Origin of the sequence: Pseudomonas sp. NBRC 111131, from assembly GCF_001320525.1 — a bacterium.
Lineage (GTDB): Bacteria > Pseudomonadota > Gammaproteobacteria > Pseudomonadales > Pseudomonadaceae > Aquipseudomonas > Aquipseudomonas ceruminis.
Map to the genome: position 1 here is coordinate 225,776 of NZ_BCBH01000001.1, position 113,095 is coordinate 338,870.

Annotated in this window: 106 protein-coding genes, 1 tRNA gene and 1 pseudogene (2 of these 108 cut by a window edge); 61 read left to right on the top strand and 47 right to left on the bottom strand. The window is 62.2% G+C overall.

The genetic code is table 11. The features are described 5' to 3' along the window. The 5 genes from APH34_RS01040 to APH34_RS01060 form a co-directional block, all read left to right on the top strand. A protein-coding gene (locus APH34_RS01040) for a serine hydrolase (protein ID WP_054899311.1) crosses the window boundary here: on the top strand, positions 1-721 show its 3' portion. 359 nt of this gene lie to the left of the window's left edge; only the last 721 of its 1,080 coding nucleotides appear in the window; its start codon lies beyond the left edge, outside the window; it ends in the stop codon at positions 719-721. Continuing rightward, the gene (locus tag APH34_RS01045; RefSeq protein WP_054899312.1) at positions 718-1,014 is read left to right on the top strand and encodes a hypothetical protein; all 297 of its coding nucleotides are present in this window, start codon (positions 718-720) and stop codon (positions 1,012-1,014) included. Before APH34_RS01040 ends, APH34_RS01045 begins: the two co-directional genes overlap by 4 nt. 44 nt (positions 1,015-1,058) lie before the next feature. Continuing rightward, on the top strand, positions 1,059-1,640 hold the full coding sequence (locus tag APH34_RS01050) for a YceI family protein (RefSeq protein ID WP_054899313.1): 582 nt from the start codon (positions 1,059-1,061) through the stop codon (positions 1,638-1,640). 1 nt (position 1,641) lies between these two features. Next, the gene (locus APH34_RS01055; protein ID WP_054899314.1) at positions 1,642-2,799 is read left to right on the top strand and encodes a phosphatidylserine/phosphatidylglycerophosphate/cardiolipin synthase family protein; all 1,158 of its coding nucleotides are present in this window, start codon (positions 1,642-1,644) and stop codon (positions 2,797-2,799) included. A 79-nt stretch (positions 2,800-2,878) separates the two neighbouring features. Then, positions 2,879-3,457, top strand: coding sequence for a DJ-1/PfpI family protein (locus APH34_RS01060; RefSeq protein ID WP_054899315.1), 579 nt, complete (start codon positions 2,879-2,881; stop codon positions 3,455-3,457). A gap of 42 nt (positions 3,458-3,499) precedes the next feature. Here the strand turns inward: APH34_RS01060 and APH34_RS01065 are convergent, their stop codons facing one another. Continuing rightward, complete coding sequence (locus APH34_RS01065; protein ID WP_054899316.1) at positions 3,500-3,898, bottom strand: nuclear transport factor 2 family protein; 399 nt, start codon at positions 3,896-3,898, stop codon at positions 3,500-3,502. 115 nt (positions 3,899-4,013) lie between these two features. Here APH34_RS01065 and APH34_RS01070 point away from each other — a divergent pair, with 115 nt between their 5' ends. Further along, positions 4,014-4,604 (top strand): GNAT family N-acetyltransferase, encoded by a 591-nt coding sequence (locus APH34_RS01070; protein ID WP_054899317.1) that lies wholly within the window; start codon positions 4,014-4,016, stop codon positions 4,602-4,604. Further along, positions 4,601-5,473 carry a carbon-nitrogen hydrolase family protein gene (locus tag APH34_RS01075; protein WP_054899318.1) on the top strand — a complete coding sequence of 291 codons (873 nt, stop codon included), beginning with the start codon at positions 4,601-4,603 and terminating at the stop codon, positions 5,471-5,473. The genes APH34_RS01070 and APH34_RS01075 overlap by 4 nt, the downstream gene beginning before the upstream one ends. Before the next feature lie 41 nt (positions 5,474-5,514). On the opposite strand, the gene APH34_RS01080 is transcribed toward APH34_RS01075, so the two are convergent. Continuing rightward, positions 5,515-7,038: a fumarate hydratase gene (locus APH34_RS01080; RefSeq protein WP_054899319.1), complete on the bottom strand. Its 1,524-nt coding sequence runs from the start codon at positions 7,036-7,038 to the stop codon at positions 5,515-5,517. 250 nt (positions 7,039-7,288) lie between these two features. Here APH34_RS01080 and APH34_RS01085 point away from each other — a divergent pair, with 250 nt between their 5' ends. Beyond that, complete coding sequence (locus tag APH34_RS01085) at positions 7,289-8,209, top strand: iron-sulfur-binding ferredoxin reductase (RefSeq protein WP_054899513.1); 921 nt, start codon at positions 7,289-7,291, stop codon at positions 8,207-8,209. A 77-nt stretch (positions 8,210-8,286) separates the two neighbouring features. On the opposite strand, the gene pyk is transcribed toward APH34_RS01085, so the two are convergent. Further along, positions 8,287-9,741 carry a pyruvate kinase gene (pyk, locus tag APH34_RS01090; RefSeq protein ID WP_054899320.1) on the bottom strand — a complete coding sequence of 485 codons (1,455 nt, stop codon included), beginning with the start codon at positions 9,739-9,741 and terminating at the stop codon, positions 8,287-8,289. Positions 9,742-9,955: 214 nt separating this feature from the next. Between pyk and APH34_RS01095 the strand changes: the two genes are divergently transcribed. The 3 genes from APH34_RS01095 to sbcB all read left to right on the top strand — a co-directional run bounded on the left by APH34_RS01095 (position 9,956) and on the right by sbcB (position 12,308). Then, positions 9,956-10,342: a hypothetical protein gene (locus APH34_RS01095; RefSeq protein WP_054899321.1), complete on the top strand. Its 387-nt coding sequence runs from the start codon at positions 9,956-9,958 to the stop codon at positions 10,340-10,342. A 117-nt stretch (positions 10,343-10,459) separates the two neighbouring features. Continuing rightward, entirely contained in the window at positions 10,460-10,825 is a 366-nt protein-coding gene (locus APH34_RS01100; RefSeq protein WP_054899322.1) for a PilZ domain-containing protein, read from the top strand. 46 nt (positions 10,826-10,871) lie between these two features. Further along, positions 10,872-12,308 carry an exodeoxyribonuclease I gene (gene sbcB / locus APH34_RS01105; protein WP_054899323.1) on the top strand — a complete coding sequence of 479 codons (1,437 nt, stop codon included), beginning with the start codon at positions 10,872-10,874 and terminating at the stop codon, positions 12,306-12,308. An 82-nt stretch (positions 12,309-12,390) separates the two neighbouring features. Here sbcB and mvaT read toward each other — a convergent pair whose 3' ends face one another. Then, positions 12,391-12,768 carry a histone-like nucleoid-structuring protein MvaT gene (gene mvaT / locus APH34_RS01110; RefSeq protein ID WP_054899324.1) on the bottom strand — a complete coding sequence of 126 codons (378 nt, stop codon included), beginning with the start codon at positions 12,766-12,768 and terminating at the stop codon, positions 12,391-12,393. A 297-nt stretch (positions 12,769-13,065) separates the two neighbouring features. Between mvaT and purU the strand changes: the two genes are divergently transcribed. Further along, complete coding sequence (purU, locus tag APH34_RS01115; protein ID WP_051098430.1) at positions 13,066-13,917, top strand: formyltetrahydrofolate deformylase; 852 nt, start codon at positions 13,066-13,068, stop codon at positions 13,915-13,917. 184 nt (positions 13,918-14,101) lie between these two features. Here purU and APH34_RS01120 read toward each other — a convergent pair whose 3' ends face one another. The 5 genes and pseudogenes from APH34_RS01120 to APH34_RS30235 form a co-directional block, all read right to left on the bottom strand. Further along, positions 14,102-15,094: a lysylphosphatidylglycerol synthase transmembrane domain-containing protein gene (locus APH34_RS01120; protein WP_054899325.1), complete on the bottom strand. Its 993-nt coding sequence runs from the start codon at positions 15,092-15,094 to the stop codon at positions 14,102-14,104. Next, entirely contained in the window at positions 15,091-15,855 is a 765-nt protein-coding gene (locus APH34_RS01125) for a DUF2334 domain-containing protein (RefSeq protein ID WP_054899326.1), read from the bottom strand. The genes APH34_RS01120 and APH34_RS01125 overlap by 4 nt, the downstream gene beginning before the upstream one ends. Continuing rightward, positions 15,848-16,969, bottom strand: a complete 1,122-nt coding sequence (locus APH34_RS01130) for a glycosyltransferase family 1 protein (RefSeq protein ID WP_054899327.1) — start codon at positions 16,967-16,969, stop codon at positions 15,848-15,850. The genes APH34_RS01125 and APH34_RS01130 overlap by 8 nt, the downstream gene beginning before the upstream one ends. 192 nt (positions 16,970-17,161) lie before the next feature. Continuing rightward, a complete protein-coding gene (locus APH34_RS30230; protein WP_371263284.1) occupies positions 17,162-17,926 on the bottom strand; it encodes a methyl-accepting chemotaxis protein in 765 nt (254 codons plus the stop codon). 93 nt (positions 17,927-18,019) lie between these two features. Beyond that, positions 18,020-19,267: pseudogene (locus APH34_RS30235) on the bottom strand (cache domain-containing protein); the annotation flags it as partial. On the opposite strand from APH34_RS30235, the gene APH34_RS01140 reads away from it, so the two are divergent. After that, on the top strand, positions 19,203-20,675 hold the full coding sequence (locus APH34_RS01140) for a helicase HerA-like domain-containing protein (RefSeq protein WP_054899329.1): 1,473 nt from the start codon (positions 19,203-19,205) through the stop codon (positions 20,673-20,675). The pseudogene APH34_RS30235 and the gene APH34_RS01140 sit on opposite strands and share 65 nt — an antisense overlap. A gap of 62 nt (positions 20,676-20,737) precedes the next feature. Here the strand turns inward: APH34_RS01140 and APH34_RS01145 are convergent, their stop codons facing one another. Next, positions 20,738-22,210, bottom strand: a complete 1,473-nt coding sequence (locus APH34_RS01145; protein ID WP_054899330.1) for an inorganic phosphate transporter — start codon at positions 22,208-22,210, stop codon at positions 20,738-20,740. Positions 22,211-22,522: 312 nt separating this feature from the next. Next, positions 22,523-22,723, bottom strand: coding sequence for a hypothetical protein (locus APH34_RS01150; RefSeq protein ID WP_054899331.1), 201 nt, complete (start codon positions 22,721-22,723; stop codon positions 22,523-22,525). Positions 22,724-23,192: 469 nt separating this feature from the next. Here APH34_RS01150 and pcaR point away from each other — a divergent pair, with 469 nt between their 5' ends. From pcaR to pcaC, 9 genes are all read left to right on the top strand, one after another. Then, positions 23,193-24,068, top strand: a complete 876-nt coding sequence (pcaR, locus tag APH34_RS01155) for a pca regulon transcriptional regulator PcaR (RefSeq protein WP_054899332.1) — start codon at positions 23,193-23,195, stop codon at positions 24,066-24,068. A 323-nt stretch (positions 24,069-24,391) separates the two neighbouring features. After that, positions 24,392-25,735, top strand: coding sequence for an MFS transporter (locus tag APH34_RS01160; RefSeq protein WP_054899333.1), 1,344 nt, complete (start codon positions 24,392-24,394; stop codon positions 25,733-25,735). A gap of 133 nt (positions 25,736-25,868) precedes the next feature. Continuing rightward, on the top strand, positions 25,869-26,729 hold the full coding sequence (locus APH34_RS01165) for a CoA transferase subunit A (protein WP_054899334.1): 861 nt from the start codon (positions 25,869-25,871) through the stop codon (positions 26,727-26,729). Further along, entirely contained in the window at positions 26,726-27,505 is a 780-nt protein-coding gene (locus tag APH34_RS01170) for a CoA-transferase subunit beta (RefSeq protein ID WP_054899335.1), read from the top strand. The genes APH34_RS01165 and APH34_RS01170 overlap by 4 nt, the downstream gene beginning before the upstream one ends. Beyond that, a complete protein-coding gene (pcaF, locus tag APH34_RS01175) occupies positions 27,502-28,707 on the top strand; it encodes a 3-oxoadipyl-CoA thiolase (protein ID WP_177337007.1) in 1,206 nt (401 codons plus the stop codon). Before APH34_RS01170 ends, pcaF begins: the two co-directional genes overlap by 4 nt. Positions 28,708-28,848: 141 nt before the next feature. Continuing rightward, the gene (locus tag APH34_RS01180) at positions 28,849-30,138 is read left to right on the top strand and encodes an MFS family transporter (protein ID WP_054899337.1); all 1,290 of its coding nucleotides are present in this window, start codon (positions 28,849-28,851) and stop codon (positions 30,136-30,138) included. Positions 30,139-30,147: 9 nt separating this feature from the next. Further along, positions 30,148-31,500, top strand: coding sequence for a 3-carboxy-cis,cis-muconate cycloisomerase (locus APH34_RS01185; RefSeq protein WP_054899338.1), 1,353 nt, complete (start codon positions 30,148-30,150; stop codon positions 31,498-31,500). 11 nt (positions 31,501-31,511) lie between these two features. Further along, positions 31,512-32,303 (top strand): 3-oxoadipate enol-lactonase, encoded by a 792-nt coding sequence (gene pcaD / locus APH34_RS01190; RefSeq protein WP_054899339.1) that lies wholly within the window; start codon positions 31,512-31,514, stop codon positions 32,301-32,303. A gap of 10 nt (positions 32,304-32,313) precedes the next feature. Continuing rightward, the gene (pcaC, locus tag APH34_RS01195; protein WP_010952489.1) at positions 32,314-32,706 is read left to right on the top strand and encodes a 4-carboxymuconolactone decarboxylase; all 393 of its coding nucleotides are present in this window, start codon (positions 32,314-32,316) and stop codon (positions 32,704-32,706) included. A gap of 122 nt (positions 32,707-32,828) precedes the next feature. Here pcaC and APH34_RS01200 read toward each other — a convergent pair whose 3' ends face one another. The 6 genes from APH34_RS01200 to ttgA all read right to left on the bottom strand — a co-directional run bounded on the left by APH34_RS01200 (position 32,829) and on the right by ttgA (position 41,785). Beyond that, complete coding sequence (locus APH34_RS01200; RefSeq protein WP_054899340.1) at positions 32,829-33,353, bottom strand: DUF962 domain-containing protein; 525 nt, start codon at positions 33,351-33,353, stop codon at positions 32,829-32,831. A 92-nt stretch (positions 33,354-33,445) separates the two neighbouring features. Beyond that, positions 33,446-34,369 carry a LysR family transcriptional regulator gene (locus APH34_RS01205; RefSeq protein ID WP_054899341.1) on the bottom strand — a complete coding sequence of 308 codons (924 nt, stop codon included), beginning with the start codon at positions 34,367-34,369 and terminating at the stop codon, positions 33,446-33,448. Between the two features lie 148 nt (positions 34,370-34,517). Next, positions 34,518-35,771 carry an OprD family porin gene (locus APH34_RS01210; RefSeq protein ID WP_054899342.1) on the bottom strand — a complete coding sequence of 418 codons (1,254 nt, stop codon included), beginning with the start codon at positions 35,769-35,771 and terminating at the stop codon, positions 34,518-34,520. 252 nt (positions 35,772-36,023) lie between these two features. Further along, entirely contained in the window at positions 36,024-37,478 is a 1,455-nt protein-coding gene (locus APH34_RS01215) for an AdeC/AdeK/OprM family multidrug efflux complex outer membrane factor (RefSeq protein WP_054899343.1), read from the bottom strand. Further along, the gene (gene ttgB, locus APH34_RS01220; RefSeq protein ID WP_054899344.1) at positions 37,475-40,627 is read right to left on the bottom strand and encodes a multidrug efflux RND transporter permease subunit TtgB; all 3,153 of its coding nucleotides are present in this window, start codon (positions 40,625-40,627) and stop codon (positions 37,475-37,477) included. Before ttgB ends, APH34_RS01215 begins: the two co-directional genes overlap by 4 nt. Before the next feature lie 3 nt (positions 40,628-40,630). Continuing rightward, a complete protein-coding gene (gene ttgA / locus APH34_RS01225; protein ID WP_054899345.1) occupies positions 40,631-41,785 on the bottom strand; it encodes a toluene efflux RND transporter periplasmic adaptor subunit TtgA in 1,155 nt (384 codons plus the stop codon). A gap of 257 nt (positions 41,786-42,042) precedes the next feature. Here ttgA and ttgR point away from each other — a divergent pair, with 257 nt between their 5' ends. After that, the gene (ttgR, locus tag APH34_RS01230; RefSeq protein ID WP_054899346.1) at positions 42,043-42,675 is read left to right on the top strand and encodes an efflux transport transcriptional regulator TtgR; all 633 of its coding nucleotides are present in this window, start codon (positions 42,043-42,045) and stop codon (positions 42,673-42,675) included. 86 nt (positions 42,676-42,761) lie between these two features. Here the strand turns inward: ttgR and APH34_RS01235 are convergent, their stop codons facing one another. Further along, positions 42,762-44,213, bottom strand: coding sequence for an MDR family MFS transporter (locus tag APH34_RS01235; RefSeq protein WP_054899347.1), 1,452 nt, complete (start codon positions 44,211-44,213; stop codon positions 42,762-42,764). 384 nt (positions 44,214-44,597) lie between these two features. Between APH34_RS01235 and APH34_RS01240 the strand changes: the two genes are divergently transcribed. Further along, entirely contained in the window at positions 44,598-45,467 is an 870-nt protein-coding gene (locus APH34_RS01240; protein ID WP_054899348.1) for an oxaloacetate decarboxylase, read from the top strand. 20 nt (positions 45,468-45,487) lie between these two features. On the opposite strand, the gene APH34_RS29490 is transcribed toward APH34_RS01240, so the two are convergent. Both APH34_RS29490 and APH34_RS01245 read right to left on the bottom strand, forming a co-directional pair. Continuing rightward, positions 45,488-45,661 carry a hypothetical protein gene (locus tag APH34_RS29490; RefSeq protein WP_176514806.1) on the bottom strand — a complete coding sequence of 58 codons (174 nt, stop codon included), beginning with the start codon at positions 45,659-45,661 and terminating at the stop codon, positions 45,488-45,490. Positions 45,662-45,755: 94 nt separating this feature from the next. Next, entirely contained in the window at positions 45,756-46,664 is a 909-nt protein-coding gene (locus APH34_RS01245; protein WP_054899349.1) for a LysR family transcriptional regulator, read from the bottom strand. A gap of 101 nt (positions 46,665-46,765) precedes the next feature. On the opposite strand from APH34_RS01245, the gene APH34_RS01250 reads away from it, so the two are divergent. Continuing rightward, positions 46,766-47,641: an MBL fold metallo-hydrolase gene (locus APH34_RS01250; protein ID WP_054899350.1), complete on the top strand. Its 876-nt coding sequence runs from the start codon at positions 46,766-46,768 to the stop codon at positions 47,639-47,641. Between the two features lie 27 nt (positions 47,642-47,668). Then, entirely contained in the window at positions 47,669-48,283 is a 615-nt protein-coding gene (locus APH34_RS01255; protein WP_054899351.1) for an NAD(P)-dependent oxidoreductase, read from the top strand. A 64-nt stretch (positions 48,284-48,347) separates the two neighbouring features. On the opposite strand, the gene APH34_RS01260 is transcribed toward APH34_RS01255, so the two are convergent. Further along, positions 48,348-49,223, bottom strand: coding sequence for a LysR substrate-binding domain-containing protein (locus APH34_RS01260; protein ID WP_054899352.1), 876 nt, complete (start codon positions 49,221-49,223; stop codon positions 48,348-48,350). Positions 49,224-49,337: 114 nt separating this feature from the next. On the opposite strand from APH34_RS01260, the gene APH34_RS01265 reads away from it, so the two are divergent. Next, entirely contained in the window at positions 49,338-50,975 is a 1,638-nt protein-coding gene (locus APH34_RS01265) for a 5-guanidino-2-oxopentanoate decarboxylase (protein ID WP_054899353.1), read from the top strand. 35 nt (positions 50,976-51,010) lie between these two features. On the opposite strand, the gene APH34_RS01270 is transcribed toward APH34_RS01265, so the two are convergent. Beyond that, on the bottom strand, positions 51,011-51,931 hold the full coding sequence (locus APH34_RS01270; RefSeq protein WP_054899354.1) for an AraC family transcriptional regulator: 921 nt from the start codon (positions 51,929-51,931) through the stop codon (positions 51,011-51,013). A gap of 202 nt (positions 51,932-52,133) precedes the next feature. Between APH34_RS01270 and APH34_RS01275 the strand changes: the two genes are divergently transcribed. After that, positions 52,134-52,427, top strand: coding sequence for a putative quinol monooxygenase (locus APH34_RS01275; protein WP_054899355.1), 294 nt, complete (start codon positions 52,134-52,136; stop codon positions 52,425-52,427). Positions 52,428-52,483: 56 nt separating this feature from the next. Beyond that, the gene (locus APH34_RS01280; protein ID WP_054899356.1) at positions 52,484-52,717 is read left to right on the top strand and encodes a hypothetical protein; all 234 of its coding nucleotides are present in this window, start codon (positions 52,484-52,486) and stop codon (positions 52,715-52,717) included. On the opposite strand, the gene APH34_RS01285 is transcribed toward APH34_RS01280, so the two are convergent. Beyond that, positions 52,718-53,323: a flavin reductase family protein gene (locus APH34_RS01285; RefSeq protein ID WP_054899357.1), complete on the bottom strand. Its 606-nt coding sequence runs from the start codon at positions 53,321-53,323 to the stop codon at positions 52,718-52,720. Between the two features lie 117 nt (positions 53,324-53,440). Then, on the bottom strand, positions 53,441-53,728 hold the full coding sequence (locus APH34_RS01290) for a hypothetical protein (RefSeq protein WP_054899358.1): 288 nt from the start codon (positions 53,726-53,728) through the stop codon (positions 53,441-53,443). 343 nt (positions 53,729-54,071) lie between these two features. Between APH34_RS01290 and APH34_RS01295 the strand changes: the two genes are divergently transcribed. Further along, positions 54,072-54,824, top strand: coding sequence for a hypothetical protein (locus APH34_RS01295; protein ID WP_054899359.1), 753 nt, complete (start codon positions 54,072-54,074; stop codon positions 54,822-54,824). Between the two features lie 131 nt (positions 54,825-54,955). Here APH34_RS01295 and APH34_RS01300 read toward each other — a convergent pair whose 3' ends face one another. The 4 genes from APH34_RS01300 to bglX all read right to left on the bottom strand — a co-directional run bounded on the left by APH34_RS01300 (position 54,956) and on the right by bglX (position 62,007). Then, positions 54,956-56,275 (bottom strand): MFS transporter, encoded by a 1,320-nt coding sequence (locus APH34_RS01300; protein ID WP_054899514.1) that lies wholly within the window; start codon positions 56,273-56,275, stop codon positions 54,956-54,958. Positions 56,276-56,551: 276 nt separating this feature from the next. After that, a complete protein-coding gene (locus APH34_RS01305; RefSeq protein ID WP_054899360.1) occupies positions 56,552-57,886 on the bottom strand; it encodes a sigma-54 dependent transcriptional regulator in 1,335 nt (444 codons plus the stop codon). Next, positions 57,880-59,637: an ATP-binding protein gene (locus tag APH34_RS01310; RefSeq protein WP_054899361.1), complete on the bottom strand. Its 1,758-nt coding sequence runs from the start codon at positions 59,635-59,637 to the stop codon at positions 57,880-57,882. The genes APH34_RS01305 and APH34_RS01310 overlap by 7 nt, the downstream gene beginning before the upstream one ends. 81 nt (positions 59,638-59,718) lie before the next feature. Further along, a complete protein-coding gene (gene bglX / locus APH34_RS01315) occupies positions 59,719-62,007 on the bottom strand; it encodes a beta-glucosidase BglX (RefSeq protein WP_054899362.1) in 2,289 nt (762 codons plus the stop codon). Positions 62,008-62,197: 190 nt separating this feature from the next. On the opposite strand from bglX, the gene APH34_RS01320 reads away from it, so the two are divergent. Together APH34_RS01320 and APH34_RS01325 are read left to right on the top strand one after the other, a co-directional pair. Beyond that, a complete protein-coding gene (locus tag APH34_RS01320; protein ID WP_054899363.1) occupies positions 62,198-62,815 on the top strand; it encodes a TPM domain-containing protein in 618 nt (205 codons plus the stop codon). 84 nt (positions 62,816-62,899) lie between these two features. Further along, positions 62,900-64,120 (top strand): SAM-dependent methyltransferase, encoded by a 1,221-nt coding sequence (locus tag APH34_RS01325; protein WP_054899364.1) that lies wholly within the window; start codon positions 62,900-62,902, stop codon positions 64,118-64,120. Positions 64,121-64,155: 35 nt separating this feature from the next. On the opposite strand, the gene APH34_RS01330 is transcribed toward APH34_RS01325, so the two are convergent. The 4 genes from APH34_RS01330 to APH34_RS01345 form a co-directional block, all read right to left on the bottom strand. Beyond that, positions 64,156-65,166, bottom strand: a complete 1,011-nt coding sequence (locus tag APH34_RS01330; RefSeq protein ID WP_054899365.1) for a DUF4917 family protein — start codon at positions 65,164-65,166, stop codon at positions 64,156-64,158. Between the two features lie 153 nt (positions 65,167-65,319). Then, positions 65,320-67,035 carry a SulP family inorganic anion transporter gene (locus APH34_RS01335; RefSeq protein ID WP_054899366.1) on the bottom strand — a complete coding sequence of 572 codons (1,716 nt, stop codon included), beginning with the start codon at positions 67,033-67,035 and terminating at the stop codon, positions 65,320-65,322. 181 nt (positions 67,036-67,216) lie between these two features. Then, on the bottom strand, positions 67,217-68,218 hold the full coding sequence (locus APH34_RS01340; RefSeq protein WP_054899367.1) for a 4-hydroxyproline epimerase: 1,002 nt from the start codon (positions 68,216-68,218) through the stop codon (positions 67,217-67,219). 23 nt (positions 68,219-68,241) lie between these two features. Further along, positions 68,242-69,483 carry an FAD-binding oxidoreductase gene (locus APH34_RS01345; RefSeq protein ID WP_054899368.1) on the bottom strand — a complete coding sequence of 414 codons (1,242 nt, stop codon included), beginning with the start codon at positions 69,481-69,483 and terminating at the stop codon, positions 68,242-68,244. Between the two features lie 207 nt (positions 69,484-69,690). Between APH34_RS01345 and APH34_RS01350 the strand changes: the two genes are divergently transcribed. From APH34_RS01350 to APH34_RS01370, 5 genes are all read left to right on the top strand, one after another. After that, entirely contained in the window at positions 69,691-70,518 is an 828-nt protein-coding gene (locus APH34_RS01350; RefSeq protein ID WP_054899369.1) for a transporter substrate-binding domain-containing protein, read from the top strand. A 65-nt stretch (positions 70,519-70,583) separates the two neighbouring features. Continuing rightward, a complete protein-coding gene (locus APH34_RS01355) occupies positions 70,584-71,246 on the top strand; it encodes an amino acid ABC transporter permease (RefSeq protein WP_054899370.1) in 663 nt (220 codons plus the stop codon). Positions 71,247-71,249: 3 nt separating this feature from the next. Then, positions 71,250-71,909 carry an amino acid ABC transporter permease gene (locus APH34_RS01360; RefSeq protein WP_054899371.1) on the top strand — a complete coding sequence of 220 codons (660 nt, stop codon included), beginning with the start codon at positions 71,250-71,252 and terminating at the stop codon, positions 71,907-71,909. Beyond that, entirely contained in the window at positions 71,902-72,627 is a 726-nt protein-coding gene (locus APH34_RS01365) for an amino acid ABC transporter ATP-binding protein (RefSeq protein ID WP_054899372.1), read from the top strand. Before APH34_RS01360 ends, APH34_RS01365 begins: the two co-directional genes overlap by 8 nt. Positions 72,628-72,867: 240 nt before the next feature. After that, positions 72,868-74,349, top strand: coding sequence for a sodium:alanine symporter family protein (locus tag APH34_RS01370; RefSeq protein ID WP_054899373.1), 1,482 nt, complete (start codon positions 72,868-72,870; stop codon positions 74,347-74,349). A gap of 189 nt (positions 74,350-74,538) precedes the next feature. On the opposite strand, the gene APH34_RS01375 is transcribed toward APH34_RS01370, so the two are convergent. Continuing rightward, positions 74,539-75,216: a GntR family transcriptional regulator gene (locus tag APH34_RS01375; RefSeq protein ID WP_198756314.1), complete on the bottom strand. Its 678-nt coding sequence runs from the start codon at positions 75,214-75,216 to the stop codon at positions 74,539-74,541. Between the two features lie 180 nt (positions 75,217-75,396). Between APH34_RS01375 and APH34_RS01380 the strand changes: the two genes are divergently transcribed. The 8 genes from APH34_RS01380 (at position 75,397) to APH34_RS01415 (ending at position 84,753) form a co-directional block, all read left to right on the top strand. Next, positions 75,397-76,293 carry a dihydrodipicolinate synthase family protein gene (locus APH34_RS01380; protein ID WP_054899375.1) on the top strand — a complete coding sequence of 299 codons (897 nt, stop codon included), beginning with the start codon at positions 75,397-75,399 and terminating at the stop codon, positions 76,291-76,293. Between the two features lie 219 nt (positions 76,294-76,512). Beyond that, positions 76,513-77,826 carry an MFS transporter gene (locus tag APH34_RS01385; RefSeq protein ID WP_054899376.1) on the top strand — a complete coding sequence of 438 codons (1,314 nt, stop codon included), beginning with the start codon at positions 76,513-76,515 and terminating at the stop codon, positions 77,824-77,826. 41 nt (positions 77,827-77,867) lie between these two features. Continuing rightward, on the top strand, positions 77,868-79,445 hold the full coding sequence (locus tag APH34_RS01390; protein WP_054899377.1) for an aldehyde dehydrogenase (NADP(+)): 1,578 nt from the start codon (positions 77,868-77,870) through the stop codon (positions 79,443-79,445). A gap of 144 nt (positions 79,446-79,589) precedes the next feature. Continuing rightward, positions 79,590-80,609, top strand: a complete 1,020-nt coding sequence (locus APH34_RS01395; protein WP_054899378.1) for an Ldh family oxidoreductase — start codon at positions 79,590-79,592, stop codon at positions 80,607-80,609. Between the two features lie 47 nt (positions 80,610-80,656). Next, positions 80,657-81,058: a heme-binding protein gene (locus APH34_RS01400; protein WP_054899515.1), complete on the top strand. Its 402-nt coding sequence runs from the start codon at positions 80,657-80,659 to the stop codon at positions 81,056-81,058. Positions 81,059-81,109: 51 nt separating this feature from the next. After that, on the top strand, positions 81,110-82,000 hold the full coding sequence (locus tag APH34_RS01405; protein ID WP_054899379.1) for a LysR substrate-binding domain-containing protein: 891 nt from the start codon (positions 81,110-81,112) through the stop codon (positions 81,998-82,000). A 219-nt stretch (positions 82,001-82,219) separates the two neighbouring features. Beyond that, positions 82,220-83,491 (top strand): MFS transporter, encoded by a 1,272-nt coding sequence (locus APH34_RS01410; protein ID WP_054899380.1) that lies wholly within the window; start codon positions 82,220-82,222, stop codon positions 83,489-83,491. Continuing rightward, positions 83,488-84,753 (top strand): amidohydrolase family protein, encoded by a 1,266-nt coding sequence (locus APH34_RS01415; protein ID WP_054899381.1) that lies wholly within the window; start codon positions 83,488-83,490, stop codon positions 84,751-84,753. Before APH34_RS01410 ends, APH34_RS01415 begins: the two co-directional genes overlap by 4 nt. A 46-nt stretch (positions 84,754-84,799) precedes the next feature. Here APH34_RS01415 and APH34_RS01420 read toward each other — a convergent pair. From APH34_RS01420 to APH34_RS01440, 5 genes are all read right to left on the bottom strand, one after another. After that, positions 84,800-84,873: transfer RNA gene (locus APH34_RS01420), tRNA-Gly, on the bottom strand. Positions 84,874-84,993: 120 nt separating this feature from the next. Continuing rightward, complete coding sequence (locus tag APH34_RS01425; protein ID WP_054899382.1) at positions 84,994-85,881, bottom strand: alpha/beta fold hydrolase; 888 nt, start codon at positions 85,879-85,881, stop codon at positions 84,994-84,996. Between the two features lie 343 nt (positions 85,882-86,224). Next, positions 86,225-86,917, bottom strand: coding sequence for a pseudouridine synthase (locus APH34_RS01430; protein WP_054899383.1), 693 nt, complete (start codon positions 86,915-86,917; stop codon positions 86,225-86,227). A 35-nt stretch (positions 86,918-86,952) separates the two neighbouring features. After that, entirely contained in the window at positions 86,953-87,171 is a 219-nt protein-coding gene (locus tag APH34_RS01435; protein WP_054899384.1) for a cysteine-rich CWC family protein, read from the bottom strand. Further along, the gene (locus tag APH34_RS01440; RefSeq protein ID WP_054899385.1) at positions 87,164-88,654 is read right to left on the bottom strand and encodes a sensor domain-containing diguanylate cyclase; all 1,491 of its coding nucleotides are present in this window, start codon (positions 88,652-88,654) and stop codon (positions 87,164-87,166) included. The genes APH34_RS01435 and APH34_RS01440 overlap by 8 nt, the downstream gene beginning before the upstream one ends. Before the next feature lie 212 nt (positions 88,655-88,866). Here APH34_RS01440 and APH34_RS01445 point away from each other — a divergent pair, with 212 nt between their 5' ends. After that, positions 88,867-89,271 carry a hypothetical protein gene (locus APH34_RS01445; RefSeq protein ID WP_054899386.1) on the top strand — a complete coding sequence of 135 codons (405 nt, stop codon included), beginning with the start codon at positions 88,867-88,869 and terminating at the stop codon, positions 89,269-89,271. A gap of 28 nt (positions 89,272-89,299) precedes the next feature. On the opposite strand, the gene APH34_RS01450 is transcribed toward APH34_RS01445, so the two are convergent. After that, positions 89,300-90,406, bottom strand: coding sequence for an enoyl-CoA hydratase/isomerase family protein (locus APH34_RS01450; protein ID WP_054899387.1), 1,107 nt, complete (start codon positions 90,404-90,406; stop codon positions 89,300-89,302). Between the two features lie 119 nt (positions 90,407-90,525). Between APH34_RS01450 and ung the strand changes: the two genes are divergently transcribed. Further along, the gene (gene ung, locus APH34_RS01455; protein ID WP_054899388.1) at positions 90,526-91,218 is read left to right on the top strand and encodes a uracil-DNA glycosylase; all 693 of its coding nucleotides are present in this window, start codon (positions 90,526-90,528) and stop codon (positions 91,216-91,218) included. A gap of 50 nt (positions 91,219-91,268) precedes the next feature. On the opposite strand, the gene APH34_RS01460 is transcribed toward ung, so the two are convergent. The 5 genes from APH34_RS01460 to APH34_RS01480 form a co-directional block, all read right to left on the bottom strand. Continuing rightward, positions 91,269-92,300: an AbrB family transcriptional regulator gene (locus APH34_RS01460; protein ID WP_054899389.1), complete on the bottom strand. Its 1,032-nt coding sequence runs from the start codon at positions 92,298-92,300 to the stop codon at positions 91,269-91,271. After that, the gene (locus APH34_RS01465; RefSeq protein WP_054899390.1) at positions 92,293-93,807 is read right to left on the bottom strand and encodes a tripartite tricarboxylate transporter permease; all 1,515 of its coding nucleotides are present in this window, start codon (positions 93,805-93,807) and stop codon (positions 92,293-92,295) included. Before APH34_RS01465 ends, APH34_RS01460 begins: the two co-directional genes overlap by 8 nt. Positions 93,808-93,810: 3 nt before the next feature. Further along, positions 93,811-94,269: a tripartite tricarboxylate transporter TctB family protein gene (locus tag APH34_RS01470; RefSeq protein ID WP_054899391.1), complete on the bottom strand. Its 459-nt coding sequence runs from the start codon at positions 94,267-94,269 to the stop codon at positions 93,811-93,813. A gap of 123 nt (positions 94,270-94,392) precedes the next feature. Next, positions 94,393-95,373: a tripartite tricarboxylate transporter substrate binding protein gene (locus APH34_RS01475; protein ID WP_054899392.1), complete on the bottom strand. Its 981-nt coding sequence runs from the start codon at positions 95,371-95,373 to the stop codon at positions 94,393-94,395. Positions 95,374-95,404: 31 nt separating this feature from the next. Beyond that, the gene (locus tag APH34_RS01480; protein WP_054899393.1) at positions 95,405-96,694 is read right to left on the bottom strand and encodes an OprD family porin; all 1,290 of its coding nucleotides are present in this window, start codon (positions 96,692-96,694) and stop codon (positions 95,405-95,407) included. Positions 96,695-96,893: 199 nt separating this feature from the next. Between APH34_RS01480 and APH34_RS01485 the strand changes: the two genes are divergently transcribed. Together APH34_RS01485 and APH34_RS01490 are read left to right on the top strand one after the other, a co-directional pair. After that, complete coding sequence (locus tag APH34_RS01485; RefSeq protein WP_054899394.1) at positions 96,894-97,568, top strand: response regulator; 675 nt, start codon at positions 96,894-96,896, stop codon at positions 97,566-97,568. Further along, positions 97,558-98,937, top strand: coding sequence for a sensor histidine kinase (locus APH34_RS01490; protein ID WP_054899395.1), 1,380 nt, complete (start codon positions 97,558-97,560; stop codon positions 98,935-98,937). The genes APH34_RS01485 and APH34_RS01490 overlap by 11 nt, the downstream gene beginning before the upstream one ends. Before the next feature lie 18 nt (positions 98,938-98,955). Here APH34_RS01490 and APH34_RS01495 read toward each other — a convergent pair whose 3' ends face one another. After that, on the bottom strand, positions 98,956-99,762 hold the full coding sequence (locus tag APH34_RS01495; protein ID WP_054899396.1) for an HDOD domain-containing protein: 807 nt from the start codon (positions 99,760-99,762) through the stop codon (positions 98,956-98,958). A gap of 50 nt (positions 99,763-99,812) precedes the next feature. After that, the gene (locus tag APH34_RS01500) at positions 99,813-100,754 is read right to left on the bottom strand and encodes a folate-binding protein YgfZ (protein ID WP_054899397.1); all 942 of its coding nucleotides are present in this window, start codon (positions 100,752-100,754) and stop codon (positions 99,813-99,815) included. Between the two features lie 133 nt (positions 100,755-100,887). On the opposite strand from APH34_RS01500, the gene APH34_RS01505 reads away from it, so the two are divergent. Together APH34_RS01505 and APH34_RS01510 are read left to right on the top strand one after the other, a co-directional pair. Beyond that, positions 100,888-101,142 carry a succinate dehydrogenase assembly factor 2 gene (locus APH34_RS01505; RefSeq protein ID WP_054899398.1) on the top strand — a complete coding sequence of 85 codons (255 nt, stop codon included), beginning with the start codon at positions 100,888-100,890 and terminating at the stop codon, positions 101,140-101,142. Further along, positions 101,126-101,584 carry a protein YgfX gene (locus APH34_RS01510; protein WP_054899399.1) on the top strand — a complete coding sequence of 153 codons (459 nt, stop codon included), beginning with the start codon at positions 101,126-101,128 and terminating at the stop codon, positions 101,582-101,584. The genes APH34_RS01505 and APH34_RS01510 overlap by 17 nt, the downstream gene beginning before the upstream one ends. A gap of 71 nt (positions 101,585-101,655) precedes the next feature. Here the strand turns inward: APH34_RS01510 and nadB are convergent, their stop codons facing one another. Next, positions 101,656-103,260, bottom strand: coding sequence for an L-aspartate oxidase (gene nadB / locus APH34_RS01515; protein ID WP_054899400.1), 1,605 nt, complete (start codon positions 103,258-103,260; stop codon positions 101,656-101,658). Between the two features lie 435 nt (positions 103,261-103,695). Between nadB and rpoE the strand changes: the two genes are divergently transcribed. The 10 genes from rpoE to pdxJ form a co-directional block, all read left to right on the top strand. Continuing rightward, positions 103,696-104,277 (top strand): RNA polymerase sigma factor RpoE, encoded by a 582-nt coding sequence (gene rpoE / locus APH34_RS01520; RefSeq protein ID WP_003252049.1) that lies wholly within the window; start codon positions 103,696-103,698, stop codon positions 104,275-104,277. A 31-nt stretch (positions 104,278-104,308) separates the two neighbouring features. Then, complete coding sequence (locus tag APH34_RS01525) at positions 104,309-104,899, top strand: sigma-E factor negative regulatory protein (RefSeq protein WP_054899401.1); 591 nt, start codon at positions 104,309-104,311, stop codon at positions 104,897-104,899. A 12-nt stretch (positions 104,900-104,911) separates the two neighbouring features. Next, positions 104,912-105,877 (top strand): MucB/RseB C-terminal domain-containing protein, encoded by a 966-nt coding sequence (locus tag APH34_RS01530; RefSeq protein ID WP_054899402.1) that lies wholly within the window; start codon positions 104,912-104,914, stop codon positions 105,875-105,877. A gap of 208 nt (positions 105,878-106,085) precedes the next feature. Beyond that, positions 106,086-107,492, top strand: a complete 1,407-nt coding sequence (locus APH34_RS01535; protein WP_371263285.1) for a DegQ family serine endoprotease — start codon at positions 106,086-106,088, stop codon at positions 107,490-107,492. Between the two features lie 183 nt (positions 107,493-107,675). Further along, positions 107,676-109,475 (top strand): translation elongation factor 4, encoded by a 1,800-nt coding sequence (gene lepA, locus APH34_RS01540; protein WP_054899404.1) that lies wholly within the window; start codon positions 107,676-107,678, stop codon positions 109,473-109,475. A gap of 5 nt (positions 109,476-109,480) precedes the next feature. Then, positions 109,481-110,335 (top strand): signal peptidase I, encoded by an 855-nt coding sequence (gene lepB / locus APH34_RS01545; RefSeq protein WP_054899405.1) that lies wholly within the window; start codon positions 109,481-109,483, stop codon positions 110,333-110,335. A 161-nt stretch (positions 110,336-110,496) separates the two neighbouring features. Next, the gene (gene rnc, locus APH34_RS01550) at positions 110,497-111,186 is read left to right on the top strand and encodes a ribonuclease III (RefSeq protein ID WP_054899406.1); all 690 of its coding nucleotides are present in this window, start codon (positions 110,497-110,499) and stop codon (positions 111,184-111,186) included. Further along, entirely contained in the window at positions 111,179-112,081 is a 903-nt protein-coding gene (gene era / locus APH34_RS01555; RefSeq protein ID WP_054899407.1) for a GTPase Era, read from the top strand. The genes rnc and era overlap by 8 nt, the downstream gene beginning before the upstream one ends. An 89-nt stretch (positions 112,082-112,170) precedes the next feature. Continuing rightward, entirely contained in the window at positions 112,171-112,854 is a 684-nt protein-coding gene (gene recO / locus APH34_RS01560; RefSeq protein WP_054899408.1) for a DNA repair protein RecO, read from the top strand. A 61-nt stretch (positions 112,855-112,915) separates the two neighbouring features. Continuing rightward, positions 112,916-113,095, top strand: the 5' end (the start) of a protein-coding gene (gene pdxJ / locus APH34_RS01565; RefSeq protein WP_220462597.1) for a pyridoxine 5'-phosphate synthase. Its footprint extends 543 nt past the window's final position; 180 of the gene's 723 nt are visible here — the first part of the coding sequence; its start codon is at positions 112,916-112,918; its stop codon lies off the right edge, out of view.

The following is a 113,095-nucleotide window of genomic DNA, read 5'->3' on the forward strand; positions in this document are numbered from 1 at the left end:
CCCCAATGTGCGCCTTGCCGACCTGCTGCACTGGGCCAGTGGCCTGGCCTGGCAGGAAGACTACGAATACGCGCCGCTGAAGTCTTCAGTGGTGGCCATGCTCTACACCCGCGGGCGCAACGACATGGCTGCCTACACGGCAGCGCGCCCGGCTGCGCAACCGCCTGGCCAGCAGTTTCTCTACTCCAGCGGCGACAGCAACGTACTGGCCGCCGCATTGCGCGGCATGCTCGATGCCAGCGCCTATGCCGGCTACCCCTGGCAGGCGCTGTTCACCCCGCTGGGCATCGACAGCGCCGTGTGGGAGCGTGATGGGACGGGTACCTTTGTCGGTTCCTCCTACCTCTACCTCAGTGCCCGCGACTTGGCGCGGATCGGCCTGCTGATGCAGCGCGAAGGACGCTGGGGTGACCGACAGCTGTTACCGGCAAGTTGGGTGGCCTTCAACCGCACATTGTTCAGCCAGGCCCAGCCCGTGCCCGGCGAAGCCAACCCAGGCGGCCACTGGTGGCTCAACCAGCCATTGGCGGGGGCTGCGCGCCCTTGGCCTGACGCACCGACGGACACGTACGCTGCCCTTGGCCATTGGGGGCAAGCCCTGTACGTGTTGCCCGCCTTAGGGTTGGTGGTGGTCCGCTACGCCGACGACCGGGATGGCAGTTACAGCCATAACGAGCTGCTCAAGCGGATACTGGCTGCATTGGCCAAGGAGGGTGCATGAAGCGCTTGTTGCTGGCCGTGCTCGTCGCCTTGCTGGGCTGGGCCTGGTTGGAACGCCAGGCATTGGCGGACTTTCCGGGCATCCTCTCGGCCTATTCGGCCAAGGAGTACTGTTCATGTCGTTTCGTCATGGGCTTCGACGCGGCCTATTGCCGGGGTTACGTGAAGCAGTGGCTGGCGTTGAGCACGCTGGAGGAAGACAGCCAGCAGCGCCTGGTGAGTGCGACCGGGTTGGGCCGGCGCAATCAGGCGAGCTGGCAAGGCCCGCAGGCGGGCTGCCGCTTGCTGCCATGAAGACGGGCGGGTAAGGTTGGCGGTCTGGTTTCACGAGATCTGTCATGTTCAAGTTGCCCCGTCTGTTGCCCGCACTGCTGCTGGCTTTATGCCTGCCCGCCCACGCCAATTGGCACCTCGATGGCGAGTCTTCACGGCTTTCTTTCGTCACCGGCAAGAACGGCGACACGGCCGAGGTGCATCGTTTTCTGGTCCTGCATGGCAGTGTCGACCGCAAAGGCACAGCCGGGCTGCGGATCGAGATGGACTCGGTGAGCAGCGGCATCCCGCTGCGCGACGAGCGCATGCGTGACGACCTGTTCGAGGTGGGGCGCTTTGCCGAAGCGACGATCAAGGCCCAGCTCGACCTGCGGCCGATCAATGACCTTGCCGACGGCGCGCAGATCGAGTTGCGCCTGCCGCTGACCGTCACCTTGCATGGCCAGTCGCACAGCTATAACGCCTTGTTGCTGGCAACCCGTCTGGACCAGCGGCGCTTTCAAGTGGTCACCCTCGAACCGTTGGTCCTGCGGGCGGAGGATTATGGCCTGCTGCCCGGGCTGGAAAGCCTGCGTAAATTCGCCAGGCTCAAGTCCATCAACCCTTCGGTACCGGTCAATGCGGTGCTGATCTTCAACGCTCGCTGACATGCCGGGGCCGGTCTTCCCCTGGCGGGATGGCAACCAGTTCGAACTGCTGATCGACGGCCCCGAATTCTTTCCTCGCATGCTCCAGGCGATCAGGGGGGCCGAGTCCCAGGTCGATCTGGAACTGTACCTGGTCGAGGCCGGCGCCTGCGCCGAAGCCGTGGTCGAAGCCCTGACGCTCGCGGCCCGGCGCGGGGTGCGGGTACGCTGCCTGTTCGATGACTACGGTTCCCTGGCGTTCACCTGCGCCTTGCGCCAACGCCTGCGGGACGCGGGGGTTTACCTGCGCTGGTACAACCGTCTGCGCTGGCGCCGCGGCCTGCGCAACCTGTATCGCGATCACCGCAAGCTGCTGCTGGTGGACGAACGTTGGGCGGTGGTGGGGGGGACCGGGGTCACCGATGAGTTCTGGACGCCGGGCGAGGCGACCAGCGAGTGGCACGAGGTGATGGTGCAGATGCAAGGCCAGGTGGTCGGCGACTGGCAACTGCTGTTCAATCGCCAGTGGCATGCCAACAACCGGCGCACGGCCTGGCGGCCCCCCGAAGGTTTCGGCCTGTCACGCCTGCCCAAGGTGCCGGCGCAGGGCCAGGGCATGGGCCGGGTGGCCTATGCCGATGCCCGCCAGCATCGGGACATCCTGCATTCGCTGGTACGTGCACTCAACAGCGGCAAGCAACGTGTCTGGCTGGCCACGCCCTATTTCCTGCCGACCTGGAGCGTGCGCCGCTCGTTACGCCGGGCGGCGAGCAAAGGGGTCGATGTGCGCCTGCTGCTCACCGGCCCGCGCACCGATCACCCGTCGGTACGTTACGCCGGCCACCGTTACTACCCCCGCTTGTTGCGCGCGGGGGTGCGAATCTTCGAGTACCAGCCGTGCTTCCTGCATTTGAAGATGGTTCTGGTGGATGATTGGGTCAGCGTCGGCTCGTGCAATTTCGACCACTGGAACTTGCGTTTCAACCTTGAGGCCAACGTCGAGGCACTGGACCCGTCGTTGACGGCGGCGGTCAGGGCCAGCTTCGAGCATGATTTCGCCCTGAGCGAAGAGGTCGACCTTGACCACTGGAATGCAAGGCCGCTTTGGCGTCGGGTGAAACAGCGCGTGTGGGGCTGGCTGGACCGGCTGGTGGTCAACCTGCTCGACCGTCGCGATTAAAGCAGCAGAGCCATATCCACACGCACAGAAGCAGACTATCGTGCAGTGATTGTTCCCCTTAACCGAAGGAGTGGATGCGATGACGGCGAAGAAGATTCTCATGCTGGTGGGCGACTACGTCGAGGATTACGAGGCGATGGTGCCGTTTCAGGCCTTGAGCATGGTCGGCCACACCGTGCATGCAGTGTGCCCGGAGAAGATTGCGGGGCAGACCGTGCGCACCGCGATCCACGATTTCGAGGGCGAGCAGACCTACAGCGAGAAGCCTGGGCACAACTTTGCCTTGAACCATGACTTCGTTCAGGTCCGTGCTGAAAGCTACGATGCCCTGCTGATTCCGGGTGGGCGCGCGCCGGAGTACCTGCGCCTGGACGAGCGCGTGCTGGAACTGGTCAGGGCGTTCGACCAGGCGGGCAAACCGATAGCGGCGGTGTGCCATGGCGCGCAGCTGCTGGCGGCAGCCGGGGTGCTTGAAGGGCGCGAGTGCAGTGCGTACCCGGCCTGTGCACCGGAAGTACGGCTGGCGGGGGGCACGTTCATCGACATTGCCGTGGACCAGGCCCATGTCGACGGTAACCTGGTGACCGCGCCAGCATGGCCTGCGCACCCGGCGTGGTTGGCGGCGTTCCTGAAGGTGCTGGGCACGCGTATTGCCTGAGAAGGCCTCTTCGCGGGTACTCCCGCGAAGAGGCCATTGGCTTTATCCCACTTGCTCGACCCATTCGTTGAGGTTGTAGTAATTGGTCACCCGGGCGATCTTCCCGCAGTGGAGATAGAAAAACGCCCCCGCCGGCAGCACATAGGTCTGCCCGTTGGCTGCCGGTAACCCCTCGTCATCGACGAGATATTCTCCATGCACGGTGAACTCCGCTGCAGCGCGGCTGCCGTCGGCATTCTGCATGACCACGATGTCGGTCAGGCGCTCGCGGTAGCAGCGGTTCATCTTGCCCATGAAGGCGGCGAACCTGGCTTTGCCCATCTGCCGCTCTCCCTGGTTGATGTCGTGGATCACGTCTTCGCTGAGCAGGGCGAGAAAGGCAGGCATGTCACCGGCATTGAAAGCTGCGTAGTAGGCATTTACCAGTTCGGTAGCGGTCATGGAACATTTCCTGTCGTGTAGGGGAAAGGCGCTGCGTTGGGTCGGATGATAGGGTTTCCCCTCAAGCCCGGCTTAGCCGAGCGCGTCATCCACATCGACAAAACGACCGCCAAGCATGCAAATACGCCTGTTGCACGGCGCCGCTATCGCGCCTTACATCGATGACCTCGCTCGCCTGCGCCTGGCTGTGTTCCGCGAGTTTCCCTATCTGTATGACGGTGACCCGGCGTACGAGGCCGACTACCTGGCACGCTATGCCCACTCCGGCCGCAGCCTGGTGGTACTGGCTCTGGACAACGACGAAGTCGTCGGCGCCTCCACGGGGCTACCGCTGGTGGACGGGGCGCCCGAGTTTCAGCAGCCGTTCCTCGCCCAGGGCCGTGACCCTGCCTGCGTGTACTACTTCGGCGAATCGCTGGTACTGCCCGCCTACCGTGGGCAGGGCCTGGGTGTGCGTTTTTTCATCGAACGCGAGTCCTACGCCCACAAGCTTGCCGAATTCGACTACTGCGCCTTCTGCGCCGTCGAGCGCCCCGGCGTTCACCCTCGGCGGCCAGCCAATTACAAACCGTTGCAGGGGTTCTGGCGTAACCGCGGCTTCCTGCATGACCCTTCATTGCGCACCACCTATGCCTGGCGCGACCTGGATGAGCAGGCCGCGTCTGAAAAGATCATGTCGTTCTGGCTCAAGGAGTTGCCCATATGATCCGTTTGGCGGCCTGCCAGTACGCGATCGAATTGCATGAAACCTGGGATGCCTACGCCGCGCACCTGCAAGGTGTGTGCGCCGAAGCGGCAGCGTCGGGCGCCCAGCTGTTGTTGCTGCCGGAATACGCCGGTCTGGTGCTCAGTGGCCAGTTGCCTGCTGGGCAGCGGGGCGATCTGAAAGCTTCGATCGCTGGCATCCAGCCCTTGATTGCACCTTGGCTGGCGCTGTGCGCAAGCATTGCCCGGCGGTGGGGCGTGTACCTGCAACCGGGTAGCCTGCCTGTGCTCGATAGTGACGGACACTACCGTAACCGCGCCTGGCTGTTCGGGCCAGGGGGTGTGCTAGGGCATCAGGACAAACTGATGATGACCCGCTTCGAGCGTGAGCATTGGGGCATTGCGGGGGGGCAGGGGCTGAAGGTGTTCGATACCGAGCTGGGGCGCCTGGGTATTCTGATCTGTTATGACAATGAATTTCCGATGCTGGCGCGGGGCATGGCTGAAGCGGGGGCGGACCTGATTCTGGCGCCCAGCTGCACCGATACTGCGGCCGGCTACCACCGTGTGCGCATCGGCGCCCAGGCCCGTGCGCTGGAGAACCAGATTGCGGTGTTGCAGGCCACGACCGTGGGCCAGGCAGCCTGGTCGCCGGCACTGGATGAAAACACCGGGCGTTCGGGGCTATTCGTGCCGCCGGATCATGGAATGCCGGGGGATGGTGTGGTTGCCCTGAGTGAGGAACTGAACCCGGTCAACAGCCAGTGGCTGGTGTGCGAACTCAATCTGGCTGAGGTTCGGCGGGTCAGGGAGCAGGGGCAGGTGTTTACCCGGCGCGATTGGCCAGAGCAGTTCGAACGGATCCTCTGAAACGGCGACGGCCCCGAGGGGCCGTCACTGTTACAACTGCCTTACTTCACTTCAACAGCCAGGCTCTCGGCAATCTTGCTCTGCCACAGGGCTGGGCCGGTGATGTGCACCGACTCCCCGTTGCTGTCCACCGCGACGGTGACCGGCATGTCCTTGACTTCGAACTCGTAGATCGCTTCCATGCCCAGCTCGGCGAAGGCCAGAACTTTGGACTTGCGGATCGCCTGGGCCACCAGGTAGGCGGCGCCACCGACGGCCATCAGGTACACGGCCTTGTTGTCCTTGATTGCTTCGATGGCGGTCGGGCCGCGCTCGGATTTGCCGATCATGCCCAGCAGGCCGGTCTGTTCAAGAATCTGGCGGGTGAACTTGTCCATACGGGTGGCGGTAGTCGGGCCGGCGGGGCCTACCACTTCGTCACCGACCGGGTCGACCGGCCCGACGTAATAGATGAAGCGGCCTTTGAGGTCGACCGGCAGCGCTTCGCCACGGTTGAGCATCTCGACCATGCGCTTGTGCGCCGCATCGCGGCCGGTGAGCATCTTGCCGTTGAGCAGGATGGTTTCGCCCGGCTTCCAGCTGGCGACTTCTTCTGGGGTAATGTCGTCGAGGTTGACGCGACGGGCGCTTGGGCCAGCTTCCCAGACGATTTCCGGGTAGGCGTCCAGCGACGGCGCTTCCAGCTCGGCAGGGCCAGAGCCGTCGAGCACGAAGTGCGCGTGACGGGTGGCGGCGCAGTTGGGGATCATGCACACCGGCAGCGAGGCGGCGTGGGTTGGGTAGTCCATGATCTTGACGTCGAGCACGGTGGTCAGGCCGCCCAGGCCCTGGGCGCCGATGCCCAACTGGTTGACCTTCTCGAACAGCTCCAGGCGGATCTCTTCGATGCGGTTCTGCGGGCCACGGGCTTTGAGTTCATGAATGTCGATGGACTCCATCAACACTTCCTTGGCCATGACTGCAGCCTTCTCGGCGGTACCGCCGATGCCGATGCCGAGCATGCCAGGCGGGCACCAGCCAGCGCCCATGGTCGGGACGGTCTTGAGTACCCAGTCGACGATCGAGTCGGACGGGTTGAGCATGGCCATCTTCGACTTGTTCTCGGAACCACCGCCTTTGGCGGCGACATCGACTTCGACCTTGTCGCCGGGGACGATCGAGTAGTGGATGACGGCTGGGGTGTTGTCCTTGGTGTTCTTGCGGGCACCCGCCGGGTCGGCCAGGATCGAAGCACGCAGGACGTTTTCAGGCAGGTTGTAGGCGCGACGCACACCTTCGTTGATCATGTCGTCGACGCTCAGGGTGGCGCCGTCCCAACGCACATCCATGCCTACGCGGACGAATACGGTGACAATACCGGTGTCCTGGCAGATCGGGCGGTGGCCGGTGGCGCACATGCGCGAGTTGATCAGGATCTGGGCGATGGAGTCACGCGCAGCGGGCGACTCTTCACGCAGGTAGGCCTCGTGCATCGCCTGGATGAAATCGACGGGGTGGTAGTACGAGATGAATTGCAAGGCGTCGGCGACGCTCTGAATCAGGTCGTCTTGCTTGATCACGGTCATGCAGCGCGCTCCTCTTAAAGACGGGAACATTCGTAAAGGCTTTCCGACGGTGCCGACCAGCGTGTCGAAACGCCTGGCAAGGCGTTGGCAGGTCAGGCCAACGCAAAAAGGCGCGGCAGTATAGCGCGCATCGGTGGGCGAAACACCTGCGGACGGTCTGGACCTTGGTCGGCAGGGGGCTCGGCATCCTTTTTGCTGCCGATGACGGCTTGCCTTAGAGTGGCGATAGATACCCGGGGATGTAATGAAGATGCCTGAGCTGTGTGTGGGTGAGCGCCGCTGGACGGTGCCGGTTGGCAGCAACCTGCTCGATGCCCTGAACGAGGCAGGCCTGAATGTGCCGTACAGCTGTCGGGCTGGCAGTTGCCATGCCTGCCTGGTGCACTGCCTGGACGGGCAGCCGACGGATGCCTTGCCCGAGGCCTTGGCATTGGACAAGCATGCCCAGGGCTGGCGTCTGGCGTGCCAGTGCCGAGTGGTAAGCGACCTGCGCGTGGCGGTGTTCGACCCGGTGCAGGATGGTATTGCCGCGCAGGTGTGTGCGCTGGACTGGTATGGCGATGTGCTGCGCTTGCGCCTGCGCCCCGAGCGTGCGCTGCGTTACCAGGCTGGCCAGCATCTGGTGTTGTGGAACGGTAGCGTTGCGCGGCCTTATTCCTTGGCCAGCCTGCCGGGTGAGGACGACTTCCTCGAATTCCATATCGACTGCCGGCGGCCCGGTGCCTTTTGCGACAAGGCGCGGGAGTTGCAGGTGGGCGACGTGCTGCGCCTGGGTGAACTCAGGGGTGGGGCGCTGCACTACGACCCCGACTGGCACGCACGGCCGTTGTGGCTGCTGGCGGCGGGTACCGGGCTTGCGCCGCTGTGGGGCATCTTGCGCGAGGCGGTGCGGCAGGGCCATGGCGGCGAGATCAGGGTGATGCATGTGGCCCATGACCACGCGGGGCATTACCTGGCTGAGCCATTGCTGGAACGTGAAGGCGTGAGTGTCGAACGGGTGCTGGTCAATCAGCTGGATGAAGCGCTGGCGGGGTTGCGACCGTCGTCACGGCAGACCATTGCGCTGCTATGTGGCGCACCTGGAAGTGTCGAGCGGTTTGCCCGGCGGCTGTTCATTGCGGGGGTGCCGAGGAATCAGGTGCTTGCCGATGTATTTGTCGAGCATGCCTGAGAGCAATAGGTTGTTTGAGCTGGGCCCATCGCCGACCGGCTTGCCGGCGATGGGCCGCAGTGCGGCCCGGTACGGGATCAACCAACCAGCGGATCACCCACGTGCAGGATCTTCATGCCGTTGGTGCCACCGATGGTGTGGTAGCTGTCGCCCTTGGTCAGGATGACCCAGTCACCTTGCTCCACCAGCCCACGCTTGAGCAGCTCGTCGACCGCTGCCTGGCTGACCTTGTCGGCCGGCAGCGACGCCGGGTCGAAGGCAATCGGGTAGACGCCGCGGAACATCGAGGCACGCGCCTGGGTGGCACGGTGCGGCGAGAGCGCGAAGATCGGCACGTGCGAACGCAGGCGTGACATGATCAGCGGGGTATAGCCACTCTCGGTGAGCGCGATGATCGCTTTCACGCCCGGGAAGTGGTTGGCCGTGTACATGGCCGCCAGGGCGATGCTTTCGTCGCAGCGCTCGAAGGTGGTGTGCAGGCGGTGGCTGGACTTCTGGCTGGTCGGGTGCTTTTCGGCACCCAGGCAGATGCGGGCCATGGCCTGTACCGCTTCGATCGGATAAGCGCCAGCGGCACTTTCGGCCGACAGCATCACCGCGTCAGTGTTATCCAGCACGGCGTTGGCCACGTCGGAGACTTCGGCGCGGGTCGGCATCGGGTTCTGGATCATCGACTCCATCATCTGGGTCGCCACGATCACCGCCTTGTTGTTACGGCGGGCGTGCTGGATGATCTTCTTCTGGATGGCGATCAGCTCGGCGTCGCCGATTTCCACGCCCAGGTCGCCACGGGCAACCATCACGGCGTCGGAAGCAGCGATCAGGCCGTCGAGGGTTTCGTCGTCGGCAACGGCTTCGGCACGCTCGATCTTGGCGACCAGCCAGGCACTGCCACCTGCCTCGTCACGCAGCTTGCGAGCGTATTCCATGTCCTTGGCATCACGCGGGAAGGAAACGGCCAGGTAGTCCAGGTCCATTTGCGCGGCGAGCTTGATGTCGGCCTTGTCTTTTTCGGTCAGGGCCGGAGCGGTCAGGCCGCCACCTTTGCGGTTGATGCCCTTGTGGTCCGACAGCGGGCCGCCGATGATCACCACGCAATGCAGGGCATCGGCAGTGGCGGTTTCGACGCGCATGACCACGCGGCCATCGTCGAGCAGCAACTCGTCACCGACGCCACAGTCCTTGACCAGATCCGGGTAGTCGATACCGACGATGTCCTGGTTGCCTTCGGTCAGCGGGTGGGCGGTGGAGAAGGTGAACTTGTCACCGACTTTCAGTTCGATGCGCTTGTTGCTGAATTTGGCGATGCGGATCTTCGGACCCTGCAGGTCGCCCAGCAGCGCGACATGGCGGCCGTTCTTGGCGGCGATGTCACGGATCAGGCGGGCGCGCGCCTTGTGCTCGTCCGGGGTGCCGTGGGAGAAGTTCAGGCGTGCCACGTCCAGGCCGGCAAGGATCAGCTGTTCGATCACTTCCGGCGAATTGCTGGCGGGGCCAAGGGTGGCGACGATTTTGGTACGGCGGATGGTCATGCACAGACTCCTATAGTGAAGCGCAGCGAAAGGCTACTCCTGAATCGCGCTGTAGTCATTGTTCCGTTGCACTACCTGCAAGTAACCCAGGTAGGGCAGCTGCAAGTTACAGGCGGCACGCTACAGGCGCATGAGCGCTGGTGCCTCTATTGCAACCGGAGGTTGAAGAAATATCCCGCAAGGCCGATAAACTGCCTATCAAAGGAGATCCCCCATGCGAGCCCTGATCGTTTTAGCCTTGGCGGCCAGCGCCGTCGGCTGCACCCGCTGGTCCATGGACCATCACTTGAACAATGCCTACCGCGCCTACGACCGTGGCGATTGCCAGCGGGTCATGCTGGAGTTGTCGCAGGTCGACCGCACCAGCCGCGCAAGGCCGTTCATCCACCCGGAAGTGTCGCTGCTGCGCGGACAATGCCTGGAGCGCCAGAAGCTTTTTGTGGATGCAGCGCAAACCTATGAGTACCTGATCCAGCAGTACCCCCGCAACGAATACGCCTACCGGGCCAAGGCCCGCCTGCAGACCTTGGAAAAGCTAGGGCACTATCGCGCTGGCGAACCGGCGGTGGCCAGCCCGGTGACTACTGCTCCTTGGCGTTAATGCAAAGGTATGGTTGATTTCACGAGATTTGCCGCGCGCGCTGCGCTAATCTGTTAACCAGCTGTTACAACAACCGCCAGTACCGCGCATTCCTGGCACCGGGTACGGACTGCACTTGTGACTACGTTCAACCAGCGTCATATCGAGCGCCACCAGCTACCTTGTGTACTCAAGGTCTATAACGCGTTCACCGGCCAACTGATCGGGCAGCTAGGTAATGCCTCTGAAGACGGCCTGATGTTGATCAGCCAGTTACCCATACTGGTCGGGCCGGATTTTGAACTGCAATTGCGCTTGCCCCTCACCGGTGGCGGCTTCCAGTTCATCCAGCTGACGGCCAGTTGCCTGTGGTGCCGCGAAGATCAGACCCCAGGCCATTACGATGCGGGGTTCATGTTGCTGCAGGCACCGCGCGAATACGAAGATTTTGTGCGCTCGCTACGCGACTATTTCAGTTTCCGCCCGGCCAACGCTTCCGTCTGAGGTCAGGTCCGCTAGAATCGGGGCGACCTTGAAACAGGACGACCCCGTGACCTCCAGCATTTTCTGGCACGACTACGAAACCACCGGCATCAACCCGCGCTGTGACCGGCCGCTGCAGGTGGCTGGTCTGCGCACCGACTTCGAGCTCAATGAGATCGATGAGCCGATCAGCCTTTACTGCCGCCCATCCGATGACATTCTTCCCCACCCGGCAGCATGCCTGGTGACCGGGATCACGCCGCAGCAGCTGGCCAGCCAGGGCCTGTGCGAGGCTGAGTTCATGACCCGCGTACATGACCAGTTGGCGCGACCAGGCACCTGTGGCGCCGGTTACAACACCCTGCGCTTCGACGATGAAGTCACCCGTTATAGCCTGTACCGCAACTTCTTCGACCCGTATGCCCGGGAATGGCAGGGTGGCAACAGCCGCTGGGATTTGATTGACGTGGTGCGCACGGCCTATGCCCTGCGGCCCGAGGGTATCGAGTGGCCACAACAGGACGGGCGCACCAGTTTGCGTCTGGAACTGCTCAGCCAAGCCAATGGCATTGACCATGGGCACGCGCATGAAGCCCTTTCCGACGTGCGGGCCACCATTGCCCTGGCGCGTCTGATACGGCAGAAACAACCCAAATTGTATGAATGGCTGTTCCAGTTGCGCAGCAAGCACAAAGTGATGGAGCAAATCCGTTTGTTGCAGCCGTTGGTACATATATCCGGCCGGTTCTCGGCGGCGCGTAATTATCTGGGGGTGGTCTTGCCGTTGGCCTGGCACCCGCGTAATCGCAACGCACTGATTGTGTGCGACCTGCACCAGGAAACCCTACCGTTATTAAGGGAAAGTGCCGACGTACTTCGTGAGCGTCTGTACACGCGGCATGAGGAATTGTCTGAAGGCCAATTACCGGTACCGCTGAAGTTAGTACAGATCAATCGCTGCCCGGTGCTGGCGCCGCTCTCGGTGTTGCGCCCGGTGGATCAACAACGGCTCGGTATCGATTTGGCGCTTTTGCAAACACGCGGTGAAACGTTGGCCCATCAACAGCAAGCGTGGCAATACAAGCTTGAGCATATCTACGGCAAAGAGGATTTTGCCCCGAGTGAAGATCCGGAACAGCAGTTGTATGACGGTTTTGTTGGGGACCGTGACCGGCGCCTGTGCGAGCAAGTTCGCACGCTGGACCCTGCGCAGTTGGCCCAGGGCCACTGGATGTTCGATGATCCGCGCTTGCCTGAATTACTGTTCCGGTACCGGGCGCGCAACTTCCCGGACACCTTGAGCCACGAGGAGCGTCAGCGCTGGTATGGTTTCTGCCAGCAGCGGCTGAGTGATCCGCAGTGGGGCGCACCTAACACGCTGGGCGACTTCGAGCGGGCCCTGCAGAGCGCCTGGGCCACTGCCGGTGAAGCGGGGCGGCGTGTACTGGAAGCTTGGCAGGCCCATGCCCTTGAGCGTCGTGAGCAATTTGCCATCAGTCTTTGAATCGCTTATTTGAATGGCAAACAAAAACGCCGGCATCGAGCCGGCGTTTTTGTTTGCAATATGCAAGGCGGGGTGTGGACTATCAGTCCAGCAGAGTTGCCCAGCCTTCAACCACATCGCCACCCCATTTGGCTTTCCATTCTTTCAGGGTTTTGTGGTTGCCGCCTTTGGTTTCGATCACTTCACCGTTGTGCGGGTTTTTGTATTGCTTGACCTTGCGCGCACGCTTGGTGGTAGTGGTCTTGGCGGCACCGCGCGGTGCTTTGCTCAGTTTCGACTCGGGGTCGAGCAGGGCGATGACGTCGCGCAGCGACTTGGAGTATTCACCCATCAGTGTGCGCAGTTTGCCTTCGAACTCCAGTTCTTTTTTCAGCTTGTCATCCTGCGACAGGTTGGCCAGGCGGGCCTGAAGTTCCTTGATGGCTTCTTCGGTAGCGCGGTACTCGTTGATCAGGGACATGGAGTGTTCCTTAATGCGTGTTCGGGATGTGTGGGGCAATAATAGACAGGCCATACTCTCAAGTAAACATATTAATCAGGCACTCAACTGTTAATTGTGCTGTGACAAATTATCGCTAGGTTAAGAAAAATTTACATAAGGGCGTGCAAGGCAGTGTGATTGTCATCATGCGGTCGCTGACTGCTGCTGCGGCAGCGGCCGGTAGAGGCACCGGCGGCGCAGGGTGCAATGATTACTGCGTTTTTCCGGGAGGGCCGCTAGAATGGGCGCCTTTGCGAAGTTCTGGAGTCTTAATTCATGCGCACCTATCGTCTGGTGATCGCCTGCCCCGACCGCGTAGGCATCGTGGCGAAAGTCAGTAATTTCCTGGCCTTGTACAATGGCTGGATCAACGAAGCCAGCCACCACTCCGATGAACAGAGTGGTTGGTTCTTCATGCGCCATGAAATCCGCGCTGAATCTCTGCCCTTTGGTATCGAGGCGTTCCGCGAAGCGTTCGCGCCGATTGCCGAAGAGTTCTCCATGACTTGGCGCATTACCGATTCGGCCCAGAAGAAGCGCGTGGTGCTGATGGCCAGCCGTGAGTCCCACTGCCTGGCCGATTTGTTGCACCGTTGGCACACGGACGAACTGGATTGCGAGATTCCTTGTGTTGTTTCCAACCACAACGACTTGCGCAGTATGGTCGAGTGGCATGGCATCCCGTTCTTCCATGTACCGGTCGACCCGAAAGACAAGGCACCGGCGTTTGCCGAAGTGTCGCGCCTGGTTCAGGAGCATGCGGCGGATGTGGTGGTACTGGCGCGCTACATGCAGATCCTGCCGCCGCAACTGTGCCAGGATTACGCCGAGAAGGTCATCAACATCCACCACAGCTTCCTGCCCTCGTTCGTCGGCGCCAAGCCCTACCATCAGGCCGCCCTGCGTGGGGTGAAACTGATTGGTGCAACCTGCCACTACGTGACGGAAGAGCTGGACGCCGGCCCGATCATCGAGCAGGACGTGGTACGTGTCAGCCATGCTGACAGCATCGAAGACATGGTCCGCTTCGGCCGTGACGTCGAGAAGATGGTGCTTGCCCGCGGCTTGCGTTATCACCTGGAAGACCGTGTGCTGGTGCATGGCAACAAAACGGTGGTGTTCGACTGACACACCCGGGGGCTGCAGCGCAGCCCCATTACTTTGAGGGATGTAATGGCAAACTCCCGCAACAAGCCCACCGCCTTGCCACCACCGACCCTCGGTGAAGGCTGCCTGGCCCGCTTCGACCCCGACGCCCTGAGCGAGGAAGACGGCACCGACTTCCCCGGCGCTGCCGAGCTCTGGCGCCAGCTCAACCCGTCTGACGCCGCCAACGCTCCAGCAGCGGCCGCGCCAACAGGCAAACAAACACCGGGCCCCCGGCAAGCAGATAAAAGTAGTAAGTGACTGCACGCCAGATCAGGATTGCCGCCGCGGCGGTCGAGCTGCCCACCAGCGGCGAGAGCAGGCTGGCTGATGTCAGCTCGGCAGCACCAGCACCGCCTGGCAACAGGCTGAACTGCCCGGCGCTGAGCGAAAGCATCTGCACCAGAAAGCTCGGGATCCACGACAATTCCACGCCCAACCCCCTTAACACCAGGTACAACACGCTGTAGCGCAGGCTCCAGTGCGCGCAGGTGAGGGTGAATACCAGGGCCAGGGTGCGCTTGGGCAGTTGCCAGGTTTGCGCCAGGGCGTCGATGAAGTGCAAGAGTTTGCGGGCCCAACGGCGCTTGCGCCGTTCGGACATGCCCACGCGCTGCAGCATCCGCCCGTTGAAGCGCATCACGGCACGCCGGTAACGTAGCAGCGCGACGATGACTGCTAAGGCCGAACACAGCAACAGAGCGCTACCTAGCAACATGCTTTCCTGGCTGCGGCCAAGGCTGTGGAACAGGGCGTATCCGGCAATCGCCAGCATCGCGCAGAAGAAGAACACCAAGTCATTCAACTGATCCATGGCGAACACCGCGCCGCTGCGTGCGGGACCGATGCGATCGCGCGCAAGCAAGGCCATCAGTGCAAGAGGCCCGCCACTACCGCCGGGGGTGGTGCAGATGGCGAACTCTGTGGCCATCACCACGCCGAGGCTGCGCATGTGCCCCAGCCGGGCACCCTGCTGACCGAGCAACAGGCGCAGGCGTATGGCATTGATGACCCAACAGGTCAATATCATGCCCAGGAGTATGAGCATCAGCCCAGGGTCGAAGGCCTTGAGCCTGGGTAGCAGTTCGTTGCCGCCCAGCACGGTCGGGACCAGCACTGCAAACAGCAGGGCCAGGCCCAGCCAGCCCAAACGGTTCATGCGACCACCTGGCGCTCCAGCCAGGCCGATTTGGTCAGCGGTTCACGGCCTTGCAGCAGCAGGTTGTCGAGCGTGCGCAACCAGTAATGGCGTGATGAGCGGTGACGCATATCCACCGGGTGCAGCCCCAGACGCAAGGTTTCTGCCGCACGCCAGCGCCTGCACTGCCAGTCACAGACCACCCGCGACACGCCGCGGCGCCAGGCGCTGCGGGCACTCCACACAAGGCCGGGGGCATCGAACGCGGTAAAGTCCGGCAAGCGGTACAGGTGCTGTGGCGTGCTGGTATAACGCAACGGCAGCTGGCGCAAGGCCTGGCGCGTGCCTTCGCTCATCAGCCAGGCAGGGGCGACGAACCCGGATACCGGCCACCCCTGCCGGGCAAACAACGCCAGGCCCTCTTCCAGGCGCTGCAAGGCTTGCGCCTGGTCGAGCCCATAGAATTCACCCTCATGGGTATAGATGCGGCGCATGAAATACTCACCCAGCCCCCCGGGTGCAGGCCCGTCGTCGGCGTGGAAAAAACCGTGCAGCGCGAGCTCGTCGCCCCGTGCCAGGCGCTTTTCCAGTAGGCGGCAAAAGCTGGGGGACTGCGCCAGTGGATTGCGGTGATGGAAGTCGGGCACCACCAGCCAGGTCATGGGCACATTGCCCATTTCATCCACCGCCTGCACGAACGGCTGGTAGTCCGGCCAGGTTTCTGGCGCGATGTCGTGCAGCACCAGCATCAGGCTGCGCGGTGCGTCATTACCCTCAGCCATGGGCGCGCACCAGCGTCTCGTGGCCCAGTACGGCCTGATAGTGCTGCAGCAGGCCGTTGACGACGTTGTCCCAGGAATAATGCTGCTCTACATGTTGGCGCGCCTGAGCGCCGAGCTTGCGTACCCCTTCCTCGAAGGCTTCGCGCACTGCCGTGGCCATGGCCAGGCCATCATTGGCGCGGCACAGGCGCCCGCACTGCTCGTTGACGATTTCACCGAAGGCGCCTGCACGTACCGCGACCACCGGTGTCCCGCTGGCCATGGCTTCGAGGATGACCAGGCCGAACGTTTCCTGGTCGCCGGCATGCACCAGCAGGTCGGCGCTGGCCACCAGGCGGGCGACCTCCGGGAGTGTGCAGAAACGGTCGATCACGCTGACGTTGTCGGGTACGTTGGCCGGCATGTTGGAGCCCACCAGCAACAGTTGGTAAGGGCGGCCAAGGCGCTGCATGCAGTCGAGCAATATGGGCAGGTTCTTTTCCCGTGAGCCACGGCCAGCGAAGACCAGCAACCGGCTGGTGTCGGGGATGCCCAGCTCGGCACGCAACTGCAGGTCACGCTGCATGGGGTTGAAGGTGGCCAGATCGACACCCAGGCGCTGTACATGCACATCGCGCACGCCCAGGCGGCGCAGTTTGTCGGCCATGACCTGGCTGGGAGCGAGCACCCGGTCGAAATTGCCGTACAGCTTGCTGACATAGGCTTCCACATTGGGCGTGAACCAGTTGCCCATGCGATTGCTCACCAGCAACGGCAGGTCGGAATGGTAGAAGCCAATCACGGGTACATCGAGCTGGCGCCGCGCTTCCAGCGCCGCCCAGGCGGTCAGGTAGGGGTCGCCGACTTCGATCAGGTCAGGCTTGAGGCGGCGCAGCACATTGCACCAGGGGGCCAGCCGCACCGGGAATCGGTAGCCGTTGCCAAAGGGCAGGGGAGGGGCTGGGACCTGGTAGATGCCATCGGCGTGGCGCGCGCTGGCGCCAGGGATCAAAAGGCTGTGGCGTACGCCCTGAAGGGCGCCGAGGCGATGGTGTTTGGCATCAAGATAAGTACGTACGCCGCCACTGGCGGGGGCGTAGAACATGGTGATGTCAGCGATGTGCACGATCAGCATCCCTCCGGGATCGTCTTCGGGTCTGTCATCCGGCTGTAATGGGCCGGCGATGACGCGCCTAAAGGTTGACCTTCCTGAAGGATAGTTTGTTCGGTTGGATTAGCTGTGAGCTTCACGCTACAAGCTACAAGCTACCAGTAGGGCGAGGCAGCGCCTGCGCCTGACTTGAGCCTTGAAGCTTGTAGCTTGGCTTCAGATCCGGAAGCTGCCCACCAGATGCTTCAGGCGGGTGGCCTGCTGCTCGAGGTCCGAACAGGCCCGCAGGGTAGCCTGCAGGTTCTCGACACCTTCCTGGTTGAGCATGTTGATCTCGTTGATATCCATGTTGATGGAGTCGACCACGGCGGTCTGTTCCTCAGTGGCTGTGGCCACCGACTGGTTCATGCCGTCGATCTCACCAATACGTACGGTCACGCTGTCCAGGCGTTCGCCGGCCTGGTTGGCGATCTGCACGCTGTCCTGGCTGTGGCGCTGGCTCTGGCCCATGGTGTCGACCGACTCGCGGGCACCCACCTGCAGTTCTTCAATCATGGTTTGCACCTGCTGCGCCGATTCCTGAGTACGGTGCGCCAGGTTGCGCACCTCGTCAGCCACCACGGCGAAACCACGCCCCGCTTCACCGGCGCGGGCCGCTTCGATCGCGGCATTGAGTGCCAGCAGGTTGGTCTGCTGGGAAATGCTGGTGATCACCTCAAGGATCTGTCCGATATTCACGGTCTTGCTGTTGAGCGTCTCGATATGGGCGCTGGAGGTGACGATCAGGTCGGACAGCCGATTCATCGCAGCGATATTGCGCTCCACCACCTGCTGCCCTTCTTCGGCCAACAGGCGCGCCGAGCTGGCATGCTGAGAGGCCTGGGCGGCATTGCCAGCGATTTCCTGGGCGGCAGCGCCCAGTTCGTTGATGGCCGCGGCCACACTGTTGGTGCGGTTGGATTGCTCGTCGGAGTTGGCCATCGACGAGTTGGAGGCGCTGATTACCCGCAGCGCCACTTCATTGACCTGTTCGGTGGCAGAGGACACTTCGGTGATCGAGCTGTGGATGCGCTCGACGAACCGGTTGAAGGCAGTGCCGAGGATGCCGAACTCGTCGTGGTTGTGGATCTTCAGGCGCTTGGTCAGGTCGCCTTCGCCTTCGGCAATGTCTTCCATGGCGCGGGTCATGGTCAGCAACGGCTGCATCAGGGCACGGATCAGCAGGCCCAGCAGGCCGATGATGATGACCACCGCGACGACGGTGGCAATCACCGCCGAGGTGCGGAAGGTGCTGAGCATGGCAAAGGCCTTGTCCTTATCTACCGACAGGCCGATGTACCAGTTGGCCGATGGCAGGCCCTTGATGGGGGTGAAGGTCAGCAGGCGCGTCTGGCCGTCGACCTGCACTTCGGTCAGCTCACCCGAGAGTTTGGGGGTGTGCTGCGGAAACTGGTCCGACAGCGACTTCATGACCAGCGCCTTGTCCGGGTGGACCAGGATCTTGCCCTGGTCGTTGACCAGGAAGGCGTAACCCATGCCGCCGAAGTTCAGCGAGTTGATGATTTGCACCAGGCCGTCCAGGTCCAGGTCGCCGCCGACGACGCCGACGCTGGAGGCCACTTTGCTGATGATGCCAATGACCATCTTGTTGGTGGTCAGGTCGATGTAAGGCTCGGTGAGCAGGGCGCCCTGAGCGTTCATGCCGTCCTTGTACCAGGGGCGGGGGCGCGGGTCGTAGCCGTCAGGCATCTTGGTGTCGGGGCGCACGCTGAAGCCGCCGTCGACCTTGCCCAGGTAGACGGTGAGGAAGCTGGAGATCAAGGCGTTCTGGCCCATCAGCGTTTCGGCGTTGGCAGGTTGCAGGGCGATGTTCTGCGACAGGTTCTCGATCAGCTTGATACGGCCTTCGAGCAGGTTGCGAATATTGTTCGAAGTGGAGGTGCCCATTTCAGCCAGATAATTCTCCAGGTTTTCGCGGATCGCATTACGCTGGAGATAATCGTTGTAAAGGGTGAAAAGGCTGAAGGCGAGTATCACGATCAGTGAGGCGGCCAATAGGATTTTGTGGCTGAAACGCAGGCTTTTGTTCATGACGTAATCGATTCCGCTAAGGTTTTTATCGGGCGTTCGCACGAATACAGCTATAAAACAGTGCAACATCCCGGGACGTCCTTTTGGGTTGTTCCTGTCTTCAAAGGCAATATCACCCCGAGGTATCGGCCGAAATGCGGTAAAGCTTGAGTAGAGGATTGAAAAGATGTCGGAATCTTCGGACTTAGTTGTAGGAGGCGGCCTTGATGGCCAGCCCATCAAGCAAGCCATGCGCCTGGCAAATCGCCATGGGCTGGTTGCCGGTGCCACCGGCACGGGTAAGACCGTGACCTTGCAGCACCTGGCGGAAAGTTTCAGTGATGCGGGCGTGGCGGTGTTTGCGGCGGATGTGAAAGGTGACCTGTGCGGGCTCGGCGCGGCCGGTTCGCCGCAGGGCAAGGTGGCCGAGCGGATTGCCGGCATGCCCTGGCTGGGGTACACCCCGCAGGCCTATCCGGTAACCCCGTGGGATATTGCCGGGCAATCGGGCCACCCATTGCGCACCACCCTCAGCGAAATGGGGCCGCTGCTGCTGGGCAATCTGCTGGAGCTGACCGACAGCCAGCAGGCGGCCCTTTACGCAGCGTTCAAGGTGGCCGATCGAGAAGGCCTTTTATTGCTGGACTTGAAGGACCTCAAGGCGCTGCTCGCGCACCTTAAAGACAACCCACAGTTGTTAGGTGAAGACAGCGCGCTGATGACCTCTGCCTCGACCCAGGCGCTGTTGCGGCGCCTGGCAACTTTGGAACAGCAAGGTGCCGAAGCGCTGTTCGGCGAGCCGGCGCTGCAACTGGAAGACCTTCTGCGGCCCGAGGGTGACGGCCGTGGCCGGATCCATTTACTGGATGCCAGCCGGCTGGTGCATGAGGCGCCCAAGGTCTATGCCACCTTCCTGCTGTGGTTGCTGGCCGAGTTGTTCGAGCAGTTGCCGGAGCGCGGGGATGCTGACAAACCAGTACTGGCGTTGTTTTTCGACGAAGCCCATCTGCTGTTCAATGGTACGCCCAAGGCGCTGCAGGACCGTTTGGAGCAGGTGGTACGGCTGATTCGCTCCAAGGGTGTCGGTGTGTATTTCGTCACCCAGTCGCCGGGTGATCTGCCAGATACCGTGCTGGCTCAGTTGGGCTTGCGTATTCAGCATGGCTTGAGGGCATTCACCGCCAGGGAGCAGAAGTCGCTCAGGGCCGTGGCCGACGGCTTCCGTCCTAACCCGGCCTTCGACACCCTGGCGGTGCTGACCGAGCTGGGTATAGGCGAGGCGCTGGTGGGTACCTTGGAGGAAAAGGGCACGCCGGCGATGGTGCAGCGCGTCCTGATCGCGCCGCCGCAGTCGCGTATAGGCCCATTGAGTGCGACCGAGCGCACGGCGTTGATCGCTGCGTCACCTTTGCTGGGGCGTTATGACAAACCTATCGACCGGGAGTCGGCCTACGAAATGCTCACCCAGCGCAAGGGAGAGCCCGTGGAGCCTGCGCCGGTGCCGAAGGCAGAAGAAAGCCTGGCCGACAAGGCGGGGGAGTTTCTGCAGAGTGCGGCTGGGCAGGCGATCAAGTCCGCGGTGCGCCAGGCAGCCAATCAGCTGGGGCGGCAGTTGGTGCGTGGGCTGATGGGGTCGTTGCTGGGGGGCAAGAAGCGGTAATCGCCAGCGCTTGCTCAAAAAAAAGGCGCCTCGCAAGGCGCCTTTTCTGTTGGAGCGGTGACTCAGCCAAGCGCCTTGGACGCCAGCCAGAACAGGCCGGCTGCCAGGCCCATCGATGCCGGCAGGGTCAGCACCCAGGCCAGCAGGATGGTTTTCACGGTGCCGCCCTGCAGGCCGCTCTTGTTGGCGACCATGGTGCCGGCCACGCCGGAGGACAGCACATGGGTAGTGGAAACCGGCAAGGCGAAGACGTTGGCCATGCCGATGGCGCACGCCGCGGTGATCTGCGCCGACATGCCTTGGGCGTAGGTCATGCCCTGTTTGCCGATCTTCTCGCCTACGGTCAGTACCACGCGCTTCCAGCCAACCATGGTGCCCAGGCCCAAGGCCAGGGCTACGGCCACGATCACCCAGAAGGGCGCATATTCGGTGGTGGCGGTGAGGTCTTTACGCAGCTTGTCGAGATCAGCCTTTTCACGCGCATCCAGGCCTGGGAGCTTGCCGACCTTCTTCGCCGTGTCGTCCAGGCACAGCAGGTAGCGGCGTACTTCGACGCGCTTTTCAGCATCCAGGGCGCGGTAATCGGTCACGCCTTGCAGCGAGGACTGCAGTGCGGCGATGGTCGGCTCGGTTTGTTGCGGGTTGCAACTGAACTGCTCTGGCAGGTCGCTGGACTGCGCCTTGCCCAGGGCCAGGAACTCGCCCAGGGTGGCGGCGTTACGCTGGTAGAACTGGCTCAGGTGCATCGTCGCATCGCGGGTGCGCTCGATCTGGTAGGTGGTGCTGTTCAGGTCGAGCACAAACTTGGCCGGTACGATGCCGATCAGCACCAGCATGATCAGGCCGATGCCTTTCTGACCATCGTTGGAACCGTGCACGAAGCTTACGCCCATTGCCGAAATCACCAGCACCAGGCGGTTCCAGAACGGCGGGTGCTTCTTGTCGTCGAGCTTGCGACGCTGTTCGGGCGTCTTGTGCATCTTCGACAGCGGGCGCCACCACTTGAGGCCGATCAGCACCAGCGCAGCAATGGCGAAGCCGGCCATGGGCGAGACCACCAGCGACATGGCGATGTCGATCGCCTTCTGCCAGTTGACGCCGTCACCCAGGGGAATGTCGTTGATCAGCGCGTTGGCCAGGCCTACGCCGAGGATCGAACCGATCAGGGTATGCGAGCTGGAGGCGGGGATACCAAAGTACCAGGTGCCCAGGTTCCAGGTAATGGCTGCAGCCAGTAACGAGAAGACCATGGCCAAGCCATGCCCGGTATTCACATTGATCAGCAGTTCGACCGGGAGCAGGTGAACGATGGCGTAGGCCACCCCGACACCACCGAGCAGAACGCCGAGGAAGTTGAACACCCCGGAGAAGAACACGGCCAGGTGTGGTGGCATGGCTTTGGTATAGATGACGGTGGCTACCGCGTTGGCGGTGTCATGAAAGCCATTGATGAACTCGAATGCGAGCACGAAGGTCAGGGCAAGCAGCAGGCTCACCAATACCCAGGCATCCAGTCCGCTGAATAAATCGATCATGAAGGTTGTCTGGCGGTCATAGGGGGGCCGGATTATGCCAGAAAACCTTGGCAATCGATGCACCCGCTGCTGACCGATGGCAGCGTTGCAAATGGCTTCAGGCGGCGGCAGTCGCCCCGTTAAAGCCAAAAACCTTCCGCTAAAAAAACCGAAAACAGCAAAAAATCTTCAAACGTCTGAGAATGAGCCGTTGCGGCTAGAGTTCAAACGGTTGTATGAAATTTGTATAAATCCATTTCATCCTCAGCCTTTCGGTAAGGATAAGCCGCGTCGTGGGCAACGGCCCGCGACGCAGTGGCGGTGAGCGACGGCTCAGGATTCCTCGCTGCGCAGCTCCTTTTCCATTTTTTCCAGTTCCTGGCTGAAGGCCTGGTCCTGAACCGTGGCACGTTTGCGCCAGGGTTTGCGTTCAGGGTCCGGTTGAGCGGCATAGGTGGTGACCTCACCACCGTAAACTTCCTTGTAACGTTCAGCCTGGCGCTCAAGTTCCGCGCGCAGTTCATCTTTCGTCACAGTAGTACCTAAATAAGTAGAAGGGTCGATGCCCCTGCAGGTGCAAGTTGCCCATGCGCATGATGCGCCAGTTGGCGGATAAGCCCAGGCGGGTGCTTCTATTACCGGGCCAGTTGATCCGGGCCAGCACTAGCGATTATAGCAATCGGCAAATCGCCAAACAGCGTTATTTACCCATGCTGACATCAAGTGACAGAAGTTGTCCGGTAGGTGCCTGCCCGTGCAAAGTTTGAGCGAACCGTGGAGGGAAAGTTCGTGACGGTTGAAGGCAAGGCAGCGCGTAATGAAAAACGGCCTCGCACAAGGCGAGGCCGTTGCCTGGGGACTTCTACGGTGGGTACCTGACCAGTCTCTCCAAAGAAGCCACAAGTGGCAGGAGAAAGGTATAAGCAAACGTGTCAGCGGTCAATTGCGATTATCGGCCGTTTGTTCGATAATCGCACGAGGCTGCGATTTTTTGAGGTGAGCGATGAGTGACGAAACCACGGGCAACGAATCTGCCAGTGCCGATCCTGCGCGTCCGAGCGTGCCTGCGATGGCGCCGCCCATCGTGGCCTCCCCGGCGAAGCGCATCCAGGCCTTTACCGGTGATCCGGATTTCATGACCTCGCTGGCACGGGGCCTTGCTGTCATCCAGGCCTTCCAGGAGCGCAAGCGCCACCTGACCATCGCGCAGATAAGCCATCGTACCGAGATCCCCAGGGCAGCCGTACGCCGCTGCCTGCATACGCTGATCAAGCTCGGTTATGCCACCACCGATGGGCGCACCTACTCGCTGCTGCCCAAGGTGTTGACCCTTGGGCATGCCTACCTGTCTTCGACGCCACTGGCGGTCTCGGCCCAGCCTTACCTGGACCGCATCAGCGATCAGTTGCACGAAGCCGCCAACATGGCCACGCTCGAAGGTGACGACATTCTTTATATAGCCCGCTCGGCTACGGTCGAGCGGCTGATATCGGTCGACCTGTCGGTGGGCGGGCGCTTGCCGGCCTATTGCACTTCCATGGGCCGTATCCTGTTGGCGGCGATGGACGATACGAGCCTACGTGAATACCTCGACCGTGCTGACCTCAAGGCCCGCACCAGCCGTACCCTGCATGATGCCGAGTCGTTGTTCGCCTGCATTCAACAGGTGCGCGCGCAGGGCTGGTGCGTGGTCGATCAGGAACTGGAGCAGGGACTGCGGTCTATCGCGGTGCCAATCTACGACGCCTCGGGCCAGGTATTGGCGGCGTTGAATGTCAGTACCCATGTGGGGCGTGTGAGCCGTAGCGAACTGGAACAGCGATTCCTGCCGATCCTGCTGGCTTGCAGCCGTGACCTTTGTCACCAACTGTTTGGCTGAAGCACGTTCGGGTTCAGGTGGCGCCGTGCGCTGTTATCGAACACGCCGGCCGTTTCCTGTTCGATAAACGCACAGTGTCGCGCCAGGCGAATTGCGCCCCCGTCATCCACTGATTAATGTCTCTCGCAACGGTCGGCTTTGCCGACCGAACAAAAAACATAAGAGACGCATACCATGACTACTGTCCTTTCGCTGCTGCGGCCGCACCCGCACGCAGTACCGTTGTATCCAGGCTGACCTAGGCCGCACTTCTTCGACATTGAACCCTGTACTGGTTGCGCTTGTGCAGTGGCTTGACCGTGCCCAATCACTGGATAACAACAATGAACAAACCCCAATCTGTCGGGAACTGTCTCGACGTTCAGTCGTTCATCAATGAACAACCGCTGTCGCGTTATCAATGGCGGGTGGTGATCCTTTGCTTCCTGATTGTCTTTCTCGATGGTCTGGACACGGCGGCCATGGGGTTCATCGCGCCGGCCTTGTCCCAGGAGTGGGGGATCGACCGCGCCAGCCTGGGGCCGGTGATGAGCGCCGCGTTGATTGGCATGGTGTTCGGCGCCTTGGGTTCCGGGCCACTGGCCGACCGCTTCGGGCGCAAGGGTGTACTGGTAGGGGCGGTGTTGGTGTTCGGTGGTTTCAGCCTGGCCTCGGCCTATGCCGGCAACGTCGACCAGTTGCTGGTGCTGCGCTTCCTGACGGGCCTGGGGCTGGGCGCTGGGATGCCCAACGCCACCACGCTGCTGTCCGAATACACCCCCGAGCGCCTCAAGTCGTTGCTGGTGACCAGCATGTTCTGCGGCTTCAACCTGGGCATGGCGGGCGGTGGGTTCATTTCCGCCAAGATGATCCCGGCGTACGGCTGGCACAGCCTGCTGGTGATCGGTGGCGTGCTGCCGCTGTTGCTGGCGGTGGTGCTGATGGTGTGGCTGCCGGAGTCGGCGCGTTTTCTGGTCGTACGCAACCGTGGTACTGACAAGGTGCGCAAGACCCTGGCACCGATTGCCCCCGCCGTCGTGGCGCAGGCAGCCAGCTTCAGCGTACCGGAACAGAAAGCCGTGGCGGCGCGCAATGTCTTCGCCGTGATTTTCTCCGGTACTTATGGGCTGGGCACCTTGCTGCTGTGGCTGACCTATTTCATGGGCCTGGTGATCGTCTACCTGCTGACCAGTTGGCTGCCGACGCTGATGCGCGACAGTGGCGCGAGCATGGAACAGGCGGCGTTCATCGGTGCGTTGTTCCAGTTCGGTGGCGTGCTCAGTGCAGTGGCAGTGGGGTGGGCCATGGACCGCTACAACCCGCACAAGGTCATCGGCCTTTTCTACTTACTGGCGGGCGTATTTGCCTACGCAGTCGGGCAGAGCCTGGGCAACATTACCCTGCTGGCGACCCTGGTGCTCATTGCCGGGATGTGCGTGAACGGCGCGCAGTCGGCGATGCCTTCGTTGGCGGCGCGGTTCTATCCGACCCAGGGGCGTGCCACGGGTGTGTCCTGGATGCTGGGTATCGGGCGCTTCGGCGCGATTCTAGGGGCCTGGAGTGGCGCTACCCTGCTGGGCCTGGGCTGGAACTTCGAGCAAGTGCTGACGGCGCTGCTGGTGCCGGCGGCGTTGGCGACGGTGGGGGTGATCGTGAAGGGCCTGGTCAGCCACGCAGACGCGACCTGACTGGAAGCAGGGAATGGATAGGGAGGCAACAAATCGTTCGATAATCGCACCAATAGTCGATTATCGGATTGTAAGTCACCCACCTGTCTCCTTAATCTGAGTTCAACGTAGCACCCTGACCAGGAGTCTCCACATGGCTGCAATTCTCCCCCTTCACGACGCCGTGAAGCAGTTCATCCAGGACGGCGATACCGTCGCCCTCGAAGGCTTCACCCACCTGATCCCGACCGCTGCCGGCCACGAGATCATCCGTCAGGGCAAGCGCGACCTGACGCTGGTACGCATGACCCCGGACCTGATCTACGATCAACTGATCGGCGCCGGTTGCGCCAGCAAGCTGATCTTCTCGTGGGGGGGGAACCCGGGCGTAGGGTCGCTGCACCGCCTGCGCGATGCGGTCGAAAAGCAATGGCCGCATGCGATCGACATCGAAGAGCATAGCCACGCCGACCTTGCCAATGCCTATGTTGCCGGTGCGTCCGGCCTGCCGTTCGCGGTGCTGCGTGCCTACGCAGGTTCCGACCTGCCGAAGGTCAACCCGCTGATCAAGAGCGTCACTTGCCCGTTCACCGGTGAAGTGCTGGCCGCCGTGCCATCGGTGCGCCCGGATGTGACTGTAATCCACGCACAGAAGGCCGACCGCAAAGGCAATGTACTGTTGTGGGGCATCCTTGGCGTGCAGAAAGAAGCGGCCCTTGCAGCCAAGCGCTGCATCGTCACCGTCGAAGAGATCGTTGATGACCTGCAGGCCCCGATGAACGCCTGTGTTCTGCCGACCTGGGCCCTCAGCGCCGTGTGCCTGGTCCCGGGGGGCGCGCACCCGTCCTACGCCCATGGCTACTACGAGCGTGACAACCGCTTCTATCAGGACTGGGACCCGATCGCGCGCAACCGCGAGTCGTTCAGCGCCTGGATCGACACCTATATCCGTGGTACCGCCGACTTCAATGAATTCAAGGCCAAGCTGGCCAGCACCGCGGAGGCTGCACAATGAGCTACTCCACCTCTGAAATGATGACCGTTGCCGCTGCCCGTCGCCTGCGTAACGGGGCTGTCTGCTTCGTCGGCATTGGCCTGCCGTCCAAGGCCGCCAACCTGGCGCGCCTGACCTCGTCGCCAGACGTGGTGCTGATTTACGAGTCCGGCCCGATCGGCGCCAAGCCAAGCGTGTTGCCCCTGTCGATCGGCGACGGTGAGCTGGCCGAAACCGCTGATACAGTGGTGCCCACTGGCGAGATCTTCCGCTACTGGTTGCAAGGGGGCCGTATCGATGTCGGCTTTTTGGGTGCAGCCCAGGTCGATCGCTTCGGCAACATCAACACCACCGTGGTCGGTGATTACCATGCGCCCAAGACCCGCCTGCCGGGCGCCGGTGGCGCGCCGGAGATCGCTGGCTCGGCCAAGCAGGTGCTGATCATCCTCAAACAGTCGCCACGTGCGTTTGTCGACAAGCTCGACTTCATCACTTCGGTCGGCCACGGTGAAGGCGGGGATTCGCGCAAGCGGCTGGGCCTGCCGGGCGAAGGGCCGGTCGGTATCATCACCGACCTGTGCATCATGGAGCCGGAGGCTGGTACCCACGAATTCGTCGTGACCTCGATCCACCCAGGCGTGACCCGCGAGCAGATTGTCGCCGCCACCGGCTGGCCAATCCGTTTCGCTGAAAACGTACAAAGCACCAGCGCGCCGACCGATGTCGAGCTGGGCGCACTACGCGATCTGGAAGCCCGTACCGCCGTTGCTCATGGCCAGGTAGCAGGAGAAGCATGATGCGTGAGGTATTCATCTGTGACGCCATCCGGACCCCCATCGGCCGCTTCGGCGGCGCCCTGGCCAGCGTACGTGCCGACGACCTGGCGGCGGTGCCGCTGAAGGCGCTGATCGAGCGCAACCCCTCGGTACAGTGGGAGCAACTCGACGAAGTGTTTTTCGGTTGTGCCAACCAGGCCGGTGAGGACAACCGCAACGTGGCGCGGATGGCGTTGCTCCTGGCCGGCCTGCCCGAGAGCATCCCCGGCGTGACCCTCAACCGCCTGTGCGCTTCGGGCATGGACGCCATCGGCACTGCTTTTCGTGCCATCGCCAGCGGTGAGATGGAGCTGGCCATCGCCGGCGGCGTCGAGTCGATGTCCCGTGCGCCGTTTGTCATGGGCAAGGCTGAGAGCGGCTACTCGCGCAACATGAAGCTGGAAGACACGACCATCGGCTGGCGCTTCATCAACCCGCTGATGAAAAGCCAGTACGGCGTGGATTCGATGCCTGAAACGGCTGATAACGTCGCCGACGATTACCAGGTTTCGCGCGCTGACCAAGATGCCTTTGCCCTGCGCAGTCAGCAGAAGGCCGCGGCGGCCCAGGCTGCCGGCTTCTTCGCCGAAGAGATCGTGCCGGTGCGTATCGCCCACAAGAAAGGCGAAACCCTCGTCGAGCACGATGAGCACTTGCGCCCGGAAACCACACTTGAGGCACTGGCACGGCTCAAGCCGGTCAATGGCCCGGACAAGACTGTCACTGCCGGCAACGCCTCGGGTGTCAATGACGGTGCGGCGGCCTTGATCCTGGCTTCGGCGCAAGCGGTGAAGCAGCACGGCCTGACCCCGCGTGCCCGGGTGCTGGGCATGGCCAGCGCGGGTGTGGCGCCACGGGTCATGGGTATCGGCCCGGTGCCAGCCGTACGCAAGTTGACCGAGCGCCTGGGCGTTGCGGTAAGCGATTTCGATGTGATCGAACTCAACGAAGCGTTCGCCAGCCAGGGCTTGGCAGTGCTGCGCGCGTTGGGCGTGGCTGATGATGCGCCGCAGGTAAACCCGAACGGTGGCGCAATCGCCTTGGGCCATCCGCTGGGCATGAGTGGTGCGCGCCTGGTGCTGACGGCGTTGCATCAACTTGAGAAGCAGGGGGGTCGCAAGGCCTTGGCGACCATGTGTGTGGGCGTCGGCCAAGGTTTGGCGCTGGCCATCGAGCGCGTTTAACCTGCGTCGGCCGCTTCGCGGGTCTACCCGCGAAGCGGCCGGTGTTGTACGACACAAGGCCAATTGCTAGCCCCTGAAGCGGAACGGTGTGTTACTAGGTATGTCTAGACTTACCTAGGACCTTCCAGGAGTAAAACCGTCATGACCTCAGCCTATTACACCGGTGAAGAACGCAGTAAACGCATCTTCGCCATCGTCGGTGCCTCTTCCGGCAACTTGGTGGAATGGTTCGACTTCTACGTCTATGCCTTCTGCGCGATCTATTTCGCCCCGGCCTTCTTCCCCTCCGACGACCCCACCGTGCAGTTGCTCAATACGGCTGGTGTATTTGCTGCGGGCTTCCTGATGCGTCCCATTGGTGGCTGGATCTTCGGCCGCCTGGCCGACCGCCATGGCCGCAAGAATTCGCTGATGATCTCGGTGCTGATGATGTGCTTCGGCTCGCTCATGATCGCCTGCCTGCCCACCTACTCGAGCATCGGCACCTGGGCGCCGGCGCTGCTGTTGCTCGCCCGCTTGATCCAGGGCCTGTCGGTGGGGGGCGAATACGGCACCACCGCGACCTACATGAGTGAGGTGGCGCTGCGTGGCCAGCGTGGCTTCTTCGCGTCGTTCCAGTACGTGACCCTGATTGGCGGCCAACTGCTGGCTGTGCTGGTGGTGGTGGTCCTGCAGCAACTGCTGACCGAAGACGAACTGCGTGCCTGGGGATGGCGTGTACCGTTCGTGGTCGGCGCCGTCGCGGCGTTGATCTCGCTGATGCTGCGCCGCTCGCTGCACGAAACCAGCAGCGCCGAAACCCGCAAGGACAAGGACGCCGGTTCCATCAAAGGCCTGTTCCGCAACCACGCCGCAGCCTTCATCACCGTGCTTGGTTACACCGCTGGCGGCTCGCTGATCTTCTACACCTTCACCACCTACATGCAGAAGTACCTGGTCAACACTGCCGGCATGACGGCCAAGAACGCCAGCTACGTGATGACCGGTGCGCTGTTCCTGTTCATGGTCTTGCAGCCGTTCTTTGGCATGCTCTCTGACCGCATTGGCCGACGCAATTCGATGCTGCTCTTCGGGGCCTTGGGTACGCTGTTCACCGTGCCGTTGCTGATGGCGTTGAAGACCGTGAGCAGCCCGTTCATGGCGTTCGTGCTGGTAACCCTGGCGCTGTGCATCGTCAGTTTCTACACCTCGATCAGCGGCCTGGTGAAGGCCGAGATGTTCCCGCCGCAGGTGCGCGCGTTGGGCGTAGGCCTGGCGTATGCGGTGGCCAACGCGGTGTTCGGGGGTTCGGCCGAATACGTGGCGCTTGGCCTGAAAACCCTGGGCATGGAAAACACCTTCTACTGGTACGTGACGGCCATGATGGCAATCGCTTTCCTGTTTAGCCTGCGCCTGCCGAAACAGGCAGCGTACCTGCACCATGATGACTAAGGACGCTGCATGACCCACCAATTGTTCGACGCCTACTTCACCGCGCCGGCCATGCGCGAGGTGTTCTCTGACCGTGGCCGCCTGCAAGGCATGCTCGATTTCGAGGCGGCTCTGGCCCGCGCCGAAGCCGGCGCTGGGTTGGTGCCCCACAGCGCGGTGGCCGCCATTGAGGCCGCCTGCCAGGCCGAGCGCTATGACACCCGTGCGCTGGCCGATGCCATTGCCACGGCAGGCAACTCGGCCATCCCGCTGGTCAAGGCGTTGGGCAAGGTGATCGCCAGTGGTGTGCCGGAGGCCGAACGTTATGTGCACCTGGGGGCCACCAGCCAGGATGCGATGGACACCGGGCTGGTGCTGCAATTGCGTGACGCCCTCGCGTTGATCGAGGCCGACCTGGCCAAGTTGGCCGACACCCTGTCGCACCAGGCCCTGCAGCATGCCGATACGCCCTTGGTAGGCCGCACCTGGCTGCAACATGCAACACCGGTGACGTGGGGCATGAAGCTGGCAGGCGTGCTCGGCGCCATCACTCGGCATCGCCAACGGCTGCAGGAACTGCGCCCGCGTCTGCTGGTGCTGCAGTTCGGCGGCGCCTCTGGCAGCCTTGCGGCGCTGGGCAGCAAGGCGATGGCGGTCGCCGAGGGCCTGGCCGAACAGCTCAAGCTGAACCTGCCCGAGCAGCCCTGGCATACCCAGCGCGACCGCCTGGTGGAGTTTGCCGCTGTGCTGGGCCTGATTGCCGGCAGCCTGGGCAAGTTCGGCCGTGATATCAGCCTGCTGATGCAGACCGAGGCCGGGGAAGTGTTCGAGCCTTCGGCGCCCGGCAAGGGTGGTTCGTCAACCATGCCGCATAAGCGCAACCCGGTGGGGGCGGCAGTACTGATCGGCGCTGCCACCCGCGTGCCGGGCCTGCTCTCGACACTGTTCACCGCCATGCCGCAGGAACATGAGCGCAGTCTCGGCCTGTGGCATGCCGAGTGGGAAACCCTGCCGGACATCTGCTGCCTGGTGTCCGGCGCGCTGCGCCAGGCCCAGGTGATTGCCGAGGGTATGGAGGTGGACGCCGAGCGTATGCGCCGCAATCTTGACCTGACCCAGGGCCTGGTGCTGGCCGAAGCGGTGAGCATTGTCCTCGCCCAGCGCGTGGGCCGCGACCGCGCCCATCATCTGCTGGAGCAATGCTGCCAGCGCGCCGTGGCCGAACAGCGCCCGTTGCGCGCCGTGCTCGGTGACGAGCCGCAGGTCACCGCCGAGCTGACCGAGCAAGAACTCGACCGTCTGCTAGACCCGGCCCATTACCTGGGCCAGGCCCGCGTCTGGGTGGCGCGCGCCGTGGCTGAACATCAACGTTTGACTGCCTGAAGGAGACCGCTGTGGCGCATTTGCAACTGGCCGATGGCGTACTGAACTATCGATTCGACGGCCCGGACGATGCGCCGGTGCTGGTATTGTCCAACTCCCTCGGCACCGACCTGGGCATGTGGGACCGTCAGATTCCACTGTGGAGCGAGCACCTGCGTGTGCTGCGCTACGACACCCGTGGTCACGGTGCCTCGCTGGTCACTGAAGACCCTTACAGCATCGAGCAATTGGGTCGCGATGTGCTGGCGCTGCTCGATGCCCTGGATATCCCCCAGGCACACTTCGTCGGTCTGTCGATGGGCGGTCTGATCGGGCAGTGGCTGGGTATTCATGCAGGCCAGCGCCTGCACAGTCTGACGCTGTGCAACACGGCTGCGAAAATCGGCAATGACGAGGTGTGGAACACCCGCATCGACACCGTGCTCAAGGGCGGCAAGCAAGCCATGGCGGATCTGCGTGACGCCTCCATTGCCCGCTGGTTCACCCCTGCTTTCGCCCAGGCCCAACCGGCCCAGGCCCAGCACATCTGCCAGATGCTCGCGCAAACCTCTCCTGAGGGCTATGCCGCCAACTGCGCAGCGGTGCGCGATGCCGACTACCGTGCGCAACTGAACCGTATCCAGGTGCCGACATTGGTCGTCGCTGGTACCGAGGACGTGGTCACCACGCCTGAACATGGGCGCTTCCTGCAGGACGCTATCCTGGGGGCCAAGTACGCTGAGTTCCCGGCAGCGCACCTGTCCAATGTCGAGATTGGCGAGGCATTCAGCCGTCGCGTACTCGACTTCCTGCTGGCCCGCTGAGGAATTTGCGATGGATGAGAAGCAACGTTACGACGCCGGCATGCAAGTACGCCGCGCGGTGCTCGGCGATGCCCATGTGGACCGCAGCCTGGAGAAGCTCAACGACTTCAATGGCGAGTTCCAGGAGATGATCACCCGACATGCCTGGGGTGATATCTGGACCCGTCCGGGGCTGCCGCGGCACACCCGTAGCCTGATTACCATCGCCATGCTGATCGGCATGAACCGCAACGACGAGCTCAAGTTGCATCTTCGGGCAGCCGCCAACAACGGTGTGACCCGTGACGAGATCAAGGAGGTGCTCATGCAAAGCGCAATCTACTGCGGGATCCCGGCCGCCAATGCCACCTTCCACCTGGCGGAGTCGGTGTGGGATGAGTTGGGCGTGGAGTCGCGGCAGTAATTGATAGTCTGATCCGGCCGTTTCACGTGGCAGGCCTGCTGCCCCCCCTCAGTGCAACGGTGATATTGCGCTGAGGGTGGGGAGGTGTTGCCTGCGAAACGGCCAGCCGAATCACTGCATGTTCATGCAGCAGCGTTCTTCTGCCGCAGCGCCACTGGCCCCGCATTGGCCTCCACGGCCCGTTTCAGCGCTGGGCAGATGCCAAGCATGAACGCCGCTTCCGCCACCACGAACAATGGCCCGATGATCAGGCCGCTGACATCGTCGACGAAGGCCGGCTTGCGGCCTTCGTAATAGTGCCCGACGAACTGGATGACCCAGCCGACCACGAACGCCCCCAGCCCGGCGCTGAGCCACAGTGCTGTGCTCTGCACCGCCAGTGCCTGGCCAAGCCACAGGCACAGCCCCAGTAACAGGCCCATGACCAGCCCGAAGCGCAGGTCCAGGCGCAAGTAAAACCACACCGAGGCCGCAGCTGCCAGCAGGGCAGGGGACAGCCATAGGCCCGCCACGTCCCAGCCCGGGCGGGACAGCAGGATGGTCACTGCCACCACGATCAGCGGAATGCCGACGAAGTGGGTGGCTATGTTGCGTGGGTCACGGTGGTAGTTGGCGTACTGGCTCAGGTGTTCGACGAGGTTTTTCATTGTTGTTCCTCCCTGGGTGGCCGTTGTGCAGGGTTGGGCCTGTGCTGGCCTATAGTGCTCAGAATAGCCTGCAGCCCACCACTATCATCAGTTCAGCGAATGGCAGCAGTCCGCAGGGGCGCATCCAGCTCCACCAGGGTTTCGATCATTGCCCGCGCGGCGGGCGACAGGCGGTAGCCGCTGCGGGTGACCACGCCACAGCGCACGCTCAGTACCTCAAGCGCCGGTGGCAGGTTGCGCCAGTGCAGGCGTACCAGTCGCCCGGCGGCGAGGTCTTCGGCGACGGCTTCCTCGCTGGCGGTACCGATGGCATCGGTGGATTGCACCACACTGCGCAACACCGCCAGGTGCTCGGTCTGCAGGTGCGGGGTAAAGTCGCTGCGTCCACTCAGGTTGGCCAGGCGTTTGCGTACGCCGGGGGCGAGCAGGGCGCTGGCCAGCGGGTAGGCGAAAAGATCGTTGGTCGACAGGCTGTCCTTGGCCAGCAAGGGGTGGCCAGGGCGGCAGAAGAACAGGCCCGGGCGGGGGCTGAGGGTTTCGGTATGGAAGTTGGGGTCGGCTTCGAACGGGCGAATGTCGTCGACGAAGAATTCGATTTGCTCGCGGCGCAGCGCTTGTCCTAGGCGTTCTGCATTGTCCACCAGCAGTGCGGTGCGGATGCCAGGGTGGTTGCCGATGAAATGGCGCAGTGCCTCCGGGACCAGGCGCACGGCGAGGGCCGGACCGCTGCCAAAGTGCAGTTCGCCGGCATCGAGCTTGGTCATCTGCAGCACTTCGTTACTGAGCTGCGCGGCGCCTTGTACCAGGCGACGGGCGTGCTGCAGTACTACCAGGCCTTCCGGGGTTGGCTGCAGGGCTTTGCTGGCGCGGTCGACCAACGGGCAGCCGAAGGTTTGCTCCAGGCCCTGGATGGCACGGCTGAACGCGGGCTGGGTGATGCCCATGGCCTCGGCGGCGCGGACGAAACTGCGGTACTCGGTGAGGGCAATGAAATAGCGCAGTTGGCGAAGGTCCATGTCGAGCTCTGCGATGGAAAACAGGGCTAGATTTAATCGGTTACATCTTATGTCGTCAACGAAGGTTTATTTAGGTTGTTATTCGTTTTTGTTATTTCATGGGCCAGCCTGCCTCTTTGCGGGTGAGCCCGCAAAGAGGCCTGTGAGCTCACAGCAGATTCAATGGATAGCTCACGATCAGCCGGTTCTCATCGAACGCGTTGGTGCTGAAGTCCCGGCGCATCGTGGAATTGCGCCACTTCACCGACAGGTCCTTGAAGCTACCTGCCTGCACCACGTAAGCCAGTTCGGTCTCCCGTGCCCACTCCTTGCCATCCTCGACGCCACCGGCCGCCACATGGTCGCCTTTGATATAGCGGTTCATCAGGGTCAAACCCGGGATGCCGACACTGACGAAATTGAAGTCATGGCGCACCTGCCAAGAACGTTCCTTGGCGTTGTCGAAGCTGGCGTTGTAACTGTCGTTGGCCAGTGTGCCGCCGCTGGTGCCATTGACCCGCAGCCAGGCATCGTCACCGCTGACCTTCTGCAGGCCGACGTAGAAGGTGTTGCCTTTGTATCGGGCCGACAGCATTGCCGAGGCGGTGCGGTTGTCGAGTTGACCGGCACGTTTGGCCCCATCCTCCTTGCCGATGAAGTAACCGAGGTTGGCGCCTAGGGTCCAGTCGCCCAGCGGCTGGCTGTGAACCAGGTTGAGGTATTGCTGGCGATAGATGTCTTTGAGCTGGGCGTCCCACAGGCCAATCATCGTGCGCTTGTCGTTGAACGTGTATTCGCCACCACCGAAGTTGAAGCGGTCAGAGGTGAAGGCCGCGCGGCCATTGAGCGACATGTCTTCCATGCTCGCATCGTTGCGTGGGCTGTTGCCGCGCAACTGACCGGCGTACAAGGTCAGGCCGTCGATTTCCTTCGAGGTCAACTGGCCGCCGCGGAAGGTTTGCGGCAGCGACCGGCCGTCGTCCGAGCGCAGGATTGGCAGCACCGGCATCCATTCACCGACCTTGAGTTCGGTCTCTGACCACTTGGCCTTCAGCGCCACGCCCAGGCGGCCGAAATCGTCGGCGGGGCGGCCGTCGTCGTGCACCGGTAGCAGGTGGGTGTTGGCGGTGCCTTTGCCGCCGTCCAGCTTGACCGAATACAAGCCCAGTACGTCTACGCCAAAACCAACTGTGCCCTGGGTGAAGCCGGACCGTGCATCAAGGATGAAGCTTTGCGTCCACTCCTCACCCTTGGCTTGTGGGTAGGCCGGGTCGACGAAATTGCGGTTGATGTAGAAGTTGCGCAGGTTGAGGGTAGCCTTGGCGTCCTCGAAGAACCCGTTGTCGGCGGCGGATGCGGGGAGGGCGCAGGACACGGCCAACAGGCCGGGCAGCAGCTGGCGTGCAGGGTGCGAAATGCTCATCTGTCGTGGATCTCTTGTTTTTATTGGCGAGCCGGTGCGCTGCAGGGTGCGGCCTGCAGGTGCGGGGCTAGTGATGAACCTGGGCAACGTTGCTGACGGCGATGGTGCGTGGAGGAGCGGGGGAGAGGCAATTCGCCGCAAGCGGAAGAGGGCGATAATCGAACGGAATGTTCCAGCTGGTTAATTGTTTGCCAGTCCAGGTCGCAACAAAAAGCCCACCGCGAGGGTGGGCTTGATGCTGTTGCCGTTGGATCAGCGTTTTACGGTGTCGACCGATGCCTGCTGATTGGCTTGCGCGGTCTGCTCGTACCAGCCACCGCCGAGCGCCTTGTACAGGTTGACCTCGCTGGTCAGCTGCGACAGGCGATCGGTGATCAGCGACTGCTGTGCGCTGAACAGGTTGCGCTGGGCATCGAGGAAGGTCAGGTTGCTGTCGATCCCGATGCGGTACCGGCGCTCGGCCAGGCGGTAGTAATCCTGGTTCGCTTGCACCAGGTCGCGTTGCGCCTGCAGCTGCTCTTCGAAGGTCTTGCGCGCCGCCAGGCCATCGGAGACTTCCTGGAAGGCAGTCTGGATGGTCTTTTCGTACTTGGCGACGTTGATGTCCTTCTGGATCTTCGAGTAGTCCAGGCTGGCGCGCAGGCTGCCGGCGTTGAAGATTGGCAGGTTGATCTGCGGCTGGAACAGCCAGGTGCCCGACCCCCCCTTGAACAGCCCGCCCATGTCCGGGCTCAGGGTCCCGGCATTGGCGGTCAGGCTGATGCTCGGGAAGAACGCTGCACGGGCTGCGCCGATGTTGGCGTTGGCGGCCTTGAGCAGGTGCTCGGCTTCCTGGATATCCGGGCGACGCTGGAGGATGTCGGACGGAAGGCCAGCGGGTACCTCAGCCAACTGGTCGGCATCAAGGTCCAGTGGCTTGGGCAGGTCGGCCGGAATACCCGTACCGACCAGCACGGCGAGGCTGTTGAGGTCCTGGGCAACCAGACGCTGGTACTGTGAATACTTGACCCGCGCGCCTTCCACGGCGGTGCGTGCCTGGCTCAGGTCGAGCGCCGACGCTACACCCACTTCGTTGCTGCGGCGGGTCAGGTTGTAGCTTTCCTCGTAGGTCTTGAGGGTGTCTTCGGTCAGCTTGAACAGCGCCTGGTCTGCCTGCCAGGTGTAGTAGGCGTTGGCCACGCTGGCCACCAGGGCGATCTGCGTGGAGCGGCGTGCCTGCTCGCTGGACAGGTAGGTTTCCAGGGCCTGGTCAGTCAGGCTGCGCACCCGGCCAAACAGGTCAAGCTCGTAGGCGCTGACACCCAGGGTGGCCGAGTACTGGCTGGTAATGTTCGATTCACCCGTGGTCGACATGTTCGCCGGGATCCGCTGACGACTGCCGCTGCCGTTGGCGGAAACCGCCGGGAACAGGTCGGCACGCTGGATGCGGTATTGCGCACGGTAGGCGTCGATGTTCAGGGCCGCGACACGCAGGTCGCGGTTGTTGACCAGCGACGTCTGGATCAGCTTCTGCAGCGCCGGGTCGTGGAAGAACTGGCGCCAGCCCTGTTCGGCGGCGGCCACGTCGGCCGACTCGGTCGGCGAGTACGCTGGGCCTTGCGGCCACTGCGCAGCCACCGGCGACTCCGGGGTCTGGTAGTCAGGGATCAGCGAGCAGCCGCCCAGAATGAAAGCGGTTACCGCCAGGGACAACAAAGACTTGGTCATTGCCCAGCCTCATAACGTGGAGTTTCAGGGGTGGCGTCCTTTTCCGGCTCTTTGCTGCCGAACAGCGACGACACTGCGACGAAGAATAGCGGTACCCAGAAGATTGCCAACACGGTCGCACTGATCATGCCGCCGATCACACCCGTACCGATCGCGTGCTGGCTACCGGCACCGGCGCCGCTGGCGATGGTCAACGGTACCACGCCCAGGATGAAGGCCAGCGAGGTCATGATGATCGGGCGCAGACGCATGCGGCAGGCCTCGATCGCCGCGTCATACAGGCTGCGGCCCTGCTCGTGCAGTTCCTTGGCGAATTCCACGATCAGGATGGCGTTCTTCGCCGCCAGACCGATGGTGGTCAACAGACCGACCAGGAAGTACACATCGTTGGACAACCCGCGCAAGCTGGTAGCAATCAGCGCACCGATGATACCCAGCGGAACGACCAGCACAACTGCGATAGGGATCGACCAGCTTTCGTACAGCGCCGCCAGGCAGAGGAACACGAACAGTACCGAGAGGGCGAACAGTGCCGGCATCTGCGAGCCGGAGAGTTTTTCCTCATAGGACATGCCGGTCCAGGAGAAGCCGATACCACCTGGCAACTCGCCGGCGATACGTTCTACCTCGGCCATGGCCTCACCGGTACTGTAACCCGGGGCCGGGGCACCGAGGATTTCCATCGCCTCGACGCCGTTGTAGCGGGCCAGCTTAGGCGAACCGTAGGTCCACTCACCTTTGGCGAAGGAGGAGAACGGCACCATCTCGCCCGCACCGTTGCGCACGTACCACTTCTGCAAGTCTTCCGGGCTCATCCGTGCGTTCGATTCGCCCTGGATGTACACCTTCTTGACCCGGCCACGGTCGATGAAGTCGTTGACATAGCTGGCACCCAGCGCAATCGACAGGGTGTTGTTGATGTCGGCAATGGTCACGCCCAGGGCGCTGGCACGTTCGTCATCGATGGTCAGCTGGTACTGCGGTTCATCGTTCAGGCCGTTCGGGCGCACGGCGCTGAGCACCTTGCTCTGTGCGGCCTTGGCCAGGAACTGGTTGCGCGCTTCCATGAGTTTTTCATGGCCTACACCGCCGCGGTCCTGCAGGAACACGTCGAAGCCGGTAGCGTTACCCAGTTCGAGTACGGCAGGCGGGGCGAAGGCGAATACCATCGCATCGCGGAAGGTGAAGAAGTGCTGCTGGGCGCGCTGGGCCAGGGCGAATACGCTGTTTTCCTTGGAGCGCTCGCCCCACGGTTTGAGCATGATGAACGCCAGACCCGAGCTCTGGCCGCGACCGGCGAAGTTGAAGCCGTTGACGGTGAACACCGACGCCACGGTATCGGCTTCGTCCTTGAGCAGGTATTCGCGCATCTGGTCGACCACCACCTGGGTACGCTCGGCACTGGAGCCAGCCGGGGTCTGTACCTGGGCGAACAGTACGCCCTGGTCTTCCTCGGGCAGGAACGCCGTTGGAATGCGTGCGAACAGCCAGATCATACCGACCACGATCAGCGCATAGGCGAGCAGGAACGGCACCTTGTTGCGCAGGATGGCACCGACGCTCCGCTCGTAGCCGTTTACGCTGCGGTCGAAGTTGCGGTTGAACCAACCGAAGAAACCACCCTTGGCCTCATGGTGTTCGCCCTTTTTAAGCGGCTTGAGCATGGTGGCGCACAGCGCCGGGGTGAAGATCAGCGCGACCAGGACCGAAAGGCCCATGGCCGACACAATGGTGATCGAGAACTGGCGGTAGATCACACCGGTAGAACCGCCGAAGAAGGCCATCGGCAGCAGTACCGCGGACAGCACCAGGGCGATACCCACAAGGGCACCCTGAATCTGTTCCATGGACCGTTTGGTCGCCTCCTTGGGTGGCAAGCCTTCCTCGGACATGACCCGCTCGACGTTCTCCACCACAACGATGGCATCGTCCACCAACAAGCCGATGGCCAGGACCATGGCGAACATGGTCAGGGTGTTGATGCTGAAGCCTGCGGCGGCAAGGATGCCGAAGGTACCCAGCAATACCACGGGCACGGTCATCGTGGTGATGATGGTGGCGCGGAAGTTCTGCAGGAACAGGTACATCACCAGGAACACCAGGACCACGGCTTCGATCAGGGTGTGGATAACCCCGCTGATCGATTCGGTGACCACCGGGGTGGTGTCATACGGGAACACCGCTTTCACCCCTGGCGGGAAGAACGGTTCCAGGTCGCTGATGGTCTGGCGCAGGGCTTTTGCCGTATCCAGCGCGTTGGCGCCGGTGGCCAGTTTCACCGCCAGGCCGGACGCCGGCATGCCGTTGAATTGGGCGCTGACGGCATAGTTTTCACCACCCAGGCCGACCTCGGCAACATCGCCCAGGCGCACCTGGGAGCCGTCCTTGTTGACCTTGAGCAGGATCTTCTCGAACTGCTCGGCGGTCTGCAGGCGGGTCTTGCCGATGATGGTGGCGTTGAGCTGGGTGCCTGGCATGGCTGGCAGGCCGCCAAGCTGGCCGGACGAAACCTGCACGTTCTGCGCGGCAACCGCAGTCTTGACGTCGACCGGGGTCAGCTGGAACTTGTTCAGCTTGGCCGGATCGAGCCAGATACGCATGGCGTACTGCGCGCCGAATACCTGGAAGTCACCCACACCGGCGGTCCGCGAGACCGGGTCCTGCATGTTGGAAACGATGTAGTTGGCCAGGTCGTCCTTGGTCATGCTGCCGTCTTCGGACACCAGACCGATCACCAGCAGGAAGTTCTTCACTGCCTTGGTGACGCGGATACCTTGCTGCTGCACTTCTTGCGGCAGCAGCGGGGTGGCCAGGTTCAGCTTGTTCTGTACCTGGACCTGGGCGGTGTCGGCGTTGGTACCCTGCTCGAAGGTGGCAGTGATGGTCATGCTGCCGTCGGAGTTACTCTCCGAGGACACATAACGCAGGTTGTCGATACCGTTGAGCTGCTGCTCGATGACCTGCACCACGGTGTCCTGCACGGTCTGCGCCGAGGCGCCCGGGTAGGTCACGGCGATGGCGATGGCCGGCGGTGCGATGCTCGGGTACTGGTTGATCGGCAGCTTCAGGATCGACAAGGCGCCGACCAGCATGATCACCAAGGCAATCACCCAGGCGAAGATCGGGCGATCGATAAAGAACTTCGACATGGTTTACTCCGCTTTGGCGTCTGCTTTGGCCGCGTTGGCCTGATCAGGGCTGCCTGGCTTCTTGACGTTGGTGGCCTCGTTGAACTTGACTTCGACGCCCGGACGCACGTACTGCAGGCCTTCGGTGATCAGGCGGTCGCCTGGGTTCAAGCCTTCCTCGATCAGCCAGTCGCTGCCCAGGGTACGGCTGGCCTTGAGTTGGCGCAGTTCGACCTTGTTTTCCTGGTTGACCACCAGCGCGGTCGGCGCGCCCTTGAGGTCGCGGGTCACGCCCTGTTGCGGGGCCAGGATGGCGTTGGCGTTGACCCCGGCCTTGAGCCGCGCATGCACGAACATGCCCGGCAGCAGGGTGTGCTCAGGGTTGGGGAAGATGGCGCGCAAGGTGACCGAGCCGGTGGTCTCATCGACCGAGACTTCGGAGAACTCCAGGCGGCCGTCCTGCTTGAACAGGCTGCCGTCTTCCAGTACCAGTTGCACCGAAGCGGCATTGTCACCGGCCTTTTGCAGCTGGCCGCTTTCCAGGTCGCGGCGCAGCTTGAGCAGCTCGGCGGTGGACTGGGTGACATCGACGTAGATCGGGTCGAGCTGCTGGATGGTGGCCATGGCGTTGGTCTGGCCGTTATTGACCAAGGCACCTTCGGTGAAGGCCGAACGACCGATGCGGCCGCTGATCGGTGCCAGTACCTTGGTGTAGCGCAGGTCGATCTGGGCACTCTTGAGCGATGCCTCGGCCTGCAATCGTTTGGCATTGGCGTCGTCGTATTCCTGCTTGGAGACCGCCTGCTCGTCGATCAGCTGCTTGTAGCGCTCGGCCAGCGAGCGGGTCGCTTGCAAGTTGGCCTGGGCATTGGCCAGGGTCGCCTCGTACACGGCAGGGTCGATCTGGTAGAGCTGCTGACCTTCCTTGACGTCGCTGCCTTCCTTGAACAGGCGCTTGAGAATGATCCCGTTCACCTGCGGTCGCACCTCGGCAACGCGGTACGCGCTGGTGCGACCGGGCAATTCCGAGGTCAGGGTGAAGGGTTGCGGTTGCAAGGTTACGACGCCGACCAGAGGAGCCTGCGCTGCGGGCGCGGCTTCTTCTTTCTTACAGCCACTTAGCAGGGTTGCCAGGGCGACGGCGGAAACCAGAGCGGTAACGGCTGGCTTGAATTGCATGAGGATCCTCGGGTCGCAAGAGCAGGGAGACGCTCAAGAGTAATGGAAGAGTCTTGTCAGAAAAAATGCTATCGGGTGGATAAATAGCTTACTAACGAATATACTTACATTCACGGTTGTTTGTAAATAGCGTCGGGTGGTTCTTGTGTATGTCCCCCGGTCCTTGATTAGCCCATCCGGTAGGCGCCCTGCAGAGGTGCCCCCGGCGGTTTCCCCACAGGCGAAGTGCCTGCGGGCCCAGATGAGGTTGTACTGCCATGGTCCGTCGAACCAAAGAAGAAGCCCAGGAAACCCGCGCCCAGATCATCGAGGCGGCGGAAAAGGCCTTCTACAAGCGCGGGGTTGCGCGAACCACACTGGCTGACATCGCCGAACTGGCGGGCGTGACCCGAGGGGCGATTTACTGGCACTTCAATAATAAGGCGGAACTGGTGCAGGCGCTGCTCGACAGCCTGCACGAAACACATGACCACCTGGCACGCGCCAGTGAAAGCGAGGACGAACTCGACCCGCTTGGCTGCATGCGCAAGCTGCTGCTGCAAGTGTTCAACGAGCTGGTGCTCGATGCCCGTACCCGGCGTATCAATGAAATCCTGCATCACAAGTGCGAGTTCACCGATGACATGTGTGAAATCCGCCAGCAGCGCCAGAGCGCTGTGCTGGATTGCCATGAGGGCATCACCCGGGCCTTGGCCAATGCAGTGCGCCGTGAGCAACTGCCCGCGGGGCTGGACGTCGAGCGTGCAACCGTAGCCCTGTTTGCTTATGTCGATGGCCTGATCGGCCGCTGGTTGTTGTTGCCGGACAGTTTCGATTTGTTGCGCGATGCCGAAAAATGGGTCGACACAGTGCTGGATATGCTGCGCTTGAGCCCGGCGCTGCGCAAATGACACTTTGTTAAGGTTTGTGAGGAAGTGTTTCCCAAGTGAATTAAGGCAGGATTAAACGCCAAGGGCCGCAACGCGGCCTGGCAATCCTAGCGCCCCCGCAGTTGCCGGTCTGGCAGCGCCAACGCGGTCAGCAGCCCCAGCAGGGCGATCCCGGCACTGCCCAGCAACAGCTCGCGGAAGGTCTCCAGCAACCGCGCCTGGGTGGCCGGATCGGCTTCCCCTGCTTGCAAACTCCCCAGCAACGGGTTGCCCAGCAACGCGAAGCCACCTTGATGCAACAGCATCAGCAGCAGGCTGGACATACAGGCCACCCCCATGGCCCCGCCCAGCGAGCGGAACAGGTTGGTGGTGCTGGTGGCCACGCCGATGTCCTTGATGTCCACCGCGCTCTGCGTGCCCACCAGCGAGGTGGGAAACTGCAGGCCACAGGCGATGCCAGTCAGCAACATGAATAGCGCACTGAGCAGCCCGGACTGTGGAGGAGTGATGGCCATGGCGAAGATTGCCACCGGCATCAGCAGCGCACCGGCCAGAATCTGTGGCTTGTAGCGCCCGGTGAAACTGGTCATGCGCCCGCCGGTGAAGGCGCCCATGGGCAAGCCGATGGCCAGGGGCAGCAGGTGCAGCGCGGCGCTGTCCGCTCCGGCACCGGTGATGCCCTGGTAGCGCAGGGGCATTAGCATGGTCAGCGAGATCGATTGAAAGCTGGCGAAGAAGATCACTCCCCAGCACAGCACAGCCACCCGGTTGCCGAACAGGCCAAGGGGCAGCAACGGCTCCTGGCAGCGTCGTTCGTGACCGATGAACAACGCCAGGCCTAACCCCGCGCAGGCAAACAACGCCAGTACAGGCGGCGCGGTCCAGGCGTGACCTTGCCCCACCAAGGTGATGCCCAGCAGCAGGCTGCCCAGGCCAAGGATCAGCAACACGGCCCCAACGTAATCCACGCGGGCCTGACGGCGCTGCACAGGCATACCGGCAAGGGCGCGGCGGATCGCCCAGAGTGCGACCAGTCCCAGTGGCAGGTTGACCCAGAACACCCAGCGCCACGACAGGTACTCGGTCAACCAGCCGCCCAGTACCGGCCCAGCCACGCTGGCCACCGCGTACATGCTGCTGAAGTAGCCCTGATACCGGCCACGCTCGCGCGGGGGCACAAAGTCGCCGATGATCGCCTGGCTTACCGAAACCATTCCGCCCGCGCCAATGCCCTGCAGTACCCGCGCCATGACCAGTTGCTGCATGTCCTGGGCCAGGGCGCAGGCGATCGAGGCCAGGGTGAACACACTGATGCCGGTGAGAATCATGCGCCGCCGGCCATACAGGTCGCCCAGTTTGCCGTAGATCGGCACGGCCACGGTCATTGCCACCATGTAGCCGGAGATTACCCATGCCAGCAGGCCGACATCGTTGAACTGCGCAGAGATGGCTGGCAGGGAGACGGCGACGATGGTCTGGTCAAGGGCGCCGAGGAAAATGGCCAGCATCAAGGCCGTGAGGACATTGCGCAGGGCGGTCGGGGGTAGGGCGGCTGTCACGGAGATACCTTGTCTGGCCGAAAGCTGCGCGTAGCCATGGGCGTGCGAATGGCCGGCGCGATTTCTCCGGATTGTAACTCGACTTAGGTAGCTTCCTATGTACTATCTGCATCCCCTATGCAAGATCGGCATTGGCGCATTCATCCAGTGCTGCATGGCTGCGTGATATCGTTGCCAGGCCGCAGAGGCTGAAATCCGGGGGTTGCACCAGCTTGGTGCGTCCTGATGTCGCTGGATTTTCGGGTCGCTGTATCCCACACCTTTTATCCCTCTGCCTGCATGTCGAGCATGACCGCCCAGATGGCGACGGTTGGAACAGGTCAGGTAGACCCGATTACAGGGGTCGGTAGCAACCGTTCAATTTCACGTATTAGCGGAGTGATCATGCCCAAGGCTTCCCATCAAGATCTGCGTTTTGCCTTCCGCGAGCTGCTCGCTTCAGGTTCCTGCTATCACACGGCATCCGTGTTCGATCCGATGTCGGCGCGCATCGCCGCCGACCTGGGTTTTGAAGTCGGCATACTGGGTGGTTCGGTGGCATCGTTACAGGTGCTGGCCGCGCCAGACTTCGCCCTGATCACCCTCAGCGAGTTCGTCGAGCAGGCCACCCGAATCGGTCGCGTCGCCCAGTTGCCCGTGCTCGCCGATGCTGACCATGGGTACGGTAATGCACTTAATGTGATGCGCACGGTCACCGAGCTGGAGCGCGCCGGCGTGGCTGCGCTGACCATCGAGGACACCCTGCTGCCAGCCCAGTTCGGGCGCAAGTCCACCGACCTGATCTCGGTCGAGGAAGGGGTCGGCAAGATCCGGGCGGCCCTTGAGGCGCGGGTCGATTCCTCGCTGTCGATCATCGCCCGCACCAATGCCGGCGTACTGAGCACTGAAGAAATCATCGTGCGTACCCAGAGCTACCAGAAGGCCGGTGCCGACGGTATCTGCATGGTCGGTGTGAAGGATTTCGAGCAGCTTGAGCAGATTGCCGAGCACCTGAGTGTGCCGCTGATGCTGGTGACCTACGCCAACCCCAACCTGCGCGACGACGAGCGGCTGGCGCGCTTGGGCGTGCGTATCGTGGTAGACGGCCACGCGGCCTATTTCGCCTCGATCAAGGCGACCTACGACTGCCTGCGGCTGCAGCGCGGCCAGCAGAACAAGTCTGAAAACCTCAGCGCCACCGAGCTTTCGCACACCTATACCCAGCCCGAGGACTACATCCGCTGGGCCAAGGAATACATGAGCGTCGAAGAGTGACCGGCATGGCGCCGTTCAGCTCAACGAACGGCGCTCAAGGTTGCGGTGTGGGGCACGCAGTGTTCCTGCTCGCAACTGGCGGCGGCGCTTGGCTGGCTGCGCAGCAGTTCGGCGCGCCAGCAGGCTGAGCCGTACAGCCCCGCAACCGCAGTCAAGGCCATGACAAGGGCGACTCTTCTGGATTTGATGCCCATGTTGCTTACCTCCTGCTTCGACCACAGGTGATACTTCAAGCATAGGCCAAACGCTGACTGGCGCCTGTTGCTGCTGCCACGGTTGGGCGGCAGTTCACACTAGCGCCCGATCCCATTCAGGCTCCTGGCTGAACCATTGCGCGAGAAAATCCAGCATGCTGCGCAAGGTCGCCGGCATGTGCTTGCGCGAGGTGTACACCGCATTCAGGTTCAGCTCCTGCGGGCGTGCCTCGGGCAACAGGCGCACCAGCGCGCCACTGTGCAGTGCCGGGGCAGCCTGGTAGCTCGGCAGCATGGCCACCCCCGCACCGGCCAGCGCAGCCTTCTGCAGGGTCATTGCCTCGTTGGCGCTGATATTGCCGTCCACCGGCACGGCGACCTGCTGCCCATCTACCTCGAAGTGCCACAGGCTGTGGCCGAAGTAGGCGTGGGTCAGGCAATTGTGCTGGCTCAGGTCCTCGACTCGCTGGGGCGTGCCACGTTCATGCAGGTAAGCCGGCGCCGCGCAAACCACCGAGCGGCATACGCTCAAGCGCCGGGCGATGAGGTTGGGGTCCAGCTCGTTGCTGGTGCGGATGGCCAGGTCGATGCGCTCGTCCACCAGGTTGACCGTGCGATCGAGCATTTGCAGCTCGACTTTCACGCCGGGGTAGCGCCGCACGTATTCGGCGATGGCATCGACCAATTGTGCCTGGCCGAAGGAGGTACTGACACTGATGCGCAGCTTGCCACGCGGCGCCTCGTCCGGCTGGCGCACAGCAGCTTGCAGGTCACCGGCCAGTTCAAGCATTTGCCGGCAGCGGGGCAAGGTCTGCTGGCCTGCTGAAGTCAGGCTCAGCTTGCGGGTAGTGCGCTGCATCAGCCGTGCGCCTACCCAGTCCTCAAGCTCTGCCAGATAGCGCGAAACCACGGGGCGGGACAGCTGCAGGTGATCTGCCGCCGCCGATTGGCTACCCAGGTCGACGACGCTGACGAAAACGCGCATGGCGTTGAGACGGTCCATGATTTGCCCGATTTTAGAAACAAACTATGTCTTAGCATCGCATTTTTTGCGATGGATCGGGCAACTATGCTGTTGATCATTCTTCTTGGACGGTCTTGAGCATGTCGATCTTCTCCCCATTACGCAGCCTGGTGCTGACGTGTATTGCGCTGGCTGGGCAGGCCCAGGCTACCGAGCCGTTGCGGTTGGACGTGTACAACCCAGGGCATGAGGCGATCTTCCCGGTGAGTTCGGTGATTGTCAGCGGCGAAAAAGACGCCATTCTGGTCGATGCCCAGTTCGGCAAGGCCCAGGCCGAACAACTGGTTGAGCGCCTACGTGCCAGCGGCAAGCGCCTGACCAACATCTACATCAGCCATGGCGACCCGGATTACTACTTTGGCCTGGCGACGCTCACCGAGGCCTTCCCAGATGCCAAGGTGCTGGCTTCAGCGGCCACCGTTGACCATATCCGCAAGACGATGGAAGCCAAGCTGGCCTTCTGGGGGCCGCAGATGGGGGGCGACGCGCCCGTGCGGCTGGTGGTGCCCCAAGTGCTCGCGGGCAACCGCCTGACGCTGGAGGGGCAAGCGCTGGAAGTCATTGGCCTGGATGGCCCGCAACCACAGCGCAGCTTTGTGTGGATACCGTCGATCAAGGCGGTGGTCGGGGGTGTGGTGGTGTCAGAAAACATCCATGTATGGATGGCCGATACCCAATCGGCCAAGTCCCACGCCGACTGGCTCGGTACGCTTGAGCACATCGAAGCGCTCGCGCCGCGCACCGTCGTCCCCGGCCACTATCTGGGCCAAAGTGACCGCTCGCTGAAGGCGGTGCGCTTCACGGCTAACTATATTCGTGAATTCGATGCGCAAACCGCCCGGGCGAAAGACGCTACCGCGTTGATTGCCGCTATGAAGAAACGTTACCCGGACCTTGCCGACGAAAGCTCCCTAGCGCTCGGCGCCAAGGTCGCCAAGGGCGAGATGAAGTGGTAATTCCGTTCAACTGATGGAGAGTTTCCCATGAGCAAGATCGCAATCATCGGTGCCACCGGCCGGGCTGGCAGCCAGTTGTTGGAAGAAGCGTTGCGCCGCGGGCACAACGTGGTGGCCATTGCCCGTGACCCGTCGCGTTTGCAGGGGCGCCCAGGTGTTACCGTAAAGGCACTGGATGCCACGGACAGCCATGCGTTGCAAACGGCTGTCAGCGGCGTCGATGCGGTGTTGAGTGCCGCGCATTTCTCGACCCTCTCGCCCCACGCGATCATCGAGCCGGTCAAACGTGCCGGAGTCAAGCGGCTGTTGGTAGTGGGCGGCGCCGGCAGCCTGCTGCTGCCTTCCGGGCATCGGGTCATCGACAGCCCTGATTTCCCTGAGGCGTACAAGGCCGAAGCCAGTGCCGGGGTGGTTTTTCTTGAGCAATTGCGCAAGGAGGCGGACCTTGACTGGACGTTCCTCTCACCCTCGGCGGAGTTCGTCGAAGGCGCGCGTACGGGCCATTACACGCTGGGCAAGGACCACCTGCTGATAGGGGCCGAAGGCAAGAGCTGGATCAGCTTTGCCGACTATGCCATCGCCATGATCGATGAGCTGGAGAAACCGGCGCATTCGCGCCAGCGCTTTACTGTCGGCTACTGAGTGGTCAAATCTACCCCACAAGTGCTGTGCTGGGGCTTGTGGGGTGGGGCAGCGGCGAGGGCGTTCACTGATGGGCGCGGTCCTCGAGCCAGTCCATCAGCTCCACCAGCCCCGGTGGCAGGCTCCTCGCCTGGCAGGCCAGGTAATAGCCTTTTCCGGTCAGCACCTTCAGCGCGAACGGCATGCACAGCCGTCCATTGCGCAGGTCATCGCCAATCAAGGCCCAATCGCCAATCGCCACACCAGTCCCCTGTGAGGCCATGGCCATTGCCATGTCCAGCGTTTCGAAATGCTGCTTGCGCCCCTGTGCCTCGAGCGTTGCTCCAGCGGCCTGTAGCCACAGCCGCCAGTCATGTTCATCACGCGAGGGGTGCAACATCATGTGGCGGTTCAGGTCGGCGAGCTCTTGCAGCGGCACGGGCCCGGCCAAGAGTGAAGGCGCACACACTGGCGTGAGCTGCTCGTCGAACAGTTTGCGCACCCGCAGCCCATGGTTCGGTGCGTCGCCATAGACCACCGCCGCATCGAAGCCTTCGCGGCGAAAATCCACGCCATGTTGCACCGTGGTGGTCAATTCCACCGGTACGTCCGGGCGCAGGGCCTGCCACTCCATCAGGCGCGGCAGCAGCCAGCGCATCACGCAGGTCGGCGCCTTGAGCTGCAAGGTGGCGCTGTGCCCACCCACTTCGCGCACACCTTGTTCGATCAGGGCGAATATCTGCTGCACGCGTGGCAGCCAGTCCTGGCCCTCACGCGTCAGGCTCAAGCCACGGGCCTGGCGCTGGAACAAGGCATAGCCCAAGTGCGCTTCGAGGCCCGCGACCTGTCGGCTGACGGCACCCTGGGTGATATGCAGCTGCTGTGCGGCACGGGTGAAATTGCAGTGCTGGGCGGTGACCAGGAAGGTATGCAAGGCCGGTAGCGGCGGAAGGCGTTTCATTGCAGCAAGCCATGATTAAAGGACATGGCTAGTATGTGTTTTTTTACCTTGTGGCGATAGCGTTGGCTTGGGTCCAATGGGCACAGACTCCAACAAGATCCAAGGTGAAATTCGATGGCAACCTGCGGCGAAGTACTGGTCAAACTCCTTGAAGGCTATGGTGTGGACCATGTCTTCGGCATCCCCGGCGTGCATACCGTGGAGCTTTACCGAGGCCTGGCGGGCTCGTCCATTCGCCATGTCACGCCACGCCACGAGCAGGGCGCTGGCTTCATGGCCGACGGCTATGCACGGACCCGGGGTAAGCCGGGGGTCTGCTTCATCATTACTGGCCCTGGGATGACCAACATCACCACCGCCATGGGCCAGGCCTATGCCGATTCGATTCCCATGCTGGTGATTTCCAGTGTGCAGTCGCGGGATCAACTGGGCGGTGGCCGTGGCAAGTTGCATGAATTGCCCAACCAAGGCGCGTTGGTGGCCGGCGTGGCGGCGTTTTCGCACACCTTGATGAGCGCCGCTGACTTGCCGCAGGTACTGGCCCGTGCCTTCGCCGTGTTCGAGGGCGCCCGGCCGCGGCCTGTGCATATCGAGATCCCTCTGGATGTACTGGTCGAGCCGGCTGACCACCTGTTGCCGGCCCGCCCGGTGCGCAGCAGCCGGGCAGGGGCAGCGCCACAGGCCGTGGCACGCATGGCCGAGCGCCTGGCCCAGGCACATAAACCGTTGATCCTGGCAGGCGGTGGGGCGCTGGCCGCAGGGCCTGCCTTGGCCCGCCTGGCTGAGCATCTGCAGGCGCCGGTGGCGTTGACCATCAATGCCAAAGGCCTGTTGCCGTCCCACCATCCGCTGCAGATCGGGTCGACCCAGTCGCTGGTCGCCACCCGTGCGCTGGTGGCTGAAGCCGATGTGGTGCTGGCAATCGGTACCGAGCTGGCCGAGACCGATTATGACGTGACGTTCAAGGGTGGTTTCGAGATCCCGGGCAGTTTGCTGCGGGTCGACATCGACCCTGACCAGACGGTGCGCAACTACCTGCCGGAACTGGCCTTGGTGGCTGACGCCAAGCTCGCCGCCGAGGCGTTGTTCGACGCCTTGCAACAACAGCCGCAGCCGCAGCGCGATGAACGTTGGGGCGCAGCGCGTGCCCAGCGTCTGCGGGGGTCGCTTGCCGCTAGCTGGGATCAGCCAACCCTGAGCCAGACCCGCTTGCTGACCAGCATTCTCGAGCGCCTGCCCAATGCGATTCTGGTAGGCGATTCGACACAGCCGGTGTACACCGGCAACCTGACGCTGGACATGGACCAGCCGCGCCGCTGGTTCAACGCCTCGACAGGTTACGGCACCTTGGGTTATGCGCTGCCAGCAGCCATGGGTGCCTGGTTGGGCAGTGCCGAGCAGCCGGCCGAACGGGCACCGGCGGTGTGCCTGATTGGCGATGGTGGGCTGCAATTCACCTTGCCGGAGCTGGCCAGTGCGGTGGAGGCGCAGGTGCCGCTGATCGTGCTGCTGTGGAATAACCAGGGCTACGAAGAGATCAAGAAGTACATGGTCAACCGCGCTATCACGCCGGTCGGGGTGGATATCCATACCCCGGACTTCATTGGTGTGGCGCGTGCCTTGGGGGCTGAGGCCGAAGAGGTCGGCGATGTGGCGCAACTGTTGGCTGCCCTTGGCCGTGCGGCAGAGCGCAAGGGGCCGACATTGATCCAGGTCGATCAGCACCAGTGGCAAGCGGCAGTCTTGGGCTGATGGCCAGCGGGCGCCCACGCTGGCCTGGATAAACGTCAGCCAGCGCTTGCCCGCAGCCGTGCCACATCACGGATCGGCGGCGCGCCATACAGCCGGCTGTACTCGCGGCTGAACTGCGACGGGCTTTCGTAACCTACCCGATAGCCCGCCACTGCCGCCTCCAGGCCATCATTCAGCATCAGCCGGCGCGCCTCCTGCAGGCGCAACTGCTTCTGGTACTGCAGAGGGCTCATCGAGGTCACGGCCTTGAACCGGTGGTGCAAGGTCGAGGTACTGAGGTTGACCTCCCGCGCCAGGTCCTCGATGCGCAGCGGTTGCTGAAAGTGTTGGTTGAGCCAGGTGATGGCCTGGCACACCCGATGGGTCTGGCTGTTGGCCAGGGCAATTTCGTACAGGCGATAGCCCTGCGGCCCGCGAAGCAGGCGGTAGAGGATTTCTCGGCGGATCAGCGGCGCCAGCATGGCGATGTCGCGTGGTGAGTCCAGCAGGCGGATCAGGCGCAACAAGGCATCGAGCAGTTGTGGATCGGTCCTTTCCACATACAGGCCGCGGCCGGACGGCAGGTTGGGCACCAGCATCGGCCCGCTTTCGGCGATCAGCTGACTGATTTCGGCTGCGTCCAGGTCAAGGCGCAGGCCCAGGCTGGGGTTTTCCGGGCTGGCATCGAGCCTGGCACCGCTCAGGGGCAAGGTCACCGACACGACCATGTAGTGCAAGGGGTCATAGGCGTATTGCTCGTCACCAAGGAACAGGCTCTTGCTGCCCTGGGCCAGTATGCACAGCGCCGGTAGGGCCAGGGTCGGCACTGAGCGCACATTCTCCGTGTAACGCACCAGGTACAGGTCGTCGATGGCCGAGACGGTGCCCTGGGGCTCGCCGGCATGGCGCAGGATCAGCTCGGCCAGCTCCTGGCGTTGCAGTTCCAGGGCGGGGTCTAGGGACGGGGGAGTGGTCATGATGGCTTTCCTCTGCTGACCGACGCAGCATAGGTTTGGGCAATGGCGGGCGCTAGTCGAAAGCTGCACAGGGATTGCCTGATCCTGCCGCGCTGCAGGATCAGGCAATCCCTGTGCAGTAATAGCCTAACGCCCCGCGCGCGCGTACCCCTAACCTTGGCAGCCTGGTTTTCCGCCTGCATGCTTCAAGGAGATTGTGCAAATGACCCTACGTCAACCGGTCACCCACTTGGCTTTCATCCGTGCCAGCAGCGGTCGTTCGGCAGAACTTGGCGCGCGTCTGCGCGACCTGCTCGAGCCCTCGTTGCGCACACCCGGCTGTCTGAGCTTTACCGTGCAGCGCTCCCAGGCCGATGCCGACCTGTGGTTGCTCAGCGGTAGCTGGCAAGACCAGCAGGCGATGAGTGGCTACTTCGCTTCACCCACACTTGAGGTGTTCGGTGAGTTGGTGCAGGCGCAGGTGGTCAGCAGCCTGGACCTGCATACCTTCGATTGAATGCCTGCCCACTCAGGGTAGAATGCCGCCTCTCGATCAACGACGCGGATAGCAACATGGCACGTAGAGAATTCCCGCATTTCGAAGCGGTTTCGGCGATGGTCCCCGTGGAGGGCGGTGGTTACAACGCCGCCATCGCCGTCAAGGCACTGGGCACGGGTGGTGCTCCGCGCTTTCACAAGGTACTGGATGGCCAGGTGTTCCAGAGCGCTGTGGCGGCCGACGAGGCCGCCTGCGCCGAGCTCGAGCGCCTTCAAGGTGTTGGCGAGGAAGGCGAGCTGACCTGGTGATCAGGCCTGGGGCCTGACCATCTTGAACAGGTTGCCCAGCTCGAAATAATCCGCCGGGCCACCTGCGCGCAGGATCGGCTCGGCGGCTGCGGTGTCGTAGATGCCGTCCTTGAGCAGGTGCTCGGCAATGTGCACCGCCACCACCTCACCCAGAATCAGCCAGCTGGGCACCAAAGCCTGGTCCGCGCGCTTGAGCTGGACGATCTGGCTTACCTTGCATTCGAACGCCACCGGGGTTTGCGCTACCCGTGGCACCTTGACGATGCGCGAGGCTGCGGGCGTGAGGCCGCTGAGCTGGAATTCATCGACGTCAGCCGCAACGGCTGCGCAACTCTGGTTCATCTGCTCGGCCAAGGGCCGCGTCGCCAGGTTCCAGACGAATTCACCGGTCTGCTCGATATTGTTCAGGCTGTCTTTGCGCCCGACGCTGCAGAACCCGATGATCGGAGGGATGTAGTTGAAGGCGTTGAAGAAGCTGTAGGGCGCGAGGTTCAACCGACCTTGGCTGTCGTGGGAGGAAATCCAGCCGATCGGGCGAGGACCGACGATGGCATTGAACGGGTCGTGGGGCAGGCCGTGGCCTTTGGCGGGTTCGTAGTAATACATCTGCGTTGGGCTTGCTGGCCCTACCTCTTGGGGGACGAGGTGCCTAGTGTGCCAAGCCTGTGCACGCCTGCAAATGATCTAGCCCGGCCGAAGCCGGGCGGGGACACGCATCAGGGATCAGCTGATGCGGTGGGCATTGGTGCGGTCGAAGCCGTCTTCGGCGAAGCGTTGAGCGCCGGTGCGGTCGAAGCCATCTTCGGCGAAGCGTTGAGCGCCGGTGCGGTCAAAGCCGTCTTCGGCGAAACGTTGGGCGCCAGTGCGGTCGAAACCATCTTCAGCGTAAGTGGCTGCCTGGCTTTGTACGGCCGCGAAGTTATGAGCACTGGTGCGGTCAAAGCCATCTTCTGCGAAAGCGCCGGTGGCGAAAACCGAGAGGGCCAAGGTGAGGATCAGTTTGTTTTTCATGGTCGTTGCTCCGTGGTTCGAGAGGTTTTGTGCTTCTATGGGTTCAATGCTACGCCTGTTAATTTGATTAAAAAGCGCAAAAAATAGGGCTAAAAAATCAATTTAATCGATATATTGAGGCGCGGCGCCTGAAGCGCCGTAGCCGCCGTAATCTTCTAGCGTGTTAACCCGAGGTGACTGAATGCTTCGCCAGGGACTGCAGGATGGGGGGGCAGAATTAATGGGCGGTTAAGAACGAAAAATCGTATTTGCGCACGGCATTACGCTTTTTTCATATAGCGCCAACCGATTTTTCAAGCATTGCTCATCACCATCGCCGCACCTGAATATGGAGCGGCAAACAATGAACAAACTTCCGCAAATCACCTTGGCCTTCTGGGTCATGAAGATCTGCGCCACAACGCTGGGCGAGACGGCCGGTGACCTGCTGTCGATGACCCTAGACGTTGGCTATGCAGTCAGCTCGATGCTGTTGATCAGCGTGTTTCTGCTGACCTTGTTCGGCCAGTTGTATTCGCGGCGCTACCATCCGGTGCTCTACTGGTTGGTGATTCTCTCAACCAGCACCGCCGGCACCACCATGTCCGATTTCATGGACCGTACCCTGGGCCTGGGCTATGCGGCGGGTTCGGCCATTCTGGTCGGCATCTTGCTACTGACCTTCCTCGTCTGGCGTCTGAGCGGCAACCCGCTTGACGTTACCCGCATCAGGACCCGCGCAGGCGAGTTGTTCTACTGGGTAGCGATTCTGTTCTCCAACACGCTCGGTACTGCCCTGGGTGATTACCTTGCCGATGATTCAGGCCTGGGTTTTGCCGGTGGTGCGCTGCTGATCGGCAGCCTGATCGGGCTGGTGGTACTCGCGCGTTCCTGGACCCGAATCCCTGGCGTGGTGCTGTTCTGGATCGCGTTCGTGCTGACCCGTCCGTTCGGGGCAACCCTGGGTGATTTCCTGACCAAGGCTCACGAAAAAGGCGGGCTGGATTTCGGTACGATCGGGTCTTCGGCAGTACTGGGGGGCGTGCTGCTGGTCTTGGTACTGATGGCGACCTGGTACCAGCGGCGTGGCCCGCGCCAGGCGTTGGAGATGTCTTGAGTTGGCTTCGCGGCTTCTGGTGAGCCGATTGGTTGCGCTGTTCGGCCCGTTGGAACGTGGTGGTGGCGTTTTCTCAGCGTAAAAAAAAGCGCCCCTAGTTCGGGGCGCTTTTTCAAGGGGCTGGATCACTGTCAGTCAGTGGTGATCCGCGAATGCTGCTTGGTGTCTTTCATGGTGGCGTAAACCAGCAACGAGCAGGCGATGCACGCCGTGACGTACCAGTAGAAACCGCTCTCCATGCCAGCGCTCTTGAACCACAGCGCCACGTACTCGGCGGTGCCACCGAAGATCGAAACGGTCAGTGCGTAGGGCAGGCCTACACCCAGGGCGCGGATTTCGGTGGGGAACAGTTCGGCTTTCACCACGGCGTTGATCGAGGTGTAGCCGCTGACGATGATCAGCGCTGCCATGATCAGGAAGAACGCGCCCCACCAGGTCTGGATGGTGTGCAGGGTGGTGAGGATCGGCACGGTAAACAGGGTACCCAGCACGCCGAAGGCGATCAGGATCGGCCGGCGGCCGATCTTGTCAGAGAGGCCGCCGATGATCGGTTGCAGGCACATGAACAGGAACAGCGTGGCCGCCGAGATGGTGGTCGAGTCGCTGATGCTCATGCCTACCGTGTTGACCAGGTACTTCTGCATGTAGGTGGTGTAGGTATAGAACGCCAAGGTGCCGCCCATGGTCAGGCCGACGACGGTCATCAGTTCCTTGGGGTGGCGCATCAGGGTGCGCATCAGGCTTTCCTTGGCCTTTTCCTTCTTGGTGAAGGAAGCGGTTTCTTCCATGCCGCGGCGCAGGTACAGGGCAACCACCGCGCACAGCGCGCCGATCACGAACGGTACGCGCCAGCCCCAGGCATACAACTGCTCGGTGGTCAGCGTCTGCTGCAGGATGATCAGCACTGCCAGGGCGATGAGCTGGCCCGAGATCAGGGTGACGTACTGGAAACTGGAGAAGAAACCGCGACGGTCCTTGCTGGCCATCTCGCTGAGGTAGGTGGCCGAGGTGCCGTACTCGCCGCCCACCGAAAGGCCTTGCATCAGGCGCGCGATGACCAGCAGCACGGGTGCGGCAACGCCGATGGTTTCATAGCCCGGGGTCAGGGCGATGACCAGGGAACCGGCGCACATCAACAGTACCGAGGCCATCAGTGCGGCCTTGCGGCCTTTGCGGTCGGCGTACAGGCCCATCAGCCAGCCACCGATCGGGCGCATGAGGAAGCCCACGGCGAAGATTGCGGCGGTGTTGAGCAATTGGGCAGTGGAGTCGCCGGCCGGGAAGAAGGCCTTGGCGAAGTACAGCGAGAATGCGGCGTAGACGTACCAGTCGTACCATTCGACCATGTTGCCGATCGAGCCACTGAAGATCGACTTGAGGCGGCTGGCGGTGGTTTTTTCCGCGGCGGGCGCGGTGGCCGCCCCGGCGGGCAGGGAGGTGGCGTTATCCATCAGGGATACCTTCTCGTTGTTTTTGTGGAGCGCGCCAGGGCGCAGCTTGCCCTGGCAATTGCAGAAGGTGTGCCAAATGGGTGCGTGGCGATTCATTTGGGGGCACTGGTTGCCCCAAGACGCAAAGCGCTACCCCTGGAGGCCGCGCTGTAGCTGGGCAGCGTCCTGATCGGCGGGCTGCGGTGTTTAACGCTAGATGATCAGCCGCGCCTGCCAGTGAATGTAGAAATAGGCGGATTCTTGCTCATTCAAGGGGGTTGGTAGGCGGATATCCGCTCACTCCCGTGTGATGAAGTCTTCGCGTATCAGCCCGTGCCGTTGCATCTTTTCGTTCAGCGTCCGCCGTGGCAGCTGTAATGTTTCCATGACGCCTTTGATCTCTCCCCTGTGCAAACGCAGCGCGGCCCGCAGGCATTGCGCCTCGAAGGCTTCCATCTGCTCGCCCAGTGACTGGGCACCGGGTGAGCCCTCAAGGTTTGGCGAACCCAGCCCCAAGGCATGGCGTTCCGCAGCATTGGCCAGTTCCCGCACGTTGCCCGGCCAATCATGTGACAGCAACTGCGCCAGTTGCGCACCTGACAACGGAGTGGTCGCGCGGCCAAGCTTCTCGGCCGTCGCATGGGCGAAATGCTCGAACAGTAGCGGGATGTCCTCGCGCCGTTCGCGCAGGGGGGCCAGGCGCAGTTCGGCAACGTTCAGGCGGTACGCAAGGTCTTCGCGAAAGCGCCCGGCGCGCGCTTCTTCGAGCAGGTCGGGCTTGGTCGCGGCAATGATGCGCAGGTCAACGCTGATGCTCTGGTTGGCGCCCAACCGCTCCAGTTTCTGCTCCTGAATGACCCGCAGCAGCTTGGCTTGTTGGGCAAGGGGCATGCTTTCGATTTCGTCGAGGAACACCGTACCGCCGTTGGCATACTCCAGCTTGCCAATGCGTTTGCCCTGGGCCCCGGTGAAGGCGCCACTCTCGTGGCCGAACAGTTCCGCCTCGAACAGCGATTCCGGGATGGCAGCACAGTTGAGTGCGACGAAGGGTTTGCTCGCACGCGGGCCGAAGTCATGCAGGCATCGCGCCACGCGTTCCTTGCCGCTGCCGGTTTCACCGCGGATCAGTACATTGACCGGCAGGCTGGCCAGGTCCAGCACCTGCCGGCGTAGTTGCTGCAGGCCTTGAGACATGCCCAGCAACGTGGCTTCCAGGCGCGACTTGAAATCGGCCTGCTCGTGCAGGCGGCGGTTTTCCAGCACCAGCTGGCGTTTTTCCAGGGCGCGGCGCAGGCTGCCGAGCAGGTGCTGGGGTGTGAAGGGTTTTTCAAGGAAGTCATAGGCGCCATTGCGCATGGCTTCCACGGCCATCGGCACATCGCCATGGCCGGTCAGCAGGATCACCGGCAGGTCCGGGTCATCAGCCTGCAGGCGTTCGAGCAGTTGCAGGCCACCCATGCCAGGCATGCGTACATCACTGATGACCACCCCTGCAAAGTGCCGTGGCAAGTGGGCCAGGCAGTCCTCGGCGCAGGCGAACAACTGCACGCTGAAACCGGACAGGCTCAGCCATTGTTCAACGGCGCTGCGGATGCTTGCTTCATCATCGACGACGATCACTGAATTCAACATACAGGCTCCAGGTCGCGGGGCAGGGTAAGGCTCAGGCGCGCACCGCCCGGCAGGTTTTCGGCATGCAACTGGCCGCCGGCCTCGTGGATGATGCCATAGGAAATAGCCAGACCCAGGCCAAGCCCTTCACCGACCGGCTTGGTGGTGAAGAAGGGGTCGAATACCTTGGCCAGGTCGGCGTCGGCAATACCGCCGCCGGAGTCAAGGACGCTCAGGCGCCACAGCTCGTGCTCGGGCTCGATGCGGATTTCAAGGCGTTTGTAGCGTTTGTCGGTCATGGCGTCCAGGGCGTTGCGCAACAGGTTGATCAGCACTTGTTCGAGGCGGATTGCATCGCCCCGCACCCAGGCCGGACGCGCCAGGTACAGGGCCACTTCGACGCCTTCGCCGCGGATGCGTGTTTCCAGCAGATGCAGGGCCTGATCGACGACGGTCGCCAGGTCGAGGCGTTCGCGCAAACCGACCGGGCTGTTGCGGGCAAACGTCTTGAGATGGCTGGTGAGGGCGGCCATGCGCGTCAGCATGTGCTCCAGGGGTTCCAAGGCCTGGCGCGCTTCGTCGTAGCGACCGTGGTCAAGCAGCAGGCGCAGGGTTTCCAGTTGCATGCGCTGGGTGGTAAGCGGTTGGTTGATCTCGTGGGCCATGGCTGCCGACATCTGCCCGAGCGCGGCGAGCTTGGCCGATTGCACCAGCCCCTCCTGGGCAGTGCGCAGCTCTTGGGTGCGCTCCTCGACCTGGCGCTTGAGCTCCTCGCGGCTACGCTGGCGCAGGCGTGCCAGGCGCAGGCGCTGGCTGACGAACAGTGCGGCGAATACCAGGCTCAGCCACACGGCAGCGGCCCCGAGCGCGGCGTTGCGGCCGTCAGCCAGCACTTGTGGCTTGCGCAGCAGGTGCAGGGTCCAGTCTTCACTGTCCAGGGGCAGGCTTTCCCACAAGTACTCGGCAGGCCCATCGGGCCCTAGCACACGGCTCAGGTGGCTGCTGTTGGCGAAACGGGTCAGCACCTCATGCTTGAGCGGTACCAGCGGCTGCTTGTCATACTGGCGGGTTGCGGCCAGTTCGGCTCGGTCCGCGCCGCTGAGCGGTTGCAGCTCGCGGTAACGCCAGCCGTCCTGGTTGGCGATGAAGGTGATGCCGCGGGCATCGCTGACCAGCAGGATATCGTTGCCCTGGCGCCACTCGCGTTCCAGTTGGGGAAACTCCAGTTTGACCACCATGGCGCCAAGGAAGCGCCCCTGTTCGTCGGTAACCGCGCTGGACAGGAAGTACCCTGGCACCCCGCTGGTCACGCCAACTGCATAGAAGCGGCCAGTGCCCTGGCTGCGGGTCTGTTTGAAGTAGGGACGAAAGCCATAGTTGGAGCCGACATAGGTGGTAGGCAGGCGCCAGTTGCTGGCCGCTACGGCCAGCCCAGTCCGGTCCAGCAGTTCCAGGGTGGAGGAGTTGGCGGCGCCGTTGATGCGTTCCAGCTTGCGGTTGAGCGCATCCTGCTCTGGTTCACTGATTGGCCCTCGCAGGGCGGCGATCAGTTCCGGGTCCAGCGCCAGTACCGCGGGCAAGGCTCGATAGCGTTCGATCAGGGTATGCAGCGACGTGGCGTACAACCCCAACTGCTGGCTGGCGCGGCGGGCATCTTCTTCCATGGCCTGACGCTTGGCCTGGTGCATGGCCCAGCCGGCGCTGAGCGCAGTGCCCACCACAATCAGCAGGATGATCAGCCCCAGACGCAGGGCGCGAAAGGATAAGAGCATGGGGCGAGTCCGATGATGGGGTTTCATTGATGACCCTATCGCCGACTTGCCGGCAATAGGGTCGGCACTGCCTGCACACCCTTACAGCAGTTCGAAACGCTGTTGCTGCACGGCCTCGGAATCCAGCCCGACCTGGACCTCGAACTCCCCGGGCTCCGCCACTCGCTGCAGCTGGCCGTTGTAGAACTTCAAGTCCTCCTCGCTGATACGGAAGCTCAGGGTGCGCGATTCACCGGCCTTGAGCATCAGCTTCTGGAAGTTCTTCAGCTCCTTGACCGGGCGGCTCATGGAGGCCGAAACGTCCTGCAGGTACAGCTGGACGACGGTCTCGCCATCACGCTTGCCGGTGTTCTTCACAGTGACCTTGGCGTCCAGGGTGGCACCGCGCTTGAGGTCTTTGCTGGAAAGGCTCAGGCCCGACAGCTCGAAGTGGCTGTAGCTCAAACCGTAGCCAAACGGATACAGCGGGCCATTGGGCTCTTCGAAGTACTGCGAGGTGTAGTTGCCTGGCTTGCCTGGGGTAAACGGCCGGCCGATGCGCGTGTGGTTGTAGTACATCGGAATCTGCCCGACGGAGCGCGGGAAGGTGATGGCCAGCTTGCCAGACGGGTTGTAGTCGCCGAACAGCACGTCGGCGATGGCGTTACCGCCTTCGGTACCGGCGAACCAGGTTTCGAGGATGGCATCGGCTTGCTCGCGCTCCCAGGCGATCGACAACGGGCGGCCGTTCATCAGCACCAACACCAGCGGCTTGCCAGTGGCCTTGAGCGCCTTGATCAGTTCGCGCTGGCTGGCCGGGATTTCCAGCGTGGTGCGGCTCGACGACTCGTGGGACATGCCGCGCGATTCGCCGACCACGGCCACCACCACGTCGGACTGCTGGGCTGCCTTGACCGCTTCATCGATCAGCACGGCGGCCGGTCGCGGGTCATCGACGATTTCCGGGGCATCGAAGTTGAGGAAGTTCAGGTAATCGAGGATTGCCTTGTCACCAGTGACATTGGAGCCTTTGGCGTACACCAGCTTGGCCTTGCCCTCTACAGCCCGGCGTAGGCCTTCGCGCACGGTAACCGAGTGCACCGGCTTGCCGTCGGCGGCCCAGCTGCCCATCATGTCGATCGGCGCATCGGCCAATGGGCCTACCAGGGCGATGGTGCCGGCTTTTTTCAGGGGCAAGGTCTGCGTGCGGTTTTCCAGCAGCACCAGGCTGCGGCGTGCCACGTCGCGGGCGGCGTCGCGGTGCAGGCGGTCTTCGCCGTAGTACTCCTTGAGGTCGGTTTCGGCTTTGCCGATGCGCACGTACGGGTCCTTGAACAGGCCCATGTCGTATTTGGCGCCGAGCACCTCACGCACGGCCTGGTCCAGCTCGCCCTGGCTCACTTCGCCGGATTTGAGCAACCCTGGCAGCTCCTGGCCATACAGGGTGTCGTTCATGCTCATGTCGATCCCGGCCTTGATCGCCAGCTTGGCTGCCTCGCGTCCGTCGCGCGCGACGCCATGGCGAATCAGTTCCTGGATGGCGCCGTGGTCGCTGATGGTCACGCCCTTGAAGCCCCACTCCTTGCGCAGCAGGTCATTCATCAGCCAGGTGTTGGAGGTGGCCGGCACGCCATTGATCGAGTTGAGCGCAACCATCACCCCGCCAGCACCGGCGTCGAGCGCGGCACGGTAGGGCGGCAGGTAGTCGTTGTACATCTTCGGCAGGCTCATATCGACCGTGTTGTAGTCGCGGCCCCCTTCCACTGCGCCATACAGGGCGAAGTGCTTGACGATGGCCATGATGCTGTCGGGGTTGGCCGGGCTGCTGCCCTGGAACGAGCGGACCATTGCCTGGCCGATCTTCGAGGTCAGGTAGGTGTCCTCGCCGAAGCCCTCGCTGGTGCGTCCCCAGCGTGGGTCGCGTGCGATGTCGACCATCGGGGCGAAGGTCATGTCCAGCGCGTCGGCAGAGGCCTCGATGGCCGAGGTGCGGCCGACCTTGGCGATGGCGTCCATGTCCCATGTGGCAGCCAGGCCGAGGCCGATCGGGAAGATGGTGCGTTCACCGTGGATGGTGTCGAAGGCGAAGAACATCGGTATCTTCAGGCGGCTGCGCATGGCGGCGTCCTGCATCGGACGGTTCTCGGGGGCGGTGCGTGAGTTGAAGGTGCCGCCGATGTGCCCGGCGGCGATTTCTTCGCGGATCTTCTCGCGCGGCATCTCTGGGCTGATGCTGATAAGGCGCAGTTGGCCAATCTTTTCGGCCTCGGTCATCTGGCTGATCAGATGCTCGATGAAGGCCTGCTTGTCTTGCAGGGACGGGGCGGTGGGGGCGGCGAACGCCACCTGACTGGCAAGGCCCAAGGCCAGGCCCAGCAAAGACAGTTTCATCTTCAATTCCGTTGTCGAGGCCTGTGCCGTATCCACGCGGATACGTGCGCGGCCGAAGTTTTCAGGCGGCTATTGTTGTACGATTCGCGAGCATTTGTTCCTGCGGCGGATTATGCCTGAATATGTCGCTCGCAGAGGAACACCCGAATGCCGGGACAACAATTATAAGAACGACCCAGAGACCCAAGGCATGACCCCCTTCAACGAATACGAGCAGCGCCTGATTGCCGAGGCCATTGCCCGGGTCGAGCGGTGCACCGATGCACAACTGGTGACCGTGCTGGCCAGACGTGCCGACGACTATGCCTACCTGCCGCTGTTCTGGGCCGCCGTGCTGGCGCTGGCTGTGCCGGGACTGTTGCAACTGTCGCTTGGCTGGCCCGGCATGCGCGGGGTGCTGGTGGCCAACGCATTGCTGTTCATTGGTTTGTGCCTGCTGCTGCGCAACCCGCGCCTGGCCGCTTGGCTCATACCTGATGCCTTGCGCCGCTGGCGGGCATCGAGCCTTGCCCGTGAGCAGTTCAGCGCACAGAACCTGCAGCGCACCGTGGGAGCAACCGGCGTGCTGATCTTTGTTGCCGAAGCAGAGCGGCATGTGGAAATCCTGGTAGACCAGGGCATCGACCGCCACCTCGATGCCCAGGCGCGCGCTCAAATGGTCGCCCGCTTTGCCGAGCAGGTGCGTCAAGGCCGCACCTTGGAGGGCTTTGTCGAGTGCATCGAGGCATGCGGGGAACGGCTTTGCGAGCATCTGCCACGTACCCATGCGCGTAACGAGCTGCCCAATCGCCTGGTGATTCTGGACTGAGTGCGCTCCCACAAGCAGGCACCGGGCTGTAGAATACGAGGCATTGCGCTGTGCGCTCCCCGCTATCCGAGGCACCTTCTTTTCATGTCCGCCAGTACTTCCGCTTCCACCGCGCCGGATGCGCGCACCCAGTTTCTTGACCTGCTCAATGCCGCCCTGCACGGCAATACCCTGGTCAAGCTGGTGCTGGCACGCCACGTCGGCAGTGACCAGACCCTGCAGCGCATCATCGCCAAGCCGGTACAGGTCAAAGGGCTGGTGCACCTGTCACTGGTGTACCGCCACCAAACCCGCGACATCACCCGCAACCTGCCGCTGGACCAGGCGCAGGCGCTGGTCGCCGAGTTGCTGCCGGACGGCTTTCGCAATGCCCACTTGTTCGACGCGGACGGTGAGGTGCAACTGACTTTCAGCAAGAAAGGCAAGCCGATGCTCCAGCGCCACGGTGCGCAGGCGCCTCGCGACGCTGTTGCCAGTACCGGCCACGACCGAGAGAAGAAGCGTTATCTGGAACTGTCCCGGCCGTTTCTTCGTGACCTTGGTGTCACCGATGCGCAGGGCGCGCTGATCCCGGCGATGTCGCGCAAGTGGAAGCAGATCAACAAATTCATCGAGGTGTTCGGCCACGCCCTGGCCAATGCGCCGGTGCCGGCCGAACAGGCGTTGCGGGTGGCCGATTTCGGCTCGGGCAAGGGCTACTTGACGTTCGCCATGCACGACTACTTGCGCAACACGTTGGGGCGCGAAGCGCAGGTGACCGGTGTGGAATTGCGCCAGGACATGGTCGACCTCTGCAACGCCGCCGCTGCGCGGCTCGATCACCCTGGCCTGGTGTTCCAGTGCGGGGATGTGCGCAGCGTGGTGCCCGAGGCCATCGAGGTGATGATCGCCCTGCATGCCTGCGACATCGCTACCGACTACGCCATCCATACCGGCATCCGTTGCAATGCCGCGATCATCATGTGCTCACCGTGCTGCCACAAACAGATCCGCCCGCAACTGCACAGCCCAGGGCTGCTGCAGCCGATGCTGCAGTATGGCTTGCACCTGGGGCAGCAGGCGGAAATGCTCACCGACAGCTTGCGGGCATTGTACCTGGAGGCCTGTGGCTACGAGACCAAGGTGTTCGAGTTCATCTCGTTGGAACACACTAACAAGAACAAGATGATTATCGCGGTCAAGCGCAAGCAGCCGGTAGAGGCGCAAGCACTGCTGGAGAAGATTGCGCAGCTGAAGGCGTTCTACGGGGTACAGGAACATTGCCTGGAGACGTTGCTACGCGCGGATGGGTTGATCCCCGCGTAACTGCTGCCTATTGAACGCTCGCAGCACGGCCCGTCTCAGCTGCGAGTTACGGGTACCTCAATCGCCAGCTCCGCCAGCCCCAACGGGTGGGTACTCGCATCGAAGAAATGCAGCGCAGTCCCTGGCAAATCCCCGAAGCGTTCATTGAAATGCCGCTTCTGATTCAGCACCGACGCCTCGCCCAGTGGCCGGATGGCAATGGAAAGGTGCGCCGGTTGCGCCTGGCGAATAGCTTCGAGCACATGCTGGTCACTGCTGTCCAGGTGCTGCCCGAACAGGCATAGCCCCTGACGTTCCTGGGCCAGCTGGGCCAAACACCAGGCCAGGTAGTCCGAATGGCGTATGGCCCGCAGTTTCTCGTCGCTGCGGTCTTCGTTGACGAACAACGGCACTTCCCCCGGAATGTTCACGGCAAAGCCGTCGAGCAGTTCGGCGCTTTCGGCGCTGCGCTGGCGGGTAGTGCCGTCCGGCAGTTTGAGCAGGTGCAGGCCGCCGTGCAGGTGCAGTACCCGCGTGCCTTGGCTGCGGGTGCGGCGAACATCGAAGAAACCCTGTTCGTCGAACAGCGCGGCGAAGCCTTGGGGGGCGTGCTGCACGGCCCAGGGCAGGATCAGGTCGTAGTTGCTGGTGTAGACGCTACGATAGGCGCGCAGCGCCTGGTTGATCGACGCCAGGGTGGCCGCCGGCATCAGCGGCCAGGGCAGGTGCACGGTGCGCACGGCGTGGATCAGCGCTTCCTTGATCGAGTAATAGCGGTTCAGCGGCGCGGTGGCGTTGATCGCCAGGGCGGCGTTGGCGCGCACGGTATGGTTGAGGATGCTCAACACCGGCTCGAACAGCTCTGTGCCCAGCGACTTGAACAAGGCCTGGTCGCTGATCGCCAGGCCTTTCTTGCGCCCGGCGCGCTGGGCTTGCTCGAACAGCGAGAAATAGCCGAACGGTTTCCACAGCGCGCGGCTGGCGCCGTTGCCCAGCAGCAGGGCATCGCAGGGATGGTGTTGGGCGAGTTCCGGCCAGGTGGCGAGGTGGGCGTCGAGTGCGGGCATGCTGGGTCCATTCGGTGGGGCGGGAAACGGGGGCGACTTTAGCACGCCATGCAAGGTGTGCGAGGGCGGGGTTCAGGCGAGCGGCCTCGTTTTGCTTGCGCTGGCCCTTGGCGGCCCTCTTGGCGCTGACCGGCCGAAAGCCGCTGAAGAACGTCAGGGGGCTGCGTGGGGCACAGTGTCGCCCTGACCCTGGCGCCTGTTGCGCCACACCCGGTATGCCCGTATTCCCGCCCGCACCGAGCCAAACAGCAGCTTGTCCTCCATCTCCCGCGCTATGCCCGAGCGCACCAGCATGCGCAGAAACGTGCCGCGGGCACGGGCGATGGCAAAGAAGATACCTTGCGCGGCGAGGGTGTCGCGGACCTCGCGCAGGGCGGCGATGCCACTGACATCAATGCTGCTGACGGCTTCGGCATCGAACAGCACGGCCTGGGGGTTGGCCTGGCTTTGCACGGCCTCGAGCAGGCGCATCTTGAAGTAGTCTGCGTTGAAGAACAGGATCGCGTCGTCGAAGCGGTACACCACCAGGCCGGGCACCGTGCGAGCCTCCTTGTGCTTGCGGATGTCCACCTGGCCCTCTGTGCCGGGCAACCAGCCCAGCACTGCGTCGGTTGGCTGGTAGATGGTGTACAGCAAGCGCAGGATCGCCAGGGTCACGGCAAACACGATACCCGGCAGGACGCCCAGGCCCAGTACGCCGACGGTGGTCAGCAGGCACAGCCAGAATTCGAAGCGGCTGAGGCGCCGGATGACCCCCAGCGACCTGACATCGATCAGCCCCCACCCGGCCATCAGCAGCACGGCTCCCAGCGCCGCCTGCGGGATCCAGGCCATCGGCGCGGTGAAAAACAGCAGGATCAGGGCAATCACCAGGGCGGCGATGATGCCGGCCAGTTGGCTCTTACCGCCAACCATGTCGTTGACGGCGGTGCGCGAGTCGGCGCCGCTGATGGCGAACCCTTGGGATATTCCGGCTGCCAGGTTACTTACGCCCAGGGCGACGAACTCATGGTTGGCATTGATCGCATAGCCGTGCCGGGCGGCGAAGCTGCGGGCGGTGAGCATGGCGCTGCAGAAGCTGACCGTGGCGATACCCAGCGCATCGCGCAACAGGCTCTTGGTTTCGGCCAGGTTGCTTTGTGGCCATGCTAATTGCGGCATGCCTGCCGGCACCGGGCCGAGGATGGCCACGCCAAACCGGTCAAGGCCGAACAGGCCAACCAGCACGGTGAACACCGCTACCGTAACCAGCGCCGCCGGCAGGCGCGGGTAGCGCCGTGGCAAGCCGATGAGCAAGGCCAGCCCGGCAAGGCCGATGGCCAGCGTCAGCCAGTGGACCTCGTTCAGGCGCTGCAGGAAGTTGATCAGGCTGAGGATGAAACCATCGCCCTCGATCTTGAAGCCCACCACCTTGGACAACTGCCCGGCGATCAGGCTCAGGCCGATCCCGTTGAGGTAGCCGATCAGGATAGGCCGCGAGAAGAAGCTGGCGATGAACCCGGCGCGGGCCAGTCCGGCTGCAATCAGCATTACCCCGACCAGCACGGTGACGATCACAGACAGCTCGGCAATGCGTTGTGGGTCGCCCAGGGCCAGCGGCGCCACGGCACCGGCGATCATCGCGCAGGTGGCAGCGTCAGGGCCGACCATCAACTGGCGTGAGCTGCCGATCAGGGCATAGACGATCATTGGTAGGACACAGGCGTAGAGGCCGTACTGCGGGGGCAGGCCGACGATCTGCGCATAGGCGATGGCAATGGGGATCTGGATGGCTGCCACCGAAAGGCCGGCTTGTAGGTCGGCGTGGAACCACTCGCGGCGGTAATGCAGCAGATTGGCGAGGCCCGGTAGCCAGCGTGAGAGAAACATGCGCAGTCCTTTCGAAATGTTTCGCGAATCCAGAAAGCATATGCGCCTAAGCCGTTTTGCTTGCAAGTGGATTCGTCCGCCGCGCATTCAAGCGGAACACGCGGGGGATGGCCATGGGCCAGATCAACGAAAGGGTAAAAAGGGCACTCGCAGCGGCGCACAGCACCGCTGCAGCCCTGTGTCACATCAATTGGAAGCCATGGGCCAGCGGGTCACGGTCATCGACCAAGAGGGTGTTGTGACCGATTACCCGTGCCCAGCCGGCAACGCTTGGCATGATCGCCGGATGGCTGCCGACCTTGGCGGCTGCCTCCACGCGGCAATCGAACAGTGTGCCGATGATGCTTTCATGAACGAACGTGTCCCCCACCGACAGGCGGCCTTTGGCGACCAACTGCGCCATACGCGCAGATGAACCGGTACCGCAAGGCGAGCGGTCGATTGCTTTTTCTCCATAGAAAACGGCGTTTCTGGCGTTTGCACGTGGGTAGCGCGGCTTGTCTGTCCACATCACATGGCTGACGCCCCTGATACGGCTGTCTTCAGGGTGCACAGGGGCTAGCGCTTCTTCAGCGGCGCGGCGCACCAAGGGGCTCAGGCGCACGATGTCACGCGCGGACATTGCGTCCAGGCCTGCCCAGTTGGCTTGCGGTTCGATGATCACGTAGTAGTTGCCACCGTAGGACAGGTCTACGGTGATCTTGCCGAGTTCGGGGACTTCGATTTCGACGTCTGCCGCGTGCAGGTAGCTTGCGACGTTATACAGCCGCACTTGCTCGATGTACTGGCCTTCACGCGTGTACTCGATTGCCACGCGGCCTGCTGGCGCTTCGATAGCCAGCTTGCCTTCGACCTTCGGTACCACCAGGCCTTCTTCGAGGGCGGCGGTAACCGTGCCGATAGTGCCGTGGCCACACATCGGCAAACATCCGCTCACTTCGATGAACAGCACGCCAATATCGCAATCGTCTCGAGAGGACGGGTATAGGATGGTGCCTGACATGACATCGTGGCCGCGAGGCTCGAACATCAGGGCCTGGCGAACCCAATCGTACTCACGCTGGAAGATTTCTCGTTTCTCTGCCATGGGAACGTTGGGAAGCTGTGGGGCGCCGCCGGCAACCACCCGAACGGGGTTGCCGCAGGTATGTGCGTCGACACAGAAGAAGGTATTGCGAGCCATGAGTCGTAGCCTCTTGTTGTTGCTTAGTTGAATCGTTCGACGGAGAAGGGGGCAAGATCGATCGGAGGCGTTGCACCGAGTACCAGGTCCGTGGCCAAGCGACCGGTGGTGGCGGCTTGCGTGAGCCCGAGGTGGCCGTGGCCGAATGCGTAGATGACGTTGGGGTGCCTGGTGCTGCGGCCGATGACTGGAAGGCTGTCGGGGGTCGTGGGGCGGTGGCCGGCCCACGGTTTGCCGCCTTCGGATTTGAGGCCGGGCAGGTAGATCGACGCGAGTTTGACCAACGCCTCCGAGCGTTTGAAGTTCGCCACGGCATCGAGCCCGCCGAACTCCGCCGCGCCGCCGATGCGCAAGCCGCAGGTGAGCGGCGTGGCCACGAAGTGCCGTTCTGCGAAAATGACTTCGCGCTCAAGTTGCACGCCGGGCTCTGCAACGGTGGTGTTGTAGCCGCGTTCGCTTTCCATCAACACGCGGTCACCCAGTCTCTGCGCCAACTGCCCCGACCAGGCGCCTGCTGCGATCACGACGTGGTCAGCCGTGAGGGTTCGGCCGTCCCGCAGTTTGACCGTTACCTCGAGGCCGCTGCGCGGGTTGACCTCCACGATATCGCCCTGGGTGATGGTCAAGCCGCGTGAGACCAACGCGGCGCGGAGCAGTTCGACGAAGCGTTTGGGGTCGTTGATATGTGACCACTGGGGCGTGAATACCCCGTATTTGACGTTGTCACCCAAGGCAGGCTCCAGCTCGCGGGTCTGTTCAGCGTTCAAGTGCTGAACCTCCACACCAAGGCGCGCCTTGAGGTTCCAGCTGTCCGCATCGGCGTCCAGGCCCTTTTTCGTCTCATAAACTGTCAGGGCGCCTTTGCGGTGCAGTTCACCTGACATGCCGTTGCTTTCGAGCATCGGCAGCAGGTCGTCATAGACGCGCTGGTTGATGGAGGCCAGCGCTGCGGCAATGCGGGTCATTTCCTGGTGGGTGCCGACTTTCGAGAAGCGCAGGAACCACGGAATCATCTTGGGTGCATGCCCTGGACGTATGGCGAGCGGTCCGAGCGGATCCATTATCCAACCAGGAACCTTCCACAAAATCCCCGGCACCGACGCCGGAATCATCTCTGTAACCGCGATGCCACCGGCGTTTCCATAGGAGGCCTTGTCGCCCTCGGGGTCTTTGTCGACGAGCGTGACACGTGCGCCGCTCTGGAGCAGGTGATGGGCTGTTGACAGCCCGATGACACCAGCACCGATGACCAAGACGTGCTTCATTATTGTATAGCCCCTTATTTATCAATCAGTTACTGCGCAAATCGGCTTCGCCCGGCGGTTAGGTCAAAGCCTTGCTTGACAACTGTAGATTGGATACAGAGAATCCTGATGTCAATTGGTTTCTCGTTCCACCTACTCAGTACAAGAAAAAAAGCTGCTTTCAACGTCGCCTGCCTTAACGCTTATTACAAAAAAAGGTGCTGATCCATGAAACGTGCAGTAGGTAAATCCCGCTCCATCATCGTCCTGGCCCTCGCTTGCGTGCTGCCTTTTGGCACAGCCTTGGCAGACTCTCTCGATAAAGTGATCTCGTCCAAGAAACTGCGCTGTGGCGTGCAGTTGGACTACCCCCCAGCTGGATTTCGAAACCAGCAGAATGAGCCTGATGGATATGACGTTGCCTATTGCAAGGACATGGCCAGTGCCCTGGGCGTGGAAGCAGTGATCGTAGAAACCCCTTCCTCCGAGCGGATTCCGGCGCTCGTCTCCAACCGCATCGACGTTCTGATCGCTTCAGCTTCGATCTCGCCCAAGCGGGCGATGACGGTCAATTTCACACAACCGTATGTCAGCTACACCAACGTGGTGCTCACCCGAAAAGACTCGAAGATCGAGGGTTTTGCCGATCTGCAAGGGCGTAATGTCGGTGGCACGACTGGCACGACCACCGAACAGGAGCTGCAAGCGCTTCGCAAGGGGTGGGCTTCCCAAGGGTCCTACACTGGCTATGGCAGTGAGGCGGAAAGCTACCTGGCGCTGAACCAGGGCAAGATCGACGGCATGATCCTGGGTAACGCCTCAGCTGCCGCGCTGGTGCAGAGCGGCCAGTTCCCCGACCTGGTGATCAAGGGTGAGGCGCCGACGCCGCCTGATCTGTGCGGTATTGCCGTGCGCAAGGGGGACCCCGAACTGCTCGCCTGGGCCCGCACCTTCGTCTGGTCGCAGGTCAGAACCGGCCGTTACCAGGAACTCTATGGCAAATATTTCGGTACTGGCACCGCACCTTCGCTGAGTGTATCTGGCGTCGACTTCTGATCGACCTCGTGAGCGTTGCCGCAGCGTGTTCATGCCGCGGCCTTTTGGGGTAGATCGGAGGCGGTATGTTCGAATATTCGTTTTATTGGTCGGTCGTCTGGGACAAGTTCCCTGAGCTGCTCGAGGGGGCCAAGGCCACTGTCGCGCTGACCATCATGTCGATGGTCATCGGTACAGTGCTTGCCCTGGTGCTTACTGTACTGCGCCGTCAGGAGAAGGGCGTGGGCTACCGACTGGCGACGGTCTGGGTCGAGGTTGCGCGCAATACGCCTGCGCTTTTTCAGATCTACATGGTGTACTTCGGGTTGGGGGCGCTGGGTATCCAGTTCTCCAGCTATGCGGCCATGCTTGCGGCGTTGGCTTTCAACAATGCTGGCTATCTGGCTGAGACCTTTCGTGGCGGCCTGAAGAGTATCCCCGCGCAGCAGTATTCGGCGGCCAGGTCGCTCGGCATTTCGCCCCTGAAAACTTACACCCATGTGATTTTCCCGCAGCTCTTTCAACTGGTCTTCCTGCCTTACGTGAACCAGCTCAACTGGGCGCTGTTGAACAGCTCGCTGGGCATGATCATTGGTTTGCGCGAATTGACAGGTGCCACCCAGGCAGCGCAGTCAGAGTCGTTCCGCACATTCGAGTTCTTCATTGTCGCTGCAGGCATGTACTACGTGATGGCCAAGGCAATCGAGTTCAGTGCACGGCTCACGTTCTGGAAGCTGGTACGGAGATAAGGTATGCAATTTCAACTCTCTTATTCCGGCCTGCAGTGGAGTGACTTGTCATTCGTGCTTACCGGTATCTGGCACACGGTGCTGCTCACCCTTCTGGCAGCGTTTTTCGGCACCCTTCTTGGCGGCGTGATTGGCTGGGCGCGCGAGCAATCCGCGGTCGTTCGGGTTGCCTTGGCACCGCTGGTGGACCTTCTGCGCAGCATCCCGCTGATCATCCAGTTCGTACTGGTGAACAGTTTCTTCGCGTTGTCCGGGGTGCCGATCAGCCCGCTGACCGTGGGTGTGATCGTGCTGAGCCTGTACATGGGCGTGCTGACGTCTGAGCTCGTGCGTTCGGGCCTGCAGTCTGTGCGTATCCAGCTACGCAAGGCGGCGCGCTCGCTGGGCCTGTCCTACTGGCAAGAGTTCTGGCATGTCTGCATGCCGCTGGCATTGAGGACTGTTTTCCCCGGCTGGATCGGTACGGTCATTGCCCTGACCAAGGACACGGCGCTGGTCAGTGTAGTGGGCTATGTCGAGCTTCTGCGGGCGTCGCAAATCCTCATCAACCGTACCAATGAAGCGCTGTTGGTGCTGGCGGGCACTGGCTTGTTCTATTTCCTCATCTGCTACCCGGTGTCGCGCTACAGCCGCCGCCTCGAGAAGGTAATGCACCATGATTGAAATCAAAGATGTGCGCAAAAGTTACGGTGAACTGGAAGTCATCAAGGGTGTCAGCCTCACCGTTGAAAAGGGTGAGGTGCTGTGTTTGATCGGCGGTAGCGGTTCTGGAAAGTCCACGCTGCTTCAATGCATCAATGGCCTGGAGCCCATTCAAGGTGGCTCGATTGTGGTGGATGGCACGGATGTCCACGCCCCGGCGACTGACCTGAACAAGTTGCGTCAGAAACTGGGCATCGTTTTTCAACAATACAACGCCTTTCCACACCTGACCGCCCTGGAAAACGTGGCCTTGGCCCCCAGGCTGGTCAAGGGAATCAACAAGGCCGCTGCACAGCAGTTGGCACGGGAGCACCTGGAATATGTCGGCCTGAGCAACCGGGCCGAAATGCGCCCTTCGGGGCTGTCAGGCGGCCAGCAACAACGGTTGGCCATCGCGCGGGCGCTGGCGATGAAGCCGAACTACATGCTTTTCGATGAAGTGACGTCGGCCCTGGACCCCGAGTTGGTGGGGGAGGTGTTGGACACGCTGCGCAAGCTCAAAGGCAACGGGATGACCATGGTAATGGTCACCCATGACATCGCGTTCGCACGTGAGTCTGCCGACCGTGTTGCATTCTTCGATCAGGGAGTCATTTGTGAGGTGGGGGATGCCAGGCAGGTCATCGATAACCCCCAGCAGGAGCGCACTCAGAAATTCCTCCAACGGGTATTGCACTAGTTTTTGCTGCTGACGGCACAGTGTGCCGCTCGGCAGCTTTTTTATAGGGAGGTGAGAAGTTTTAAAACGTTAACCCCGCATGTCTGACCTGGTGAAGGTTTAGCAAACAACCCTCCAATGGGAGGGGTCTGCATCCTGATAATCGCTGCCCGACATAGTTGGCGGCACCGGTCCGCTCATGCCCGAAATTCTTTGTGAAGTAATCAATACCTGCCTAAGAAATACAATCAAGGTGTGCTTATGGAATTTTTGGTAGTAATCAACGAGTGGCTATGGAATCCACTTATCGTCGTCATTCTCGGTTTCGGCTCGTTCCTCACATTCAAGACCCGATGCCTTCAATTACGCCGTCTCCCCGACATGCTGAAACTGCTGGTGGCTGACAACCCAGGGCAGTCGGGAATCTCTTCCTTTCAGGCATTCACACTGACGTTATCAAGCAGAGTAGGGGTGGGCACGGTTGCAGGTGTAGCGACGGCCGTGGCGGCCGGTGGCCCGGGCGCCTTGTTCTGGATGTGTGTGATGGCGTTTCTGGGCGGTGCCACTGCCTATGTCGAGTCCACACTTGCTCAGATCTACAAGAGCAAGGTCAATGGACGTTACCGTGGGGGCATCCCCTACTACATCGAGAAGGGCATGGGGCGTAAAGGTTTGGCGGTGGTCGCCGCACTCTTTGCCATGACCCTGTACTCGATGATCGCTCCCTGCATTCAGTCCAACAACATCGCCTCCAGCTTCCATAGCGCATTCGGTGTCGACCCTGTCTACAGCGCGTCAGTCGCAGCGGCGGTGCTGGCGTTCATTATCTTCGGCAACCCCAAGCGGCTCATCAGCTACGTCGAACGTGTGGTGCCCCTGGTTGTCACAGCGTACGTGCTGGTTGCGATCGTGATCCTGGTGATGAATGCCAGTGCGGTACCTGGAGCATTGAAACTTATCGTCAGCAGCGCGCTGGGCATGGACTCCATGTTTGGCGGCATGATGGGCGCTGCTATTGCCTGGGGGGTGCGCCGTGCGCTGTTCTGCAACGTGGCCGGGGTAGGCGAAGGCACATTCGGTTCGGCTGCTGCCGAGGTTTCGCATCCGACCAAGCAGGGCCTGGTGCAGTGCTTTTCCATTTATGTCGATACGATGATCGTGTGCATGGCGACCGGCCTCATGATCGTTGTGACCAACAGCTATAACGTGATCGATGCTGCTGGCAACGTCATCGTCAAATACCTTGCGGTCGAGGCTGGGCCGGCTTTTACGCAGGCAGCGATCGATTCCACGTTCCCAGGCTTCGGTGGCGCCTTCGTGGCGATTTCGATCTCCTTCTTTGCATTCTCGACATTGGTGGCGTTCTTCTTCATCTGCGAGAGCAACCTGCTCTACCTGCAGCGGGGCCAAGGGCGAGTAGCCCCTGTGCTGTTGCGCCTGGCGATGGTGGGCATGGTGTTTTTCGGGGCGGTGAACTCGGCTTCGCTGATCTGGGCCATTGGCGATATCGGCTATGCCTCGCTGGCCTGGCTCAACTTCATCTGCCTGCTGTTCCTCGCCAAACCGGCACTTGCGTGTTTGCGTGACTATGACGAGCAGCGCAAGCGTGGCATTGATCCGGTGTTCGATCCTGTGAAGCTTGGCATCGAGAATGCCGAGTATTGGCTCCCTGGCCGCGCGCAACCTGCCGAGCAGAGCGTCGAGGCCCCGCAGGGGGTGAGGCCGCAGCCTTCGTCGGTTTGATGGAGGTCCGCGGGTTTCACCGCAGGCAAGCCGCCACAAGCGGCCTGTGCCTGTCCTGCCACGTGCTGGGCAGGCTTACCCATCGTCAGCGCGTGCTGGCACTCCTGTCCGCTCAGGGCAGTTCAAAAGACTGTTGCTGATGGCATGAAAAAGCCGCCCGGTTGGGCGGCTTTTTCATGCCTGTGCTTTTTATGCGCTGGTCATTTCATGCTTTTTGAGTGCATCGCGAAGCTGGCGCCCAGCATCGAGGATGTGCTTTCTCAGGTAAACCACTGCTCGCTCGACATCCTTGGCTTCGCACAAGCGCAGTATTTCACGGTGGTCTACTTCCGCATCCTCGACGGCATCGGTCAGCAATAGCTGAAGCCTTACATAGCGCTCCGTTTGCAGGTTGATGCCCTGCGCGACGGCCAGGGTCTGAACGCGGTCAGCGGCAGCATACAGGCTCTTGTGAAACTCCCAGTTGAGGGTTCCCCAGCTGGAGACGTCGCGGCGATGGTAGGCCTCTTCCAATCGAGGAAGGATTTCCCGAGCGACGGCCAGTTGCTCATCGCTCATCGCCGGAATTGAGCGTTCGAGCAACTCACATTCGAGCAGGGCGCGAAGATCGAAGAGCTCTGAAATCTGCTCTTCGGGGATAGAGGTGACGATTGCGCCTTTATGCACCTGGAACACGATCAGCCCTGCAGCTTCCAGCTGTCGGAACGCTTCGCGCACGGGCATTCGGCTCACGCCATATTCCGCGGCGATGGCCTCTTGGATAAGGGGCTCTCCACCCTTGAACTCACCATTGAGGATGCGTTCGCGCAGCGACTCAGCCAACGTCTCAGGGATGCTCTGGCGTTTGATTTTATGCCCCGCGCTCACCTTTTCTCTCCGACCAATCAGGCTTGTAGTAATGGATTCAGTATCTGCGAGCCATCGGGCCGCAGGAACCGGCGCAACCTTACCCTACCACGGCGAAAAATAAAATCTAGCGCATTGGATTGTTTAATTGTAGATTGGATACAGTAAACAACCACAACAAAACCCTAAGAGGTATAGAGCATGGCAATCTGGAAAGGCGTCTTCCCCGCGGTAACCACCAAGATGACTCAGGACGGTAAGGTCGACCTGGCGGCTACCAAGCAAAGCATCGAACGGCTCATTGCCAATGGCGTGAGCGGTGTCATCGTCCTGCCGATGCTGGGCGAGAACGCATCGTTGTCGCTGGAAGAGCGCGAGCAGGTCATCCGCGCCGCCGTTGAAACCTCCGCGGGTCGCGTACCGGTTCTGTCGGGCCTGGCCGAAGTCTCCCTGGAGAATGCGAAAAAGAACGCCGCTCTGTATGAAAGCTTCGGCGCTCAGGGCCTGATGGTGTTCCCGAGCCTGGGCTACAAGAGCGATCCACGCGAAACCGCGCACTGGTACAAGGAAGTCGCCAGCGCTTCCAAACTGCCGATCATGATCTACAACAACCCGATCGCTTACGGTGTCGATGTCACCGTCGAAATCCTGCACGAGCTGGTGGATACCCCGGAAATCGTCTGCATCAAGGAAGAGACCGGTGACATTCGCCGCGTTACCGACATGTACAACGCCTTCGGTGATCGCTTCAGCATCTTCTGCGGCGTCGATGACCTGATCGTTGAAAGCAGCTCCCTGGGTGTGACCGGCTGGGTGTCGGGCATGACCAACGTCTGGCCTGCCGAGTGCGTGAAGATCTTCGGCCTGTGTGCCGAGAACAAGTACCCAGAGGCGCTGAAGCTGTACCGCCTGCTGACCCCATCGTTCCACCTCGACACCCACGTCAAGCTCGTTCAGTACATCAAGCTCGCTGAGCACCTGGTGTATGGCGCCCCAGAATGGACACGTGCTCCACGTCTATCGCTGGTCGGTGCTGAGCGTGAAATGGTCATCACTACCATCCAGGCCGCTATCGAAGGCCTGAAAAAGCTGAAGTGATAGGCCCGCCTGCCGGATGACGCTATTCCGGTCGGCACATGAAGGTGCCCTTGTGCAGGGCACCTTCACTACAAATGGTGTACCGACAGAACAATAACCGTATGGCCGCCCGCTTTGGTGCATGAAGATCAGGCGAGCAAGCGCCGCTCCTGAGCGATCGGTGCCCTCTCATCTGCCGAATCCGAAGCCCACCGGCTGCACATACCTCGGAGGCATTCCATGAGCACCCTCAGCGATTCGCTCGCCAGCGCGCAACCGTCCGCCGGCAGCACCAAACTCAACAAGCGCGTCCTCGTAGCCAGCCTCACCGGTAGCGCCATCGAGTGGTTTGACTACTTTCTTTACGGCACCGTCGCCAGTCTGGTTTTCAACAAGCTTTTCTTTCCGAATTATGACCCGGTGGTTGGCCTGCTGCTGACCTACCTCTCGTTCTCCCTCACGTTCTTCGTCCGCCCGTTTGGCGGCTTCCTTTTTTCGCACATCGGTGATCGCATCGGCCGGAAAAAGACCCTGGTGATCACACTGTCGCTGATGGGCTTTGCCACGTTCGGCATCGGGTTGCTCCCCGGTTATGACGCCATCGGTATCTGGGCCCCCATTCTGTTGATCATCCTGCGCATCATCCAGGGCCTGGGCATTTCAGGTGAATGGGGCGGAGCCCTGCTGCTGGCGTACGAATACGCCCCCAAAAACAAGCGCGGCCTCTATGGCAGCGTCCCGCAGATGGGGGTTCCCCTTGGCATGGTCATGGCTACATTAGCGATGACGCTCGTGTCGCTGCTGCCTGACGAAGACTTCATGGCGTGGGGGTGGCGGATACCGTTTCTGTTGAGCGCCGTCCTGGTGCTGCTGGGGCTCTGGATTCGTAACGGGATTGATGAAACCCCGGACTTCGAAGCAGCGAAGCGCCAAGGCGACGTCGCCAAGGTGCCGCTGGTCGACACCTTGAAGTACCACTGGCGTGAAGTGCTGATCGCCACGGGGGCGAAGGTTGTGGAAACCGCGCCGTTCTATGTGTTCACCACCTTCGTGGTGGGCTATGCCACCGGTACGCTGCAGTTGCAGAAGCTGACCGTTCTCAATGCGGTGTCGATCGCATCGTTGGTCACTGTGTTCATGATCCCACTCATGGGGGCATTGTCTGACCGCATTGGACGCAAGGCTGTGTTCCTCTTTGGCGCTTTGATGATGGGCGTTTTTGCCACCCCTTACTTCCTGCTTCTGGACTTGAAGAGTGACTGGTCGCTGACGATCGCCACGGTCATCGTGATCGGCTTTATCTGGGCGCCCATCGTCGCGACCCTGGGCACGTTCATGTCGGAAATCTTCAGCACCCGTGTTCGCTACACCGGAATCACCCTGGGCTCCCAACTGGGAGCAGCCATTGCCGGCGGCTCGGCCCCTTTGATCGCGACCTGGTTGCAGGCCGAGTCTGACGGCCATTGGGGAAGCATTGCCGTGTACATCGGTATCTGCGCGGCGATTTCCATATTTGCAGTTTCGCGTGCCGGTGCTCGAAAGGCCGAGTACTGAAGCCGCTTCCCTTTTCTTATCAGCCAAAAACGAGGTACGTCATGGCGCTGTCGGGACAAAATTTGATTGGCCAGCTGGCTTCAACGGGCCAGAACGGGCACATCTGGGGTATCAACGCTGCGACGGGCGAAAAGCTCGAGCCCGCCTATGGTGGCGCTACCCTTGAGGACCTGGAGCGTGCGTGCGCGCTGGCAAACAGCGCATTCAATGCGTACCGGGAGACCGCTGCTGATGTGCGAGCCGGCTTCCTTGAAACCATCGCACAGAACATCCTCGACCTGGGTGACGAACTGATCGAGCGCTGCATGATCGAGACTGGTCTGCCGCGTGCGCGGATCGAAGGTGAGCGCGGGCGTACCGTGGGTCAGCTTCGCCTGTTCGCCAGCGTGGTACGCAGCGGCGATTACCTGGATGCGCGCATCGATCCCGCTCAGCCTGATCGCAAGCCGCTGCCGCGGGTTGACCTACGTCTGCGCAACATTGCGCTGGGGCCGGTTGCCGTGTTCGGTGCTTCGAATTTCCCGCTGGCATTCTCGGTTGCGGGCGGCGACACCGCTTCGGCGCTGGCTGCCGGTTGCCCGGTGATTGTCAAGGCTCACTCTGCACACCCTGGCACCTGCGAGCTGGTTGGCCGGGCGCTGCAGAACGCGGTAAAAGCCCATGCGCTGCCGGAAGGTACCTTCTCGCTGCTGTTCGACTCGGGTCGCAATGTAGGCCAAGGGTTGGTGGCTGACAAGCGTATCAAGGCCGTTGGCTTCACCGGGTCGCGGGGCGGCGGCACCGCCCTGATGCACATCGCAGCGAACCGTCCCGAGCCCATTCCGGTGTATGCCGAAATGAGCTCCATCAACCCGGTGCTGCTGCTGCCGCAGGCCTTGCAAGCGCGTGCCGAAACCATTGCGCAGGCGTTCATCACCGCCTTGGGCATGGGCGCCGGCCAGTTCTGTACGAGCCCCGGGCTTGTGTTGGCCGTGGAGAGCCCAGGGTTGGCGCGATTCCTCGACAGTGCGGCCCAGGCGCTTGCAAACAGCCCAGCCCAGACCATGTTGACCCCTGGTATCTACAAGAGCTATTGCCAAGGTGTCGAGGCGTTCAAGCGCCACCCACAGGTGACTCAGGTTGCAGAGGGGCAGGCTGGGGGCACGCATCAAGGGCAAGCCGCGCTGTTCAGCGTGGCCGGGGCTGACTTCCTGCAGGATGAAAGCCTGCGTGCCGAGGTGTTTGGTTCTGCATCTCTGGTCGTGCGCTGTGACTCACCGGCGCAACTGCAGGCGGTGGTGGAATCATTGGAAGGCCAGTTGACGGCTTCCGTGCACCTGGCTGACGGCGACCGTGAACTGGCTCGTCGACTGCTGCCAACGCTCGAACTCAAGGCCGGACGCATCCTCGCCAACGGCTTTGGTACTGGCGTCGAGGTCGGTCATGCCATGGTTCACGGTGGCCCATTCCCGTCGACGTCTGACCCACGCTCAACCTCGGTGGGTAGCCTGGCGATCGCTCGTTTCCTTCGGCCCGTGTCGTATCAGGACCTGCCGCAGGAACTGCTGCCAGAGGCCCTGCAGGATGCCAACCCGGCAGGGGTGCCGCAACGCATTGATGGCCAGTTGAACCGTTTATGAGTGACTCGGCCCGCCACGTCTGGCGGGCCATTCAGCGGCTCAATCGAATGCTCGTTGCCGAGCATGAGCCTCCGGCCCCGTGGTTGCGCGCCCGCCCGTTCGGAAGGCGTGACCCCGGGGCCATTTCATACCCTTGGAGTGATTATGAGTGACAAGGACGAGACGATCATGAGCCTCGAGGAGGTTTTCGATCTGGCCTACCGTGTGCTTACCAGCAACGGCTTTTCTTCCGATCATGCCAATGCGATAGCCAAGGTGATAACTGCGGGACAACGTGACGAGTGCCATTCCCATGGCCTTTACCGGCTGCTGGTGTGTGTGAAAACCCTGCGCGAGGGGCGGGTGGATCCGGCCGCGCAGGCAACCCTGGAGGACCGGACGCCCGCCGTGGTCGCGCTGGACGCTCACTTTGGTTATTCGCTTCTGGCATTTGAAACAGGCCTGCCGAAACTGGTCGAGAAAGCGAAGACCGTCGGGATTGCCGCCATGGTCATCAACAACTGTTATCACTTCTCGGCCTTGTGGCCAGAGGTGGAAGCCATTGCGGCGCACGGCCTGGCTGGCTTGGCCATGACCCCTAGCCACAGTTGGGTGGCGCCCGCCGGAGGGGCTAGGCCGGTGTTCGGCACCAACCCGATTGCCTTTAGCTGGCCGCGTCCGAACGGTGAGCCCTTCGTGTTCGATTTCGCCACCAGCGCCATCGCTCGCGGTGACATCGAGCTTCACCGGCGTGCAGGCAAACCTATCCCTCCTGGCTGGGCCGTGGACAGCGATGGCCAGCCCACCACCGACCCTGCGGCGGCCATGGCAGGAGCGATGCTGACGTTTGGCGGACACAAGGGGTCGGCACTGGCCGCCATGGTCGAGCTGATGGCTGGCGCACTCATTGGTGACCTGACCAGTAAGGATTCGATGACGTACGACAACGGTGTGGGAGCGACGCCTTGCCATGGTGAACTGATTATCGCCCTGAGTCCCGCACTGCTGGGTGGTGCCGGTAGCGCGGCGGGTGTCGAGCGTGCCGAGCGCATGTTTGACGACATCGTGGGCCAAGGCGCACGGCTGCCCTCCCAGCGCCGTTTCGAGGCACGTCGTCGAAGCCATGCAGACGGCGTGCGGGTACCCGCGAAACTGTTGGCAGACATCCTTCGGCTGCTGGATTGATCATGAACAGGGGAGGCCGGCTCGGCCGGGCTCCCCACGAGGACAACATGCAAACCAAATATGTACTGGAGCTTGCTGAGGCCATCGCCGTGCTTGAGGCTGCCAAGGCAGAAGCTTCGCTCAACCATTGGGCGGTCTCGATTGCGGTGGTGGATGACGCGGGCCAATTGATCTTGTTCCAGCGGATGCCGGGTGCTCCAGGGATGAGCATCGAGCTGGCAATTGGCAAGGCGAAAACGTCCACAGCAGGTAGTCGCCCGACGAAGGCTTTCGAGGACATGGTCAACGATGGACGGCTCTCATTCACCACTGCCCGGGAGCTGGTTTGCGTTGAAGGCGGCGTGCCGCTGGTCTATCAAGGGCAGCTTGTGGGCGCGATCGGCGTATCCGGCGTCAGGTCCTTTCAGGATGCCGCGATTGCGCTCGTGGGGGCGCAAGCCTTGGCGTGAGGCAAGCGCGGGTCGTACAGGCTTGTGCATCGTTTGAGGGGGATCGAAACCATGCGCATTGAACCGTTGCCGCCATTGCAGACACTCATCGCCTTTGAGGCGACGGTCAGGCATGGAAGCTTTACCCGAGCGGCAGCCGAGCTGAACCTGACCCAGAGCGCGATCAGCCGTCAGGTGGCCCAACTTGAAGACTTCCTGGGCCGGGCACTGTTTCGCCGCGAGCACAAGAAACTGCTTTTGACCGCCTCCGGGGAGGCCTATGCAGAGGCCGTCAGAGCGACGCTGGGCCATTTCGCCGATTCGACTGCCGACATCATGGCGCGCAACAGTAGCCACAGCCTGGCCCTGGCCTGTTCGTCCGGCGTCGCTGCCTTGTGGTTGACGCCGCTGATAGGCGGTTTTCTTGAACACTATCCCGATGCCGACATCAGCTTGCGCGTGGTCGATAGCCTGGAGTCATTGGTCAGGGCCGAGTTCGACATCGCCGTGTACTTCCTGCGTGCCGCGCCACCCAGCGGTGTAACGGCAGAGCTTATTTTCAAAGAGTCGGTGGGCGCCTACTGCTCACCCGGCTATCTGGCCGGCCGCACCCTGGCACCCGAGGCGCTGGCCAAGGAACGGTTGCTGGTGTTGGAGGACGGCCAACGCCAGTGGCTTTCCTGGCAAAGCTGGTTTGCGGCGGCTGGGCTACCCCGCGTGATGCCCACCAAGCGGCTCACCGTCAGCCATTACCCTTTGCTCGTGGACCTGGCGATCGCGGGCCACGGCGTTGTTCTGGGGTGGTCACCCATCATCGACAGGTTCGTCGCCTGTGGTGACCTGGTGCCGGTAACTGAGCATCGGGTGCACGGGGAGGGGGGATATCACCTGTTGCGACCTGCAGGCCGTTACGCCACCCGGATCGTTCGCCAGTTCGACGCTTTTCTCAACGCCCAGGTGTGAGCAGCGCTCGGCCGCCCGGCGGCACATGCATGCAGAGGGCGCATGCAAACCCACGTTTTTAACGCTTTAGCGCATCACTACCTTGCCATAAGGTGGGGCCATCTCGGGCACCAGACCCAACACGCTCAACTTTTCTACTGCCATTTTCCGGGTCAGCACTGACTGACGTTATTGAAATGGAGCATCGCTGTGAGCATACAAAAACAACAAGTGGTCACTATGCAGTCTCGTAAGGCAGTCATCGCCACCGTGGTCGGCAATGTACTGGAGTGGTTCGATTTCACGGTCTACAGCTTCTTCTCCGTGATCATCGCCAAAGTGTTCTTTCCTACCGGTAACGAGCTGACGTCCTACCTGATGGCGCTGGCAACCTTTGGCGTTGGCTTTTTCATGCGTCCATTGGGCGGCATCGTGATCGGCTCGTACAGCGACAGAAAAGGCCGCAAGGCGGCCTTGTCTCTCACCATTCTACTGATGGCGGCCGGGACGTTGATCATCGCCATTACCCCCAGCTATGCACAGATTGGCCTGTTTGCTCCTGTGCTGATTGTGCTGGCGCGGCTGCTGCAAGGGTTCTCTGCAGGGGGGGAAACCGGCAGCGCCACGGCATTTCTGACCGAACATGCGCCACCAGGGCGCAAGGCGTTTTATGCGAGTTGGCTGCAATCCAGTATCGGTCTGGCCGTGGTGCTGGGGTCGGGTACCGGAGCGCTTGTCTCGTCCTGGTTGACGGTGGAGCAATTGGAGGGTTGGGGCTGGCGTGTGCCGTTTTTGGTGGGGTGCCTGATTGCCCCCGTTGGCTTCTATATCCGCCACCGCATCGAAGAGCCACCCGTCATCCATGCTGCAGGCGTGGCGAAATCGCCGCTGCGTGAAGTGCTTCGTAATCACAGGCGGGGCGCCACCACGGTGTTTCTGCTGGTGGTGTTGTGGACGGTGTGTACCTACGCGGTGTTGTTCTACATCCCCGCTTACGCCTCACGCGTACTGGGGCTGGCGAATCAGGTCGGATTCATGGCCGGCACCGTGGGTGGGCTTGTCATTGTCTTTGCCACGCCCGTGGTCGGGTACCTGGCGGATCGCTCTGGTTTCCGACCGTGGTTGATCGGCGCTGCGGTGGGAATCTTCACACTTATCTACCCAATGTTTCTGATGATCAACCAGTTCCCTGGGCTGCCATCTTTGATTGTCTTCCAGGTCGTTCTGGGGTTGCTGATTTCTGCGTACGTCGGGCCAATCCTGGCGGCATTCAGCGAGCTGTTGCCATCGCACGTGCTATCGACGGGGCTCTCCATCGCCTACAACGTGGCCGTCACCCTCTTTGGCGGCTTTGCGACCTTCACGATCACCTGGTTGATTGCCGTGAGCGGCAATCCGTTGGCTCCAGCTTTCTACATCATGTTCGCGGCAGCCGTCAGCTTCGTCGGTGCCGTGCTTTATCAGGATCGCCAACGTGTCGGCGGGCAACATTGGGAAGGAGTATATCGATGAGTAATGTAGCGCCAGCGACCTTGGTTCTGCGAAACGGCGCTGTCCTGGACCTGGACAACGGCCAACTTGTCCACGGTCAGGAGGTGGTGATCCGGTCGGGGCGTATCCTTGCCGTGCGGCCTGTGGGCACCGAGCCGGAGCCGGGCAGCACCGTTTGGGATGTGCGGGGCAGGACGCTCATGCCTGGGCTGATCGACTGCCACGTCCATGTGCTGGCCTCGCAGGCCAACCTGGGCCATAACGCGCTGCAGCCCAATGCCATCGTCATGTACCGCGCAATGCCCATTCTCAAGGGCATGCTGGAGCGTGGGTTCACCACAGTGCGGGATGCCGGGGGGGCCGATTGGGCATTGGCGCGGTCGGTGGCACTCGGGTTGATACCCGGTCCGCGGATTTTCGCCTCAGGCAAGGCGCTGTCACAAACGGGAGGGCACGGTGACTTTCGGGCCAGAGGCACGTTGCTGGCCAACGAGCCCTGTTCCTGTTGCTTCCGCGCTGGTGCCATCGCCCGGGTAGTCGATGGCGTCGACAACGTAAGGCTCGCAGTCAGAGAGGAGCTGCAGCAGGGGGCCACCCAGATCAAGATAATGGCGTCTGGCGGTGTAGCCTCTCCGACAGATCCGATCGCCAACACCCAGTACAGCGAAGCCGAGATCAGGGCGATCGTCGACGAAGCACAGGCGGCCAATACCTATGTCATGGCCCATGCATACACGCCTCGGGCCATCAAACGCGCAGTGGTGTGCGGGGTCAGAACGATCGAGCATGGCAACCTGGTCGACCTGGAAACCGCCAGGATCATGGCTGAACACGGTGCTTTTGCAGTGCCGACACAGGTGACCTACGAAATGCTTGCGCAGCACGGCCCGCGGTTCAATCTGTCACCTGAGTCGATCGCCAAGTTGGCCGATGTCAAGGAAGCGGGTCGCCGGGCCTTGTCCATCTATGCCGAGGCAGGGGTACAAATGGGCTACGGATCGGACTTGCTGGGTGAAATGCACGAGTTTCAAACGATGGAGCTGATGATCAGGGCAGAAATCCTCGGCAACCTCGAGGCGTTGCGCAGTGCTACAACCGTGGCTGCGAAGATCCTGCAGCAGGAATCAGCGCTGGGCCGAATCGCTGCGGGGGCTATCGCGGACGTGCTGGTAGTCGACGGCAATCCGCTGCGGGACATTCGCTGTTTGACCGGCGAGGGGGACGCAATCGTGGGTATCGTGCAGGAGGGGCGCATCATCAAGGGCAATCTGCCCACCGGATGAAGAGTGTTTGCAGTGCCGCTGGAAGGGTGCTTGAGAGAAGCAAGGCTGGAGCGGGTAGAGGGAATCGAACCCTCAACTAAAGCTTGGGAAGCTTTCGTTTTGCCACTAAACTATACCCGCATCTAAGCTCGACTTTTTACCAGAACGCCGTCCGAAATAGAAGCCCCAGTTATAAAGCAACGCTAAAAAAGCTTTCGGCGCCCCTTGCCCGCAGGGTCATGGCTGGGGGCGCCGATGCGCTCAGATGGCCCATGCATGCTGCCCTTGAGAGGCATACGGGTTGCGTGCCCGGGATTCCCGCACGCTCGGCTTGAGAAACCCGAGCAGGACGCTGCGGGTGTCTTCGCAGGCCGCCTTGTTCTCCATGTCGAGGAAATGGCCAGCGTCGCGGATCACGCTGAAGTGGCTCTTGCCGACATGTTTGCCGAACTGGCGGGCGTCCTCGGCAGTGGTGTACTCGTCACGGTCGCCGTTGATGAACAGTACCGGAATGTCGATATTGCGCGCACCTTTCAGGGCCCGGTCCAGGTCATGATGCAGCACCTGGTTGATGTGGAAGTGCATCTGCGCATATTCGTGGCTGTCCAGGCTGCTGACATGCCGGTAGTTGAAGCGCTTGAACAACGACGGCAGGTGTTTGCCGATGGTGTCGTTGACCAGGTTGCCCACTTGGTAGCGATCGCAGGCGGCCAGGTACTGGCAGCCGCGGTCCAGGTAGTCGCGCATCGGCTCGTTGATCACCGGCGAGAACGAACTGACCACCGCCTTCTTCACCTGCCGCGGCTGGTGCGCCAGCGCCAGCAGGGTGCAGGCACCGCCCCATGAGAACGACATTACGTGGTCGGCCTGGAAATGCTCGATCAGCTCAAGGAGGATATGTGCCTCGGTCTCCTTGCTGATCAGCCGTTCCTGGCGGTTGTGCGGCTTGGACTTGCCGGCGTACGGCTGGTCGTACAGCACAACGTTGAATTGCGGGTGCAGATTGCGCACCGTCTGGGCGAACGAGGCCGTGGTGGCCAGCGAACCGTTGATCAGGATGATCGTTTTCTCGGCTGCATCCGCGCGATAGAACTCCGTGTAAACCCGATACTGACCTTGGATATCAAGTACAGCGATTTCTGGCCTCATGTCATCGACTCCTGGCGCAAAAAGGGTATTCGCGTCACCTAGGGTGCACGTTCTTTATGACAGGTAGGCAGTTGCCTGAAGAGAAAACCGGGCCCTGTGTCGATCCTTGGTACAGATGTCGACGGTATTGTTTTGACGGGCAATTCGCCGTGCCCCAAGGCATCGAGGCTTTGGGTGGCCGGCAAAAAGGTGTCTGGGTACGCAGTTGTGACTGGCTGGTCACGCGCGGACTGACAAGCTAGGAGTCAAGCAGCGGGTGAGGCTTCGTGCAAGTGGCGCTGGGGGGAAAATGTGACGTTTGCCGCTGGGCGGTCGTATGACCGCTCTGCGCTGTTGGCTGGGCTTAGACAGCGGCTACTTCTTCGGCCGATAACGCCCTGAACTGCCCGGCTGCCAACCCAGGGTCCAGGCGTATCGCCCCCATGCTTTCCCGATGCAACCCCACTACCTTGTTGTCAAACTGCCCGAACATGCGCTTGACCTGGTGGTAGCGCCCTTCGACGATGGCCAGCCTGGCGGTGCGTGGGCCAAGGATGTCCAGTTGGGCGGGCAGGGTGGTCAGGTTTTCGAAGGCAAAATAGAACCCTTCGCGAAAACGGGCGACATAGTGCTCGCCTATTTCGTCCTCGGTTTGTACCAGGTAATGCTTGGGCAGCTTGGTCTCTGGCTGGGTCAGGCGCCGCGACCATTGGCCATCGTTGGTCAGGATCATCAGCCCGGTCGTGTTGAAGTCCAGCCGGCCGGCAATGTGCAAGCCTTCGCGCAGCCCTGCAGGCAGCAGGTCCAGTACGGTGCGGTGCTGCGGGTCGTGGGTGGCGCTGACACAGCCGGTTGGCTTGTGCAGCATCAGGTAGCGCGCCGGAAGGCCCGCCTGCAGCAATTGGTCGTCTACCTCGATACGGCTGAATTCGCGCACTTCAAGGCGGGGGTCGGCTACCGCTTCACCGTCCACGCGCACGCGCCGCTGTACCAGCAGCAGGCGTACTTGCTGGCGGTTATAGCAGGGCAGGTTGGCAAGGAAGCGGTCGAGGCGCATGGCGGGAGCAGGCCGAAGGACGCAGGGCACGCAGTCTAGCGTTTTTCACCTGCGGGCGCATCCAGCTGGTCCAGCACCTGGGCGCAGCGCGGGCAAAGGCAGGCCTGGTTGCGCAGTTCGGCAGGCAACGCCTGCAGCACCGCCGCGTCGATGGTCACGGTGTAGCACCAGCAAGCCTCGGTGGCGCTGCGGGGGGTGGCCAGGGTGCACTGGTTGAGGGCGCCACAGGCGGGGCAGTGCTGGCTGTCATTCATGGTCGGTTCCGGGTGTTTCACTGCAAGTACGGTTACGGCCGGCCTGCTTGGCTCGGTACAGCGCACGGTCGGCGCGCGTCAGCAGGGCGTGCAGGCTGTCACCCGGCTGCAGCGCACTCAGGCCAATGCTGGTGGTCAGGCGCAGCGGCCGTTCGTCATAGCTGAAGGTCAGTTGCTCGGTACGCCGACGGATCTTTTCGGCGACGTCGATAGCGTGCCTGCCGTCGGCCTCGCGCAGCAGCACGATGAATTCCTCGCCGCCCCAGCGGCACAGTATATCCGACTGGCGCAAGCTGCCTTGCAGCACATTGGCGAACTGGCGCAGCACTTCGTCGCCTGCCAGGTGACCGTGGGTGTCGTTGAGCGCTTTGAAGTGGTCGAGGTCAATCAGCAACGCCACCAGCGGCGCGCCGTCGCGCTGGGCTTCCTGCAGCGCTTGTGCCGCCAGCAGGTCGAAGCTGCGCCGGTTGGGCAGCCCGGTGAGGCTGTCGAGGGTGGCCACGGCCTCGATGCTGGCCTGGTGACGCCTGAGCATGGCATGCAGCAGCGTCAGTACCACCAGGGTGATCATGGTGCAGATCGCCAGGTTCAGGTAAAGCGAGTGGCGAATGCGGTCCAGTGCGCCCGTTTCGCGCTTGTCCACCAACAGGTACCAGTCCAGTTCCGGGAGGTGGCGCACGTTGAGGAAGTGGCTATGGCCTGCGCTGTCCCGGTATTCGTGGCTGCCCTGTGCGGGGACAGGGTGCTGCGCCAGCAGCTCGCTCAGTTCGGGGTTGGCCTGTAGCGGTTGCCCGGCCCTGAGGCCATGTGGGCCGCCGCCAGAGCCAGTGAGCAAGACCGTGCCTTTGGCGTCGGTAAAGAACACCGAGCGCTGATAACGTTGCTGGTAGGTGTCGATCAGGTTGACCACGGCCTTCACACTCAAACCGACCCCGGTCGCGCCGATGAAACGTTGCTGGTAGTCCAGCACCCGGTAATTGATGAACACCGTGAGGCTGTCATGGTTGGCCATGTCCAGGTCGACGTTGATTTCGTAAGGGGCCTTGAGGTCACGCACGCGGAAATACCAGGCATCACGCCAGGTGCCTGGTTCGACATGCTTGAGCACACCCCGGGCCTGATAGTAGGTGAGGGTGCGATCGGAGACGAAGAATGAGGTGAAGGTGTCCTGCTGGCCCATGACTTCGCCAAGGAAGTGCGTGATACGCCGAGGGTCCTGTTCACCGGCAAGCACCCAATCGCGCAGGAAGGTGTCCTGGGCCATCATCGAGGCGATCAACACGGGGCGAATAAGGTCTTTCTGGATTTCGGAATAGACCGTGTCGGAGGTCAGCGGCAGCTCGGTATTGACGATGGCGTCGCGGATCGCGCTGCGGGAAGCCCAGTAGCTGAGCAACGATGTGGCCAGAAAGCCACAGGCCAGCAACATCAGCAGGGCGAGGATCAACGAGCGCTGCGAAAACAGGGCGGAGCGTGAAGGCATGATCGTCCCGTGATGTGTGCCGAGGCCTTCATTCTAGTGATATGACCCGAAAAAGACTGCAGATTTTTCGGGGTTATTTCGAGCTGTTTCTATTTGTTGCTGAAAGGGCACTGCACCTTGTTGCAACGGTCTTATTCATTGTCGACGAACGCTTTTGAGTCGACGCTCGCCAGCGCCGCTGTTCGGGCACCCCAGCGGTCCAGGAGGCCGCCATGTTCTATCGAATGCTGTTGATCGCCCTGTTGGGGCTGATGACATCCGCCTGTGTGCCCTACTACCAAGGTGGCACCTATTATCGTTCCGATTATTACACCACCGATCGTTATGTATCGCCTGGGTATTACCGATATGACCGTTACTATGCAGTGCCGCAACCGCGCTACTACTACCAGCCGGCACCGCGCTATTACCGGCCCGCCCCGGTGCCGCAATACCGTCCCTATCCACAGCCGGGGATGAACCAGTGGCATGGCAACCCGCGTTACGACTATGGCAATCGTCAGCGTTATGACTATGGGCGCGATCGGGACCGCCATGATTACCGTAACGACAGCCAGCGCTATCAGAACGACCGTTGGCATTCAAACGGGCGCGGCAATGGCAACTGGCAGCGGTGAACGTTGAAGGGGCGGCACAGCAGCCCCGTCAAGCCAGATCCGCCAGCGGATGCCGCCCCTCCCACACCTTGGCGAAATGCGCCTCAACCACCGCCGCTGGCACCTGGGCCACATCCGGCCAGTGCCAGCGCGGCTGGTTGTCTTTGTCCAGCAAGCGGGCGCGCACCCCCTCGCTGAACTCTGGATGACGGCAGCAATTGAGGCTCATGCTGTATTCCATCTGGAAGACCTGGGCCAATGACAAGTGCCGTGCCCGGCGGATCTGCTCCCACACCAGGTGCGCCGTCAGCGGGCAGCCTTCGTGCAGCCGCTGGCCGGCCGCAGCGAGCAGCGGGTCGGTGTGGTGTTTCAAACTTTCCAGTGCACGCCATGCGGCAGCAGGTTCGGCGACATCAAGCAGTTCGTCGATCACCTGACGCCTGGGTAGCCATTGGGCCGGTGGCAGTTGCGCACAGGCGCGATGCTGTTCGGCCTTGAGCAGGCTGTTCATTTGCAGATCGGTCCGCTCCTGCCAGTTCAGTTGCAGCAGCTCATCGATCAGGCCTTCCTGTTGATGTTCGCCCAACAGGCGGTCAGCCAGGCCAAGGTCCAGCGCATCGCGGGCGTTGATCGGCGCACCGGTCAGCCCCAGGAACAGCCCGAGCTTGCCGGGCAGGCGGGCCAGGAACCAGCTGGCGCCAACGTCGGGGTAAAGGCCGATGCTGATTTCGGGCATCGCCAGGCGGCTACTGGGGGTGACGATGCGCACGCCAGCGCCTTGCAGCAACCCCATGCCGCCACCCAGCACATGCCCGTGGCCCCAGCACAGCAGCGGCTTGGGGTAGGTGTGAATGAAATAGTCGAGGCGGTACTCGGCAGCGAAGAAGGTGGCCGCCAGTGGCGGCACGCTACCTGGATGCTCACGGCATGCCTGGGCCAGCGCCCGTACATCGCCCCCGGCGCAAAAGGCCTTGGCGCCATTGCCACGCAGCAGCACGCAGACGATGCCCGGATCACGGGCCCACTCGTGCAAGTAATCGCCGAGCACTTCGATCATCGGCAGGGTGAGGGCATTGAGCGCCTTGGGGGCATCCAAGGTGGCAATGCCGATGCGGGCGCCATCGGCGCCGGTCAGTACCTCGCAATGAATGGACATGGACTACCTCGCGCAATTCATCCTCCCAGTATGGCCTGCCTGGCCGATCATGCAGGCCGGATCGATTGACAAGCACGGATGCCTTACCTAGTGTCGCGCCATTGATTACGGATGGCCCCATGACTGACGACGATCGCATCAAACTCGAGCCCAGCTGGAAGGCCGCGCTGCGTGCCGAGTTCGACCAGCCCTACATGCACCAACTGCGTGAGTTCCTGCGCCAGGAGTACGCCGCCGGCAAAGAGATCTACCCGCCGGGGCCGCTGATTTTCAATGCGCTGAACTCCACGCCACTGGAACAGGTGAAAGTGGTGATTCTTGGCCAGGACCCGTACCACGGCCCCGGCCAGGCCCATGGCTTGTGTTTCTCGGTGCAGCCAGGCGTGCCAGCACCGCCTTCGTTGGTGAACATCTACAAAGAGCTGCAGCGCGACCTGAACATCCCCATTGCCAACCATGGCTACCTGCAGAGCTGGGCCGAGCAGGGTGTATTGCTGCTCAACACGACCATGACTGTCGAGCGCGCCAATGCCGCGTCGCATGCCAAGAAAGGCTGGGAGTTCTTTACCGACCGGATCATCCAGGTGGTCAGCGAGCAGTGCCCGAACGTCGTGTTCCTGCTGTGGGGCGCCCATGCACAGAGCAAGCAGAAACTGATCGATGGTACCAAGCACCTGGTGCTCAAGTCGGTACACCCGTCGCCACTGTCGGCGTACCGAGGGTTCCTGGGTTGCGGGCATTTCAGCCGGACCAACGGCTTTCTCGAGCAGCGTGGGCTGACGCCGATCAACTGGGCGCTACCGCCGCTTTGAGCGATGGCCCCATCGCCGGTAAACACCACCGGCGATGGGATAAGCGCTCCTCAGCCCTGATCTTTCACCCAATACCTGAACATCGGCTCGGCCAGAAATAGTACGAACAGCAAGCGCATCACCTGCAATGCCGTCACCAAGGGCACCGACAACTGCAGGGTCTCTGCCGTGAGGCTCATTTCGGCGATCCCGCCGGGCATCATCCCCAGGGTCAGCGAGCGCAGATCCAGCTCCGTCATCACACTTAACCCCCACGCGGCACTGCCGGCAACCAGCATGCACAGCGCCGTGCTCAGCAAGGTGCGCCCCAGAAACGAGGGGGCCCGGCGGAAGAATGCGCGGTTGAAGTGGCAGGCCAGCCCGCTACCGATCAGCCATTGGCCAATCTGGCTGGCTCCGTTGGGCAAAGCAATCTGCAAATTGCCCGCAAGGCTTAACGTAGCCGCCACCAGCAATGGCCCGAACAGCCAGGGGTTGGGTTGGCGCAAGCGCTGCCATAGGAAACCGACCGCCACCCCCAGCGGCGCAATCACTGCAAGCCAGCCCCAACTCACACTCCCGGCGTGATTGAGCGCTACCCCGTCACCGATCAGCAGCTTGAACAGCGCCGGTACGCACAGCACCACCGCCAGCACCCGCAGGCTCTGCGCCGCCGCTACCTGGCTGAGCACTGCGCCGTTGCGCGCACCCAGGTTGACCATCTCCCCGGATCCACCAGGCATGCTGGCGAAAAACGCCGTGGCGCGGTCTTCACCGGTGCGCCGCAGCAGCCACACACCGATCACGCTGGACAGTGTCGTGAACAACGCCGCACAGAAGATCAGCACGAAATGGCTAGCCACTTGCTCGATCACCGCCGGGGTGAAGTGCAGGCCGATACCGAGCCCGATGATGCATTGCCCGCATTTGCGGCCATTGGGGATTTCTGAAAGCTGCCAGGGCGTCAGGCAGCGCACCAGGATGATCGCCAGCAATGAGCCGACCATCCATGGCAGCGGCCAACCGACCCAGCTGGCGAGGTACCCGCCAGCAAGGCCTACCAGCCCTGTCGCCCAGAACAGCGGCAACGACCGATCAGGCATCGGCCATCGCCCGGCGCTGCAGGCTGCGTTTGCGCCAGATGCGCAGCAGCGGCAGGCAGAGCATGCACACCACCAGCACCCAGACGCCCATGCTGATCGGGCTTGACCAGAGGATGCCCAGTTCTCCGTTGGAGATGGACAGCGCACGGCGCAGGTTCTGCTCCATCAGCCCGCCGAGGATGAAGCCGAGCAGGATCGGCGACAGCGGGAAGTCCAGCTTGCGCAGGATGTAGCCCATGATGCCGATGCCGACCATCAGGAACAGGTCGAAGGTGGTGGCATGCACGGCGTACACACCGATCGCGGTGATGATGGCGATCACCGGCACCAGCGCCCAGTTCGGCACGGCGAGGATACGGGTGAAGATGCGGATCATCGGGATGTTCAGGATCACCAGCATGATGTTGGCGATGAACAGAGAAGCGATCAGGCCCCAGACGATGTCTGGTTGCTGTTCGAACAGCAGCGGGCCGGGGGTGATGTTGTACAGGGTCAGTGCGCCGATCATCACTGCGGTGGTGCCCGAGCCTGGCACGCCCAGGGTCAGCATCGGCACCAGGGCGCCACAGCACGAGGCGCCGATGGCCGTTTCCGGCGCTGCCAGGCCACGGGCGTCACCCTTGCCGAAGTTGCCCGAGGTGCCGGCAATGCGCTTTTCGGTCATGTAGGCAACCGCACTGGCCAGGGTGGCGCCAGCACCGGGCAGCACGCCCATGATGAAACCGAGCAGGCCGCAGCGGATATTGACCGCGAACACCGACGCTGCTTCCTTGAAGTTGAACAGCATGCGCCCGGTTGCCTTGACCGCCTGGTGGCCATGGTGCGTCTTCTCCAGCAGCAGGAGAATCTCGCTGATCGAGAACAGGCCCAGCACCAGCACCACGAACTGGATGCCGTCGGCCAGGTGCACGCTGTCACCGGTGAAGCGGTACACGCCACTGTTGGCATCGATGCCCACTGCCGACAGGAACAGGCCGATCAGTGCGGCGATAAAGGTTTTCAGTGGTTTGTCACCGGCCATACCGCCGAGGCAGACGATGGCGAACACCATCAGTACGAAGTACTCCGCCGGGCCGAAGGCAATGGCCCATTTGGCCAGCAGTGGGGCAAACAGCACCATGCCGCACGTGGCAATGAACGCACCGATGAACGAGCTCCAGGCCGACAGCGACAGGGCCACGCCGGCCAGGCCCTTGCGGGCCATTGGGTAGCCGTCCAGGGTGGTCATCACGGTCGAAGCTTCGCCAGGAATGTTCAACAGGATCGAGCTGATGCGCCCGCCGTATTCACAGCCCAGGTACACCGCGGCCAACAGGATGAGCGCCGACTCCGGCGGCAAGCCGAGGGCGAAGGCGATGGGGATGAGCAGTGCCACGCCGTTGATTGGGCCCAGCCCCGGCAGCAGGCCGACGACGGTGCCGATCAAGGTGCCCGACAGGGCGGTGACCAGGTTGTACGGGCTCAAGGCCACGCCGAAGCCCTGGCCCAGGTAGCTCAAGGTATCCATGTGTCAGTTCTCCAGTACGCTCAGCAGGCCAAGGGGCAGGGGCACATCCATTACGCGGTCGAACAGCCAGTACAGGAACAGGCTCATGCCGACCACCACGACGCTGCTGAACAGCCAGCGGCCGCCATACAGGCGGGCCATGGGGATGCCAACCAGGATGGCGCTGACGATGAAGCCCAAGGTTTCGAAGGTGCTGGCGAAGAGGATCAGCAAACCGACGCAGGCGGTGATCTTCAGCAGGGTTTCGCGGTCAAGTTCGGGCTCGTCGTCCTTGCGCACGATCGGGGTCGGGCGAATGGCGAGGTAGAGCAGGCCAAGGCCCATCAGGCCGAGCATCAGCAGTGGGTAGGCGCGGGGGCCGACCGGTTCGTAGGAAAACGCGGCCTGGTAGGGCCAGGCCATGACGGCCAGGGCGGCGCACACCGCCAGCAGAGCCAGGGCGAAGATACGTTGCAGGATCATGAGTAAATCCTCATTGGGCGCGGACTTTGTGGGAGCGGGCTCGCCCCGCGAATACCGGCACCGCGGTGTCAGTTTCGCGGGGCAAGCCCGCTCCCACAGGGATCGGTTCAGGTAATCGGCGATTTACTGAATCAGCCCAAATTCCTTGGCCAGTGCCTTGTAGTCCGCCACCTGTTTCTTCACATAGCCATCCAGCTCTTCACCGGTCATGGCAAACGGGAACAGCTCACGCTGGTCACGCAACTTGGCGAAATCCTCGGAGGCCAGCATCGAGTCGAACGACTGCTTCCACCAGGCGTAGTCCTCATCGCTCACCTTCGGCCCAAGGTAGAAGCCGCGCACGACTGGCCAGACAATGTCGTAGCCCTGTTCCTTGGCGGTCGGTATGTCCTTCATTTCCGGCTCGTCCAGGCGCTTTTCCGCGAACACCGCGAGGATCCGCATGTTGCCGCTCTGGATGTGCGGCATGGAGTCGGAAATATCGGTGGAACCGACCTGGATATGGCCACCCAGCAATGCGGTAGCGATTTCGCCGCCGCCTTCCAGGGCGACGTAGCGCAGGTCGCGCGGGTTGATGCCTGCGGCCTTGGCGATCAGCGCGGTCTGCATCCAGTCCTGGCTGCCGACGGTGCCCCCCGATCCGATTACCACCTTGCCCGGGTCTTGTTTCAGCGCCGCAACAAGGTCATCAAGGGTTTTGTAGGGCGAATCGCTTTTCACCGCGATGGCGCCGTAACTGGTGCCGACTGCGGCCAGCCATTTCACGGCGTTTTCGTCGAAGCGGCCGAACTTGCCCTGGGCCAGGTTCAACAGCGAACCGCTGGACCAGGCCACCAGGGTGCCGGCATCGGCCGGGCGCTGGGCGACCACCGCGTTGTAGGCCACTGCACCGACACCGCCGGGCATGTAGGTGACCCGCATCGGCTTGCTGAGGATCTTTTCCTGCACCAGGGCGCTCTGCACCAGCTTGCAGGTCAGGTCGAAACCACCACCAGGCGAGGCGGGGGCAATGCATTCAGGGCGTTTGGGTTCGGCAGCGAACGCGTTACCGGCCAACAGCAGGCAACCGGTAGCCATGACGAGGCGGCGCAGTGAAAAGGTCATCGTCTATCTCCGTGAACGTTGTTGTTATGGGTTACCACAGGGCCACGCTGTAGCTCACCAGCAGCCGCACCTCGTCCGCGTCGCGGGCGAAGTTCGAGCGGAAGGTGGCATTGCGCAGGCGCACGGCGACGTTTTTCAACGGGCCGCTTTGTACCACGTACTTGAATTCGGTATTGCGCTCCCACTCTTTGCCCTCGCTGCCATCGGCGCGGCTGACGTTGTCGCCGTTGATATAGCGGGTCATGAAGGTCAGCCCCGGGACGCCGAGCGCCGCGAAGTTGTAGTCGTAGCGCACTTGCCAGGAGCGCTCGTCGGCACCGGCGAAATCGTTGATCTGGACGAAGTTGACCAGGTACGGGTCGGCGCCATCGATATAGGGGAAGGCACTGTCACCCGACAGGTGCTGGTAGGCGGCGCTCACTTTGTGGCCGCCCAGGGCGTAGCTGAGCATGCCGTTGACGGTGGTGTTGTCGATCTTGCCGGCCTTGGCCTGGCCCTGGTCGTCACTCACCGCCAGGCGCAGGTCGGCGCCGAAGGTGCCCGGGCCCCAGGGCTGGGTGGCGACCATGCCGAGGAAGTGCTGGCGGTAGATGTCGTCCAGCTGGGCGAAGTGGTAGCTGCCGGTGATGCGATCGGTGAACTGGTAATCGACACCGGCCAGGTCGAAGTGGTCGGCCGAGAAGGTCCCGCCGAAGCGACCGTTCTTGTTGTTCAGGGCCAGGTCTTCCCAGTTGGTGTCGTTGCGGTCCTTGACCTTTTCCAGGCGGCCGCCGGTGAAGGTGAGGTGCTTGATCTCCCTGGAGGTAACCAGGCCGCCCTCGAAGGTCTGCGGCAGAATGCGCCCATCGTTGGGCTGCAGGGTTGGCAGTTCAGGGATCAGCGTACCGACTTTCAGTTCGGTGCTGGAAACCTTGATCTTGCCTGTCAGGCCCAGCTTGGAGTACTCGTTGGCGGCCTTGCCATCATCGTGGGTGGGCAGCAGGCCGGTGTCGGTGCGGTCGGGGCTGGAGTCGAGCTTGATGCCCAGCATGCCCAGCGCGTCCAGGCCAAAGCCCACGGTGCCATCGGTGTAACCGGACTCGAAGTTGAGCATGAAGCCCTGGGCCCATTCGTCACGCTTGAATTGCTGCGCGCTGGTGCCATCGCGGAAGTCGCGGTTGAAGTACATGTTGCGGGTTTCGAAGGTTGCCGTGCTGTCTTCGAAAAAGGCGGCCTGGCTCATCGGGGCGACACCGGCAAGTGCAAGGGCACTGGCGATGGCAGAAGGGCGTGCGGACAGGGAACGGGTAGGCGCGAACGCCTGCGGCTGCGATGACAGCATCGGGTTGACTCCGTTTATTGTTCTTATTCGTTGCACCTTGCTGGTGCTTTTTTCGGCGCGTGGAGCGACCGTGGTGCGATGCTAGGTAACGAACCTTTCACTAACCTTTCAGCGAGAAAGGTTTGTTACAAGGGCTTCACAGGCCGGGCGACAGCGGTACACTCCGCGCCACCGTCCCACCCGAGCAGGGGAGAAACCGATGCGTGTGCTGCTGGTCGAAGACCATCTGCAATTGGCCGAGAGCGTGGCCCAGGCCCTTAAGAGCCTTGGGCTGACCGTGGATGTGCTGCATGACGGCGTGGCCGCCGACCTGGCCCTGGCCAGCGAGGAGTACGCCGTTGCCGTGCTCGACGTCGGCCTGCCGCGCATGGACGGTTTTGAAGTGCTGGCGCGCCTGCGTGGCCGTGGCAAGACCCTGCCGGTGCTGATGCTCACCGCGCGCAGCGATGTGAAGGACCGGGTCCATGGGTTGAATCTCGGGGCGGACGATTACCTGGCCAAGCCCTTCGAACTGACCGAGCTGGAAGCGCGGGTAAAAGCCCTGCTGCGACGTAGCGTGCTCGGCGGGGAGCGCCAGCAGCGCTGCGGCCCGCTGGTGTACGACCTCGACACACGGCGCTTCACCCTCGGCGAAGACAACCTGACGCTGACCTCTCGCGAGCAAAGTGTGCTTCAAGCGCTGATCGCCCGCCCTGGCCGGGTGATGAGCAAGGAACAGTTGGCCGCCCAGGTATTCGGCCTGGATGAAGAAGCCAGCCCGGATGCCATCGAAATCTATATCCACCGCCTGCGCAAGAAGCTCGATGGCCAGCCGGTTGCCATTGTGACCTTCCGCGGCCTGGGCTACCTGCTCGAGCACCGTGATGCGGGATAACGGCAGCCTGCGTGGGAGGCTGGTGGGCAACCTGGCGCTGCTGTTGGTGGTGCTGATGCTGGCCAGCGGCCTCAGCGCATACTGGAATGGCCGCGAAGCGGCCGACACCGCCTATGACCGTACCTTGCTGGCCTCGGCGCGGACCATTGCCGCGGGCCTGTCCCAGCGCGACGGTACCCTGAGCGCGGATGTGCCCTACGTGGCGCTGGACACGTTCGCCTATGACAGTGCCGGGCGTATCTACTATCAGGTGCTGGACATCAACCAGAAGCTGATCTCGGGCTACGAGAAACTTCCGCCGCCGCCGCCCGGGACGCCGCGCACCGATGACTATCCGGCGCTGGCACGGTTCTACAACGCGACCTATCTGGGCCAGGACGTGCGCGTGGTCAGCCTGCTCAGGGCGGTGAGCGAGCCGAACATGAATGGCATGGCCGAGATCCGCGTGGCCGAGACCGAAGAGGCACGGGTGCGCATGGCGCGTGGGTTGATGGCCGATACCTTGCTGCGTCTGGGCATGCTGGCGCTGGGGGCATTGGTGATGGTGTGGTTTGCGGTGAGTGCCGCGCTGCGCCCGTTGGAGCGGCTGCGCACGGCAGTCGAAGAGCGCCAGCCCGATGACCTGCGTGCGTTGCCGGTGGTGCAGGTGCAGCGTGAGCTTGGCCCGCTGGTGCGCGCGTTGAACCACTTCACGCAGCGGTTGCGTGGCCAGTTCGAGCGCCAGGCACAGTTCATCGCCGAGGCAGCCCACGAGTTGCGCACGCCGCTGGCAGCGCTCAAGGCGCGGGTCGAATTGGGCCTGCGTTCGCAGCACCCCGACGAGTGGCGCCAGACCCTGGAGTCTGCGGCCCAAGGCACCGATCGCCTGACCCACCTGGCCAACCAGTTGCTGTCGCTGGCGCGGGTGGAGAACGGCGCGCGGGCCATTGCCGAAGGGGGCGCGCAGCGCCTGGACCTGAGCCAACTGGCCCGCGAGCTGGGGATGGCCATGGCGCCGCTGGCCCACAACCGAGGTGTGGCGCTGGCACTGGAGGCGCAGGCACCGGTCTGGCTGAAGGGCGAGCCGACCTTGCTCAACGAACTGTTAAGCAACCTGGTGGACAACGCATTGGCGCATACGCCGGCAGGGGGCAATGTAATCCTGCGGGTGTTGGCCCCTGCAGTGCTCGAGGTGGAGGATGACGGGCCGGGAATTCCCGAGGATGAGCGCGAACGGGTATTCGAGCGCTTCTATCGGCGCAGTGCCCAGGGGAGTGGTTTGGGCCTGGCCATCGTCGGGGAGATCTGCCGTGCGCACCTGGCCCAAATCAGCCTGCATGACGGTGAGAATGGCGGGTTGAAAGTACGGGTGAGCTTCATAGCGGATTGACGCGCAGCAAGCGCAATCTCAGCGCAACATACTCCGCGCTTCCAGCAGCTCACCGATCTCCAGCTCGGTGCCAAACGGCAACCCCAGGTGGCGATAGGCTGGCAGCGCCGCCAGTGGCCGGCTGCGCCCACGCTGGCTGAGGCAACGGGCAATCTGCACCACGTCGATGTAGTCGACCATGGTGGTGCAGCGGTCCAGGTCCTGCACCTGGCTTGGCAGGTTGACCAATTGCTCCGGGAATTCCCATGCGGAAAGGATCTTGTCCCCCAACACCGGCTGGATCTGCTCGATCACATAGTGCAGGCAGACCGGATCGGAGAGCAGCTCGTTGTGCTCTTCGGCATAAATCAGCACCGGTAGCGCGCCGATCTGGTTGACCAGGCCACCCAGTGTCGCCTGATCGGGCTTGAGCTGTGTGTAACGACGGCACAGCTCGTAACTGATGCCTGCCACTTCCAGGCTGTTGGCCCAGATATCCCGCAGCTTTTGCTCCACCGCAGGCGAGCGAGCATGGAAGATCTGCTCGATTACCAGGCCGATGGCCAGGTTGCAGCTGTAGTTGATGCCCAGGCGGGTGATGGCAGTGTGCAGGTCGGTAACCTCGACCGCTGCGCGCAGCAGCGGGCTGTTGACTACCTTGATCAGGCGTGCCGAAAGGGCTGCGTCGCGGCCGATCACTTTGCTCAGGGCGGCAACGCTGATCTCGGTATCCTCGGCGGCTTCGCGGATGCTCAGGGCAACTTCCGGCAGCGTTGGCAAGACCAGGTCATCGTTGTCGATGGCGGTGAGCAAGTGCGCTTGAACCATCTCGGCCAGCTTGTTCATGAACTTCTCTGTTGCAGTGGTGCGACCCCGCCTTGGGCGGGGCGGGCTGGTCAGCGCTGGATTTCCCGGTCGCGGTCCAGTTCGTAAGGCAGGCTCAGCACTTGCAGGCGTGGGCCTTGCAGGCTGCCCAGGTGCAGGTTGCCGTCTTCCACCGCTTCGGCAGTCAAGACGCCGAGCAGTTCGCAGCCCTGGCCCGTGCTGGCGGCAATGACCACTTCACCGACCGACGAACCGTGAGTGGGCGAGAATATTTCGGCACCTGGGGCAGGGACGTCTTGCTGATCGAGCGCCAGGCGGTACAGACGACGCTTGAGTTTGCCCAGGTACTGCATGCGGGCGACGATTTCCTGCCCGGTGTAGCACCCTTTCTTGAAGCTCACGCCATCGACTGCCTGCAGGTTGATCATCTGTGGGATGAACAGCTCGCGAGTCGGGCCCATGACCTGGCCGATGCCGGCACGGATCTGCCCCAGCAACCAGTCATTGAGGCTGCCTTCGGGTAAGGTGTCGGCCAGTTTTTCGCGCACGCCGGCCGCCTGGTCGGCTGGCACCCACAGCTCGGTGCGGCCGTCGGAGACGGCAATGGCGATCAGGCCTTCATGGCGCACGGTGGCGCCGGCGCTGGCCGGCACCTCAAGGCCCAGTGCCTGTAACGCCGTGGCACCGCCCTGCAGGCCGAAACGTGCCCAGGCGGCACTTTCATCGCAGAGCGTGGCCTTGGAGAAAACGGCGTATTTCTTCAGGTCGGCCAGTTGCGGCTCGAGCAGATCGCTGGCCATGGCCAGCAGGTAACCGTTGCCCTCGGGCAGAATGCGGAAGCTCGACTGCATGCGGCCCTTGACCATGCAGCGGGCGCCCAGGCTGGCGTGCTCGAGGCTGAGATAGTTGATGTTGCAGGTCAGCTGGCCCTGCAGGAACTTGCCGGCGTCGGAGCCGCGGACGGCGAGGATGCCCTCGTGGGACAGGGGGCTGAAGAAAGCGGAATCGGCCATGGGTCATCGCGGTGGCTAAAGACTGACGGCCATCATAGAACGCCAGTAACAAAATAGGTAGGTGACTAGACCAACGCCCTGTGCCGCTTCGTTCGCCTGGCTGTATACTGGCCGCCCATTCGAGGAGGGCCCCATGGTCGAACAAACTGAACTCAACCGGCTTTTCTGGCACAGCCGCCGCGGCATGCTGGAACTGGACGTACTGCTGGTGCCATTCACCCAGGAGGTCTACCCGAGCCTGAGCGAAGCCGACCGCGAACTCTATGTTCGCCTGTTGAGCTGCGAAGATCAGGACATGTTCGGCTGGTTCATGGAGCGTACCGAGTCCGAAGACCCGGAGCTGCAGCGCATGGTTCGCATCATTCTGGACCGTGTCCAGCCCAAGTGAGTGCTTCGAGTGCCGTTGGCAAGGCTCGCGCCTGTTGCTGACGGTCTACCTGGCTTGCCAGGTGCCAGCGTGGCTTGCCGTGTGGGCGAGCCCGCTGCCTGGTTGGCTGGCCCCTTTCGTTATCGCCGCCTGTATTGCCCACGCGTGTTGGGCCATTCCCCGACGTATCCTGTTGACCCATGAGCATGCCGTTGTCGGCTTGCGCCGTGATGTGCGCGGGTGGCAGGTGCTTAACCGTGCCTGCGGGTGGCAGCCGGTGCGCCTGTGCCGGGACAGCGTGGCGTTGCCGGGGCTGGTGGTGTTGCGCTTTGAGCGGGCGGGGCGATGGTTCGGCCAGAGCCAGTGCGTACTTGGGGATGCGTTGGCGGCGGATGCGCATCGGCGATTGCGGGTGCGGTTGAAGTTCAGCCGGCGACGCTGGGCCGAGGTCCGTGGGGCTTAGGTCACGACGGTATTACCCCGAGGGCAGGGGGCGCGAAGCGTTCCCCTGCGTTGCGCGGTATCCGATCGACTTCAGAGTGGGCTGAGGATGGTGTCCTGGGCCTCTGGCAGCATCCCAGGGTAATCCAGGGTGTAATGCAAGCCGCGGCTCTCCTTGCGCTGCATCGCCGAACGAATCATCAGCTCGGCCACCTGGGCCAGGTTGCGCAGTTCGATCAGGTCGCGGCTGACTTTGTAGTTACTGTAGAACTCGTCGATTTCGTCCAGTAGCAGGCGAATGCGGTGCTCGGCACGCTGCAGGCGTTTGCTGGTGCGCACGATGCCCACGTAGTCCCACATGAATCGCCGAAGCTCGTCCCAGTTGTGCGCAATGATCACGTCTTCATCCGAGTCGGTGACCTGGCTGGCGTCCCAGCAGGGCAGGGCGCTGGGCATGCCGATCTCATCAAGGTGCGCCTGGATGTCCGCTGCAGCGGCGCGGCCATAGACGAAGCACTCGAGCAACGAGTTGCTGGCCATACGGTTTGCACCATGCAGGCCGGTGAAGCTGGTTTCGCCGATGGCATACAGGCCGGGCACGTCGGTGTGGCCCCGGTCATCGACCATTACCCCGCCACAGGTGTAGTGGGCGGCCGGTACCACGGGGATCGGCTGGCGCGTGATGTCGATGCCGAACGTCAGGCAGCGCTCGTAGACGGTGGGGAAATGGCTCTTGATGAAATCGGCCGGTTTGTGGGTGATGTCCAGGTACACGCAGTCCACACCCAGGCGCTTCATCTCGTGGTCGATGGCGCGGGCCACGATGTCCCGTGGCGCCAGCTCTTCACGCGGGTCGAAGCGTGGCATGAAACGCTCGCCATTGGGCAGGCGCAGCAGGGCGCCTTCGCCGCGCAAGGCCTCGGTGATCAGGAAACTCTTCGCCTGCGGGTGGTACAGGCAGGTCGGGTGGAACTGGTTGAACTCAAGGTTCGCCACCCGGCAACCGGCACGCCAGGCCATGGCGATACCATCGCCGCAGGCGCCGTCCGGGTTGCTGGTGTACAGGTAGACCTTGGCCGCACCGCCGGTGGCCAGTACGGTGAAGCGCGCACCGTAGGTATCCACCTCACCCGTATTGCGGTTCAGTACATACGCCCCCAGGCAGCGATCACCAGGCAGGCCCAGGCGGCGCTCGGTAATCAGGTCGACCGCCACGCGCTGCTCCAGCAGCTCGATGTTCGGCCGCTGGCGCGCCTGTGCCAGCAGGGTGGTGAAGATGGCCGCCCCCGTGGCATCGGCAGCATGGATGATGCGCCGGTGGCTGTGGCCGCCCTCACGGGTCAGGTGAAATTCGAAACCGCCATCGTCAACGCTGTAATGTTCATCGCGGGTAAACGGCACGCCCTGCGCGATCAGCCACTGGATGGCTTCGCGGCTGTGTTCGACGGTAAAACGCACTGCCGCTTCGTTGCACAGGCCACCGCCAGCGTTGAGGGTATCCTCGACATGGGACTGCACGGTATCGGTGTCGTCCAGTACCGCGGCCACGCCGCCTTGGGCCCAAAAGGTCGAGCCATTGGCCAGGTCGCCCTTGCTCAGGACGGCGATGCGCAGGTGGCTGGGGAGGTTCAGTGCCAGGCTGAGACCGGCGGCGCCGCTGCCGATCACCAGGACATCATGTTGGAATTGTTGGCTCATGTCGGGACACTAGTAATCTTCGAAGGGGGCGCGGCACAATAGTCACGCGCAGATGGCATTGTGAAACTATCGTGAATAGAGGTCGGGCTGTCTTTATAGCAGCCTGCGGTGGCCAATTTCCATGCCACCTGTGACGTAACGGCAATCTTCGTGGGAACTTTCCGACACGGCTGGAAATCCTATGAAGGCTGCCCGCACGCCAAAATTTGCCGCGGCGACGCAGGGCGGCAGCTCTTTGGGGGCTGACACTTGCGTATCGGAAAAATGATTATCGACGCAACCGGCCGTGACCGCGCCGCGTCTTCCGTGCGAGCCGACCAAGGGCCGCAGGAAACTTGCTTGGAGGGGAGAACTTTTGCGAAAAGCCCGAGTCTATGGTTGCAAGCCTGAACGAAGGTTGTTGCAACGCTCCTTCGAGTTCACTGAGGAGTGTTCATGCTAACCCAGGAAGAGGATCAGCAGCTTGTAGAGCGCGTACAGCGTGGTGACAGGCGAGCGTTCGATCTGTTGGTGCTGAAGTATCAGCACAAAATTCTCGGGTTGATCGTGCGGTTCGTTCACGATACCCACGAGGCCCAGGATGTGGCGCAGGAAGCCTTTATCAAGGCTTACCGTGCGCTTGGCAATTTTCGCGGTGACAGTGCGTTTTATACCTGGCTGTACCGCATCGCCATCAACACGGCGAAGAACTACCTGGTGTCCCGTGGAAGACGGCCGCCAGACAGTGATGTGAGCTCCGAGGATGCGGAGTTTTACGACGGCGATCATGGCCTCAAGGATCTCGAGTCCCCAGAGCGCTCGTTGTTGCGGGATGAAATCGAAGGCACTGTCCATCGCACCATCCAGCAACTGCCAGAAGATTTGCGTACGGCCCTGACCCTGCGTGAGTTCGATGGGTTGAGTTACGAAGACATTGCCAGTGTCATGCAATGTCCGGTGGGTACCGTGCGCTCTCGAATCTTCCGCGCTCGGGAGGCCATAGACAAAGCCCTGCAACCGTTGTTGCAGGAAACCTGAGACAGCGGCGACAGCCAAGAGAGGAACCGCCATGAGTCGTGAAGCTTTGCAGGAATCGCTGTCCGCGGTAATGGATAACGAAGCGGACGAACTGGAATTACGTCGGGTATTGAACGCCGTCGATGATGCCGAAACCCGTGCTACCTGGTCGCGTTACCAGGTGGCTCGCGCAGCGATGCACAAGGAATTGCTGCTGCCCAAGCTGGATATCGCCTCGGCGGTGTCTGCTGCACTGGCTGACGAAGCCGTGCCGGCCAAGGTCAAGCAGGGCCCATGGCGCAGCCTCGGTCGCCTGGCGGTTGCCGCCTCGGTGACTGTTGCGGTGCTGGCCGGTGTACGCATGTACAACCAGGACGAGATCACCGGTGCTGAGCTGGCTTCCCAGCAGCCTGCCCAACAAGGCCTGAGCATGCCACAAACTCAGGGCCCTGCTGTATTGGCAGGCTATAGTGAAAGCAGTGAGCAACCGACCGGGCCGATGGCCAACGGCGTGCTGCAGAACCAGGCCGGCTGGGACCAGCGTTTGCCAGGCTATCTGCGCCAGCATGCGCAGGAATCCGCGCTCAAGGGCACCGAAACCGCCTTGCCGTATGCCCGCGCCGCCAGCCTGGAAAACCGTTAAGTAAGGAGGATCATGCGCGCGCTACCTCTCCTGTCGCTGCTGATAGGCAGCTGCATGACGGTGCCAGCGTTGGCGGCCAACTCCTCGCCCGAAGCGAGCGAATGGTTGAACAAGCTGGCACAGGCCGAGCAAAAGCAGAGTTACCAGGGCTCCTTCGTTTACGAACGTAACGGCAGCTTCTCTTCCCACGACATCTGGCATCGCGCCGAAGATGGCAAGGTCAGCGAGCGGCTTCTGCAGCTCGACGGCACGGCCCAGGAAATCGTGCGCGTGGATGGTAAGGTTCAGTGCATCAGCGGCGCCTTGGCCAGTGGAATGAGCAGCCCGCCCGACGCTGCCCCGCGCATGCTCGATCCCTTGAAACTGATGAGCTGGTACGACTTGAGCGTGCAAGGCAAGTCGCGGGTCGCCGGGCGCGATGCCGTGATCGTCACGCTGAGTCCCCGTGACCAGCACCGCTATGCGTTCGAACTGCACCTGGACCGTCGCACCGGTTTGCCACTGCGGTCGTTGATGCTCAACGACAAGGGGCAACTGCTCGAGCGCTTCCAGATGACCAGGCTCGATACCGATCACCCGCCCACTGCCGAAGACCTGCATGCCAGTGCGGCGTGCAAGCCCGTGGAGCGTGTGGCCAGTGCCAGCATGCCGGCTGTCGCCGGTTGGCGTTCGGACTGGCTACCGCCTGGCTTCGAGCTGATCAACAGCACCGTGCGGCATGACCCTTCGCGCAATAGCACGATCAGCAGCTTGATGTACGACGATGGGCTTGCGCGATTCTCGGTGTTCCTGGAGCCGGTCAAGGGGGACTCGGGGGCCGACGTGCGCACCCAGCTTGGTCCGACCGTGGCCGTTTCGCGTCGGCTGAACACGCCCAAGGGCAAGATCATGGTGACTGTGGTGGGCGAAATCCCGCTCGGGACTGCAGAGCGCGTAGCGCTATCGATGCGGCCTCAGGATGCCCAGGCTCGCCAGTGATGGCGCGCCTTTTCGGCTTATGCCAAGGTGCGCGGACATGCGGCTGAAATGAAATTAAAGCATTGTCATTTGCAATCCATCTGTAAATTTTCTATAGGTCAGGCTTCTTGGAGTCTGGCCTTTCCTGCTTCTGCAGGGGTCTTACGCTAACTACGCTCGTTGTGACGGGAGCCGTATGTCAATACCACGCTTGAAATCCTACCTATCGATGTTCGCCGCCATGCTGATGCTCGGTCAGGTGCTCAGCGCCCAGGCCGAGGAAGCCCTGCCGGACTTCACCACCCTGGTCGAGCAGGCCTCGCCGGCAGTGGTCAACATCAGTACCAAGCAGAAACTGCCTGACCGCCGCGTCGCCTCCGGGCAGATGCCGGACCTCGAAGGCCTGCCGCCGATGTTCCGCGAGTTCTTCGAGCGCAACATGCCACAGCAGCCCCGTTCTCCGCGTGGTGATCGCCAGCGTGAGGCGCAATCCCTGGGCTCGGGCTTCATCATTTCCAGTGACGGCTACGTGTTGACCAACAACCATGTGGTTGCCGATGCCGACGAGATCATCGTCCGCCTGTCGGACCGCAGCGAACTGCAGGCCAAGCTGGTCGGCACCGACCCGCGCACCGATGTGGCGCTGCTCAAGGTCGAGGGCAAGAACCTGCCAACCGTCAAGCTGGGCGACTCCGAGAAGCTCAAGGTGGGCGAGTGGGTGCTGGCTATCGGTTCGCCGTTCGGCTTCGATCACTCTGTGACCAAAGGTATCGTCAGTGCCAAGGGCCGTACCTTGCCAAACGACACCTACGTGCCGTTCATTCAGACTGACGTGGCTATCAACCCAGGCAACTCCGGCGGCCCGCTGTTCAACATGAACGGCGAGGTCGTGGGTATCAACTCGCAGATCTTCACCCGTTCAGGTGGCTTCATGGGTCTGTCCTTCGCCATTCCGATCGATGTGGCCATCGATGTGTCCAACCAGTTGAAGAAAGACGGCAAGGTCAGCCGCGGTTGGCTGGGTGTGGTGATCCAGGAGGTCAACAAGGACCTGGCTGAATCCTTCGGCCTGGACAAACCGGCTGGTGCCCTGGTGGCCCAGGTCCTGGAAGACGGCCCGGCAGCCAAGAGCGGTCTGCAGGTGGGTGATGTGATCCTGAGCATGAACGGCCAGCCGATCATCATGTCGGCAGACCTGCCGCACCTGGTCGGCACCCTGAAAGATGGCGCCAAAGCCAAATTGGAGATCATTCGCAACGGCAAGCGTCAGAACCTCGACGTGACCATTGGCGCGATGCCCGATGATGATGCCGACGTCGGTACTGGCACCGGTGCGGACGGCAGCGCCGAGCGCAGCAGCAACCGCCTGGGCGTTTCCGTCTCCGACCTGACCGCCGAGCAGAAGAAATCGCTAGAGCTCAAGGGCGGTGTGGTCATCAAAGAGGTCCAGGATGGCCCGGCGGCCCTGATCGGCCTGCGTCCGGGTGACGTCATCAGCCACCTGAACAACCAGGCGATCACATCGGCCAAGCAGTTCACCGAAATCGCCAAGGACCTGCCGAAGAACCGTTCGGTGTCCATGCGCGTGTTGCGTCAAGGCCGGGCAAGCTTCATCACCTTCAAGTTGGCTGAATAAGCTGGGTTGTAGGCAGGAAAGGGCAGCTTCGGCTGCCCTTTTTCATGAGCGTTCACAATTCTTTGCGGGCGTCGGCCTGTATCGTGCGTCAGAGGAATCTCCCATATCCCCGCTGGTTGAGGTACAATTCCCGGCTATTTTTCGGCGGGCGTCCCGGCTCGCAGCCTTTTCGAGTGTTGACCCGTGAGTGATTTGAGTCATATCCGCAATTTCTCCATCATCGCCCACATCGACCATGGCAAGTCGACGCTGGCCGACCGTTTCATCCAGATGTGCGGTGGCCTGACGGCACGCGAAATGGAAGCCCAGGTCCTCGATTCCATGGACCTTGAGCGCGAACGCGGGATCACCATCAAGGCCCACAGCGTCACGCTCAATTACAAGGCGCAGGACGGCAAGGTCTACCAGTTGAACTTCATCGACACCCCCGGCCACGTCGACTTCACCTACGAAGTCTCGCGTTCGCTGGCCGCCTGTGAAGGTGCGCTGTTGGTGGTGGACGCCGGCCAGGGCGTCGAGGCGCAGTCCGTCGCCAACTGCTACACCGCCATCGAGCAGGGCCTGGAGGTCATGCCGGTACTGAACAAGATGGACCTGCCCCAGGCCGACCCGGACCGCGTCAAGGACGAGATCGAGAAGATCATCGGCATCGACGCCACCGACGCCGTGGCCTGCAGTGCCAAGAGCGGCATGGGCGTGGACGAGGTACTCGAGCGCCTGGTGCAGACCATCCCCGCGCCCGAAGGCAACATCGACGCGCCGCTGCAGGCGCTGATCATCGACTCCTGGTTCGACAACTACCTGGGCGTGGTCTCGTTGGTCCGTGTGCGCCACGGCCGCGTGAAAAAGGGCGACAAGATTCTGGTCAAGTCCACCGGCAAGGTGCACCTGGTCGACAGCGTCGGTGTATTCACCCCGAAGCACACCCAGACCGCTGACCTCAAGGCCGGTGAAGTAGGCTTCATCATCGCCAGCATCAAGGACATCCACGGTGCACCGGTCGGTGACACCCTGACCCTGTCCACGACCCCTGAGGTCGAAGTGCTGCCCGGCTTCAAGAAGATCCAGCCACAGGTGTACGCCGGTCTGTTCCCGGTCAGCTCCGATGACTTCGAGGATTTCCGCGATGCGTTGCAGAAGCTGACCCTGAACGACTCGTCGCTGCAATACATGCCAGAGAGCTCTGACGCCCTGGGCTTCGGCTTCCGTTGCGGCTTCCTTGGCATGCTGCACATGGAGATCATCCAGGAGCGCCTGGAGCGCGAATACGACCTGGACCTGATCACCACCGCCCCCAGCGTAATCTACGAGATCGAGCTCAAGACCGGCGAAACCATTACCGTCGACAACCCGTCCAAGCTTCCAGACGTTTCCGCGGTTGCCGATTTCCGCGAGCCGATCGTCACCGCGACTATCCTGGTACCGCAGGAGCACCTGGGCAACGTCATCACCCTGTGCATCGAGAAGCGTGGCGTACAGCGCGACATGCAGTTCCTCGGCAGCCAGGTGCAGGTGCGTTACGACATGCCGATGAACGAAGTGGTACTGGACTTCTTCGACCGCCTGAAGTCCACCAGCCGCGGCTATGCTTCGCTGGACTATCATTTCGATCGCTACCAGTCGGCCAACCTGGTCAAGCTGGATGTACTGATCAACGGCGACAAGGTCGATGCCCTGGCATTGATCGTGCACCGCGACAACGCGGCCTACAAGGGCCGTGCGTTGACCGAAAAGATGAAGGAACTGATCCCTCGGCAGATGTTCGACGTGGCGATCCAGGCAGCCATTGGCGGCCAGATCATCGCCCGGACCACCGTCAAGGCGCTCAGAAAGAACGTACTGGCCAAGTGCTACGGCGGCGACGTCAGCCGTAAGAAAAAGCTGCTGGAGAAGCAGAAGGCCGGTAAGAAACGCATGAAACAGGTGGGCAACGTGGAAATTCCACAAGAAGCCTTCCTCGCCGTGCTCAGGTTGGATAGCTAGGTCCTATGTCGCTAAATTTCCCGCTGTTGCTAGTCATCGCCGTAGCCGTCTGCGGTCTGTTGGGCTTGATCGACTTGCTGTTCCTGGCTCCGCGCCGGCGTGCGGCAGTCGCCAACTACCAGGGCAGCGTCACCCAGCCAGAAATGGCGGTGGTCGAGCGCCTCAACAAGGAACCGCTGCTGGTCGAATATGGCAAGTCGTTCTTCCCGGTGCTGTTCATCGTGCTGGTACTGCGCTCGTTTCTGGTGGAGCCGTTCCAGATCCCTTCGGGGTCGATGAAGCCGACCCTGGAAGTGGGCGATTTCATCCTGGTGAACAAGTTCTCCTACGGCATTCGCTTGCCGGTGATCGACAAGAAGGTCATCGAAGTGGGTGACCCGCAACGCGGTGATGTGATGGTGTTCCGCTATCCAAGCGACCCGAACGTCAACTACATCAAGCGGGTGGTCGGCCTTCCGGGCGACCAGATCCGCTATACCAGCGACAAGCGCCTGTATGTCAATGGTCAGCCGATCGCCGAGCAACTGGTGGGCGCCGAGCCAGGTACCCTGGGCAGCGCCGAGCTGTACAAGGAAAAGCTGGGTGAAGCCGAGCACCTGATCCGCAAGGAAATGACCCGTTATCGCATGCCGCCGGACCAGCAGTGGACCGTGCCGGCCGGCCATTACTTCATGATGGGCGACAACCGCGACAACTCCAACGACAGCCGCTACTGGGATGACCCGAACATTCCCAAGGAGCTACACGGCATGGTTCCGGACCGGAACATTGTCGGCAAGGCCTTCGCGGTCTGGATGAGCTGGCCAGAGCCCAAGCTCAGCCACCTGCCCAACCTGTCACGGGTCGGCCTGATCCATTGATACCCATCGGCGCTGTCCTGAAGACAGCGCCGAATGCATTTCTGACATAGGCTGTGTTCTCAGGGATCGAGAGTTTCGCCGCTCGCCGCGACGGACCACAGCCAAACAGTCTTTCAGGATGTTGATTTGAACAACGCGTTGAACAACCAACGGGTGGCTGCATGAGTGCTTCCCTTGCCCGTCTCGAGCGAAAGCTCGGTTACACCTTCAAGAACCAGGACCAGATGTTGCTGGCCCTGACACACCGCAGCTATGCCGGGCGCAACAATGAGCGCCTGGAATTTCTGGGTGACGCGATCCTCAACTTCGTGGCGGGCGAGGCGCTGTTCGAGCGCTTTCCGCAGGCCCGCGAAGGCCAGCTGTCGCGCTTGCGCGCCCGCCTGGTCAAAGGTGAAACCCTGGCCCGTCTGGCCCGCGGTTTCGACCTGGGTGAGTACCTGCGCCTGGGCTCTGGTGAGCTCAAGAGCGGCGGGTTCCGTCGCGAGTCGATCCTGGCCGATGCCCTCGAGGCCCTGATTGGTGCCATCTACCTGGATGCGGACATGCAGACCGCCCGCGAGCGTATCCTGGCGTGGCTGACCGACGAATTCGAAAGCCTGACCCTCGTCGATACCAACAAAGACCCGAAAACCCGGCTGCAGGAGTTTCTGCAGTCGCGCAGCTGTGAGCTGCCTCGTTACGAGGTGGTGGACATCCAGGGCGAACCGCACTGCCGCACCTTCTTCGTCGAATGCGAAGTGGTGCTGCTGAACAACAAGAGCCGCGGTCAGGGTGTGAGCCGGCGTATCGCCGAGCAAGTCGCCGCCGCGGCTGCATTGATCGCCCTGGGCGTGGAGAATGGCAATGACTGATAACAACCCGACCCGCTGCGGTTACGTGGCCATCGTCGGCCGTCCCAATGTGGGCAAGTCGACCCTGCTCAACCACATCCTCGGCCAGAAGCTGGCGATCACCTCGCGCAAGCCGCAGACCACCCGGCACAATATGCTCGGCATCAAGACCGAAGGCGATGTGCAGGCGATCTACGTCGATACCCCCGGCATGCACAAGGCCAACGACAAGGCCCTGAACCGCTACATGAACCGTAATGCCTCGGCGGCGCTGAAAGACGTCGACGTGGTGATCTTCGTGGTCGACCGTACGCGCTGGACCGACGAGGACCAACTGGTGCTCGAGCGCGTGCAGTACGTGACCGGCCCGGTGATCCTGGCGGTGAACAAGACCGACCGCATGGACGAAAAGGCCGAATTGATCCCGCACCTGCAATGGCTGCAGGCGCAGTTGCCCAATGCCGAAATCGTGCCCATTTCCGCTCAGCAGGGGCACAACCTCGAGTCGCTGGAAGCGCTGATCGCCAAACACCTGCCGGAAAACGAGCACTTCTTCCCCGAAGATCAGATCACCGACCGCAGCAGCCGTTTCCTTGCCGCCGAACTGGTACGTGAGAAGATCATGCGGCAGCTGGGTGCGGAGCTTCCGTACCAGATCACCGTGGAAATCGAAGAATTCAAGCAGCAGGGCCATGTACTGCATATCCATGCGCTGATCCTGGTCGAGCGAGATGGCCAGAAGAAGATCATCATTGGCGACAAGGGCGAGCGCATCAAGCGTATCGGCTCCGACGCACGCAAGGACATGGAAGTGCTGTTCGATGCCAAAGTCATGCTCAACCTCTGGGTCAAGGTCAAAGGCGGTTGGTCCGACGACGAGCGTGCGCTGCGCTCGCTGGGCTACGGCGACCTGTAAGCCCCCCCGCCCGGTGCCTGGGCTGGCCTCCTCGTAGGGCGAGCCCGCTCCCACAGGGGCGCGCCAGATCTGCGTCTGAGTAATCGCTCATGGAACAACCTGTCGGCCAACCGGCCTACGTGCTGCACAGCCGTGCCTACAAGGAAACCAGTGCGCTGGTGGACTTTTTTACGCCGCAAGGGTTGATGCGTGCGGTGTTGCGGCGCGCACGGGGCAAGGGCGGCAGCCTGGTGCGTCCGTTTGTACCCCTGGAAGTGGAACTGCGTGGGCGCGGCGAGCTGAAGAACGTCGGGCGCATGGAGAGTGTTGGTATTGCCGCTTGGCTGAATGGCGATGCGCTGTTCAGCGGGCTCTATCTCAACGAACTGCTGATGCGCCTGCTACGTGCGGAAGCACCGCAACCCGAGCTGTTCGAACACTATGCCCTGACCTTGCAGGCACTGGCTGCCGGGCGTCCACTAGAGCCGCTGTTGCGCTCCTTCGAGTGGCGCCTGCTGGAGGACCTGGGTTATGCCTTCGCGCTTGATCACGATGTCAACGACGCGCCCATCGAAGCCGATGGCTTATACCGTTTGCAGGTCGACGCGGGACTTGAACGCGTTTACCTGATCCAGCCGGGCCTGTTCAACGGCGCCGAGCTGTTGGCCCTGGCCCAGGCCGACTGGGAAGCACCCGGCGCCTTGCTCGCGGCCAAGCGCCTGATGCGCCAGGCACTGGCGGTGCACCTGGGGCCAAAACCGCTGGTCAGCCGGGAACTGTTTCGCAAGCGTTGAGCACGTCGTATGCTGTGCGGCTAAACCTTCAGGAGAGCCTTTCGTGACTCACAGCAACCGCATGCTTCTTGGTGTCAACATCGACCACGTGGCGACCTTGCGCCAGGCCCGCGGCACACGCTACCCGGACCCGGTCAAGGCCGCGCTGGACGCCGAGGAAGCGGGGGCCGACGGCATTACCGTGCACCTGCGCGAAGACCGCCGGCACATCCAGGAGCGCGACGTGGTGCTGCTCAAGGAT

Coding starts and splice junctions, on each gene's coding strand:
- APH34_RS01045 (WP_054899312.1), top strand. CDS start 718: ATGAAGCGCTTGTTGCTGGCCGTGCTCGTCGCCTTGCTGGGCTGGGCC.
- APH34_RS01050 (WP_054899313.1), top strand. CDS start 1,059: ATGTTCAAGTTGCCCCGTCTGTTGCCCGCACTGCTGCTGGCTTTATGC.
- APH34_RS01055 (WP_054899314.1), top strand. CDS start 1,642: ATGCCGGGGCCGGTCTTCCCCTGGCGGGATGGCAACCAGTTCGAACTG.
- APH34_RS01060 (WP_054899315.1), top strand. CDS start 2,879: ATGACGGCGAAGAAGATTCTCATGCTGGTGGGCGACTACGTCGAGGAT.
- APH34_RS01065 (WP_054899316.1), bottom strand. CDS start 3,898: ATGACCGCTACCGAACTGGTAAATGCCTACTACGCAGCTTTCAATGCC.
- APH34_RS01070 (WP_054899317.1), top strand. CDS start 4,014: ATGCAAATACGCCTGTTGCACGGCGCCGCTATCGCGCCTTACATCGAT.
- APH34_RS01075 (WP_054899318.1), top strand. CDS start 4,601: ATGATCCGTTTGGCGGCCTGCCAGTACGCGATCGAATTGCATGAAACC.
- APH34_RS01080 (WP_054899319.1), bottom strand. CDS start 7,038: ATGACCGTGATCAAGCAAGACGACCTGATTCAGAGCGTCGCCGACGCC.
- APH34_RS01085 (WP_054899513.1), top strand. CDS start 7,289: ATGCCTGAGCTGTGTGTGGGTGAGCGCCGCTGGACGGTGCCGGTTGGC.
- pyk (WP_054899320.1), bottom strand. CDS start 9,741: ATGACCATCCGCCGTACCAAAATCGTCGCCACCCTTGGCCCCGCCAGC.
- APH34_RS01095 (WP_054899321.1), top strand. CDS start 9,956: ATGCGAGCCCTGATCGTTTTAGCCTTGGCGGCCAGCGCCGTCGGCTGC.
- mvaT (WP_054899324.1), bottom strand. CDS start 12,768: ATGTCCCTGATCAACGAGTACCGCGCTACCGAAGAAGCCATCAAGGAA.
- purU (WP_051098430.1), top strand. CDS start 13,066: ATGCGCACCTATCGTCTGGTGATCGCCTGCCCCGACCGCGTAGGCATC.
- APH34_RS01120 (WP_054899325.1), bottom strand. CDS start 15,094: ATGAACCGTTTGGGCTGGCTGGGCCTGGCCCTGCTGTTTGCAGTGCTG.
- APH34_RS01125 (WP_054899326.1), bottom strand. CDS start 15,855: ATGGCTGAGGGTAATGACGCACCGCGCAGCCTGATGCTGGTGCTGCAC.
- APH34_RS01130 (WP_054899327.1), bottom strand. CDS start 16,969: ATGCTGATCGTGCACATCGCTGACATCACCATGTTCTACGCCCCCGCC.
- APH34_RS30230 (WP_371263284.1), bottom strand. CDS start 17,926: ATGGCCAACTCCGACGAGCAATCCAACCGCACCAACAGTGTGGCCGCG.
- APH34_RS01140 (WP_054899329.1), top strand. CDS start 19,203: ATGTCGGAATCTTCGGACTTAGTTGTAGGAGGCGGCCTTGATGGCCAG.
- APH34_RS01145 (WP_054899330.1), bottom strand. CDS start 22,210: ATGATCGATTTATTCAGCGGACTGGATGCCTGGGTATTGGTGAGCCTG.
- pcaR (WP_054899332.1), top strand. CDS start 23,193: ATGAGTGACGAAACCACGGGCAACGAATCTGCCAGTGCCGATCCTGCG.
- APH34_RS01160 (WP_054899333.1), top strand. CDS start 24,392: ATGAACAAACCCCAATCTGTCGGGAACTGTCTCGACGTTCAGTCGTTC.
- APH34_RS01165 (WP_054899334.1), top strand. CDS start 25,869: ATGGCTGCAATTCTCCCCCTTCACGACGCCGTGAAGCAGTTCATCCAG.
- APH34_RS01170 (WP_054899335.1), top strand. CDS start 26,726: ATGAGCTACTCCACCTCTGAAATGATGACCGTTGCCGCTGCCCGTCGC.
- pcaF (WP_177337007.1), top strand. CDS start 27,502: ATGATGCGTGAGGTATTCATCTGTGACGCCATCCGGACCCCCATCGGC.
- APH34_RS01180 (WP_054899337.1), top strand. CDS start 28,849: ATGACCTCAGCCTATTACACCGGTGAAGAACGCAGTAAACGCATCTTC.
- APH34_RS01185 (WP_054899338.1), top strand. CDS start 30,148: ATGACCCACCAATTGTTCGACGCCTACTTCACCGCGCCGGCCATGCGC.
- pcaC (WP_010952489.1), top strand. CDS start 32,314: ATGGATGAGAAGCAACGTTACGACGCCGGCATGCAAGTACGCCGCGCG.
- APH34_RS01200 (WP_054899340.1), bottom strand. CDS start 33,353: ATGAAAAACCTCGTCGAACACCTGAGCCAGTACGCCAACTACCACCGT.
- APH34_RS01205 (WP_054899341.1), bottom strand. CDS start 34,369: ATGGACCTTCGCCAACTGCGCTATTTCATTGCCCTCACCGAGTACCGC.
- APH34_RS01210 (WP_054899342.1), bottom strand. CDS start 35,771: ATGAGCATTTCGCACCCTGCACGCCAGCTGCTGCCCGGCCTGTTGGCC.
- APH34_RS01215 (WP_054899343.1), bottom strand. CDS start 37,478: ATGACCAAGTCTTTGTTGTCCCTGGCGGTAACCGCTTTCATTCTGGGC.
- ttgB (WP_054899344.1), bottom strand. CDS start 40,627: ATGTCGAAGTTCTTTATCGATCGCCCGATCTTCGCCTGGGTGATTGCC.
- ttgA (WP_054899345.1), bottom strand. CDS start 41,785: ATGCAATTCAAGCCAGCCGTTACCGCTCTGGTTTCCGCCGTCGCCCTG.
- ttgR (WP_054899346.1), top strand. CDS start 42,043: ATGGTCCGTCGAACCAAAGAAGAAGCCCAGGAAACCCGCGCCCAGATC.
- APH34_RS01240 (WP_054899348.1), top strand. CDS start 44,598: ATGCCCAAGGCTTCCCATCAAGATCTGCGTTTTGCCTTCCGCGAGCTG.
- APH34_RS29490 (WP_176514806.1), bottom strand. CDS start 45,661: ATGGGCATCAAATCCAGAAGAGTCGCCCTTGTCATGGCCTTGACTGCG.
- APH34_RS01245 (WP_054899349.1), bottom strand. CDS start 46,664: ATGGACCGTCTCAACGCCATGCGCGTTTTCGTCAGCGTCGTCGACCTG.
- APH34_RS01250 (WP_054899350.1), top strand. CDS start 46,766: ATGTCGATCTTCTCCCCATTACGCAGCCTGGTGCTGACGTGTATTGCG.
- APH34_RS01255 (WP_054899351.1), top strand. CDS start 47,669: ATGAGCAAGATCGCAATCATCGGTGCCACCGGCCGGGCTGGCAGCCAG.
- APH34_RS01260 (WP_054899352.1), bottom strand. CDS start 49,223: ATGAAACGCCTTCCGCCGCTACCGGCCTTGCATACCTTCCTGGTCACC.
- APH34_RS01265 (WP_054899353.1), top strand. CDS start 49,338: ATGGCAACCTGCGGCGAAGTACTGGTCAAACTCCTTGAAGGCTATGGT.
- APH34_RS01270 (WP_054899354.1), bottom strand. CDS start 51,931: ATGACCACTCCCCCGTCCCTAGACCCCGCCCTGGAACTGCAACGCCAG.
- APH34_RS01275 (WP_054899355.1), top strand. CDS start 52,134: ATGACCCTACGTCAACCGGTCACCCACTTGGCTTTCATCCGTGCCAGC.
- APH34_RS01280 (WP_054899356.1), top strand. CDS start 52,484: ATGGCACGTAGAGAATTCCCGCATTTCGAAGCGGTTTCGGCGATGGTC.
- APH34_RS01285 (WP_054899357.1), bottom strand. CDS start 53,323: ATGTATTACTACGAACCCGCCAAAGGCCACGGCCTGCCCCACGACCCG.
- APH34_RS01290 (WP_054899358.1), bottom strand. CDS start 53,728: ATGAAAAACAAACTGATCCTCACCTTGGCCCTCTCGGTTTTCGCCACC.
- APH34_RS01295 (WP_054899359.1), top strand. CDS start 54,072: ATGAACAAACTTCCGCAAATCACCTTGGCCTTCTGGGTCATGAAGATC.
- APH34_RS01300 (WP_054899514.1), bottom strand. CDS start 56,275: ATGGATAACGCCACCTCCCTGCCCGCCGGGGCGGCCACCGCGCCCGCC.
- APH34_RS01305 (WP_054899360.1), bottom strand. CDS start 57,886: ATGTTGAATTCAGTGATCGTCGTCGATGATGAAGCAAGCATCCGCAGC.
- APH34_RS01310 (WP_054899361.1), bottom strand. CDS start 59,637: ATGCTCTTATCCTTTCGCGCCCTGCGTCTGGGGCTGATCATCCTGCTG.
- bglX (WP_054899362.1), bottom strand. CDS start 62,007: ATGAAACTGTCTTTGCTGGGCCTGGCCTTGGGCCTTGCCAGTCAGGTG.
- APH34_RS01320 (WP_054899363.1), top strand. CDS start 62,198: ATGACCCCCTTCAACGAATACGAGCAGCGCCTGATTGCCGAGGCCATT.
- APH34_RS01325 (WP_054899364.1), top strand. CDS start 62,900: ATGTCCGCCAGTACTTCCGCTTCCACCGCGCCGGATGCGCGCACCCAG.
- APH34_RS01330 (WP_054899365.1), bottom strand. CDS start 65,166: ATGCCCGCACTCGACGCCCACCTCGCCACCTGGCCGGAACTCGCCCAA.
- APH34_RS01335 (WP_054899366.1), bottom strand. CDS start 67,035: ATGTTTCTCTCACGCTGGCTACCGGGCCTCGCCAATCTGCTGCATTAC.
- APH34_RS01340 (WP_054899367.1), bottom strand. CDS start 68,218: ATGGCTCGCAATACCTTCTTCTGTGTCGACGCACATACCTGCGGCAAC.
- APH34_RS01345 (WP_054899368.1), bottom strand. CDS start 69,483: ATGAAGCACGTCTTGGTCATCGGTGCTGGTGTCATCGGGCTGTCAACA.
- APH34_RS01350 (WP_054899369.1), top strand. CDS start 69,691: ATGAAACGTGCAGTAGGTAAATCCCGCTCCATCATCGTCCTGGCCCTC.
- APH34_RS01355 (WP_054899370.1), top strand. CDS start 70,584: ATGTTCGAATATTCGTTTTATTGGTCGGTCGTCTGGGACAAGTTCCCT.
- APH34_RS01360 (WP_054899371.1), top strand. CDS start 71,250: ATGCAATTTCAACTCTCTTATTCCGGCCTGCAGTGGAGTGACTTGTCA.
- APH34_RS01365 (WP_054899372.1), top strand. CDS start 71,902: ATGATTGAAATCAAAGATGTGCGCAAAAGTTACGGTGAACTGGAAGTC.
- APH34_RS01370 (WP_054899373.1), top strand. CDS start 72,868: ATGGAATTTTTGGTAGTAATCAACGAGTGGCTATGGAATCCACTTATC.
- APH34_RS01380 (WP_054899375.1), top strand. CDS start 75,397: ATGGCAATCTGGAAAGGCGTCTTCCCCGCGGTAACCACCAAGATGACT.
- APH34_RS01385 (WP_054899376.1), top strand. CDS start 76,513: ATGAGCACCCTCAGCGATTCGCTCGCCAGCGCGCAACCGTCCGCCGGC.
- APH34_RS01390 (WP_054899377.1), top strand. CDS start 77,868: ATGGCGCTGTCGGGACAAAATTTGATTGGCCAGCTGGCTTCAACGGGC.
- APH34_RS01395 (WP_054899378.1), top strand. CDS start 79,590: ATGAGTGACAAGGACGAGACGATCATGAGCCTCGAGGAGGTTTTCGAT.
- APH34_RS01400 (WP_054899515.1), top strand. CDS start 80,657: ATGCAAACCAAATATGTACTGGAGCTTGCTGAGGCCATCGCCGTGCTT.
- APH34_RS01405 (WP_054899379.1), top strand. CDS start 81,110: ATGCGCATTGAACCGTTGCCGCCATTGCAGACACTCATCGCCTTTGAG.
- APH34_RS01410 (WP_054899380.1), top strand. CDS start 82,220: ATGCAGTCTCGTAAGGCAGTCATCGCCACCGTGGTCGGCAATGTACTG.
- APH34_RS01415 (WP_054899381.1), top strand. CDS start 83,488: ATGAGTAATGTAGCGCCAGCGACCTTGGTTCTGCGAAACGGCGCTGTC.
- APH34_RS01425 (WP_054899382.1), bottom strand. CDS start 85,881: ATGAGGCCAGAAATCGCTGTACTTGATATCCAAGGTCAGTATCGGGTT.
- APH34_RS01430 (WP_054899383.1), bottom strand. CDS start 86,917: ATGCGCCTCGACCGCTTCCTTGCCAACCTGCCCTGCTATAACCGCCAG.
- APH34_RS01435 (WP_054899384.1), bottom strand. CDS start 87,171: ATGAATGACAGCCAGCACTGCCCCGCCTGTGGCGCCCTCAACCAGTGC.
- APH34_RS01440 (WP_054899385.1), bottom strand. CDS start 88,654: ATGCCTTCACGCTCCGCCCTGTTTTCGCAGCGCTCGTTGATCCTCGCC.
- APH34_RS01445 (WP_054899386.1), top strand. CDS start 88,867: ATGTTCTATCGAATGCTGTTGATCGCCCTGTTGGGGCTGATGACATCC.
- APH34_RS01450 (WP_054899387.1), bottom strand. CDS start 90,406: ATGTCCATTCATTGCGAGGTACTGACCGGCGCCGATGGCGCCCGCATC.
- ung (WP_054899388.1), top strand. CDS start 90,526: ATGACTGACGACGATCGCATCAAACTCGAGCCCAGCTGGAAGGCCGCG.
- APH34_RS01460 (WP_054899389.1), bottom strand. CDS start 92,300: ATGCCTGATCGGTCGTTGCCGCTGTTCTGGGCGACAGGGCTGGTAGGC.
- APH34_RS01465 (WP_054899390.1), bottom strand. CDS start 93,807: ATGGATACCTTGAGCTACCTGGGCCAGGGCTTCGGCGTGGCCTTGAGC.
- APH34_RS01470 (WP_054899391.1), bottom strand. CDS start 94,269: ATGATCCTGCAACGTATCTTCGCCCTGGCTCTGCTGGCGGTGTGCGCC.
- APH34_RS01475 (WP_054899392.1), bottom strand. CDS start 95,373: ATGACCTTTTCACTGCGCCGCCTCGTCATGGCTACCGGTTGCCTGCTG.
- APH34_RS01480 (WP_054899393.1), bottom strand. CDS start 96,694: ATGCTGTCATCGCAGCCGCAGGCGTTCGCGCCTACCCGTTCCCTGTCC.
- APH34_RS01485 (WP_054899394.1), top strand. CDS start 96,894: ATGCGTGTGCTGCTGGTCGAAGACCATCTGCAATTGGCCGAGAGCGTG.
- APH34_RS01490 (WP_054899395.1), top strand. CDS start 97,558: ATGCGGGATAACGGCAGCCTGCGTGGGAGGCTGGTGGGCAACCTGGCG.
- APH34_RS01495 (WP_054899396.1), bottom strand. CDS start 99,762: ATGAACAAGCTGGCCGAGATGGTTCAAGCGCACTTGCTCACCGCCATC.
- APH34_RS01500 (WP_054899397.1), bottom strand. CDS start 100,754: ATGGCCGATTCCGCTTTCTTCAGCCCCCTGTCCCACGAGGGCATCCTC.
- APH34_RS01505 (WP_054899398.1), top strand. CDS start 100,888: ATGGTCGAACAAACTGAACTCAACCGGCTTTTCTGGCACAGCCGCCGC.
- nadB (WP_054899400.1), bottom strand. CDS start 103,260: ATGAGCCAACAATTCCAACATGATGTCCTGGTGATCGGCAGCGGCGCC.
- rpoE (WP_003252049.1), top strand. CDS start 103,696: ATGCTAACCCAGGAAGAGGATCAGCAGCTTGTAGAGCGCGTACAGCGT.
- APH34_RS01525 (WP_054899401.1), top strand. CDS start 104,309: ATGAGTCGTGAAGCTTTGCAGGAATCGCTGTCCGCGGTAATGGATAAC.
- APH34_RS01530 (WP_054899402.1), top strand. CDS start 104,912: ATGCGCGCGCTACCTCTCCTGTCGCTGCTGATAGGCAGCTGCATGACG.
- APH34_RS01535 (WP_371263285.1), top strand. CDS start 106,086: ATGTTCGCCGCCATGCTGATGCTCGGTCAGGTGCTCAGCGCCCAGGCC.
- lepB (WP_054899405.1), top strand. CDS start 109,481: ATGTCGCTAAATTTCCCGCTGTTGCTAGTCATCGCCGTAGCCGTCTGC.
- rnc (WP_054899406.1), top strand. CDS start 110,497: ATGAGTGCTTCCCTTGCCCGTCTCGAGCGAAAGCTCGGTTACACCTTC.
- era (WP_054899407.1), top strand. CDS start 111,179: ATGACTGATAACAACCCGACCCGCTGCGGTTACGTGGCCATCGTCGGC.
- recO (WP_054899408.1), top strand. CDS start 112,171: ATGGAACAACCTGTCGGCCAACCGGCCTACGTGCTGCACAGCCGTGCC.